Source organism: Citrobacter sp. Cc139 (assembly GCF_030334645.1).
GTDB lineage: Bacteria > Pseudomonadota > Gammaproteobacteria > Enterobacterales > Enterobacteriaceae > Citrobacter > Citrobacter werkmanii.
This window is the reverse complement of record NZ_JAOWDM010000081.1, coordinates 1-115,343: the sequence shown is the minus strand read 5'-3', so window position 1 is coordinate 115,343 and position 115,343 is coordinate 1. Positions and strand designations below refer to the sequence as shown.

The 115,343-nt window shown below is 52.2% G+C and carries 102 protein-coding genes (1 of these 102 running past the window's edge); 59 read left to right on the top strand and 43 right to left on the bottom strand.

Going from position 1 to position 115,343, the window contains the following annotated elements; genetic code table 11:
• Window positions 1-402, top strand: the 3' portion of a protein-coding gene (nadD, locus tag OGV69_RS12075; protein WP_087857163.1) for a nicotinate-nucleotide adenylyltransferase. The gene continues 240 nt to the left of window position 1, outside the view; 402 of the gene's 642 nt are visible here — the last part of the coding sequence; its start codon lies beyond the left edge, outside the window; it ends in the stop codon at window positions 400-402.
• Here nadD and cobD read toward each other — a convergent pair.
• On the bottom strand, window positions 377-1,471 hold the full coding sequence (gene cobD, locus OGV69_RS12070; protein WP_069323358.1) for a threonine-phosphate decarboxylase CobD: 1,095 nt from the start codon (window positions 1,469-1,471) through the stop codon (window positions 377-379). The genes nadD and cobD overlap by 26 nt on opposite strands.
• Before the next feature lie 96 nt (window positions 1,472-1,567).
• Here cobD and OGV69_RS12065 point away from each other — a divergent pair, with 96 nt between their 5' ends.
• From OGV69_RS12065 to lipA, 10 genes are all read left to right on the top strand, one after another.
• On the top strand, window positions 1,568-2,179 hold the full coding sequence (locus tag OGV69_RS12065; RefSeq protein WP_038638753.1) for an adenosylcobalamin/alpha-ribazole phosphatase: 612 nt from the start codon (window positions 1,568-1,570) through the stop codon (window positions 2,177-2,179).
• Window positions 2,180-2,433: 254 nt separating this feature from the next.
• Entirely contained in the window at window positions 2,434-2,751 is a 318-nt protein-coding gene (gene rsfS, locus OGV69_RS12060; RefSeq protein ID WP_003022728.1) for a ribosome silencing factor, read from the top strand.
• 3 nt (window positions 2,752-2,754) lie between these two features.
• The gene (gene rlmH, locus OGV69_RS12055; RefSeq protein WP_003022725.1) at window positions 2,755-3,222 is read left to right on the top strand and encodes a 23S rRNA (pseudouridine(1915)-N(3))-methyltransferase RlmH; all 468 of its coding nucleotides are present in this window, start codon (window positions 2,755-2,757) and stop codon (window positions 3,220-3,222) included.
• 30 nt (window positions 3,223-3,252) lie between these two features.
• Window positions 3,253-5,154: a peptidoglycan DD-transpeptidase MrdA gene (gene mrdA, locus OGV69_RS12050; protein ID WP_006685528.1), complete on the top strand. Its 1,902-nt coding sequence runs from the start codon at window positions 3,253-3,255 to the stop codon at window positions 5,152-5,154.
• Between the two features lie 2 nt (window positions 5,155-5,156).
• On the top strand, window positions 5,157-6,269 hold the full coding sequence (gene mrdB, locus OGV69_RS12045) for a peptidoglycan glycosyltransferase MrdB (protein ID WP_069323157.1): 1,113 nt from the start codon (window positions 5,157-5,159) through the stop codon (window positions 6,267-6,269).
• A gap of 10 nt (window positions 6,270-6,279) precedes the next feature.
• Window positions 6,280-7,374, top strand: a complete 1,095-nt coding sequence (gene rlpA, locus OGV69_RS12040; RefSeq protein WP_069323156.1) for an endolytic peptidoglycan transglycosylase RlpA — start codon at window positions 6,280-6,282, stop codon at window positions 7,372-7,374.
• Window positions 7,375-7,516: 142 nt separating this feature from the next.
• Window positions 7,517-8,728: a D-alanyl-D-alanine carboxypeptidase DacA gene (gene dacA / locus OGV69_RS12035; protein ID WP_038638745.1), complete on the top strand. Its 1,212-nt coding sequence runs from the start codon at window positions 7,517-7,519 to the stop codon at window positions 8,726-8,728.
• Window positions 8,729-8,834: 106 nt separating this feature from the next.
• On the top strand, window positions 8,835-9,098 hold the full coding sequence (gene ybeD / locus OGV69_RS12030; protein WP_003022706.1) for a DUF493 family protein YbeD: 264 nt from the start codon (window positions 8,835-8,837) through the stop codon (window positions 9,096-9,098).
• A 113-nt stretch (window positions 9,099-9,211) separates the two neighbouring features.
• Window positions 9,212-9,853, top strand: coding sequence for a lipoyl(octanoyl) transferase LipB (gene lipB / locus OGV69_RS12025; protein ID WP_042309816.1), 642 nt, complete (start codon window positions 9,212-9,214; stop codon window positions 9,851-9,853).
• Between the two features lie 206 nt (window positions 9,854-10,059).
• Entirely contained in the window at window positions 10,060-11,025 is a 966-nt protein-coding gene (gene lipA, locus OGV69_RS12020; protein WP_069323155.1) for a lipoyl synthase, read from the top strand.
• Between the two features lie 97 nt (window positions 11,026-11,122).
• Here the strand turns inward: lipA and tatE are convergent, their stop codons facing one another.
• Window positions 11,123-11,326 carry a twin-arginine translocase subunit TatE gene (gene tatE / locus OGV69_RS12015; RefSeq protein WP_038638735.1) on the bottom strand — a complete coding sequence of 68 codons (204 nt, stop codon included), beginning with the start codon at window positions 11,324-11,326 and terminating at the stop codon, window positions 11,123-11,125.
• A gap of 128 nt (window positions 11,327-11,454) precedes the next feature.
• Window positions 11,455-12,243: a deaminated glutathione amidase gene (locus OGV69_RS12010; protein WP_038638732.1), complete on the bottom strand. Its 789-nt coding sequence runs from the start codon at window positions 12,241-12,243 to the stop codon at window positions 11,455-11,457.
• A 90-nt stretch (window positions 12,244-12,333) separates the two neighbouring features.
• On the opposite strand from OGV69_RS12010, the gene crcB reads away from it, so the two are divergent.
• Complete coding sequence (gene crcB, locus OGV69_RS12005) at window positions 12,334-12,717, top strand: fluoride efflux transporter CrcB (protein WP_003831281.1); 384 nt, start codon at window positions 12,334-12,336, stop codon at window positions 12,715-12,717.
• A 51-nt stretch (window positions 12,718-12,768) separates the two neighbouring features.
• Here crcB and cspE read toward each other — a convergent pair whose 3' ends face one another.
• Entirely contained in the window at window positions 12,769-12,978 is a 210-nt protein-coding gene (gene cspE, locus OGV69_RS12000) for a transcription antiterminator/RNA stability regulator CspE (protein ID WP_000034825.1), read from the bottom strand.
• Window positions 12,979-13,166: 188 nt separating this feature from the next.
• Complete coding sequence (pagP, locus tag OGV69_RS11995; RefSeq protein WP_038638726.1) at window positions 13,167-13,730, bottom strand: lipid IV(A) palmitoyltransferase PagP; 564 nt, start codon at window positions 13,728-13,730, stop codon at window positions 13,167-13,169.
• A 451-nt stretch (window positions 13,731-14,181) separates the two neighbouring features.
• On the opposite strand from pagP, the gene dcuC reads away from it, so the two are divergent.
• Entirely contained in the window at window positions 14,182-15,564 is a 1,383-nt protein-coding gene (dcuC, locus tag OGV69_RS11990) for an anaerobic C4-dicarboxylate transporter DcuC (RefSeq protein ID WP_069323154.1), read from the top strand.
• 149 nt (window positions 15,565-15,713) lie between these two features.
• On the opposite strand, the gene dpiA is transcribed toward dcuC, so the two are convergent.
• Window positions 15,714-16,394: a two-component response regulator DpiA gene (dpiA, locus tag OGV69_RS11985; protein ID WP_003831279.1), complete on the bottom strand. Its 681-nt coding sequence runs from the start codon at window positions 16,392-16,394 to the stop codon at window positions 15,714-15,716.
• Window positions 16,363-18,024 carry a sensor histidine kinase DpiB gene (dpiB, locus tag OGV69_RS11980; protein WP_038638721.1) on the bottom strand — a complete coding sequence of 554 codons (1,662 nt, stop codon included), beginning with the start codon at window positions 18,022-18,024 and terminating at the stop codon, window positions 16,363-16,365. Before dpiB ends, dpiA begins: the two co-directional genes overlap by 32 nt.
• 388 nt (window positions 18,025-18,412) lie before the next feature.
• Between dpiB and citC the strand changes: the two genes are divergently transcribed.
• From citC to rna, 8 genes are all read left to right on the top strand, one after another.
• Window positions 18,413-19,489 carry a [citrate (pro-3S)-lyase] ligase gene (gene citC / locus OGV69_RS11975; RefSeq protein ID WP_038638718.1) on the top strand — a complete coding sequence of 359 codons (1,077 nt, stop codon included), beginning with the start codon at window positions 18,413-18,415 and terminating at the stop codon, window positions 19,487-19,489.
• On the top strand, window positions 19,486-19,782 hold the full coding sequence (citD, locus tag OGV69_RS11970) for a citrate lyase acyl carrier protein (protein ID WP_003831276.1): 297 nt from the start codon (window positions 19,486-19,488) through the stop codon (window positions 19,780-19,782). The genes citC and citD overlap by 4 nt, the downstream gene beginning before the upstream one ends.
• Window positions 19,779-20,687: an aldolase/citrate lyase family protein gene (locus tag OGV69_RS11965; protein ID WP_069323153.1), complete on the top strand. Its 909-nt coding sequence runs from the start codon at window positions 19,779-19,781 to the stop codon at window positions 20,685-20,687. Before citD ends, OGV69_RS11965 begins: the two co-directional genes overlap by 4 nt.
• A gap of 9 nt (window positions 20,688-20,696) precedes the next feature.
• Window positions 20,697-22,229 (top strand): citrate lyase subunit alpha, encoded by a 1,533-nt coding sequence (gene citF / locus OGV69_RS11960; RefSeq protein WP_038638713.1) that lies wholly within the window; start codon window positions 20,697-20,699, stop codon window positions 22,227-22,229.
• Window positions 22,230-22,232: 3 nt separating this feature from the next.
• Complete coding sequence (gene citX, locus OGV69_RS11955; protein WP_069323152.1) at window positions 22,233-22,787, top strand: citrate lyase holo-[acyl-carrier protein] synthase; 555 nt, start codon at window positions 22,233-22,235, stop codon at window positions 22,785-22,787.
• On the top strand, window positions 22,756-23,661 hold the full coding sequence (gene citG, locus OGV69_RS11950) for a triphosphoribosyl-dephospho-CoA synthase CitG (protein WP_069323151.1): 906 nt from the start codon (window positions 22,756-22,758) through the stop codon (window positions 23,659-23,661). The genes citX and citG overlap by 32 nt, the downstream gene beginning before the upstream one ends.
• Before the next feature lie 25 nt (window positions 23,662-23,686).
• Window positions 23,687-25,150 (top strand): citrate/succinate antiporter CitT, encoded by a 1,464-nt coding sequence (gene citT / locus OGV69_RS11945; RefSeq protein ID WP_069323150.1) that lies wholly within the window; start codon window positions 23,687-23,689, stop codon window positions 25,148-25,150.
• 110 nt (window positions 25,151-25,260) lie between these two features.
• Window positions 25,261-26,067 (top strand): ribonuclease I, encoded by an 807-nt coding sequence (gene rna, locus OGV69_RS11940; RefSeq protein ID WP_069323149.1) that lies wholly within the window; start codon window positions 25,261-25,263, stop codon window positions 26,065-26,067.
• Window positions 26,068-26,108: 41 nt separating this feature from the next.
• Here the strand turns inward: rna and OGV69_RS11935 are convergent, their stop codons facing one another.
• Window positions 26,109-26,732 carry a flavin reductase family protein gene (locus tag OGV69_RS11935; RefSeq protein WP_069323148.1) on the bottom strand — a complete coding sequence of 208 codons (624 nt, stop codon included), beginning with the start codon at window positions 26,730-26,732 and terminating at the stop codon, window positions 26,109-26,111.
• A 96-nt stretch (window positions 26,733-26,828) separates the two neighbouring features.
• On the bottom strand, window positions 26,829-27,659 hold the full coding sequence (locus OGV69_RS11930; RefSeq protein ID WP_038638697.1) for an alpha/beta fold hydrolase: 831 nt from the start codon (window positions 27,657-27,659) through the stop codon (window positions 26,829-26,831).
• A gap of 276 nt (window positions 27,660-27,935) precedes the next feature.
• On the opposite strand from OGV69_RS11930, the gene rnk reads away from it, so the two are divergent.
• Window positions 27,936-28,346 carry a nucleoside diphosphate kinase regulator gene (gene rnk, locus OGV69_RS11925; RefSeq protein ID WP_005120853.1) on the top strand — a complete coding sequence of 137 codons (411 nt, stop codon included), beginning with the start codon at window positions 27,936-27,938 and terminating at the stop codon, window positions 28,344-28,346.
• A gap of 188 nt (window positions 28,347-28,534) precedes the next feature.
• Window positions 28,535-28,963 carry a universal stress protein UspG gene (gene uspG / locus OGV69_RS11920; RefSeq protein WP_016152215.1) on the top strand — a complete coding sequence of 143 codons (429 nt, stop codon included), beginning with the start codon at window positions 28,535-28,537 and terminating at the stop codon, window positions 28,961-28,963.
• Between the two features lie 47 nt (window positions 28,964-29,010).
• On the opposite strand, the gene OGV69_RS11915 is transcribed toward uspG, so the two are convergent.
• The 4 genes from OGV69_RS11915 to OGV69_RS11900 form a co-directional block, all read right to left on the bottom strand.
• Window positions 29,011-29,961, bottom strand: a complete 951-nt coding sequence (locus OGV69_RS11915; RefSeq protein ID WP_069323147.1) for a helix-turn-helix domain-containing protein — start codon at window positions 29,959-29,961, stop codon at window positions 29,011-29,013.
• A gap of 68 nt (window positions 29,962-30,029) precedes the next feature.
• Complete coding sequence (locus tag OGV69_RS11910) at window positions 30,030-31,244, bottom strand: CaiB/BaiF CoA transferase family protein (RefSeq protein ID WP_038638690.1); 1,215 nt, start codon at window positions 31,242-31,244, stop codon at window positions 30,030-30,032.
• Between the two features lie 32 nt (window positions 31,245-31,276).
• Window positions 31,277-32,590 (bottom strand): MFS transporter, encoded by a 1,314-nt coding sequence (locus OGV69_RS11905; RefSeq protein ID WP_069323146.1) that lies wholly within the window; start codon window positions 32,588-32,590, stop codon window positions 31,277-31,279.
• 124 nt (window positions 32,591-32,714) lie between these two features.
• Window positions 32,715-33,881 (bottom strand): acyl-CoA dehydrogenase family protein, encoded by a 1,167-nt coding sequence (locus tag OGV69_RS11900; RefSeq protein WP_038638685.1) that lies wholly within the window; start codon window positions 33,879-33,881, stop codon window positions 32,715-32,717.
• A gap of 407 nt (window positions 33,882-34,288) precedes the next feature.
• On the opposite strand from OGV69_RS11900, the gene OGV69_RS11895 reads away from it, so the two are divergent.
• The 8 genes from OGV69_RS11895 (at window position 34,289) to OGV69_RS11860 (ending at window position 42,433) form a co-directional block, all read left to right on the top strand.
• Window positions 34,289-35,434: an acyl-CoA dehydrogenase gene (locus tag OGV69_RS11895; RefSeq protein ID WP_069323144.1), complete on the top strand. Its 1,146-nt coding sequence runs from the start codon at window positions 34,289-34,291 to the stop codon at window positions 35,432-35,434.
• Window positions 35,435-35,445: 11 nt separating this feature from the next.
• Window positions 35,446-36,210 (top strand): electron transfer flavoprotein, encoded by a 765-nt coding sequence (locus tag OGV69_RS11890; protein ID WP_069323143.1) that lies wholly within the window; start codon window positions 35,446-35,448, stop codon window positions 36,208-36,210.
• A 19-nt stretch (window positions 36,211-36,229) separates the two neighbouring features.
• Complete coding sequence (locus OGV69_RS11885; RefSeq protein ID WP_069323142.1) at window positions 36,230-37,186, top strand: FAD-binding protein; 957 nt, start codon at window positions 36,230-36,232, stop codon at window positions 37,184-37,186.
• A gap of 45 nt (window positions 37,187-37,231) precedes the next feature.
• Complete coding sequence (locus OGV69_RS11880) at window positions 37,232-38,524, top strand: FAD-dependent oxidoreductase (RefSeq protein ID WP_038638671.1); 1,293 nt, start codon at window positions 37,232-37,234, stop codon at window positions 38,522-38,524.
• On the top strand, window positions 38,521-38,805 hold the full coding sequence (locus OGV69_RS11875; protein WP_069323141.1) for a ferredoxin family protein: 285 nt from the start codon (window positions 38,521-38,523) through the stop codon (window positions 38,803-38,805). The genes OGV69_RS11880 and OGV69_RS11875 overlap by 4 nt, the downstream gene beginning before the upstream one ends.
• A 66-nt stretch (window positions 38,806-38,871) precedes the next feature.
• The gene (locus tag OGV69_RS11870; RefSeq protein ID WP_038638665.1) at window positions 38,872-40,194 is read left to right on the top strand and encodes an MFS transporter; all 1,323 of its coding nucleotides are present in this window, start codon (window positions 38,872-38,874) and stop codon (window positions 40,192-40,194) included.
• Between the two features lie 3 nt (window positions 40,195-40,197).
• On the top strand, window positions 40,198-41,859 hold the full coding sequence (fadK, locus tag OGV69_RS11865) for a medium-chain fatty-acid--CoA ligase (RefSeq protein WP_069323140.1): 1,662 nt from the start codon (window positions 40,198-40,200) through the stop codon (window positions 41,857-41,859).
• A gap of 13 nt (window positions 41,860-41,872) precedes the next feature.
• Entirely contained in the window at window positions 41,873-42,433 is a 561-nt protein-coding gene (locus OGV69_RS11860) for a desulfoferrodoxin family protein (protein ID WP_071888118.1), read from the top strand.
• A 101-nt stretch (window positions 42,434-42,534) separates the two neighbouring features.
• Here OGV69_RS11860 and ahpF read toward each other — a convergent pair whose 3' ends face one another.
• Together ahpF and ahpC are read right to left on the bottom strand one after the other, a co-directional pair.
• The gene (ahpF, locus tag OGV69_RS11855) at window positions 42,535-44,100 is read right to left on the bottom strand and encodes an alkyl hydroperoxide reductase subunit F (protein ID WP_038638660.1); all 1,566 of its coding nucleotides are present in this window, start codon (window positions 44,098-44,100) and stop codon (window positions 42,535-42,537) included.
• A gap of 150 nt (window positions 44,101-44,250) precedes the next feature.
• On the bottom strand, window positions 44,251-44,814 hold the full coding sequence (gene ahpC, locus OGV69_RS11850; RefSeq protein WP_004859485.1) for an alkyl hydroperoxide reductase subunit C: 564 nt from the start codon (window positions 44,812-44,814) through the stop codon (window positions 44,251-44,253).
• Window positions 44,815-45,180: 366 nt separating this feature from the next.
• Here ahpC and dsbG point away from each other — a divergent pair, with 366 nt between their 5' ends.
• The 4 genes from dsbG to OGV69_RS11830 all read left to right on the top strand — a co-directional run bounded on the left by dsbG (window position 45,181) and on the right by OGV69_RS11830 (window position 49,043).
• The gene (gene dsbG, locus OGV69_RS11845) at window positions 45,181-45,927 is read left to right on the top strand and encodes a thiol:disulfide interchange protein DsbG (protein ID WP_069323139.1); all 747 of its coding nucleotides are present in this window, start codon (window positions 45,181-45,183) and stop codon (window positions 45,925-45,927) included.
• A gap of 205 nt (window positions 45,928-46,132) precedes the next feature.
• Window positions 46,133-47,044 (top strand): DNA-binding transcriptional repressor CitR, encoded by a 912-nt coding sequence (citR, locus tag OGV69_RS11840; protein ID WP_069323138.1) that lies wholly within the window; start codon window positions 46,133-46,135, stop codon window positions 47,042-47,044.
• Window positions 47,045-47,217: 173 nt separating this feature from the next.
• Window positions 47,218-48,441 carry a phosphoadenosine phosphosulfate reductase gene (locus tag OGV69_RS11835; protein WP_286469241.1) on the top strand — a complete coding sequence of 408 codons (1,224 nt, stop codon included), beginning with the start codon at window positions 47,218-47,220 and terminating at the stop codon, window positions 48,439-48,441.
• Window positions 48,426-49,043: an IbrB-like domain-containing protein gene (locus OGV69_RS11830; protein WP_038638649.1), complete on the top strand. Its 618-nt coding sequence runs from the start codon at window positions 48,426-48,428 to the stop codon at window positions 49,041-49,043. The genes OGV69_RS11835 and OGV69_RS11830 overlap by 16 nt, the downstream gene beginning before the upstream one ends.
• Here the strand turns inward: OGV69_RS11830 and OGV69_RS11825 are convergent, their stop codons facing one another.
• Window positions 49,044-50,204 (bottom strand): pyridoxal phosphate-dependent aminotransferase, encoded by a 1,161-nt coding sequence (locus tag OGV69_RS11825; RefSeq protein ID WP_069323137.1) that lies wholly within the window; start codon window positions 50,202-50,204, stop codon window positions 49,044-49,046. It lies immediately after the preceding gene.
• 131 nt (window positions 50,205-50,335) lie between these two features.
• Here OGV69_RS11825 and OGV69_RS11820 point away from each other — a divergent pair, with 131 nt between their 5' ends.
• Complete coding sequence (locus tag OGV69_RS11820; protein WP_069323136.1) at window positions 50,336-51,424, top strand: oxidoreductase; 1,089 nt, start codon at window positions 50,336-50,338, stop codon at window positions 51,422-51,424.
• Between the two features lie 97 nt (window positions 51,425-51,521).
• Here the strand turns inward: OGV69_RS11820 and OGV69_RS11815 are convergent, their stop codons facing one another.
• The 7 genes from OGV69_RS11815 to entC all read right to left on the bottom strand — a co-directional run bounded on the left by OGV69_RS11815 (window position 51,522) and on the right by entC (window position 58,910).
• Window positions 51,522-51,719: a YbdD/YjiX family protein gene (locus tag OGV69_RS11815; RefSeq protein WP_006685574.1), complete on the bottom strand. Its 198-nt coding sequence runs from the start codon at window positions 51,717-51,719 to the stop codon at window positions 51,522-51,524.
• 63 nt (window positions 51,720-51,782) lie between these two features.
• Window positions 51,783-53,888, bottom strand: coding sequence for a pyruvate/proton symporter CstA (gene cstA / locus OGV69_RS11810; RefSeq protein ID WP_006685575.1), 2,106 nt, complete (start codon window positions 53,886-53,888; stop codon window positions 51,783-51,785).
• Window positions 53,889-54,072: 184 nt separating this feature from the next.
• The gene (gene entH, locus OGV69_RS11805; protein WP_069323357.1) at window positions 54,073-54,486 is read right to left on the bottom strand and encodes a proofreading thioesterase EntH; all 414 of its coding nucleotides are present in this window, start codon (window positions 54,484-54,486) and stop codon (window positions 54,073-54,075) included.
• A 2-nt stretch (window positions 54,487-54,488) separates the two neighbouring features.
• Window positions 54,489-55,244, bottom strand: coding sequence for a 2,3-dihydro-2,3-dihydroxybenzoate dehydrogenase EntA (gene entA, locus OGV69_RS11800; protein WP_069323135.1), 756 nt, complete (start codon window positions 55,242-55,244; stop codon window positions 54,489-54,491).
• Window positions 55,244-56,101, bottom strand: coding sequence for an isochorismatase (locus tag OGV69_RS11795; RefSeq protein ID WP_069323134.1), 858 nt, complete (start codon window positions 56,099-56,101; stop codon window positions 55,244-55,246). Before OGV69_RS11795 ends, entA begins: the two co-directional genes overlap by 1 nt.
• 13 nt (window positions 56,102-56,114) lie before the next feature.
• Window positions 56,115-57,725, bottom strand: a complete 1,611-nt coding sequence (gene entE / locus OGV69_RS11790; protein ID WP_069323133.1) for a (2,3-dihydroxybenzoyl)adenylate synthase EntE — start codon at window positions 57,723-57,725, stop codon at window positions 56,115-56,117.
• A gap of 9 nt (window positions 57,726-57,734) precedes the next feature.
• Complete coding sequence (entC, locus tag OGV69_RS11785; RefSeq protein WP_069323132.1) at window positions 57,735-58,910, bottom strand: isochorismate synthase EntC; 1,176 nt, start codon at window positions 58,908-58,910, stop codon at window positions 57,735-57,737.
• 187 nt (window positions 58,911-59,097) lie between these two features.
• On the opposite strand from entC, the gene fepB reads away from it, so the two are divergent.
• Window positions 59,098-60,054: a Fe2+-enterobactin ABC transporter substrate-binding protein gene (fepB, locus tag OGV69_RS11780; protein WP_069323131.1), complete on the top strand. Its 957-nt coding sequence runs from the start codon at window positions 59,098-59,100 to the stop codon at window positions 60,052-60,054.
• A gap of 39 nt (window positions 60,055-60,093) precedes the next feature.
• On the opposite strand, the gene entS is transcribed toward fepB, so the two are convergent.
• On the bottom strand, window positions 60,094-61,329 hold the full coding sequence (gene entS / locus OGV69_RS11775) for an enterobactin transporter EntS (RefSeq protein ID WP_069323130.1): 1,236 nt from the start codon (window positions 61,327-61,329) through the stop codon (window positions 60,094-60,096).
• 109 nt (window positions 61,330-61,438) lie between these two features.
• Between entS and fepD the strand changes: the two genes are divergently transcribed.
• From fepD to fepC, 3 genes are read left to right on the top strand one after another with little or no spacing between them, the layout of a single operon-like run.
• A complete protein-coding gene (gene fepD, locus OGV69_RS11770; RefSeq protein ID WP_069323129.1) occupies window positions 61,439-62,446 on the top strand; it encodes a Fe(3+)-siderophore ABC transporter permease in 1,008 nt (335 codons plus the stop codon).
• On the top strand, window positions 62,443-63,435 hold the full coding sequence (gene fepG / locus OGV69_RS11765) for an iron-enterobactin ABC transporter permease (protein WP_038638620.1): 993 nt from the start codon (window positions 62,443-62,445) through the stop codon (window positions 63,433-63,435). The genes fepD and fepG overlap by 4 nt, the downstream gene beginning before the upstream one ends.
• The gene (gene fepC / locus OGV69_RS11760; RefSeq protein ID WP_038638617.1) at window positions 63,432-64,229 is read left to right on the top strand and encodes an iron-enterobactin ABC transporter ATP-binding protein; all 798 of its coding nucleotides are present in this window, start codon (window positions 63,432-63,434) and stop codon (window positions 64,227-64,229) included. Before fepG ends, fepC begins: the two co-directional genes overlap by 4 nt.
• A 45-nt stretch (window positions 64,230-64,274) precedes the next feature.
• Here the strand turns inward: fepC and wzz(fepE) are convergent, their stop codons facing one another.
• From wzz(fepE) to fes, 4 genes are all read right to left on the bottom strand, one after another.
• Window positions 64,275-65,408, bottom strand: coding sequence for an LPS O-antigen length regulator Wzz(fepE) (gene wzz(fepE), locus OGV69_RS11755; protein WP_069323128.1), 1,134 nt, complete (start codon window positions 65,406-65,408; stop codon window positions 64,275-64,277).
• Between the two features lie 227 nt (window positions 65,409-65,635).
• The gene (entF, locus tag OGV69_RS11750; RefSeq protein WP_069323127.1) at window positions 65,636-69,526 is read right to left on the bottom strand and encodes an enterobactin non-ribosomal peptide synthetase EntF; all 3,891 of its coding nucleotides are present in this window, start codon (window positions 69,524-69,526) and stop codon (window positions 65,636-65,638) included.
• Entirely contained in the window at window positions 69,523-69,741 is a 219-nt protein-coding gene (locus OGV69_RS11745) for an MbtH family protein (RefSeq protein WP_038638608.1), read from the bottom strand. The genes entF and OGV69_RS11745 overlap by 4 nt, the downstream gene beginning before the upstream one ends.
• Before the next feature lie 30 nt (window positions 69,742-69,771).
• Window positions 69,772-70,989, bottom strand: coding sequence for an enterochelin esterase (gene fes / locus OGV69_RS11740; protein ID WP_074458477.1), 1,218 nt, complete (start codon window positions 70,987-70,989; stop codon window positions 69,772-69,774).
• 253 nt (window positions 70,990-71,242) lie between these two features.
• Here fes and OGV69_RS11735 point away from each other — a divergent pair, with 253 nt between their 5' ends.
• Window positions 71,243-73,516 carry a TonB-dependent siderophore receptor gene (locus tag OGV69_RS11735; RefSeq protein WP_069323126.1) on the top strand — a complete coding sequence of 758 codons (2,274 nt, stop codon included), beginning with the start codon at window positions 71,243-71,245 and terminating at the stop codon, window positions 73,514-73,516.
• Window positions 73,517-73,565: 49 nt separating this feature from the next.
• The gene (gene entD / locus OGV69_RS11730; RefSeq protein WP_069323125.1) at window positions 73,566-74,243 is read left to right on the top strand and encodes an enterobactin synthase subunit EntD; all 678 of its coding nucleotides are present in this window, start codon (window positions 73,566-73,568) and stop codon (window positions 74,241-74,243) included.
• A 19-nt stretch (window positions 74,244-74,262) separates the two neighbouring features.
• Here the strand turns inward: entD and OGV69_RS11725 are convergent, their stop codons facing one another.
• A complete protein-coding gene (locus OGV69_RS11725; RefSeq protein ID WP_038638600.1) occupies window positions 74,263-74,967 on the bottom strand; it encodes a GNAT family N-acetyltransferase in 705 nt (234 codons plus the stop codon).
• Window positions 74,968-75,110: 143 nt separating this feature from the next.
• Here OGV69_RS11725 and OGV69_RS11720 point away from each other — a divergent pair, with 143 nt between their 5' ends.
• The gene (locus OGV69_RS11720) at window positions 75,111-76,229 is read left to right on the top strand and encodes a YbdK family carboxylate-amine ligase (protein WP_069323124.1); all 1,119 of its coding nucleotides are present in this window, start codon (window positions 75,111-75,113) and stop codon (window positions 76,227-76,229) included.
• A 66-nt stretch (window positions 76,230-76,295) separates the two neighbouring features.
• Window positions 76,296-76,544 (top strand): DUF1158 domain-containing protein, encoded by a 249-nt coding sequence (locus OGV69_RS11715; protein WP_069323123.1) that lies wholly within the window; start codon window positions 76,296-76,298, stop codon window positions 76,542-76,544.
• 21 nt (window positions 76,545-76,565) lie between these two features.
• On the opposite strand, the gene OGV69_RS11710 is transcribed toward OGV69_RS11715, so the two are convergent.
• Window positions 76,566-76,907 carry a RamA family antibiotic efflux transcriptional regulator gene (locus tag OGV69_RS11710; protein ID WP_003021996.1) on the bottom strand — a complete coding sequence of 114 codons (342 nt, stop codon included), beginning with the start codon at window positions 76,905-76,907 and terminating at the stop codon, window positions 76,566-76,568.
• Between the two features lie 17 nt (window positions 76,908-76,924).
• Complete coding sequence (locus tag OGV69_RS11705) at window positions 76,925-78,037, bottom strand: MBL fold metallo-hydrolase (RefSeq protein WP_069323122.1); 1,113 nt, start codon at window positions 78,035-78,037, stop codon at window positions 76,925-76,927.
• Between the two features lie 190 nt (window positions 78,038-78,227).
• Between OGV69_RS11705 and OGV69_RS11700 the strand changes: the two genes are divergently transcribed.
• The 3 genes from OGV69_RS11700 (at window position 78,228) to nfsB (ending at window position 79,949) form a co-directional block, all read left to right on the top strand.
• Window positions 78,228-78,809, top strand: coding sequence for a TetR/AcrR family transcriptional regulator (locus tag OGV69_RS11700; RefSeq protein ID WP_069323121.1), 582 nt, complete (start codon window positions 78,228-78,230; stop codon window positions 78,807-78,809).
• On the top strand, window positions 78,809-79,177 hold the full coding sequence (locus OGV69_RS11695) for an MmcQ/YjbR family DNA-binding protein (RefSeq protein ID WP_069323120.1): 369 nt from the start codon (window positions 78,809-78,811) through the stop codon (window positions 79,175-79,177). The genes OGV69_RS11700 and OGV69_RS11695 overlap by 1 nt, the downstream gene beginning before the upstream one ends.
• Before the next feature lie 118 nt (window positions 79,178-79,295).
• Window positions 79,296-79,949 carry an oxygen-insensitive NAD(P)H nitroreductase gene (gene nfsB, locus OGV69_RS11690; protein WP_069323119.1) on the top strand — a complete coding sequence of 218 codons (654 nt, stop codon included), beginning with the start codon at window positions 79,296-79,298 and terminating at the stop codon, window positions 79,947-79,949.
• A 46-nt stretch (window positions 79,950-79,995) separates the two neighbouring features.
• Here nfsB and OGV69_RS11685 read toward each other — a convergent pair whose 3' ends face one another.
• On the bottom strand, window positions 79,996-80,859 hold the full coding sequence (locus OGV69_RS11685; RefSeq protein ID WP_085047567.1) for a helix-turn-helix transcriptional regulator: 864 nt from the start codon (window positions 80,857-80,859) through the stop codon (window positions 79,996-79,998).
• A 107-nt stretch (window positions 80,860-80,966) separates the two neighbouring features.
• Between OGV69_RS11685 and OGV69_RS11680 the strand changes: the two genes are divergently transcribed.
• Window positions 80,967-82,406 (top strand): MFS transporter, encoded by a 1,440-nt coding sequence (locus OGV69_RS11680; RefSeq protein WP_069323118.1) that lies wholly within the window; start codon window positions 80,967-80,969, stop codon window positions 82,404-82,406.
• A gap of 71 nt (window positions 82,407-82,477) precedes the next feature.
• On the top strand, window positions 82,478-83,722 hold the full coding sequence (locus OGV69_RS11675; RefSeq protein WP_069323117.1) for a mechanosensitive ion channel family protein: 1,245 nt from the start codon (window positions 82,478-82,480) through the stop codon (window positions 83,720-83,722).
• 54 nt (window positions 83,723-83,776) lie between these two features.
• Here the strand turns inward: OGV69_RS11675 and pheP are convergent, their stop codons facing one another.
• The gene (gene pheP / locus OGV69_RS11670) at window positions 83,777-85,171 is read right to left on the bottom strand and encodes a phenylalanine transporter (protein ID WP_038638573.1); all 1,395 of its coding nucleotides are present in this window, start codon (window positions 85,169-85,171) and stop codon (window positions 83,777-83,779) included.
• A gap of 293 nt (window positions 85,172-85,464) precedes the next feature.
• Between pheP and OGV69_RS11665 the strand changes: the two genes are divergently transcribed.
• The 3 genes from OGV69_RS11665 (at window position 85,465) to OGV69_RS11655 (ending at window position 97,369) form a co-directional block, all read left to right on the top strand.
• Window positions 85,465-86,640 carry a coiled-coil domain-containing protein gene (locus OGV69_RS11665; RefSeq protein WP_069323116.1) on the top strand — a complete coding sequence of 392 codons (1,176 nt, stop codon included), beginning with the start codon at window positions 85,465-85,467 and terminating at the stop codon, window positions 86,638-86,640.
• A gap of 617 nt (window positions 86,641-87,257) precedes the next feature.
• Entirely contained in the window at window positions 87,258-87,836 is a 579-nt protein-coding gene (locus tag OGV69_RS11660) for a helix-turn-helix transcriptional regulator (RefSeq protein WP_069323115.1), read from the top strand.
• Window positions 87,837-88,030: 194 nt separating this feature from the next.
• A complete protein-coding gene (locus OGV69_RS11655; protein ID WP_069323114.1) occupies window positions 88,031-97,369 on the top strand; it encodes an autotransporter outer membrane beta-barrel domain-containing protein in 9,339 nt (3,112 codons plus the stop codon).
• A gap of 144 nt (window positions 97,370-97,513) precedes the next feature.
• On the opposite strand, the gene OGV69_RS11650 is transcribed toward OGV69_RS11655, so the two are convergent.
• From OGV69_RS11650 to rclA, 6 genes are all read right to left on the bottom strand, one after another.
• On the bottom strand, window positions 97,514-98,281 hold the full coding sequence (locus tag OGV69_RS11650) for a putative bifunctional diguanylate cyclase/phosphodiesterase (protein ID WP_038638561.1): 768 nt from the start codon (window positions 98,279-98,281) through the stop codon (window positions 97,514-97,516).
• Between the two features lie 99 nt (window positions 98,282-98,380).
• Window positions 98,381-98,962 carry a helix-turn-helix transcriptional regulator gene (locus OGV69_RS11645; protein WP_170973229.1) on the bottom strand — a complete coding sequence of 194 codons (582 nt, stop codon included), beginning with the start codon at window positions 98,960-98,962 and terminating at the stop codon, window positions 98,381-98,383.
• A 21-nt stretch (window positions 98,963-98,983) separates the two neighbouring features.
• Window positions 98,984-99,679, bottom strand: a complete 696-nt coding sequence (locus tag OGV69_RS11640; RefSeq protein ID WP_069323113.1) for a flagellar brake protein — start codon at window positions 99,677-99,679, stop codon at window positions 98,984-98,986.
• 568 nt (window positions 99,680-100,247) lie between these two features.
• Window positions 100,248-100,808, bottom strand: coding sequence for a reactive chlorine resistance membrane protein RclC (rclC, locus tag OGV69_RS11635; RefSeq protein ID WP_038638553.1), 561 nt, complete (start codon window positions 100,806-100,808; stop codon window positions 100,248-100,250).
• 11 nt (window positions 100,809-100,819) lie between these two features.
• Window positions 100,820-101,050, bottom strand: a complete 231-nt coding sequence (rclB, locus tag OGV69_RS11630; protein ID WP_038643060.1) for a reactive chlorine resistance periplasmic protein RclB — start codon at window positions 101,048-101,050, stop codon at window positions 100,820-100,822.
• 168 nt (window positions 101,051-101,218) lie between these two features.
• The gene (rclA, locus tag OGV69_RS11625; RefSeq protein WP_069323112.1) at window positions 101,219-102,544 is read right to left on the bottom strand and encodes a reactive chlorine resistance oxidoreductase RclA; all 1,326 of its coding nucleotides are present in this window, start codon (window positions 102,542-102,544) and stop codon (window positions 101,219-101,221) included.
• 235 nt (window positions 102,545-102,779) lie between these two features.
• On the opposite strand from rclA, the gene rclR reads away from it, so the two are divergent.
• Window positions 102,780-103,634 (top strand): reactive chlorine-specific transcriptional regulator RclR, encoded by an 855-nt coding sequence (gene rclR, locus OGV69_RS11620; protein ID WP_069323111.1) that lies wholly within the window; start codon window positions 102,780-102,782, stop codon window positions 103,632-103,634.
• A gap of 52 nt (window positions 103,635-103,686) precedes the next feature.
• Here rclR and OGV69_RS11615 read toward each other — a convergent pair whose 3' ends face one another.
• The 4 genes from OGV69_RS11615 to OGV69_RS11600 form a co-directional block, all read right to left on the bottom strand.
• The gene (locus OGV69_RS11615; RefSeq protein ID WP_069323110.1) at window positions 103,687-106,830 is read right to left on the bottom strand and encodes a CusA/CzcA family heavy metal efflux RND transporter; all 3,144 of its coding nucleotides are present in this window, start codon (window positions 106,828-106,830) and stop codon (window positions 103,687-103,689) included.
• A gap of 11 nt (window positions 106,831-106,841) precedes the next feature.
• A complete protein-coding gene (locus OGV69_RS11610) occupies window positions 106,842-108,134 on the bottom strand; it encodes an efflux RND transporter periplasmic adaptor subunit (RefSeq protein WP_069323109.1) in 1,293 nt (430 codons plus the stop codon).
• Window positions 108,135-108,210: 76 nt separating this feature from the next.
• On the bottom strand, window positions 108,211-108,558 hold the full coding sequence (cusF, locus tag OGV69_RS11605; protein ID WP_069323108.1) for a cation efflux system protein CusF: 348 nt from the start codon (window positions 108,556-108,558) through the stop codon (window positions 108,211-108,213).
• Between the two features lie 32 nt (window positions 108,559-108,590).
• Window positions 108,591-109,973 (bottom strand): efflux transporter outer membrane subunit, encoded by a 1,383-nt coding sequence (locus OGV69_RS11600; protein ID WP_069323107.1) that lies wholly within the window; start codon window positions 109,971-109,973, stop codon window positions 108,591-108,593.
• A 195-nt stretch (window positions 109,974-110,168) separates the two neighbouring features.
• On the opposite strand from OGV69_RS11600, the gene cusR reads away from it, so the two are divergent.
• The 6 genes from cusR to OGV69_RS11570 form a co-directional block, all read left to right on the top strand.
• Window positions 110,169-110,852 carry a copper response regulator transcription factor CusR gene (cusR, locus tag OGV69_RS11595; protein ID WP_069323106.1) on the top strand — a complete coding sequence of 228 codons (684 nt, stop codon included), beginning with the start codon at window positions 110,169-110,171 and terminating at the stop codon, window positions 110,850-110,852.
• Window positions 110,842-112,293 carry a Cu(+)/Ag(+) sensor histidine kinase gene (locus OGV69_RS11590; protein WP_069323105.1) on the top strand — a complete coding sequence of 484 codons (1,452 nt, stop codon included), beginning with the start codon at window positions 110,842-110,844 and terminating at the stop codon, window positions 112,291-112,293. Before cusR ends, OGV69_RS11590 begins: the two co-directional genes overlap by 11 nt.
• Before the next feature lie 120 nt (window positions 112,294-112,413).
• Window positions 112,414-112,623: a PcoE/SilE family metal-binding protein gene (locus OGV69_RS11585; protein WP_069323104.1), complete on the top strand. Its 210-nt coding sequence runs from the start codon at window positions 112,414-112,416 to the stop codon at window positions 112,621-112,623.
• An 83-nt stretch (window positions 112,624-112,706) separates the two neighbouring features.
• Entirely contained in the window at window positions 112,707-113,510 is an 804-nt protein-coding gene (locus OGV69_RS11580; RefSeq protein ID WP_038638523.1) for an MBL fold metallo-hydrolase, read from the top strand.
• Between the two features lie 163 nt (window positions 113,511-113,673).
• Entirely contained in the window at window positions 113,674-114,102 is a 429-nt protein-coding gene (gene uspF, locus OGV69_RS11575; protein ID WP_069323103.1) for a universal stress protein UspF, read from the top strand.
• 480 nt (window positions 114,103-114,582) lie between these two features.
• Window positions 114,583-115,343: hypothetical protein (locus OGV69_RS11570; protein WP_286469240.1), on the top strand; the 761-nt coding region annotated here is incomplete at its 3' end.

Below are 115,343 nucleotides of genomic sequence, written 5' to 3'. Positions count from 1 at the left end.
ACCGCCTCCTACACCGCGCAAACGCTACAAGAGTGGCGTGAAGAGCAAGGTCCGGACGTGCCGTTAGCGTTTATTATTGGTCAGGACTCGCTGCTTACCTTTCCGTCCTGGCATGACTACGACACGATTTTGGGTAACACGCATCTTATTGTGTGCCGACGCCCGGGCTACCCACTCGAGATGGCGCAGGAAAAGCACCAGCAGTGGCTGGAGGATCATCTGACCCATTCGCCGGAAGACCTGCACAACCTGCCCTGCGGGAAAATTTACCTGGCCGAAACGCCGTGGTTTAACATCTCCGCCACGCTGATCCGCGAGCGCCTGGAAAAAGGGGAGCCGTGCGACGACTTACTGCCGGGCGCTGTGCTTGACTATATCAATCAACAAGGGTTGTACCGCTAAGCGCCTTGCGTAATGCCGCCAGCAGTCGGTTATTCTCTTCCATGCTGCGAACGGCTACGCGATAATAGCGCGTATCCAGCCCCGGATAGTTAGCGCAACTGCGGATCAAAACATGTTGTTCGAGCATGGCGCGTTGCAGATCAACATCCGCCAGATCGCAGCGTAATAATCGATAATTTGCCCGGCCGGGATACACCGTCAGGCCGGACAGTTCTTGCAACTGTTGATCAAACCGCGCGCCCTCTTGCTCCAGCCATTTCCACGTCGCCTGCTGATAGGCGCTATCGCGTAAAATAATCTCGCCTGCAAGGGCAGCAAACGCATTAATTGACCACGGCATTTGTTGGCTACGCATCTGTGCAACGGCGTGCTGGTTACTGTTGACCAGATACCCCAAACGCAATCCCGGTATCGCATAGAATTTAGTCAACGAGCGCAGCACCCAAATATGTGGATTCCCGTGCAGCAGCGGGATAAATCCCGGCTCACCGGCAATAAAATCAATAAACGCTTCATCAAGGATCAGATTGATCCCAAGCCGCTCACAACGGGTGGCAATCTCACGTAGCAGGTGGTTATCTGGCAGTAAACCGGTGGGATTGTTAGGCGTACAGAGAAACAGGCAGTCCAGCTCAGAGGTTAACGCATCAAGAATCGCCTCGGTAAGCTGCCAGCCATCCTCTTCACGCAGCGCAAATTCATGAATCGCACACTCCCCCCATTGCAACGCCCGACGATATTCCGCAAATCCGGGCGTGACGATCATCGCATGACGTGGCTTAAGGCCATGCACCAGCGTAAAAATAGACTCGGTCTCGCCGTTTCCGGCCAGGATCCACGAGGCCGGGATCTGATGATGATCCGCCAGAGCCGCATGCAGTTGAGCGTAATCGACATCCGGGTAACGCTCCGCGCAGTCCAGATTGTTGATAATCGCGCGTTTTAAACTTGCCGGCATACCCAGCGGGTTAATATTCGCGCTAAAATCCAGCAATTGTTCAGGCGAGATACCCAACAATTCGGCGGCTTCTCGGGTATTACCACCATGCGCGCTCTTCAATAAAGACATCGTGCCGCTCCACGTAAAAAAGGGTATTTTAGTGAAAAAACTCTGCGCAATCAGGGCAAACATCATATTTTGTGCGAATAGCTTCACGAGGAAAACATGAGACTCTGGTTAGTACGGCATGGCGAAACCGACGCCAATGTCGCCGGATTATACAGCGGCCACGCCCCCACCTCGCTAACGGAGCGGGGGATCGCACAGGCGCAAACAGTGGGCAAGCTGTTACGCAATCTTCCTGTCGACAATGTTCTTTGCAGCGAACTCGAACGCGCCCGCCATACAACCCGGTTGATCTTAGGCGATCGCGACCTCCCTGTGCGCATTATGCCTGAACTGAATGAGATGTTTTTTGGTGACTGGGAAATGCGCCACCATCGCGATTTAGCGCGCGAAGACGCTGAAAATTACGCCTTATGGTGTAACGACTGGCAGAACGCAACGCCAACGAATGGCGAAGGCTTTCAGGCATTTTCTCAGCGGGTTGAACGCTTCATTGCCCAACTTGCCGATTATAAAGCGTGTCAAAACCTGCTGGTGGTGAGTCATCAGGGCGTGCTGAGCGTGTTGATCGCCCGCCTGCTGTCCATGCCGGCTGCGGCAATGTGGCATTTCCGCGTCGAACAAGGCTGCTGGAGCGCAATAGATTTATGTGACGATTTCGCGGTTCTGAAAGTGCTTAACAGCCGGGCCGTATGGGACGACGGGGAGTGAATGCGCGGTTTTTTCTGCCGAAGGGCCTCTCTCCCATTGACACCCCCTGACAGGCTGTTATCCTCCGCAACCTGACTTTTCCCGCCCTTCAGAGCTTTGCAGAAATTGTTTTACAAAAATGGCGATGCATTCTGTGGCGTGGGGTGGGATGATAGCGCACTTCAAAAGCGCTTTCGGAGACATTTGTCCCGATATCGCCTCTGGTTCAGGTATACTAACAGACGTTTTTAACTCTTTTCACCCAGGGGGAACACTTGCAGGGTAAAGCACTCCAGGATTTTGTAATCGACAAAATTGATGACCTGAAAGGTCAAGACATCATCGCCTTAGACGTTCAGGGTAAATCCAGTATCACTGATTGCATGATTATCTGCACCGGTACATCCAGCCGTCACGTTATGTCTATCGCAGATCACGTTGTTCAGGAGTCCCGCACTGCCGGTCTGCTGCCGCTCGGCGTGGAAGGCGAGAACGTCGCTGACTGGATCGTCGTTGACCTCGGCGATGTGATTGTCCACGTGATGCAGGAAGAAAGCCGTCGCCTGTATGAACTGGAAAAACTCTGGAGTTAATGCGTGAAGCTGCAACTTGTCGCTGTAGGTACGAAAATGCCTGACTGGGTACAAACCGGATTTACCGAATATCTGCGTCGGTTTCCGAAAGATATGCCCTTTGAGCTGATCGAAATCCCGGCAGGAAAACGCGGCAAGAACGCGGACATTAAACGCATTCTCGACAAAGAGGGTGAGCAGATGCTGGCCGCCGCAGGCAAAAACCGCATCGTCACCCTTGATATTCCGGGCAAACCCTGGGACACGCCGCAACTGGCGACCGAACTGGAGCGCTGGAAACTGGACGGTCGTGACGTCAGTCTGCTGATCGGCGGGCCGGAAGGTCTTTCTCCCGCCTGTAAAGCCGCGGCGGAACAAAGCTGGTCACTCTCTGCATTAACCCTACCTCACCCTCTTGTTCGGGTTCTGGTCGCAGAGAGTCTATACAGGGCGTGGAGCATTACCACCAACCATCCTTATCACCGTGAGTGATCATTGATTCTTGAGTAGATTAAGCAGCGGATGAAACTACAGAATTCTTTTCGCGACTATTCGGCTGAGTCCGCGCTGTTTGTGCGCCGGGCGCTGGTCGCTTTTTTGGGGATTTTGCTGCTGACCGGCGTGCTGATCGCCAACCTGTATAATCTGCAAATCGTTCGCTTTACTGATTATCAGACCCGTTCGAACGAAAACCGCATTAAACTGGTACCCATTCCTCCCAGTCGCGGCATTATTTATGACCGTAACGGAATTCCGCTTGCCCTTAACCGCACCATTTATCAGATTGAAATGATGCCGGAGAAGGTAGATAACATTCAGGATACGCTCGACGCGCTGCGCAACGTCGTAGACCTGACGGATGACGATATTGCCGCGTTTAAAAAAGAACGCGCCCGTTCACACCGCTTCACCTCTATTCCGGTAAAAACCAACCTGACGGAAGTTCAGGTCGCACGGTTTGCCGTAAATCAATATCGCTTTCCTGGCGTTGAAGTTAAAGGCTATAAACGCCGCTACTACCCTTACGGTTCCGCCCTGACCCACGTGATTGGCTACGTATCGAAGATCAACGATAAAGACGTGGACCGCCTGGACAAAGACGGCAAACTGGCTAACTACGCTGCGACGCATGATATTGGTAAGCTCGGTATTGAACGTTACTATGAAGACGTACTGCATGGGCAGACCGGCTATGAAGAAGTTGAAGTCAACAACCGCGGTCGTGTCATTCGTCAGTTGAAAGAGGTCGCGCCGCAGGCCGGGCATGATATTTACCTCACGTTGGATTTGAAGCTCCAGCAGTATATTGAAACGCTGCTGGCGGGTAGCCGCGCCGCCGTGGTGGTCACCGACCCGCGTACCGGTGGCGTTCTGGCGCTGGTCTCCATGCCAAGCTACGACCCGAACCTGTTTGTGGATGGCATCTCCAGTAAAGATTACTCCGGGTTGCTCAATGATCCGAATACCCCATTAGTTAATCGCGCCACGCAAGGCGTTTATCCTCCGGCGTCGACGGTTAAGCCTTACGTGGCGGTTTCTGCATTAAGCGCGGGCGTCATCACCCGCAATACCGGTCTGTTCGATCCGGGCTGGTGGCAGTTACCCGGCTCTGAGAAACGTTACCGCGACTGGAAAAAATGGGGTCACGGCCACCTGAACATTACCCGCTCCCTGGAAGAGTCCGCGGATACGTTTTTCTATCAAATCGCCTATGATATGGGGATAGACCGGCTTTCCGAGTGGATGAGCAAGTTTGGCTATGGCCAATATACGGGTATCGATCTTGCCGAAGAACGTTCCGGGAACATGCCAACCCGTGAATGGAAGCAAAAACGGTTTAAAAAACCATGGTACCAGGGTGATACCATTCCGGTCGGCATCGGTCAGGGTTACTGGACGGCAACCCCTATCCAGATGAGTAAAGCGCTGATGATCCTTATCAACGACGGTTTGGTAAAAGTCCCGCATCTGCTGATGAGCACGGCAGAAAATGGCAAGCAAGTGCCATGGGTTCAGCCGCACGAACCGCCCGTGGGCGATATTCATTCCGGTTACTGGGAAATCGCCAAAGACGGTATGTACGGTGTCGCTAACCGCCCTAACGGGACTGCACATAAATATTTCGCTGGCGCGCCTTACAAAATTGCGGCGAAATCCGGTACCGCACAGGTCTTTGGCCTGAAAGCGAATGAAACCTATAACGCGCATAAGATCGCCGAACGTTTACGTGACCACAAATTAATGACGGCCTTCGCACCCTATGATAAACCCCAGGTCGCTGTCGCCATGATCCTTGAAAACGGCGGCGCGGGTCCGGCTGTGGGGACGATTATGCGCCAGATCCTTGACCACATTATGTTGGGCGACAACAACACCAATCTGCCTGCGGAAAACCCAGCGGTTGCAGCAGCTGAGGACCAATAATCGTGACGGATAATCCGAACAAAAAAACATTTTGGGACAAAATCCACATCGATCCCACAATGTTGCTTATTTTGCTGGCTCTGCTGGCCTACAGCTCGCTGGTCATCTGGAGCGCCAGCGGCCAGGATATTGGCATGATGGAGCGTAAGGTCGGCCAGATCGCGATGGGTCTGGTCATCATGGTGGTGATGGCGCAAATTCCCCCCAGGGTTTATGAAGGTTGGGCGCCCTATCTCTATATCTTCTGTATCATTCTATTGGTGGCGGTTGACGCCTTCGGCGCTATTTCCAAAGGCGCTCAGCGCTGGCTGGATTTGGGTATCGTGCGCTTTCAGCCTTCTGAAATCGCCAAGATTGCCGTGCCGCTGATGGTCGCGCGCTTCATCAACCGCGACGTCTGCCCGCCATCGCTAAAAAATACCGCGATTGCGCTGGTGCTGATTTTTATGCCCACGCTGCTGGTTGCCGCTCAGCCTGACCTCGGCACCTCAATTCTGGTTGCCCTTTCTGGTCTGTTTGTCCTGTTTCTTTCCGGTTTAAGCTGGCGTTTAATCGGTGTGGCAGTAGTTTTGGTCGCCGCGTTTATTCCGATACTGTGGTTCTTCCTGATGCATGACTACCAGCGTCAGCGCGTCATGATGTTACTTGATCCAGAAACCGATCCGCTGGGCGCGGGCTATCACATTATTCAGTCTAAAATTGCTATTGGTTCCGGCGGATTACGCGGTAAAGGCTGGCTGCACGGTACGCAGTCGCAGCTTGAGTTTTTACCCGAACGCCACACTGACTTTATCTTCGCCGTCTTAGCGGAAGAGCTGGGGCTGGTGGGAATCCTGATTTTGCTGACGCTGTACATTTTGCTGATTATGCGCGGGTTGTGGATCGCTGCTCGCGCACAAACCACCTTTGGTCGCGTCATGGCGGGTGGTTTAATGTTGATATTATTCGTTTATGTCTTCGTAAATATTGGTATGGTGAGCGGTATTCTACCTGTGGTTGGGGTTCCACTCCCATTGGTCAGTTACGGAGGCTCGGCACTGATCGTGCTGATGGCCGGGTTCGGGATTGTTATGTCGATCCACACCCATAGAAAAATGTTGTCGAAAAGCGTGTAAGGGGTACGCAATGCGTAAGCAGTGGCTTGGTATCTGCATCGCAGCAGGAATGCTCGCGGCGTGTTCGAATGATGATGGTCAGCAACAGGTTGCTGTCGCGCCGCAGCCTGCGGTGTGTAATGGTCCGATTGTTGAAATCAGCGGGGCCGATCCGCGCTTTGAACCCCTGAACCCAACGGCGAATCAGGACTACCAGCGTGATGGTAAGAGCTACAAAATAGTCCAGGATCCCTCCCGCTTTAGCCAGGCTGGGCTTGCCGCTATTTATGATGCGGAGCCTGGAAGCAATTTAACCGCGTCTGGTGAAGCGTTTGACCCAATGCAGTTGACCGCTGCGCACCCGACGCTGCCGATCCCAAGCTATGCCAGAATCACCAACCTGGCAAACGGCAGGATGATCGTCGTACGCATTAACGATCGCGGCCCTTATGGCAACGATCGCGTTATTTCACTTTCACGTGCCGCCGCCGACCGTCTGAACACGTCTAACAACACCAAAGTGCGTATCGACCCTATCATCGTCGCGCAGGATGGTTCATTATCCGGCCCGGGTATGGCCTGCACGACTGTGGCGAAACAAACCTATGCCCTGCCGGCTCGTCCTGATTTAAGCGGTGGCGGCGCGATGTCTTCCGCACCGGATGCGGGTCAGCCGCAAAACGATATCCGCCCTATCAGTAATTCCACGCTGAAAAGCGAGGATACGAGCGGTGCGCCGGTCAACAGCAGTGGTTTCCTCGGCGCGCCGACAACGCTTGCTGCCGGTGTACTTGAAGGCAGCGAACCCACGCCTGCGCCACAGCCTGTAACCGCCGCTCCCGCAGCGTCAACTGCCCCGGTAACCGCGCCAGCGACCGTTGCCGCGCCAGCCGCTACGGCCAACGGACGCTATGTCGTTCAGGTCGGTGCCGTTAGCGATCAAACCCGTGCGCAGCAGTATCAAAAGCGCTTAAGTCAGCAGTTTGGCGTCCCTGGACGGGTAGTGCAAAACGGCGCGGTATGGCGTATTCAGATGGGGCCATTCGCCAGTAAAACTGAAGCCTCCTCATTGCAGCAGCGTCTTCAATCCGAGGCGCAATTACAGTCCTTCATCACTGGCATGTAATAACGTAATCCGGGTATCTGAATTGTCAATTTCCGTAAATGACATTAACAAAGTCACGCGGAAAGTCAGATGCCTGCCCGTTATGCATTTGCTATAGTAGGGCACTTTTTTTAATTTCATCACGGACGTCGTAGTTCAGACCATGAAGACCACTTTTTCCGCTCGTTTCGTGCAGCGTATGGCGCTCACCGCGGCTCTCTGCGCAGCTACTCTCTCTGCTGCCCATGCCGATGACCTGAATATTAAAACCATGATCCCCGGCGTTCCGCAGATCGATGCGGAGTCGTATATCCTGATTGATTACAACTCAGGTAAAGTTCTGGCAGAACAGAATGCTGACACTCGCCGCGACCCCGCCAGCCTGACCAAGATGATGACCAGCTATGTCATCGGCCAGGCGATGAAAGCCGGGAAGTTCAAAGAAACCGATCTGGTCACCGTCGGCAATGACGCATGGGCTACGGGTAACCCGGTCTTTAAAGGTTCATCGCTGATGTTCCTCAAGCCTGGCATGCAGGTTCCTGTCTCTCAGTTGATCCGTGGTATTAACCTGCAGTCCGGGAACGACGCATGTGTGGCGATGGCTGACTTCGCTGCCGGCAGCCAGGATGCTTTCGTCGGCCTGATGAACAGCTATGTGAACGCGCTGGGTCTGAAAAACACCCACTTCCAGACCGTTCATGGTCTTGATGCTGACGGTCAGTACAGTTCAGCCCGCGATATGGCGATGATTGGTCAGGCGCTGATTCGCGATGTGCCTAATGAATACTCTATCTATAAAGAAAAAGAGTTCACCTTTAACGGCATTCGTCAGTTAAACCGTAACGGTCTGCTGTGGGATAACAGCCTGAATGTCGACGGTATCAAAACCGGTCACACCGATAAAGCTGGCTATAACCTCGTTGCATCCGCAACCGAAGGCCAGATGCGTCTGATCTCCGCCGTAATGGGTGGCCGCACCTATAAAGGTCGCGAAACCGAAAGTAAAAAACTGCTGACCTGGGGCTTCCGTTTCTTCGAAACCGTCAACCCGCTGAAAGTGGGTAAAGAATTTGCCTCAGAACCCGCCTGGTTTGGTAACACCGATCGCGCATCGTTAGGTGTCGATAAGGATGTCTACCTGACTATACCGCGTGGTCGTATGAAAGATCTGAAAGCAAGTTATGTGCTGAACACCACTGAACTGCACGCGCCGCTGCAGAAAAACCAGGTTGTCGGTACCATCAACTTCCAGCTTGATGGTAAAACCATCGAACAGCGCCCGCTGGTCGTGCTGCAGGAAATCCCGGAAGGCAACTTCTTTGGGAAAATCATTGATTACATTAAATTAATGTTCCATCACTGGTTTGGCTAAAAATCGAACACTTGAAAGTGTGATTTACGTCCCCATATACTAGGTATCCAGATAACTCCCACGCGCTGTGGGAGTTATTATTTTTTGATGTAACGCCGGAGCTGACATGAAAACCAAACTTAACGAACTGCTTGAATTCCCTACTCCATTTACTTACAAAGTAATGGGGCAGGCGTTGCCTGAGCTGGTTGATCAGGTGGTTGAAGTGGTACAGCGCCATGCGCCAGGTGATTACTCTCCGACGGTAAAACCGAGCAGCAAAGGCAACTACCACTCGGTCTCTATCACCATCACTGCTACACACATTGAGCAGGTTGAAACACTGTACGAAGAATTAGGCAATATTGATATCGTACGCATGGTGCTGTAAAAACCTGTCGGTTACCCGCTGCATCCCCGCTCGGGTAACCCCTTCCTCCTGTGATATACTTTTCCCCTCTTTAACATTCTCTACTCTGTGTGAGTATCTACGGAGATGCCGTTTTGTATCAGGATAAAATTCTGGTCCGCCAGCTCGGTCTTCAACCTTACGAGCCAGTCTCTCTGGCCATGCACGAATTTACCGATACCCGCGATGAAAACAGTCATGATGAAATCTGGCTGGTAGAGCATTATCCTGTCTTTACCCAGGGTCAGGCCGGTAAAGCCGAGCATGTACTGATGCCGGGAGATATTCCGGTGATTCAGAGCGATCGCGGCGGTCAGGTGACCTACCACGGACCTGGTCAACAGGTCATGTATGTGCTGTTGAACCTGAAACGCCGCAAACTGGGCGTTCGCGAACTGGTTACGCTGCTGGAGCAAACTGTCGTCAATACCCTTGCGGAAATTGGCATCGACGCCCACCCGCGAGCCGATGCGCCAGGCGTTTATGTCGGTGAGAAGAAAATCTGCTCATTAGGGTTACGTATTCGTAAGGGATGTTCATTTCACGGCTTAGCGCTTAACGTGGATATGGACCTGTCGCCTTTCCTGCGTATCAACCCTTGCGGTTATGCCGGAATGGAGATGGCAAAAGTATCGCAATGGGATAGCGCTGCCACGACTGAGAGCATTCGCCCACGCTTGCTGGCCAACATTCTGGCGCTGTTGGGTAACCCACCGCACGAGTACGTTGCGGACTAAAAAGGCTGTCATACTTTGCCATGGCATATGTTGTGGCAAATGGCACAAAACAACAACTATTTTACATTTTGCCAGCCTGTCAGGCTGCTTTCTGGCCCGTTTCAATGATATACTGCGTATCACTAATTCAAAAATAGTTGATAAATGCAACATTCCCTTGAATTGAAACGCTTTCCTTCGTAATTCGCAACTGGAACACGCAAGCTATGAGTAAACCCATTGTGATGGAACGCGGTGTTAAATACCGCGATGCCGATAAGATGGCTCTTATCCCGGTTAAAAATGTGGCAACAGAGCGTGAAGCCCTGCTGCGTAAACCGGAATGGATGAAAATAAAACTGCCAGCGGACTCCACCCGCATCCAGGGCATCAAAGCGGCAATGCGCAAAAACGGCCTGCACTCTGTCTGCGAAGAAGCTTCCTGCCCTAACCTGGCTGAATGTTTCAATCACGGAACCGCAACCTTTATGATCCTCGGCGCAATCTGTACTCGCCGTTGCCCATTCTGTGACGTTGCCCATGGCCGTCCGGTTGCGCCTGATGTCAACGAGCCGTTGAAACTGGCTCAGACCATTGCGGACATGGCGTTGCGCTATGTCGTCATTACCTCCGTTGACCGTGACGATCTGCGTGACGGCGGTGCTCAGCACTTTGCTGACTGCATCACCGCTATCCGCGAGAAAAGCCCATCGATTAAAATCGAAACGCTGGTGCCTGACTTCCGTGGTCGTATGGATCGCGCGTTGGATATCCTCACGGCCACGCCGCCGGACGTATTTAACCACAACCTCGAAAACGTACCGCGTATTTACCGCAATGTCCGTCCGGGAGCGGACTACAACTGGTCGCTGAAGCTTCTGGAGCGTTTCAAGGAAGCGCACCCGGAGATCCCGACTAAATCGGGTCTGATGGTAGGTCTGGGTGAAACCAATGCCGAAATTATTGAAGTGATGCGCGATCTGCGCAGTCATGGCGTGACCATGCTGACGCTGGGGCAGTATTTGCAGCCGAGCCGCCATCACCTGCCGGTGCAACGCTATGTCAGCCCGGATGAGTTCGACGAGATGAAAGCCGAAGCCATGGCGATGGGCTTTACCCATGCAGCCTGCGGCCCGTTTGTTCGTTCTTCATACCACGCTGATATGCAGGCCAAAGGGCTGGAAGTGAAGTAATCGTGTAATACTCACTTACATATCAGCAATAAAAAAACCGGCAATTTGCCGGTTTTTTTCATACAGAGCACACAGTATGAGCATCATGCTCCTGATATTACTCTTTATGAGAGAGCTTTTCCGCCTGAACGCTACCATCAGCCTCTTTCCTGGCATCGGTATTATCGTCGTTCATCGCTTTCTTAAAGCCCTTAATTGCCGTTCCCAGGTCTCCACCCAGTGTACGTAACTTCTTGGTACCAAACAGCAGAACGACCAGTGCGGCAACCACCAGCAGTTTGGTAATACTAATCTCACCCATAGATACCTTCTTAACTTAAACCAGGCTACATAATGCGCCATATTAACCTGAGAATATTAACGGCCTTTCGACGCGCGCACACAATAGCAATCTGTAACAAGGTGAATCAAGTCTTGTTTAAAAAAACGTCATAATAATTGCGGTGGCGCAAAGCGTCGGTTAATTAACACCGGAAGTTGCGCCCTGACCTGCTTCACCCGCTCTGCAGAAACCTCGGCCATAATCAGCGCCGGTGTTTCTGCCGCTGCGGCAATGGTCACCCCAAAGGGATCGATGACCCGGCTTTGCCCAATATTCTTATTACCACATTCTCCAGCGGCAATAACATAGCAAGTGGCATCAAGAGCCCTTGCCGCCAACAATGTTGCCCAGTGATGCTCTTTTAGCGCTCCCCGCACCCAGGCGGCAGGTAAAGCGAGAATGTCTGCCCCCTGCAGAGCGTGCGCTAACGCCAGCTCAGGGAAACGCAGGTCATAGCAGGTCATCAACCCTACCTTTAATCCGTCTACGTCCAGCAGCGGCGCTATGGCGTCTCCTGCATCGACATTTCGCGACTCCTGAATCGCAAACGCGTCGTAAAGATGCAATTTTGCATAATGGGCAACAACCCGACCTCCCCGCAACGCCACCAGCATGTTAAAAGCCCGACCTGGCACAGAAGGAACATGAATCGTCAGAATTGTCGTCATCTCATTTTGCGCGCTTTCTCGGAGTAAACGCGTCAGGAACCCACCCTCCAGCAATTGCGCTGACTTCACTGACAGGTCAGGGTCAATATCGTTACGGGCCAGCAAAGCCTCCGGTAGTACCAACAACGATACTCCCTCTCCTGCGGCCTGAGACATTAATGAAGCGCAGGTTTCTGCATTCTTTTCCCACGAAGGTCCCACGGCAAACTGCCCTGCTGCAACGAACATATTCCCTCCAGAAAAGTTTGTCAGGCTCGCCAACAGTGATTATTCAGCGTTACACTCATCCTATATACAATCAAATAGCAGGATTTAGCAGTGTTACAACTTCTTTTAGCGGTTTTTATCGGTGGTGGTACAGGTAGCGTAGCAAGATGGATGTTGAGCATGCGCTTCAACCCACTGCATCAGGCTATCCCATTCGGTACGCTGGCGGCAAACTTACTTGGCGCGTTTATCATTGGTATGGGTCTGGCGTGGTTTAATCGCATGACAAACATCGATCCAATGTGGAAAGTGCTGATTACTACCGGCTTTTGCGGCGGATTGACAACGTTCTCCACCTTCTCGGCAGAGGTCGTGTTTTTACTTCAGGAAGGACGCTTTGGCTGGGCTATGGTGAATGTGCTGGTTAATCTGCTGGGATCATTTGCGATGACCGCCCTGGCATTCTGGCTGGTTTCTGCCTCTCCCGCACATTAGAGCGAAAAAAACCCGCAATTAAGCGGGTTTTGAATGCTTGCTGTCGTATGCTTACAGAGCGATTACGTTTGCAGCAGAAGGGCCTTTGGCACCGTTAGTGATTTCGAACTCTACGCGCTGACCTTCAGCCAGAGTTTTAAAACCATTGGTCTGGATTGCAGAGAAGTGTACGAACACGTCTTTGCTGCCATCTTCCGGAGTAATGAAACCGAATCCTTTGGACTCATTAAACCACTTAACGTTACCTTTAATCTTAGACATCAAAATTACCTTTACATGAAAAATAGACACAAATGCTGTGTCGGGTATCAGTACAACAATTGTGATGCGCTTTGTCCAGTCGAACTTTATCAAAAAGTGATAAATGTCGCGTTATTTTTCAGTAACCGTTCCCATCCATATGTTTTTAATGGTTTTTTTAAAACCTGACTGACAATACAGGCAGCCCATCAAAACTGGAAGCGTAACCACGCAAAGTAGACGTTACCATTGTTATAGGTTCCTGGAATGTAGGTCATCTGGAACGTTGCCGGACCATAACCGATTGACGCCAGCGGCAACAGCACCGGCACGGGAATGTAGTTCCAGTTATCGCGCGCGGTAAAGCCAGCAGTGAAGCCGAGGCCGGTATGGAAGTTTTCATCAGGCAGCGGTCGCCAGGTTTTCTCCCAGCCGTAGCCGCCAATCGGTTCCCATTTATTGTAGGAATCCTTAAAGGCCATAATATAAAGCCCGTGCCAGTTACCTTTATCATCCCAACGGGATTGGCCAAATCCGGCCCCCCATGGGCGTTCATTGTAGCGATCCGTTTTTTCTTTATCGTAGGCAAAACGGGCATGCCAGGTAATAGCCGGTACATACAGGTCATAATGCTCCGGCTGCTGCCAGGTTTCACTGACATTATCTTTAAACGTGGCAAACCAGCCTTTATCTTCAGCAGCGCCCTGGGGAATGAAAGCTAACTGAATAAAAAGAAATGAAAAAATGAGAAAATATCGTTTAGCGACAATCACAACTTAATTACCATCCTGGGAGTTATCAGCAATTGTAGCAAACCCAACCTTAATGTTAACTTAACAAAAATGCGCAGGTAAAAAATCAGAATATTCTTCGGGCAATACTTATAAGATGATTCCCCCTCTATTTAATGGGCTTTATTACAGGAATAATTTTCTCTTGATTGCTAATAAATTGTTCTTTTCAAACGTGACGGACAAATAAAGAAACAATAATTTAACACTATCATATCAAAATAGACACAACAGCAATGCTGTTTCACAGTTTTTGCCGGGGATATTCTTTTTTAAACCACGATGTTGAAAAAACAGTCAGGCCATCGGTTGAATCCGTATTTTTATTGATTTCAATCAGCAATAGTTATCGGTTTATTAGGCACATTCTGTCACCACTTTTTACTTTTTTTAGTTTTTTTACTTTCCGGGCAGCAATGCGACAGGGGAAACAATGTTGACATTTATTGAACTCCTTATTGGGGTTGTGGTTATTGTGGGTGTAGCGCGCTACATCATCAAAGGTTATTCCGCCACCGGCGTACTGTTTGTTGGCGGTCTGGTTTTGCTGATTATCAGTGCGGTGATGGGACATAAAGTTCTGCCTTCCAGCGCAGCAACGACGGGCTATACTGCTACAGACATTGTTGAATACATTAAAATTTTGCTGATGAGCCGCGGTGGCGATCTCGGCATGATGATTATGATGCTGTGCGGTTTTGCCGCCTACATGACGCATATTGGCGCGAACGATATGGTCGTTAAGCTGGCCTCCAAACCGCTGCAATATATCAACTCACCTTATCTGTTGATGATTGCCGCCTATTTTGTCGCCTGTCTGATGTCGCTGGCAGTCTCCTCAGCTACCGGCCTGGGCGTATTGCTGATGGCAACGCTTTTCCCGGTCATGGTAAACGTTGGGATCAGCCGTGGCGCCGCGGCGGCCATATGCGCTTCCCCTGCCGCAATCATTCTTTCACCGACATCCGGTGATGTGGTGCTGGCGGCAAAAGCCGCAGAAATGCCGTTGATTGATTTCGCGTTTAAAACCACGCTGCCAATTTCTATTGCCGCCATCATTGCTATGGCGCTCGCACACTTTTTCTGGCAGCGCTACCTAGATAAAAAAGAGAACATTTCTCACGAAATGTTAGACGTAGCAGAAATCACCACTACCGCGCCGTCGTTTTACGCCATCCTGCCGTTTACACCGATCGTAGGCGTTCTGATTTTTGATGGTAAATGGGGTCCGCAGCTGCACATTATTACTATCCTGGTACTATGCATGCTCATCGCCGCTGTTCTGGAATTTGTTCGCGGATTCAATACTCAGAAGGTGTTTTCAGGTCTGGAGGTCGCTTACCGGGGCATGGCGGACGCCTTTGCTAACGTAGTGATGCTGCTCGTCGCTGCGGGTGTTTTTGCCCAGGGCTTGAGTACCATCGGCTTTATTCAAAGTCTGATTTCTATCGCCACCTCGTTTGGCTCAGCGAGTATTATTCTGATGCTGGTACTGGTGATCCTGACCATGCTGGCAGCAATGACCACGGGTTCCGGTAACGCGCCGTTCTATGCTTTCGTTGAGATGATCCCGAAACTGGCACACTCTTCCGGCATTAACCCGGCTTACCTTGCAATCCCGATGCTTCAGGCCTCCAACCTCGGGCGTACCATATCTCCGGTCTCCGGCGTCGTTGTGGCGGTGGCAGGGATGGCGAAGATTTCTCCGTTCGAAGTCGTGAAACGTACCTCGGTTCCGGTACTGGTCGGACTGCTGGTGGTGATTATCGCCACCGAAGTGATGGTACCGGCAACGTCTGCCCTGATTGGCGGTTAACGATACCTGTCAATACCTGACCTTAATACACAAAATCATTTATGCTGCATCGCGGCGGCAAGTAAAGAAATCCCCAGGAGCATAGATAACTATGTGACTGGGGTTTCTGCACGCAGCCAACAAAGAGGCAGCTTAAAGGATGACGTGTATTAGCCGCCGTGATAAATACGCTGCGGTCTACCCACCTTCCCGTGAATAATCTCCGCGATAATCAAATGGCGGCTGGCACAGTACTCCAGATAACGTCTGGAGGTCGTACGACTGATGGTGAGCGCCTGGGCGATCGTTTCCGCAGTATGATGTACCGTCGGATCGGCAAATAGCTTCAGCACCGCATTCAGCGTTAACGCATCAATCCCGGTCGGCAAATCGCCTTTCGGCTCGCCGCGCGCGTAGGCGTTAAACATTTCATCAATCTGCTTTTGACTGGCGCTGTCATTGCCTGCCAGCATACGTCTGCGCTGTTGATACCGCGTCAGCGTCTGCCCCAACCGCTCGTAAGCGATAGGTTTGACCAGATAATCAAACGCGCCGCTGCGCACGGCCTCGGAGACCGTTTCCATATCGCTGGCCGCCGTGGTAAAGACCACACCGCCCGGATAACGCGCCTGGGTCAGCTCATGCAACAAAGTAATACCCTTACCGTCCGGCAAGTAGTTATCAAGAAGAATCAAACCGGGCTTAAAACGCTCAATCATCATTCTTGCCTGCGCAAGATTACCCGCCAGCCATATCTGGCTGAAGCCGGGTATATGGCGGATATATTCAGCATGCATTTCCGCCAGTAGCGTTTCATCCTCAACGATCAGTAGCGTTAATGGTTCCGTCATTATTTTTTTTCACTTTCGGAAGAAATAAAGAAAATAAGGTGCCGCAAGGGGAGTTATCTTCGAGCGTAATCACCCCGTTACAGCGCCTCACATAACTTGCAATCAGATACAAACCGATGCCATGTTCGCCTGGTTCATCGGTACGGGTGCTTACACCCTGTTCAAATATTTTTTCACGCAATGCTTCCGGCACACCGCATCCCTGATCAGCAACTTCGATGACCACATCATCCCCTTCGTCGCTCAAATAAAGTTCGACGACTTTGTTGCCTTGCTGGGTGCGTAAACTCGCTTCAAATGCATTATCAAGCAGATTGCCAACAATTGCTGCAAACTCTGTGCTATCCAGCCCTTCAGGCAGTTGGCGCAGTTGGCTGCCAGGAACAATGGTCATTGTAAGACCCAGTTCCCGCGCACGTTGTACCTTGCCAAATAACAGACCCGCCACCTGACGATCGGCAAAGGCGCCGCGCAGGCTGTCAATCAGTTGTTGCTGTGCCTGTGACTCGCCCTGAACCATAGCCAGCACCCGGTCATACTCTTTCATTTGCAGCAGGCCATTGATAGTCGACATCCAGTTCAGGTGCTCATGACGCAGCGTTCTCAGGCTCTCAACATACTGTTTGATTTGCGTTAATTGCGCATTAAGGGTAGCAATTTCATCTTTACTACGAAAACTGATAATGGCGCCGAGCAGTTCGTCACCGGAGCGAATCGCCTCACGGTTGGCGATAACGCTCAACCCATTAAAATTAACCATCGCATCCTGGCGTTGTTCCGCAATCTGCTGGGTGAAAAAGTCCGCTGGCTGAACGACTTCATTTACCGGTTTGCCCAGCCACTTTCTGCCCGGCGATGACAGCCCCAGCATTTTCCTCGCACTGCGGTTTATCGCAGTGATATATCCGTCAGGATCCACGGCAATCAACCCTTCATACACCGAGCTGAACAGCGCTTCCTGCTGACGCACCACCCGCGCGATTTGTTTAGGCTCCATCCCCAACATCTGCCGACGAATATGGGCAGCAAAAAACCAGGAGAGCAGCATAAGTACCAACAACAGCAGGATAAATACCCCAGCCATTGGCAGTAAGAAATCCGATCGCCAGCTATCAATTTTACTGATCAGATAGCCAATTGAGACCACGCCAATGATTTTGCCATCGTCATCAAAGATAGGGGTTTTGGCGCGCATTGCCATCCCAATAGATCCTTTGCCGGTAATAAAGTAGCTCTCACCTTTTTCCAGCGCGCCAGGCTTGGTGAACTGCATCGGGTAACCAATTTTTTCCGGGTTCGGATGATAAAGACGAATAGAGTGGGTATCTCCAATCACCACATAATCGAAATCAGTCCCGCTCTGTAGTTTGTCGGCAATAGTCGCCAGACGCTTGTAATCACGATGCTTCACCGCCGTGATGATGCTGTCATTAGAGGCGATGATTTTGGCCTGGTTCATTGCCATATCGCGGACATGTGTCGTCAGATAATCTTCAAAACTGGCGGTAAAGTATTGTGCTAACGCTGCGATAATAAGAACAGAAACGACCAGAATGAGCAGAAAAATGCGTAACGGAAACGCCAGACTGCGAAAAAAAGGAAACCGTGTTTTATTTTTCTGTTCTGCCATAAATTTTCCTCACCGACGTTACCGAAACTTATTTTCTATTGTAGTTGTAATAAAAATGTTTTATTTAAAAGTGACGATATAAAACAGGATCGTTGCAGATTCCCCACCTTAAATCAATTAAACAAATTAAAACCACGCGCTATTTCCGGGTTAAATTAATTAAAAAACTTAAAACCATAAAACACATTAAAACCTTCTAACTTATTGTGAAATAAATCAAAAATTACCTCCAAAATACTCCTTACGATGTATGCAGCAGGGAAAAAAAGAAATACTCCGTAATAAAAAACCATTCCCTTCAATTGCAAACAAAACGTTATCAGGTTGCTAATCAGAGCAACAAAAACAGAAACCCAGTAACAAATATAGCATCGGGGCTCTATTTACTATGTTCGGTAATAATATATTCACGCAAGTTAAACGCTCAGAAAATAAAAAGATGGCGGCTATCGCGCAATTTCTGAAAGAGAACGATCTGAGCGTTGATACCACCGTCGAAGTATTTATCACCGTCACCCGTGACGATCGCCTGATTGCCTGTGGCGGTATCGCCGGAAATATCATTAAGTGCGTCGCGATTTGTGAGTCCGTGCGCGGTGAAGGCCTGGCGCTGACGCTGGCGACAGAACTCATCAACCTCGCCTATGAGCGCCACTGTACGCACCTCTTCATCTATACCAAAACCGAGTACGAATCGCTGTTTAAACAGTGCGGCTTTTCCACACTCACCAGCGTGCCCGGCATTATGGTGTTGATGGAAAACAGCACCACGCGGCTGAAACGCTACGCCGAATCGCTGGCAAAACAGCGTCATGAAGGGAAAAAAATTGGCTGTATCGTCATGAACGCCAACCCCTTCACCAACGGTCATCGTTTTCTGATCCAACAGGCGGCCGCGCAATGTGATTGGCTGCATCTGTTTTTGGTGAAAGAAGATACCTCGCGTTTTCCGTATGAAGACCGACTGGATCTGGTACTTAAAGGGACAAAAGACATTCCGCGTTTAACCGTGCATCGCGGTTCGGAATACATCATTTCCCGCGCCACGTTCCCGTGCTACTTCATCAAAGAGCAGAGCGTTATTAACCACTGCTACACCGAAATAGACCTGAAAATCTTCCGCCAGTACCTGGCCCCGGCTCTCGGTGTTACGCACCGTTTCGTGGGTACCGAGCCGTATTGCACCGTCACCTCCCAGTACAACAACGATATGCGTTACTGGCTGGAGACCCCAACGCTTCCCGCCCCACCGATTGAACTGGTGGAAATTGAGCGGCTGTGCTTCCAGGAGATGCCGATTTCCGCCTCCTGGGTGCGCAAGCTGCTGGTTAAAAAAGATCTCACGGCTATCGCATCCCTGGTTCCTGACGCCACGCTGCGCTATCTGCAAAGCATGGTTGAACGAGCCTCATCGGGTGCGGCAGTCCGCCAAAATACCCCCGCATTAGCAACAGGTGAAAAATGAAAATAAACCAGGCAGCCGTCGCAGGCACACTCGAGTCCGGTGATGTGATGATTCGCATCGCCCCACTCGATTCGCAGGATATTGACCTGCAGGTTAACAGTAGCGTCGAAAAGCAGTTCGGTGATGCCATTCGGGCCACCATTCTGGACGTACTGTCCCGCTACAACGTACGCGGCGTGCAATTAAATGTTGATGATAAAGGCGCACTGGACTGCATTTTACGTGCGCGACTGGAAGCACTACTGGCCCGCGCTGGCGGTATTCCGGCACTGCCATGGGAGGATTGCCAGTGATTGCCGAATCTTTACAACAACGTAAAACCCGTACCCGCCGTAGCATGTTGTTCGTACCGGGCGCCAATGCCGCCATGGTCAGCAACTCGTTTATCTACCCGGCTGATGCGCTGATGTTCGACCTGGAAGACTCCGTCGCGCTGCGTGAAAAAGATACCGCCCGCCGCATGGTGTACCACGCGCTGCAACATCCGCTGTATCACGACGTAGAAACCATCGTGCGCGTAAACGCCCTCGACTCCGAATGGGGCATCAATGACCTCGAAGCCGTTGTGCGCGGCGGCGCCGACATCGTGCGTTTACCGAAAACCGATACCGCACAGGATGTCATCGACATCGAAAGCGAAATCTTGCGCATCGAAAACGCCTGTGGTCGCGAACCCGGCAGCACCGGTCTGTTAGCCGCTATCGAATCGCCGTTAGGCATTACCCGCGCGGTAGAAATCGCCCACGCTTCCGAGCGCCTGATTGGTATTGCACTGGGTGCTGAAGATTATGTGCGTAACCTGCGCACTGAACGTTCCCCGGAAGGGACTGAACTGCTGTTTGCCCGCTGCTCTATTTTGCAGGCTGCGCGCTCTGCCGGTATTCAGGCATTCGATACCGTCTATTCCGATGCCAACAACGAAGCAGGTTTCCTGCACGAAGCCTCACACATCAAGCAACTGGGTTTTGACGGCAAGTCGCTGATCAACCCTCGCCAGATTGAACTTCTGCATAACCTCTATGCCCCGACGCGCAAAGAGCTGGCTCATGCCCGTCTGGTGGTGGAAGCCGCTGAAGCTGCCGCCCGCGAAGGTCGTGGCGTGGTTTCCCTGAACGGCAAGATGGTCGACAGCCCGGTTATCGAGCGCGCCCTTCTGGTTATCTCCCGTGCAGAACTTTCCGGCATTCGCGAAGAATAAGGCAAAAAAATGACGCAGAAAATCGAACAGTCTCAACGCCAGGATCGCGTGGCGACCTGGAGCCGTCATGCAGAAAGCGAGCTTTCCGCTTATCAGAGCACCGCAAAAGTAGAATTGCAGGCGCAAAAACCGCGCGACAAAAAGCTGTGCGCTAATCTGGAAGACGCCATTCGTCGTTCAGGTTTACAGGATGGTATGACCATCTCTTTCCACCACGCATTTCGCGGTGGCGATCTGACGATTAACCTGGTGATGGACGCCATCGCCAACATGGGCTTTAAAAATCTGACGCTGGCCTCAAGCTCCCTGAGCGACTGCCACGCGCCGCTGGTTGAGCACATCCGTCAGGGCGTGGTCAGCCGAATTTATACCTCCGGGCTGCGTGGCCCGCTGGCAGAAGAGATCTCTCGTGGTCTGCTGGCTGAGCCGGTGCAAATCCACTCCCACGGTGGTCGTGTACACCTGGTGCAAAGTGGCGAACTCAACATTGATGTCGCATTCCTCGGCGTACCGGCGTGCGACCAGTTTGGTAATGCTAACGGTTATACCGGCAAAGCGTGCTGCGGCTCACTGGGCTATGCCCGCGTCGATGCCGAGAACGCCAGGCAGGTTGTTCTGCTGACAGAACAACTGCTGAGCTATCCGCACAACCCGGCCAGCATTACCCAGGATCAAGTGGATCTGATCGTGCAGATCGACCAGGTCGGCGATGCGGACAAAATTGGTGCTGACGCGACCCGTATGACCACCAATCCGCGTGAATTGTTGATCGCCCGCAGCGCGGCAGACGTCATTGCTAACTCCGGTTACTTCAATGAAGGCTTCTCATTGCAGACAGGAACCGGCGGCGCGTCTCTGGCCGTTACCCGTTTCCTGGAAGACAAAATGCGTAGCCGTGACATCCATGCCGATTTCGCGCTGGGCGGCATCACCGCCACCATCGTTGATCTGCATGAAAAAGGCTTAATCCGCAAACTGCTGGATGTACAAAGCTTCGACAGTACCGCCGCGAAATCCCTGGCCCGCAATCCAAACCACATTGAGATTAGCGCTAACCAGTACGCTAACTGGGGCTCGAAAGGCGCATCCGTTGACCGCCTGGACGTTGTGGTACTGAGCGCATTAGAAGTAGACACCAACTTCAACGTTAACGTACTGACCGGCTCCGACGGCGTACTGCGTGGCGCTTCCGGTGGTCACTGCGATACGGCTGTGGCCGCAGCGCTTTCTATCATCGTCGCACCGCTGGTTCGTGGACGCATCCCGACATTGGTAGATAACGTGCTGACCTGCGTAACCCCTGGTTCCAGCGTTGACATTCTGGTTACCGACCACGGTATCGCCGTCAACCCTGCTCGCCCTGAACTGGCGGAACGCCTGCAAGAAGCTGGCATGAAAGTGGTGTCGATTGAATGGCTGCGCGAACGTGCACAGCAGCTAACCGGTCAACCGCGCGCCATCGAATTTACCGATCGCGTAATTGCCGTTGTGCGCTACCGCGATGGTTCGGTAATTGACGTTGTGCATCAGGTGAAGGAATAAACCATGCACCTGCTCCCTGAACACGCTACCTGTCACGCGGTTTCCATCCCTGAGCTGCTCGTCAGCCGAGATGAGAGACAAGCAAGGCAGCATGCCTGGCTCACGCGTCATCACGCGCCACTGGTCTCGTTTACCGTGGTCGCGCCAGGTCCGATTAAAGACAGCGAATTAACCCGTCGCATCTTTAATCACGGCGTCACCGCCCTGCTCGCGCTGGCGGAAAAATCCGCCTGGATTGTCAGGGAGCAAACTGCGCTGGTCTCTGCCAGCGGACCGGAAGGCCTGCTGGCCATTGAGGCTCCGGCCCTGGACCTCAAGCTCGCCACTATCGGACTTGAGCATTCACATCCGCTAGGACGGTTATGGGACATCGACGTCCTGAACCCTGAAGGGGAAATTCTGTCCCGGCGTCATTTCGCGCTCCCTGCCCGCCGCTGTCTGCTGTGCGAGCAAAGCGCTGCCGAATGCGCGCGAGGTAAAACTCACGCGCTTTCCGACTTACTCACTCAGATGGAGGCACTGCTGCATGATGCCGATTCCCGCAACATCAACTCATAACGCAGTTCTTCCTCTGGATCTGCCTGACGCTTACGCCACGCTAGCGTGGCGCGCCATGCTGACGGAAGTCAACCTGTCGCCTAAACCGGGTCTGGTGGATCGTATTAATAACGGCGCGCATAAAGATATGGCGCTGGAAGATTTTTATCGCAGTGCTGAAGCGATTCAGACATGGCTGCCGCGTTTTATCGAATACGGCGCATTTAGCGCACAGCAGTCGCCGGAAGATGTCCTGCCAGGACTACGTCCGCTGGGCATGGCCTGCGAAGCCGATATGTTTCGCGCTACTGCCGGAGTGAACACCCATAAAGGCAGCATCTTCTCGCTGGGATTACTGTGCGCCGCCATTGGCCGCCTGCTCCAGCTCCGCCTGAGCGTTACCGCTGAAACCCTTTGCTCTACGGCAGCAACATTTTGCCGTGGCCTGACCGAGCGCGAACTGCGCCAGAACAACCAACAACTCACGGCTGGCCAACGTCTTTATCAGCAACTGGGATTAACCGGCGCACGCGGCGAAGCCGAAGCAGGATATCCCCTCGTCATTCAGCATGCTCTGCCGCACTACCGTGCACTGCTGGCTGAGGGCCGCGATCCTGAACTGGCGTTACTCGATACGTTACTGCTGCTGATGTCTATCAACGGCGACACCAACGTGGCTTCCCGTGGTGGCGCAGAAGGTTTGCGCTGGTTACAGCAGCAGGCTTCCACGTTGTTACAACAAGGCGGAATTCGTACCCCGGCCGATCTCGAATACCTACGCCAGTTCGACCAACAGTGCATTGAACGCAACCTCAGTCCTGGAGGCTGCGCCGATCTGCTGATCGTCACATGGTTCTTAGCTCAGATTTCACAAGTTCATCATTATCACAATTAAAGATCCTTTCCGGAGAATCACACACATGTCTTTAGCAAAAGATAAAATTTGGAAGTTACTGGCCCCATTGGTAGTCATGGGCGTCATGTTTCTTATCCCCGTCCCTGATGGCATGCCCCCACAGGCATGGCACTATTTTGCCGTGTTCGTGGCCATGATTGTCGGGATGATTCTGGAGCCCATTCCGGCAACGGCAATCAGCTTTATCGCCGTGACGATCTGCGTTATCGGCAGTAACTATCTGCTGTTTGACGCATCCGAGCTGGCCGACCCGGCATTCAAAGCGGGTAAGCAAGCGCTGAAATGGGGTCTGGCGGGCTTCTCCAGCACCACCGTGTGGCTGGTGTTTGGCGCGTTTATTTTCGCACTGGGTTATGAAGTTACCGGCCTGGGTCGTCGTATCGCGCTGTTCATGGTGAAATTCATGGGTAAACGTACCCTGACGCTGGGCTATGCGATTGTTATTATCGACATCCTGCTGGCGCCGTTTACACCGTCCAACACCGCGCGTACCGGTGGTACCGTATTCCCGGTTATCAAAAACCTGCCGCCGCTGTTTAAATCATTCCCGAACGATCCTTCCGCACGCCGTATCGGCGGATATCTGATGTGGATGATGGTCATCAGTACCAGCCTGAGCTCCTCTATGTTCGTGACCGGCGCGGCGCCGAACGTACTGGGTCTGGAATTCGTCAACAAAATTGCTGGCATTCAAATCAGTTGGCTGCAATGGTTCCTCAGCTTCCTGCCGGTCGGTATTATTTTGCTGATCGTTGCGCCGTGGCTGTCCTATGTTCTGTACAAACCAGAAGTCACTCACAGTACTGAAGTTGCCGCATGGGCCGGTGAAGAACTGAAAACCATGGGTAAACTGACGCGTAAAGAGCTGACCCTGATCGGTCTGGTTCTGCTCAGCCTGGGTCTGTGGGTCTTCGGGGGTAAACTGATTGATGCCACCGCGGTGGGTCTGCTGGCGGTTTCCCTGATGCTGGCGCTACACGTTGTACCGTGGAAAGATATTACCCGCTATAACAGCGCATGGAACACACTGGTAAACCTCGCCACGCTGGTTGTTATGGCAAATGGTTTGACCCGTTCAGGCTTCATCGACTGGTTCGCTAACACCATGAGCACGCACCTGGAAGGCTTCTCACCTAACGCGACCGTGATCGTGCTGGTGCTGGTGTTCTACTTTGCTCACTACCTGTTCGCCAGCCTTTCCGCACACACCGCCACCATGCTGCCGGTTATTCTGGCGGTCGGTAAAGGTATCCCGGGCGTTCCAATGGAACATCTGTGTATCCTGCTGGTGCTGTCCATCGGTATCATGGGCTGCCTGACGCCGTATGCAACCGGCCCTGGCGTTATCATCTACGGTTGTGGTTATGTGAAGTCTAAAGACTACTGGCGTCTGGGAGCTATCTTCGGCGTTATCTACATCGCTATGCTTCTGCTGGTCGGCTGGCCGATTCTGGCAATGTGGAGCTAATCATTCCGGCTCACGCCTGATGAAAATGATGCCAGTCAGCTAAACCTGACTGGCATTTTTTATGATTAAATAGATGATATTCAGAATTTATATAAGTATCCGAAATCATCATGACATCAACGTGGCGTTATTCTTCTTTACTGGCAGCGCTTCTGCTGCCAGTTTCTGTGGCTCAGGCCGATGAACTTCAGGCAAAACAGTACGCTGATTTTGACCGCTACGTGCTGGCCCTCTCCTGGCAAACCGGTTTCTGTCAAAGCCAACACGAGCGTAATCGTCAGGAACCCGACGAATGTCGTCTGCAAAAAGAGATTGCAGACAAAGTGGATTTTCTGACCGTTCACGGCCTGTGGCCCAGCCTGCCAAAATCGATCGCCGCTCGCGGGGTAGACAACCGCCGCTGGATGCGTTTTGGCTGCGCAACACGCCCCATTCCTAACCTGCCTGAAGCGCGCGCCAGCCGTAAATGCGCAGCGCCTGAAACCGGCCTGTCACTGGAGAGTGCGGCGAAACTGAGCGCGGTGATGCCAGGCGCTGGCGGAACATCCTGCCTGGAACGCTACGAGTATGCCAAACACGGCGCCTGTTTTGGTTTTGATCCCGACGTGTACTTTGGCACGATGGTGCGGCTGAATAATGAATTCAAAAACAGTGAAGCGGGCAAGTTCCTCGCGGATAACTACGGCAAAACCGTCAGCCGCAACGCATTTGACGCCGCTATCGCCAAAAGCTGGGGCAAAGAGAACGTCAAAGCCGTGAAGCTAAGCTGCCACGGCAATCCGGCTTATCTCACAGAGATCCAGCTATCCCTGAAAGCCGACACCATCAATCAACCGCTATCTGCGCAGTCATTCTTACCGCAGCCGCATCCGGGTAACTGCGGTAAACAGTTTATTATCGACAAGGCAGGATACTGAAAATCACGACCGACGCGCAAACCGGGCGTCGGTCTGCATGCTTAGCGTTGCAAACGGGCGTCCGGGCGAACCAGATCAAAACGGTGTGTTTCACTGATTGAATAGTACGCCGTGGGTCCACCCGCACGCAGTACCGGCTTCGCTTTCGCCGTCTGGTAGATGCCTTCTTCCAGTAGCGTTTCGTCTATATGGATGCCCACCACTTCTCCCAGCACCAGCCAGGTTTCTACAGGCGCGCCGTCAGCAGTGGTCAGTTGCAGAGTTTGCGATAAACGGCACTCAAAATTAACCGGGCTTTGCGCCACGCGCGGCACGCCGACAATCCGGCTGTCGGCTTTACTCAGCCCAGCGGCAAAAAACTCGTCCTCGCCGTGCGGCAAGCTGGCAGACGTTTCATTCATCGCGCCAGCCAGTTCAAGGGTGGTCAGGTTCCAGACAAACTCACCGGTTTCGACAATATTCCGCACGCTGTCTTTCCAGCCGCTGCTGGCAAAACCAATAATCGGCGGATGGTAGTTAAAGCAATTAAAGAAACTGTATGGCGCCAGGTTATGTCGCCCGTTACTGTCGCGCGACGCAATCCAGCCAATGGGGCGCGGTCCAATGATGGCATTTAGCGGGTCGTGCGGTAAGCCGTGTCCCTGTGATGGTTGATAGAAATACATAGCCTTCTCTGGTGTCATTAACGGTAGCGCAGCACGAATTATGCTTCGCTCATCTCCCTGGAAAAAGAAGATCAGCGTAGAACAATCCGTTAAAGATTACGACTGAATAAAGTTGAGCAGATCGCCATTGATCTGCTGTTTATGGGTGGTGCAAATACCGTGAGAACCTCCGGCATATACCTTCAACTGCGCATCCGGCAATATTTCCGCCGCGACCTTGCCGCAGGTTTCAAACGGGACAATCTGATCGTCATCGCCGTGGATCACCAGCGTCGGGATGGTCATTTTTTCGAGATCGCCACGCAGGTCTGTTTCTGAAAACGCATGAATGCAGTCGTACAACGCTTTGATGGACCCTTGTAAGCCCTGTTCAACAAAACTTTCCCGGACGGCTTTCGACTCTTTTGCGCCCGGACGGTTATAACCATAGAATGCCGCGGTCAGTTCATAGAAGAAGGCGGCGCGATCGTTCACTACCCCTTCCCGGATGCCATCAAACACCTCTTTCGGCACGCCATTCGGGTTAAAGTCGGTCTTGATCATGATGGGCGTCACCGCGCCAATTAACACCGCTTTTGCCACCCGCTGCGTCCCATGGCGGCCAATATAACGCGCCACTTCCCCACCGCCGGTAGAGTGCCCAACATGCACGGCATCTTTAAGATTGAGATGCGCGGTAAGTTCAGCCAGATCGTCAGCATACTGATCCATATTGTGGCCATCCCACGGTTGGGCCGAGCGGCCATGTCCGCGTCTGTCATGGGCGATCACACGAAATCCTTTCGACCCAAGAAACAGCATCTGATCCTCAAACGCATCTGCTGTCAGCGGCCAACCATGACTGAACACGATGGGCTGTCCACTTCCCCAGTCTTTAAAATGCAAATAGCTGCCGTCTTTTAAGGTAAGTTTGTCGTACTGGCTCATGAGATCTCCTGTAGCGGAACACTGAGTTGTATTGACGCACCCGCAACGAGCGCTTAAAAAGCATAATGCAAATTGGAGAACGATCACGTTTTTCGGCTAAAATCACACCATATGCGACAATATTGATGATTTACCTGAATGTGAACTAAATCACTTCAAACATGAGGTAAGTCTCAGTATCATCATACAAGCTAAACCCTTGCCGCCTGACGGTGAGGGTTTTCTTTTGGGATTATTTACCTGCGCACCCGCAGTATCGACGACATGGAGTAATAAATGTCCAGACCAACTATCATCATTAACGACCTCGATGCGGAACGCATTGACCGCCTGTTGGAGCAACCTGCGTTTGCTGGTTTACCCATTGCCGACGCCCTGAACGCCGAGCTGGATCGCGCGCAAATGTGTTCTCCAGAAACCATGCCGCACGATGTCGTGACCATGAACAGCCGCGTGAAATTCCGCAATCTGAGTGATGGCGAAGTCCGTGTGCGTACCCTGGTGTATCCGGCTAATATGACTGACAGCAGCACACAGCTTTCCGTCATGGCGCCTGTTGGCGCGGCACTGCTGGGCCTGCGCGTTGGCGACACCATTCACTGGGAACTGCCGGGCGGTACATCAACACACCTCGAAGTCATCGAGCTTGAGTACCAACCAGAAGCTGCGGGCGACTACCTGCGCTAACTCTGTCTTATCAAAGCTATTCGCTTTATCTTGCAGGGGATGCATCTGCATCCTCTTTCCGGTTACTCCTCATCTCCCCGCTCCTCACGTTATTTCCTGTTCGCAAAACATAAATCTGTGCCGTGACTGACAGAATCATTTTTAATACTATGCTGTTATGTGTTCATGTAATGACAAGGAGAATGTTTATGTACAACACAATCATAATGCCTGTTGATGTATTCGAAATGGAACTGAGTGACAAGGCTATTCGCCATGCAGAATTCCTGGCACAGGAAAACGGCGTTATCCATCTGCTGCATGTGCTGCCAGGCTCAGCAAGCTTAAGCCTGCACCGCTTTGCGGCAGACGTTCGTCGTTTTGAAGAGCATCTGCAACACGAAGCGGAAACGCGTCTGCAAACAATGGTCGGTCACTTCAGCATCGATCCCTCCCGCATTAAACAACACGTGCGCTTTGGTAGCGTCCGTGACGTGGTCAACGAGTTGGGTGAAGAGTTGAATGCGGATGTGGTGGTCATTGGGTCACGTAACCCGTCCATCAGTACCCACCTGCTCGGCTCAAACGCCTCCAGCGTTGTCCGCCACGCCACTCTGCCGGTACTGGTTGTCCGTTAACTGCGTCTGATTTACTGTAACAACCCCACCCGTCTTACGGGTGGGGGTTATTGCGTGATGCACTCTTTCTCATCAGCAGCGCCCATAACCTGGCACACCTCCCCTGTAGATATTTTTTGTAAGGCCAACTCCCTGTACTGTCCTGGACTGACACCCGTATGTTTATGGAAAAAACGCGTAAAGTAGGCTTCATCATTGAATCCTAAAAAAGCCGCAAGCTGCTTTATCGTCTTAGAGGTGTAGACCAGCTCCTGTTGGGCTTCCTGCAGTACGCGCATATTAATCACATCCAGGCTGGACATGCCTAATGTTATCCGGCATAAGCGCGACAGATGCCCCGGGGACATCCCCATCTCTTCAGAATAATCATTAACGGTCAGCCGCTGGCGAAAGCGCTGATCCACCAGCAGGAGGAATTTGTTTATTTGTGAGGCTTTACGCGAGCAGATATCAAATTTCTGCTGTTCTTCTGTCAGGGTACTGATACGCGTGAGGTGAACCAGGATGGAAATAAAAATCGAAATGCACATTGCCTTATGATTAACCCTCTGTTTCTGCATCTCTTTTTGTAAAGACTGATAAAAACCCTGAATAATTTTCCCGTCTTCTGGGGAGCCATCGAGGGGGATTACGCAGGGCTTATGCATCAGAGTAAGAACGTTGGGCGCCAATAATCCCATTACCGACTCCATTGGCCCTTGTGAGGCAGTGATCGTCATCCCTTCCGTACCGGGTCGGTAATCAAAACCATGAACGGTCTGCGCAGGTACAAGGATGAGACCCGGCCCCTTCAACTTCATCCGGGTGTAATTCATTAAAACATCAACCTCGCCACTCTGAATAAAGAGGGTCTGAATCAATGAGTCATGAATATGCGGGCTGGCTTTCCAGTTCAGGGGTTTTGAACGCAATGAGATCATTTCTACATTAAAGAAATTTTCCCAGCCTGGTTCCGACTGCTCGCCATATAACGCATAAGTAGGAATGGTCGTTGTCATCAATGCTTCCCCACCCAATCAAATGGACCCGCCAGGCGGCAACGGTGTCATCCCCTGGCGGGCTAAGGTTATGCGGGCATAATGACCGCGCCGTCAGCATTCAAACGCGCTATCTCCTCGACAGAATATCCGTATTCCAAAAGAATTTGCTGCGAATCATGCCCTAATCTGCGGGATGGACGAATTTGTGCAGGCCCCATACTGCCAATGTTCACAGGAGGGGTCACCAGCACGCGTCGGTTACCAGTGATATATTCAACATTTCGCAGACAGTCCGTCGCCCACGCCTGCTCATCGTCAAGGATTTCATCAGGCGTGAAGCCTTTCTCATGAGCAAAGTCGTTTTGTTTTAACATCTGCATCATTTCATCAAGCGAACGTTTAGCGACCTGCTCACTGATGATCCTGATAATATCCCGGTTACGTCCATGCAGATTGACATCGGCAATACGACAAAACTCGGGACTGTCGACCAAATCTTCGCGACCAAGTAACGTCATGAACTTATTGAAAAAGCGATCGTACTCTGGGATACAAATTACCATCCAGCGACCATCACGCGTTTTATAGGTATTGTTGAACGGGTTCGCGACTTCACAACGGGATTTAGGATAAACGTTGCCGTATTGCGCCGATGTGACGGCAATACTCATCATAAACAACGCGGTATGATGCAGACTCACAGTGACCTTATCCCCCTGTCCGGAGAGCGTACGACCATATAACGCCGCGCAGACACCCGAAACAAGACACATGGAGGCCTGGAAATCGCCAAACCCATTAACTGAGTTAATCGGCGTTTCCCCCCGTTCGTTTGTCGACCCCAGGATCCCTCCCCGGCAAACATAGGCCGTCGCATCAAACCCTGCGGTATCTTTTTCTGGTCCTTGCTCACCGTACCCCAGAATCTGAGCAAAAATTAAACGAGGGAAACGCAGGTGCAACTCTTCCCATGAGAACCCCAGCCGCTCCAGCGCTTTCGTCCGATAGCTGGTCACTACCACATCAGCGGTGGAAAGAATACGCCAGGCAATTTCTTTCGCTCGCTCCTGTTTCAAATTCAGGCACAGAAAACGCTTATTGGCATTGGAAATATCAAATGCCGGATTCTCATCATCTTCATACGGCATATTAAAAACTGACGCCTGCGTACGACCAGGATCGCCGATGGGCGGTTCGATTTTGATCACATCCGCACCCCAATCACCTAAAATACGCGCTACCGTTGGCGCAGCCAGAAATGATGTCAGATCAACGACCTTAACGCCCTCTAATGGTCTCATACGTCATATTCCCTCAATAATGAGTAGCCTGTTTAACCGGCAAATCCTTTACGGCCACCGGCGCTTACGCGTGCTGATTTCTTTTCTATTGGCCGAATGCGCGCAATTAACATAAAGAAGGCTCCGACAATCGCCACGCCCGCGCCCAGATACAGTGCGTACTCGTACTGACCACCGGAGACATCAATCACCCAGCCAGCGAGTACTGGCGAGAGAATACCCGCCAACGTCCCGAACACCCCGTTCAGCCCGACCAACATACCGGTGTCTTTTTGCGAGAAAATAATAGGAATTGAAAAGTGTGCAGCCATCGTGAAGCACAGGAAGAAGTTCGACGCAGAGATAAGCGTGGCGGCACTCCACAAGCTATTTGCCTGAGTGCCGAGGATCAAAAATACCCCAGCTAATAATAACCCCAGTACCGGAGAAATCTTACGTCCGACGTTTTGTCCAAATCGACGACATGCGGCATCAGTAACTACGCCCCCCAGCGGATAGGCAAAGATTGCCACCAGATACGGCAGCATAGAAAAAATCGCGCTTTGTTTGAGATCGATTCCACGCCCCATAGCAAAGTAGGTTGGCAGCCAGGTCATGAAGAGAAAAAAGAGGTAATTGGTACAAAAGTAACATAAGGCGCATGCCCAGACTGAAGGGGTTGCCAGAATATCGCCTTTACTTAGCGGCTCATTTTGTGTGGCCGGAGAGATTTCAGTAGAGACTTGCCCAGCCAGAATATAGTCTCGTTCACCCTGGGTGATAAATGTATCCTGTTGCGGACGGTTGCTGCCGAGCTTCCACCACAGCAGACACCACAGTACGCCGGGTACCGATACAACGTAAAACACGGCCTGCCAGTCCCAGCGTTGGACTATCCATGCAGCCAAAACCATGGCAACGGCGATACCAGTAGGGCAACCTATCTGCAATAATCCTGTCGCCATTCCGGCTTCATGCTTAGGTACCCATTTTGCCGCCAGTGAAAAGTTAGCCGGCACAAGCAACCCTTGGCCAATCCCGACCAGAATACGCAGCAACATCATGATGCCCAGCGTTGATCCTAACGGCGTTAGAAATGTGAAAACTGCCCACCATAATGTTCCGGTCACCAAAACGACCCCGCCGCCAAACCTGTCCGCCAGTAAACCCGCGGGTAACATTGTGACGGCATAGCCAATGAAAAACGCCGTGGATACCCAGCCAAACTGCATAGCGCTCCAGCCATATTCCTGCATTAATGCAGGCCCACACATCGACATCCCACTTCGCGCCACAAACATGACGAAATAATCAATAATGAGCAGGACAATAATGCCCCAGCGTCTGTTCCCTGGTGATGTACTCATAGGTCACTCTCGCAAAAAAGCAAAAATGGCCGTAGCCACAGGATAAACAGCGACGTACGACCAAAACTGAGGTTAGTGTCCCGTAAAATCGGCTAACCTCTGACACGGTGCAAACGCCCCCGGACTAGCGAATCTCACCACCTGCGGCAATCAATGGGCGTGCGATAGTCAGTCGCTGCACGGTACGTGGGCCTTCTTCAAACCACAGGGCACGAGCATCGCGGTACATCCTTTCTACCGGGCCATACGGGTTATCTTCGAAATAGCCAATACCACCAAAGATTTCGAGACAGCTATCCGATACCGTACGCACGGTATCAATGCCGTGCAGTTTGCACATGGCTGAAACCATCTCAATATCTTCGCCACGATCGAATTTTTGCGCACAGTCGCGCAGCATGACGCGCAGCGCATGTACCTGCGTGCCCATATCCGCCAGCGTTTGTTGAATCGCCTGGCGAGAAACGAGAGCCTTACCAAAAGTCACACGATCTTTTGCTCTGGCAATCGCCAGCTCCAGGAAGCGCTGTGACATGCCAAGGCAGGTTACGGCAATCATGGCGCGTGAATGCGCCAGCGCATTCATGAAAATATCCAGGCCATCGCCCTCTTTCCCCATAATGTTATGCGCAGGGACTTCGCAGTTTTCAAAACGCAGATAAGCATGACCCGCGCCACGGCACCCCATCATGTGCGGCATAGGATCAATGTAATAACCGGGGGTATTCGTTTCGATAAAGAATGCTGTTAAGCCACCCTTTTTACGCTTATTCTCATCCGTAACCGCAATAACATAGCTCCCATCGGATATATCCGTATGAGATATCAACGTCTTAGTTCCGTTAAGAATATATTTATCCCCTTTTTTAACCGCGGTAGTACGAATATCTGCACCCGAACCGCAATCCGCCTCAGTTAATGCAAAGTTAATATACGCATCTTTATTTGCCAGCAGCGGTAACCATTTAGCGCGCAAATCTTCTGCGCCATGATCGTACATAATTCGCCAGTTCAATCCGTTGGCGTGGTGCAGGTTCATACGCATCCCACCAGGCCCGCGGCAAAACTCTTCCATCACCGAAAAGAACTGTTCGCAGTTGAGTCCCATACCGCCAAACTCTTCAGGCATCGCCAGACGAAACAGATCGTTTTTACGGCAAACGTCGTAATAAGAGTCAGGAAAGACATTCGTCCGCTCAACTTCCAGTTGAATTTCTTCCAGCTCAGTTTCGGTAACCTTTCTGACTTTTTTCTTCAATGCTTCCAGTTGCTGCTGAGATAAAATGGACATATACCAACCCCACTCCACGTTGAATACTCAGGTAAGAATGCAGGCCATAAGAATATGAATATATAAAAGATAAGATATTCTAACTAACCTGTTTCCATGAATTAACGTGATGGATTATAAAAATAAAATTCGTCCTCCTGACATTGACAGATTTAACCAAAAACAGGACAAATCGAACATCACCAACACCCAGCGCTTATTTCTGAACCCGCATCACAAAAACATACTAAATGCTCGTTTTGTCCAGGACGTTGTCAAATATGTCTATGCATCATTAATGCCCGCTGAATTTATTCTCCTCATACCAATTATTCTGCAAGTCGGCGTCCAGGCACGATCAGAATATAAAGAAATGAACATCGTCCGAAACATCAATTCTTATCAGCAGGCATCATTGAGGAGACATCATGGACTTTAGCCTGACCGAAGAGCAGGAACTGCTTTTAGCCAGTATCCGCGAACTGATAACACGAGATTTTCCCGAAGAATATTTCAAGACCTGTGATGAAAATGGCGCCTTCCCCAGCAAGTTCTTTCAGGCATTGGCCGAAAGCGGCGTGGGGCTATTAGGCATTCCAGAAGAACTCGGCGGCATCCCCGCCGATATGATGACGCAAGTGCTGGTTCTGGAGGAAATCGCGCGCATGGGGGCTCCCGCCTACATTATGACGGAAGGCCAATGCATCCATAATATGCAGCGCTTTGGCAATGCAGAACAGTTGGCGAAAACGGCTGAAGTCGGGCTGACCGGGATCCCTGCCTATTCACTCGCCTTCACCGAGCCGCAGGCGGGATCGGATAATAACCGCGTCGCCACAACCTATACCCGAAGAAATGGCAAAGTTTATCTGAACGGGCAAAAAACGTTCATCACGGGCGCCAAAGATTACCCATACATGCTGGTGCTGGCACGCAATCCCGAACCGGAAGATCCGAAGCGTTGCTTCACCCTGTGGTGGGTGGATCCAAACATGCCGGGCGTTAAGCGCAATAGCCTGCACAAAATCGGCTGGCACATGGTCAGCAACTGTGAGGTTTTTCTCGATAACGTTGAACTGGAAGAAAGCGCGATGGTGGGCCGCGAAGGTTACGGCTTCATTCACATGATGGAAAACTTCGATATTGAACGTCTCGTCATCGCCGCACACTCGCTGGGTGTGGCGGAATGCGCTTTTGAAGATGCCGCCCGCTACGCCAACCAACGTATTCAGTTCGATAAAAATATCGGCCAGTTCCAGATGATTCAGCTCAAGCTGACCCAAATGGCGATAAAAATCCAAAACATGAAAAACATGGTCTATCGCACGGCATGGGAATGTGACAACGATTTACCCATGCGCCTGTCCGCGCCGATGTGCAAATTGTATTGCGCACAGTCAGCCTGTGAAGTCATTGACGATGCGATGCAGATTTTAGGTGGCCTTGGTTACACCAATGACAGCCGGGTATCCCGCTTCTGGCGAGATACCCGTGTTAACCGCATCGGTGGCGGTACTGACGAGATTATGGTGTATATCTCAGCCCGCCAGATCCTGAAACAGTATGAAAAATAATAGGATACGTCATGAAATTACTTGCCTGTTATAAATTGGTCGCGGAAGAACAAGACATCACTATCACCGCCGACAGAACGCTGGACACAACGCGTGCTGGAGAAAAAATCAGCCCATTCGACCTCAATGCTATTGAAGAGGCCGTCCTGCTGGCCGGTGAAAACGATGAAGTCATAGCCCTGTGCGTTGGCGGTCAGGCGCTGGATAACGCCAAACTGCGAAAAGATTTACTCTCCCGAGGTCCTCATGGACTCTACCTGGTGCGCGACGAGCGGCTGTCAACTGCGCTTGCGCACGAAACCTCCCGGGTCATTGCCGCAGCAGCGAAGAAAATCGGTTTTGATCTGCTGCTGTGTGGCGAAGGCTCTGGCGATCTCTATGCACAGCAAACCGGGCTGCGTGTCGGGGAAATGCTTCATCTGCCCACCGTCAATGCCGTCAGCCACATTGAAATCCATGACGGCTACGTTACGGTCGAACGCACACTGGAAAATGAAATAGAGATTATTGATGTGCCGCTTCCTGCCGTCTTGTGCGTCACCTCAGATATTAATGAACCGCGTATTCCTTCCATGAAAGCGATTCTCGGCGCAGGGAAAAAGCCCGTTACCCAATGGACGGCCGATGACATCGGCTGGTCGCCGGTGTCTCCCGAGGCCGAAATGATCAATATTTATGCCCCGCAGCAGGCAGAACGTAAACACATCATCATTGAAGGCGACGGCGCAGAAGATATCGCTCGCCTGGCAGAGCATCTCAATAAAGTGCTGAACTGAAGACAACGGAGAAGCTGGAATGAGCAAAATCAATCAGGTATGGGTAGTGAGTGACAGCGCCGACCGTTACGCGGATCTCCTTGCAGGAACAAAGCAGTTCGGTGAACACGTGAGTGCGGTCATCTGGGATGAGAGCGAGGCTTTGCAGGTACAACATGCCGACGCGGTGTACGTCCTGAGCGGAAAGTCAGAACAGCAACGATTAGAAAACTATGCAGAAACCCTCGCTGCCCTGATACAAAATACCGAAAAAGACGACAGTGAGCTCAGGACGGAAACATTAATCCTGCTGGCGGCAACCCGACGAGGAAAAAGCCTGGCGGCCAGGCTTAGCATCCTGCTGCAATCAGCGCTGATTAATGATGCCACCAGCCTGGCGCTGGAGAATGGCGAACTGTATGCCGAACATCGAATGTATGGCGGTCTGGCGTTTGGTCGGGAAAAAATTAACACACCTACGGCTATCGTGACCGTTTCGAGTGGCGTATTCGAGCCGCTGGAAGCAAATGCGCCGCATCAGCTTGCTCCCATGCCCGTCAGCTATATCCCACCGCAACATGAGCTTTTATGCAAAGCGCGCCGGGCAAAATCGGTCAGCAGCATCGATCTCAGTAAAGCCCGTCGTGTCGTCGGTATTGGGCGTGGCTTAGCGGCCAAAGACGATCTGCATATGATCTGGGATTTAGCCGCTGCGCTGAATGCGGAAGTCGGCTGCTCTCGCCCCATTGCTGAAGGTGAGCACTGGATGGATCGTGAACGTTACATTGGCGTTTCTGGCGTACTGCTTAAAACCGATGTGTATCTGGCGCTGGGCATCTCAGGGCAGATACAGCATATGGTCGGCGGTAATGGCGCCAAAACCATTGTCGCCATTAATAAAGATAAGAATGCGCCAATCTTTCAGTACGCCGACTACGGGCTGGTAGGCGATATATATAAAGTCGTCCCGGCATTAACGGAACTGCTGCAGCACTAACATTTAACGCCGCCATCCCGAATGGCGGCAACAGGAGCAAAAGCGATGTCGGACGAAAAATTTGACGCCATTGTTGTCGGCGCAGGCATCTCAGGCTGCATCGCCGCTTATGTAATGGCAAAAGCAGGACTGGATGTGCTGGTCATTGAGCGTGGTGATACTGCGGGCAGTAAAAATATGACCGGAGGACGACTCTACACGCACAGCCTGGAAGAAATTATGCCGGGTTTTACCCATATAGCCCCCGTTGAAAGAAAAGTAGTCAGGGAGCGAATTTCCTTTCTTACAACAGAAAGCGCTGTCACGCTGGACTATCTCGCGAGCCTCCCCCAACAGGCCCCGGTCGCAGAATCATGGACGGTGCTTCGCCGCACATTTGACAGTTGGCTCATGGCGCAAGCAGAAGCCGTTGGCGCTCAGTTCATCACCGGCGTCAGAGTAGATTCACTGATCCGTCAAAATGGACGAGTGACGGGAGTTCAGGCCGGAGACGATACCCTGGAGGCAAATGTGGTTCTCCTCGCCGACGGTGTAAATTCTCTGCTGGGCCGCGCTATCGGTATGGTGCCAGAATCATCGCCGCACCATTATGCCGTTGGTGTGAAGGAGGTGATTTCACTGCCATCCGCACAAATTCAGCAGCGCTTCGGGCTAACAGGTAACGAAGGCGCCGCCTGGCTGTTTGCCGGTTCACCGTCAGACGGATTAATGGGCGGCGGTTTCTTGTATACCAATCGCGATACGCTTTCACTGGGTCTGGTATGTGGCCTCGACGGTATCGAGCATGCCCGTAAAACCGTGCCGCAAATGCTGGAAGACTTCAAACAGCATCCTGCTATCCGTCCGCTAATCGAAGGCGGTACGCTACAGGAATATTCCGCGCATCTGGTGCCGGAAGGCGGGATAGATATGGTTCCAACGTTAGTCGAGAACGGAGTGATGATTGTCGGTGATGCAGCCGGAATGTGTCTGAATCTGGGCTATACCGTGCGGGGCATGGATCTCGCCATTACAGCAGCCAATGTGGCGGCGCAAACGGTCATTGCCGCGAAAAATGCCAATGATTTCAGTAAAGGAAAACTCCAGGCTTATCCCAACACACTGGAGAAAAGCGCGGTGTTACGCGATATGCGCCACTACCGCCGCCTCCCCGCAATGATGGAGAACCCGCGAATTTTTCAACAATATCCGCAAATGGCAACCGATCTCATGGCGTCTCTGTTTACCGTCAACGGCAAGGCCCCTGCTTCACTGTGCTCGACAGTATTAGCGCACGGCAAAAAAATCGGATTAATTAATCTCTTAAAAGACGGCATTAAAGGAGTTCGCGCATTATGAATACCGTGAACGTCGATGTGAAATTGGGCACGAATAAATTCAGGGTCGATGAAAGCCATCCCCATATTGTCCTGGTGGAAAACCCCGATCCAGAGCAGTTCCGTAAACTGATCCTCGCCTGCCCCGCCGGATTATATCGCCAGGATGACGCTGGCAATATTCACTTTGATTATGCTGGCTGCCTCGAATGCGGCACATGCCGGGTGCTGTGTTCACACACCATTCTACAAAAATGGGAATATCCACAAGGAACGTTTGGCGTTGAATTTCGCTTCGGCTAACCCCCTGCAAAACAGCATATCGCCGTATCAGGAGATACCTCGTGTTCGCGGTTCAGGGAGAAGACCATGTCGGTACAGAATCAAATTGATATCAGTACGATTTTAGACAAACACCCCATCAGTAAACGGCAATGGTTTATTGTCTTTCTCGGTTTTTTTGTTCTGGGTATTGATGGTTTCGATGTCACGGCAATTGGCTACATTGCTCCGGCATTAATAGATCACTGGCAACTATCCAAACAAGATCTGGGCCCGGTCATGATGAGTGGATTATTGGGGCTGGCGGCAGGCTCTTTAATTTCTGGCCCGCTAGCTGACCGCTATGGACGTAAAAAGCTAATTATTGGGTCAGTTGTCTTTTTTGGTCTCAGCAGCCTGCTTTCTGCCGGGGCCTGGAATTTATCCAGCCTGACTTTTTTTCGTTTTATTACCGGACTCGGGTTAGGCGCAGCCATGCCCAACATCACGACGCTGGTTGCAGAGTACGCCCCCCACCGTTATCGCTCTCGCCTGTCAACGGTGATCCATTGCGGCTTTAATTCTGGCGCAGCGCTGGGAGGCATACTTAGCCAACAGTTGCTCGGAACGTTTGGCTGGCGCGCCGTGCTTATCGCAGGCGGCATTTTGCCATTATTGCTGGCACTGGTTTTACTGCGTTGTTTACCTGAATCGATGTTGTATCTGGTGCAGCACGCCGGTAACGATGCGCGCCTGGTTCGCCTGCTAAATCTGTTTATTCCCGGAATTGCAGACAAAGATACGCGTTTTTACACCACCGAGCCGCAAAAAGCCCGCGCCAGCACGGCAAAGTCACTGCTGCATCCCCCTTACACGCTGGGAACAGTGGCGCTGTGGTTGACGCTTTTTGTCGGACTCTTCAGCGTTTACCTTTTATCCAGCTGGTTACCCCTGATGATAAAAGATGCCGGACTTACGCTCTCTCAGGCCGTCATTATGGGGTCTGTCTTTCAGATAGGCGGCATGATAGGCAATTTTTGCATTGGTATTGAAATGGATCGTTGGGGCAAACACGAGGCGATTATTCTGACGCTGTCAGGCAGCATATGCGGCGCATTAGTTCTGGGGCTGTTCACCCCTTCGCTTTTCCTGCTCTATGCCCTGGTTCTTATTCTTGGCTTCACTCTCAACGGGATCAACCCCGGTTGCTATGCACTGGCTGCGCACTTTTACCCGACTTCAATACGGGCAACCGGCGTTGGTTGGGCGACGGGCATTGGTCGGCTGGGCGCGATTACCAGCGCAGGCGTGGGTTCGCTCATGCTCGCAGCAGGCTGGACATTCAGTGACGTCTTTCTGTTTTTGCCTCTGCCGCTACTGGCTGGCGCACTGGCGATGTATTGCAAAAAAAGAACTCAGTCTGAGACATAACCAATGACAACGAACCTAAAAATCAATGCCGAGCGTAAAGCGCAATACCGGCAACAGGGCCACTGGGGAGATGCGACATTAGCCGATTACTGGTCCCTGTCGGCCAAAGCGTATGCAGACAAAGTGGCGGTCACCGATAATCGGGGGGATAACTATACTTATAAAGCGCTGGATATTGCCGCGGGACGGCTGGCGTCCTGGCTCATCGACGCCGGTATCCGCCCGGGCGATCGCGTGGCGCTCCAGTTGCCCGGCTGGTGTGAATTCACGATAATTTATCTGGCCTGTCTGAAAAGCGGAGCCGTGATCGTCCCGCTCCTGCCTGCTTTCAGGGAGTGTGAACTGACCTGGATACTCAATAAATCCCGGGCCCGGATACTGTTTACACCAACGAGTTTTAAAAACGACAACCCGGCAGATAGGATCGCCGCACTCCGTTCCGATCTGCCCTGGCTTGAGAAGGTGGTGGCGGTTGATAAGCTGGCGCCTGCGCCCACTGGCCCCCTTCTAAGCCAGATCCTCAATGATTCTCCGCCAATAGCGCATCACGTCCTAACGCATAGCGACGATCTGGCGGCAGTTCTTTTTACTTCCGGTACGGAAGGTCATCCCAAAGGCGTGATGCTGACGCACAATACCATCATCGCCAGTGAACGAACCTTCTGCGCGGCGCTCAATATAAACTGGACGGATTCGATTCTCATGCCCGCTCCGCTAGCCCATGCAACAGGATTTCTGCATGGCGTGACCGCCCCTTTTTTAACGGGCGCCAGCAGCGTGTTGATGGACATATTTTCTCCGCAAGAGTGCCTGGTATTACTGGCGCAAGAGCGCTGCACCTGCATCATGGGGGCAACACCGTTCGTGTGCGATCTGCTGTATGCTTCCAAAGCACAGCGCAGCAGTCTCTCTTCTCTTCGCTTCTTTCTGTGCGGGGGAACCACAATCCCAGGAAAACTTCTGCAGGAATGTCACCAGGCAGGGATTCAACTCCTTGGCGTATACGGAAGTACAGAAAGTGCTCCCCATGCGATAGTGCGACCGCATGACTCTCTGACTCATCAAATGAACACGGATGGCAGAGCCGCTGCAGGCGTTGAAATCAGAGTGGTCGACCAGAAGAAGATGACTCTGGCGGAAAATAATGAGGGCGAAGAAGCCTCTCGCGGCCCCAATGTTTTTGTCGGCTATCTTGATGAACCGGAACTGACCGACCAGGTGCTTGACGACGACGGGTGGTATTACAGCGGCGACTATTGCCGGATGGATAAAGACGGCTATATCAAAATTACTGGCCGAAAAAAGGACGTTATTGTTCGTGGCGGTGAAAACATCAGTAGTCGCGAAATAGAAGATATTCTGCTGCTTCATCCGGATATCCACGATGCCGCTGTGGTGGGCATGCCAGATAAACGCCTGGGTGAACGTTCTTGCGCTTATGTCGTGCTGAGTCATCCACAAAAAACGCTTCAGTTGGCTGATATCATCGCGTTTTTCGCCCAACGGCGTATCGCAAAATATAAATACCCGGAATATCTGGTTGTTATAGACAAATTACCGCGTACGGCCTCAGGCAAAATTCAAAAATACATTCTCCGACAGGATATTCTCCAGCGTCTGGCATCCCTCTCGCAAGAAACGACTGGTCTAACAACCTCGGCGTAAGAAGGAGCGCGTTATGTCTCTCACTCATACTGTTCCCGAACATTCCCGCAATGTACGCAGGGTATCAAACCGGATTAAAAACAGTACCAAACCCACTTTTATCCGCCCTAACCCGAACTTCTACCGTTGTCCTCAGTGTGGGGCGTTCCTTGTCACCATGGCTATACGTGACGCAACATCCCCGATAACCTGCTGTGGAAAAACACTCGTCGCGTTACGGGTTAATGATGCCACTACTACCGATGCGCTCGCCCAACAGCATCAACCGCTGATGACCATTTCCGGGGGATTTGAATCAAATACGCTTTCCGTAACGGTAGGTAATCCGGCGCATCCAATGACGGCAGATCACTATCTGGAGTGGATCTTTATTTACACCTTTCAGGGGGGACAATTTAAATATCTGCCGCCAGGCGCGCCGCCGGAAGCCACTTTTGCACTCGCGGGCAATGATGCTTATGTTTATTGCGATCGCCCAATCTGTAAAGGGAAACAGTGTAAATTCAACTGCAAACGAGGATTTTCAGCCTATACCTGGTGCAACCAGCATGGGTTGTGGCGGTACACATTTTGACGGATCACATTGCAGGTCAGCATGTTGTGCGCGCTTTAGCGAAATAAAAAACCGCCAGCGAATGACTGGCGGTTTTGGCATTGCAGGTGAGTCTTACTTTTTTATGCTACTGTGGTGCGAATCAGATAATCAAAGGAGCTTAACGAGGCTTTCGCGCCTTCGCCTGTCGCGATGATGATCTGCTTATAGGGTACGGTTGTGCAGTCACCTGCAGCGAAAACACCTTTCACGCTGGTTTCGCACTTCGCATCAATGATAATTTCACCCATGCGGTTACGTTCAACGGCGCCTTCCAGCCAGTTGGTGTTCGGCAGCAGACCAATCTGAACAAAAATACCTGCCAGTTCTACACTGTGAACATCGCCGCTCACGCGGTCACGATACTCGAGCCCAGTGACTTTGCTGCCATCGCCTTTTACTTCTGTCGTTTGCGCATTCAAAATGATGTCGACGTTTTTCAGACTACGCAGTTTATTCTGCAGCACCTGATCGGCCTTCATTTCAGGAGCAAACTCCAGTAGCGTCACATGTTCCACGATGCCCGCCAGATCGATAGCGGCTTCAACACCGGAGTTACCACCGCCAATCACCGCCACACGCTTGCCTTTAAACAGTGGGCCATCACAGTGCGGACAGTAAGTTACGCCTTTGGTGCGATATTGATCTTCGCCCGGAACATTCATGTTGCGCCATTTCGCACCGGTCGCGATGATAATACTGCGCGCTTTCAGCACCGCGCCGGATGCCGTTTCAATCTGATGCAGCCCACCCTCCTGCGCCGCAGGAACCAGTTTGCTGGCGCTTTGGCTGTCGATCACATCAACATCATAGTCATCAACGTGTGCTTTCAGCGCGCCAGCCAGTTTCTGGCCTTCGGTTTTCGGTACCGAGATATAGTTTTCGATATCAACGGTATCCAGAACCTGACCGCCAAAACGTTCGCCCATCAGACCGGTGCGGATACCTTTACGTGCGGAGTACACCGCCGCAGCCGCTCCCGCAGGGCCAGAACCAACAATCAGTACGTCATAAGCATCACGCTTGTTCAACTCTTCAGCCGCACGTTTCTCTGCGCCGGTGTCCACCTTCGCCACGATCTCAGTCAGCGTCATGCGACCCTGGCCGAACTCTTTACCGTTCATAAATACCGCCGGAACGCCCATCACGTTACGATCGGTGATTTCATTCTGGAACGTACCGCCGTCAATCGCCGTATGTTTAATGCGTGGGTTCAGTACCGACATCAGGTTCAGCGCCTGCACCACGTCCGGACAGTTATGGCAGGAGAGTGAATAATAGGTTTCAAATTCAAAATCACCGTCGAGATCGCGGATCTGCTCCAGCAACGCCTGCGCCTCTTTTGACGGATGACCACCTGTCCACAACAGCGCGAGCACCAGCGAGGTAAATTCATGGCCCAGCGGAGAACCCGCAAAGCGCGGCCCCTGGTGAGAGCCTGGATTGGTAATCAGGAACGATGGCTTACGCACTGCCAGAGTATTGTCTTCTGTGAAGGTGACTTTTTCTGACAGTTCAGCAATTTCAGTCAGCAGTTCCTTGATTTCTGCCGATTTAGCGCTGTCATCCAGCGTAGCAATCAGCTCAACAGGTTTGGTCAGTTTCTCAAGGTAAGCCCTGAGCTGGGTTTTCATATTTGTGTCGAGCATTCTTCTTCCCTCTCTGAAAACATCATCATGCAAGCCGACTTCGCGGGACTGCATTAATGCAACTTGCGTCATGGTGCTGGAATGAAACAGGCGCAAATTTGCGCCTGTGGAATGCCGGATGCACTATGTTTATCCGGCCTACAAATTAGCTTAGATTTTACCAACCAGGTCTAAAGATGGAGCCAGTGTCGCTTCACCTTCTTTCCATTTAGCCGGGCAAACTTCACCTGGGTGGGATGCAACATACTGTGCGGCTTTAATTTTGCGCAGCAGGTCGGACGCATCACGGCCGATACCTTCAGCGGTAACTTCGATTGCCTGGATGATACCCTGCGGGTCAACAACGAAGGTTGCGCGGTCAGCCAGACCTTCATCTTCACGCATGTTGTCGAAGTTACGGGTCAGGGCGCCAGTCGGGTCGCCGATCATTGCATATTTGATTTTTGCGATGGTGTCAGAGCTGCTGTGCCATGCTTTATGCGTAAAGTGGGTATCGGTAGAAACAGAGTAAACGTCTACGCCCAGTTTCTGCAGTTCTTCATAATGGTCTGCAACGTCGCCCAGTTCGGTCGGGCATACGAAGGTGAAGTCAGCCGGATAGAAGAAGAAGACGCTCCAGCGACCTTCGGTATCTTTCTCGGTTACTTCGATGAACTCACCGTTTTTGAACGCCTGGTTTTTGAAAGGTTTAATTTTGGTATTAATCAAAGACATCTGTACTTCCTCCGTGTTTTCGTTGAGAGATAAGTTAACGAAAATCTCTTCCAAGGGCTAATGCGTTTCCTTTATCAAATCAATAAGCGTTAACTAACAACTTCCTCAATCGAACCTAAAAGACAAAAGTAAAAAAGGCCCCCTTTGCAGGGAGCCTCATTACCCGAGCTACCCGCAGGTAACTTCAGTACCAGCAGAACTGGCTATGTGTTGCGCTCTACATTACCTTAACAAAGGTCGTAACAGCGATTGGGATTACATCACCCAACTAAAGAAAGGGCAATCGACAGACTGTCGATCTTACCTATGGCTGTGATAGGTTTTGCAATTCAGTCCCCTTTCCTTCTGATTTTATAAGGAAAATCAATGTTCAAGCGTACCTTACTCTTATCCTTGCTTCCCGCTATCGTTCATGCCGAAGAGCTACCTGCCCCTGTTAAAGCCATTGAGAAACAGGGCATTACTATTGTGAAACCTTTCGATGCCCCTGGCGGAATGAAAGGTTATCTGGGTAAATATCAGGATATGGGCGTCACTATCTACGTCACGCCCGACGGCAAACATGCCATCTCAGGCTACATGTACAATGAGAAAGGTGAAAACCTCAGTAATGCGCTGATAGAAAAAGAGATCTATGCCCCAGCAGGGCGCGAGATGTGGCAGCGAATGGAAAAAGCCTCATGGATTCTGGATGGTAAGAAAGAGGCCCCGGTGATTGTCTACGTGTTCGCCGATCCCTTCTGCCCTTATTGCAAACAGTTTTGGCAGCAGGCGCGTCCGTGGGTCGATTCCGGTAAAGTTCAGTTGCGTACGCTACTGGTGGGCGTAATCAAACCTGAAAGCCCGGCAACAGCTGCCGCAATCTTGTCGACAAAAGATCCGGCCAAAACCTGGCATGACTATGAAGCCTCCGGCGGCAAAATGAAGCTGGAAATTCCTGCCTCTCTCCCGCCCGAGCAGATGAAGATACTCAATATCAATCAAAAGTTGATGGATGATTTGGGTGCTAACGTGACGCCAGCCATCTACTACATGAGTAAAGACAATACGCTGCAACAAGAAGTCGGGTTACCCGATCAGGAGAAATTAAACATTATCATGGGAAATAAATAAAGGTAATAAAATGAGTGATTGTTATCGTTCTCATTTCAATCACTCACCACACTTCTTTTTTTCTCGTGAAAATAAAGTGTTTTGTGCTATGTTAGTTTAAATTAATCGTTCATTAAGCACTGAAACATAAAGTCTGTAAATAAATGCATTTCAAACTATTTCATAATTTAATTATTTCAAATTTTACCGTCAGAGGAAAGTATACATGGCTAATCTTTACGATCTTAAAAAATTCGATCTAAACCTGCTTGTTATTTTTGAATGTATCTATCAGCACCTGAGCATCAGCAAGGCTGCAGAAACACTTTTTATTACGCCTTCGGCCGTGAGCCAGTCATTGCAACGACTTCGTACTCAGTTTAACGATCCATTGTTCATTCGCTCGGGAAAAGGCATCACGCCTACGGTAACTGGCATCAATCTTCATCATCATCTGGAACAAAACCTCAACTCCCTGGAGCAAACAATTAACATCATGCATAACTCCAGTTTAAAGAAAAAATTTATCATTTATTGCCCGCCAATGACAACCAGTTTTCATTTACACGAAGTAGTTCATTCCCTCCGAGAAGATTCTGATATTGATATTGAAATTGAGCATCATGACATTCTAATGAGCGCGGAAACTGCTGAAAATATTTTATCTTACCGCAAAGCGGATCTGGTATTCACAATCGTACCAGTACATAACCGCTCCATTGTATGCACGCCGTTAAAAACGATTGAAGGGGTGTTAGTCCGTAACAGTAACCATCCCCGAATTAATGATTCATGTACCATAGAGCAATTATTAAAGGAAAAATTTACATTATTCCTCACTGAGGAACAGGGGATGAAAGATTATCAATCACAAACAAATCATTTTTTAGCCAATCGTAAAATTGGTTTCAGTAGCGACTCTTTGATTTCAATCGTTAACGTTATATCAAACATTGATATCATTGGTGTTATACCCAGAGTTATGTATGAATTTTACTCCCCTGTCTTTAATCTCAAAGAGATTAGCGTCGATATGAAATTACCGTCAGCAAAACTGTATATGATGTATAACCGCGCTTCGCTTTCTAACGATTCCTTTGCCTCATATATAAAAAGAATCATACCAGATAGCGAATAAACGCCTGTTAAACATTTTCCCGATGGGTATAATTAATTCACATTAACAATTCATTAAAGTTATTTATTGAAATGATGAATAAGTCGTGAAAATTACGACACATATAGATTAGCATTTCTTATGCTGACCATTTACCATAGCGGGGAATAACAGCGCCTCACTATGGATTTGATATGTCTGTTTATAAAATACCTCTAACTCAACATGTACTTGAAGCCGCACAGGAGCGCATTACATGGACGCTCAACACACTGCCGCGCATTTGTGTTTCATTATCGGGAGGAAAAGATTCCGGTCTTATGCTCCATCTTACGGCCACCCTTGCCCGCCAGTTACAGAAAAAAATTAGCGTATTATTTATTGACTGGGAAGCTCAGTTTTCCTGCACTATCGATTATGTCCAGGCGCTACGCGAGAGTTATTCCGATGTTATCGAAGAATTTTATTGGGTCGCATTACCTCTGACCACACAAAACGCGCTTTCACAATATCAACCCGAATGGCAGTGCTGGGAGCCGAATATACAGTGGGTGCGTCAGCCACCAGCCGATGCCATAACCGACCCCAATTTCTTTTCTTTCTATCAGCCCGGTATGACCTTTGAGCTTTTTGTTCGCGAGTTCGCAGATTGGTTTTCACAAAAGCGTCCCGCAGCGATGATGGTCGGCATTCGCGCGGACGAGTCCTATAACCGCTTTGTGGCCATCGCCAACTCGCGTAAGCAACGTTTTGCCGATGACAAGCCGTGGACGACGGCAGCGCCAGGTGGACACACCTGGTATATTTATCCGTTATATGACTGGAAAACAGCCGATATCTGGACATGGTTTGCAAAGACAAAAATGCCATGCAATCCCTTGTATAACCTGATGTATCAGGCCGGAGTCCCAACACGATATATGCGTATTTGCGAGCCCTTTGGACCAGAACAACGCCAGGGGCTATGGCTGTACCATGTCATTGAGCCACAGCGATGGGCGGCTATGTGCGCCCGCGTCAGCGGCGTTAAAAGCGGCGGGATTTACGCCGGTCATGACAACCATTTTTACGGTCATCGGAAAATACTCAAACCAGAGCATTTAAGTTGGCAGCAATACGCCATGCTGCTATTACACAGCATGCCAGAACAGACCGCAGAACATTACCGCAACAAAATCGCTGTCTATATACAGTGGTATAAGAAAAAAGGCATGGACAATATCCCGGAAAGTCAGGAAGGCGATATTGGTTCCAGGGATATCCCCTCATGGAGAAGGATCTGCAAAGTACTCCTGAATAATGATTACTGGTGTCGGGCACTTTCGTTCAGCCCCACAAAAACGAAAAACTACCTGCGATATACTGAACGCATGAAAACCAAACGTCAGGAATGGGGGTTGTTATGCAACAACGATTAACACAGGAACTCCTCGGCTTTCTTTCTGGTTTGCCAGAAAAAGATAGAATTGAAGCCATTAATGAATTCAGAATGGCAATCCACAGCGTCAGTCCATTTCGTGAAGAACCAGTAGATTGCGTGTTATGGATTAAAAGCGATCACATTTCGCCCAATGATTACAATCCTAATAACGTTGCGCCGCCGGAGAAAAAGCTGCTGTTGAAATCCATCGAAGCGGATGGCTTCACCCAGCCGATTGTCGTGGTTCACTCAACGGAAGAAGAGTATGAAATCATCGATGGCTTTCACCGCCATGAATTAGGAAAAAACAAAGCATCGCTAAAACCACGATTAAAAGGCTATCTGCCCGTCGCCTGCCTGGAACGCGATCGCCATGAACGTATGGCGGCGACAATCCGCCATAACCGCGCCCGCGGACGCCACCAAATCCACGCCATGTCGGAAATCGTGCGTGAATTATCGCAACTGGGCTGGAGTGAAGAAAAAATCGCTAAAGAACTCGGCATGGATAACGATGAAGTGTTGCGACTGAAACAAATCAACGGCCTGCAGGAGTTATTTGCCGACCGTCGGTTTTCCAAAGCCTGGACAGTAAAATAATTACAGCGAAACCAGACGCTCTGCGGCTGCTAACAGCGTCGATTCTTGCTTGGCAAAACATAGGCGGATCAGCTTATGCGGGAAAGGATCGGCGCAGAACACCGACAGCGGTATTGCCGCAACCCCCACTTCTTTAGTTAACCACTGACAAAACTCAACGTCAGTAAGCGTTGAGACCGCACTGTAATCGACCAGCAGAAAATAGGTCCCCTCACACGGCAGAATTTCCAGTCGGCTGTCGCGTAACGCATTCACCAGCACATCACGCTTTCTCTGATAAAACGCGGGCAGCTCGCGGTAGTGTATTGGATCCTCCCGCAGCATATCCGCCAGCGCCAGCTGAGCCGGTGTGTTGACTGAGAACGTCAGGTACTGATGGACTTTGCGTAGCTCGGCGCTAATGGCGTCGGGTGCAACGCAATAGCCGACTTTCCAGCCGGTCATATGATACGTTTTACCGAAAGATGAAACGGCAACAGCGCGTTCCCGTAGCTGCGGATGAGCCAGCACGCTCGCATGTCCATGAGCGGCAAAGCAGATATGCTCATACACTTCGTCGCTAATAACAAAAATCTCGCGCTCTTTAATCGCCTGCCATAACGCATCAAAATCAGCGCGCTGCCAGACGGTAGCAGATGGGTTATGCGGTGTATTGAGGATCACTAACCGGGTGCGCTCGCTGAGTAACGTGGCAAATTCCTGCCAGTTCACACGAAATGACGGCGGTTGCAACGCAATACGTTTCACCACACCGCCGGATAACGCCACCGCAGGCGCATAGCTGTCGTAGCTCGGATCAAAACAGATCACTTCATCACCAGGCCGCACCAGCGCCGTAATGGCTGCATACAATGCTTCTGTGGCCCCTGCCGTGACGGTGACTTCACTTGTCGCATCGGGCTTATAACCGTACAACTCCGCGGTTTTATCGGCAATGGCTTCGCGCAGCGGCTGCACGCCTGTCATCGGCGCATACTGGTTAGCGCCATGCGCGACATGATATGCCAGACGTTCCTGCAAGAAATGTGGACCGTCAAAATCAGGAAATCCCTGCGAGAGGTTAATGGCCTGATGCTGCTGTGCCAGCGCGCTCATTTGCGTAAATATTGTGGTCCCCAGATTTGGGAGTTTACTTTGCACAATCAGTGAGTTATTGCTCATTATTGTTATCCCGACGTGTGATGTTGTTGTTGAAGCCACTATAGCACGATGTTAGTATTTGGCAATCAAGACGTTCAGACGTCTATATAAAAATAACCTGCCAGATCAGGACAGCACAAGGACAACACAACATGAGTAATACCGAGATTCGCGTCGTCACCGGCCCGGCTAACTACTTTTCCCACACCGGTAGCCTCTCCAGACTGCACGACTTTTTCACCCCGGATCAACTCTCACACGCCGTCTGGGTCTACGGTGAGCGAGCTATCGCCGCGGCGCGTCCTTATCTGCCAGAAGCTTTTCATCTTGCCGAAGCTAAGCGTCTGCTGTTTACGGGACATTGCAGCGAAACCGATGTTGCTCAACTGGCAAAAGAATCGGGAGATGATCGCAGCATCGTGATTGGCGTGGGTGGCGGTACACTGCTCGATACGGCTAAAGCGCTGGCTCGCCGCCTTGATTTACCTTTCGTGGCGATCCCGACTATTGCCGCCACCTGCGCGGCCTGGACGCCGCTTTCCGTCTGGTACAACGATGCCGGTCAGGCGCTGCATTTCGAAATATTCGACGATGCCAATTTTTTGGTGCTGGTTGAGCCACGAATCATACTTAACGCGCCTGAAGAGTATTTACTGGCCGGTATTGGCGATACGCTGGCGAAATGGTATGAGGCAGTGGTGCTGGCTCCGCAGCCAGAAACGCTACCTCTGACCGTACGTCTGGGCATCAACGGCGCGCTGGCCATCCGCGACGTCCTGCTGGAAAGCAGCGAGCAGGCACTGGCAGATAAGCAGCGTGGTGAACTAACCCAGGCGTTTAGCGACGTGGTGGATGCGATTATAGCCGGCGGCGGTATGGTCGGCGGCCTGGGCGAGCGCTACACCCGTGTGGCGGCGGCACATTCGGTCCATAACGGTCTGACCGTCCTCCCGCAAACGGAGAAATTTCTCCATGGCACCAAAGTGGCATACGGCATACTGGTGCAGTGCGCGCTGCTTGGACAAGATGATGTGCTGGCGCAACTTGTCACCGCTTATCAGCGGTTCAATCTCCCCACCAGGCTGGCCCAGTTAGACGTGGATATAGCAAATCGCGCTGAGATCGATAAGGTGATTGCGCATACCCTGCGCCCGGTCGAATCTATTCATGCGCTGCCGGTAACGTTAACGCCAGATACCCTGCGCGCAGCGTTTGAGAAGGTAGAATCGTTTACGGTGTGACTATGGTGCAGGTTGCCTGATGACGGCTTCGCCTTATCAGGCCAACGGCCAAAGCATTATTGTAGGCCGGATAAGCGTCAGCGCATCCGGCAAAAAATTAACAGCACTTCGCGCCGCCTTTGCCCCCATAGCGCGCATCCTGCCGCTCGCGGAAAAACTCTTCGTAGGTCATTGGCGTCTGATCCGGATGCGTGACGCGCATATGCTCAACATAGTTGTCATAATCCGGCACACCGATCATCAAGCGGGCGGTTTGCCCTAAATACTTCCCGGCTTTGGAGAGCGTTTCAAACATAGTGATTCCCTGTCGTACAAACGCCCTCCCCGTACCGGAGAGGGCTTGTTGGTTAAGAGAATATTAGTGCGCGCCTTTCGCCTGCGCCACGATCTCTTCGACATTCTCAGGCATTGGTTCGTACGGCGTTTCTTTCGAAGTCGGTTTGTCCTCTTTCAGCGCTGCCAGCGCAGTTTTAATCGAGAACAGCCCCAGCACCACGACGACCACCATGAAGAAAATAGTGAGGCCCGCGTCCAGACGGTTATTAAACACCAGTTGCGTCAGCTGCGACTGGGTGTACTGCGCCGGAATATTACCGCTGTCGATCATCGCCTGGAACTTGTTGGCGATAGCCAGGAAGCCAATTTTCGCATCCGGGCTAAACGCTTTCTGCCAGCCCGCAGTCAGAGTACAAATCAGCAGCCAGGCCGTTGGCACCAGCGCCACCCATGCGTAGCGCTGACGTTTCATCTTGAACAGCACCACCGCACAGAGCATCAATGCCATACCGGCCAGCATCTGGTTGGCGATACCAAACAGCGGCCACAGGGTGTTGATACCGCCCAGTGGATCCACCACGCCCTGGTGTAAGAAGTAACCCCAGGCCAGTACGCACAGCGCTGTAGCCAGCAGGTTCGCAGGCAGTGAGTCGGTACGTTTCAGGCTCGGTGATACCACGCCTAACAGATCCTGCAGCATAAAGCGTGCGGCGCGTGTACCGGCGTCAACCGCCGTCAGAATAAACAGGGCTTCAAACAGAATGGCGAAGTGATACCAGAACGCCACATCCATCATGCCGCCCAGCGCACCATGCAGAATATACGCCATCCCAACGGCCAGCGTCGGCGCACCGCCTGCGCGGGAAATGATGGATTGTTCGCCGACTTCATTGGCGATTTGATGCAAGGTGTCCGGAGTAATAGCAAAGCCCCAACTGCTGACCACCTGCGCTGCAGAAGCCACGACATCCGCCGTACCCGCCGGAGCCAACACCGCCATCGGGCTGTTCATCGCAAAGTACACGCCCGGATCGATGATGCACGCGGAAACCAGCGCCATAATGGCGACAAAGGATTCCATTAACATTCCGCCATAGCCGATAAAACAGGCCTGCCCTTCGTTCGCCAGCATCTTCGGCGTGGTACCGGAAGAGATCAGCGCGTGGAAGCCAGATACCGCACCACAGGCAATGGTAATAAACAGGAACGGGAACAGGTTACCGGTCCAGACCGGGCCAGTACCGTCAACAAACTTGGTCAGCGCAGGCATGGTCAGCGTCGGACGCATGATCAAAATCCCTACCGCCAGGCCAACAATGGTGCCGATTTTCAGGAAAGTAGAGAGATAATCACGTGGGGCCAGCAACAGCCATACCGGCAGCACGGCAGCGACAAAGCCGTAGCCCACCAGCATCCACGTCAGTTGTACGCCGGTAAAGTCAAAATACGGTGCCCAGGTCGGACTTTCGGCCACCCAACCGCCGGAAATAATGGCAAACACCAGGAATACCAGACCGATGACCGACACTTCGCCAATGCGGCCCGGACGCAGATAACGCAGGTAGATCCCCATAAAGATCGCCAGCGGAATGGTAAACGCGACGGTATAGGTTCCCCACGGGCTGTGGGTCAGCGCTTTCACGACGATCATCGCCAGTACCGCGAGGATAATCACCATGATCATAAAACAGGCTACCAGCGCAATAACGCCCGCCGTTGGGCCCATCTCTTCTTTCACCAGTTCGCCAAGGGAACGACCATCGCGACGGGTAGAAACAAACAGCACCATGAAGTCCTGCACAGCCCCCGCGAGTACCACCCCGGCAAGCAGCCAGATCATACCCGGCAGATAACCCATTTGTGCCGCCAGTACCGGCCCGACTAACGGACCCGCCCCGGCAATCGCCGCAAAATGGTGACCGAACAGCACTTTTTTATCGGTAGGAACATAATCCAGACCGTCGTTATGGCGCACAGCTGGCGTCATACGCGTCGGGTCCAGCGCCAGCACATTTTTCGCAATGTACAGGCCATAGAAACGGTAAGCGATAAGGTAGACACAGACCGACGCCACGACTATCCACAACGCGTTGATCTGTTCACCACGGTTTAATGCGATATAGCCGAGGGCAAATGCTCCCATCACGGAGAGCACTGTCCAGACGAGGTACTTCCCTGATTTATTCATATTGATTATCCGTTGTCCAGGTCAGAGAGATGTTACATTTTGTTTCTATAACATCTTTTCTGAATTTAACAACATGACAACCATACAAACCCGAAGTATCACTGAGTTTTTACATTGCAGTGTTAACTAGATCACTTCATTTACCTGTTAACCCTGCAATTTCATTTTACTTTGTCGGGCGACTTCACCCCATCACCGCAGTACCTAATCGGCAGGTACAACAGCGTCGTCCTTGCTCATCAAAGATGACGATTTCCCAGCTTTGATTCTGCCGTCCAAGATGCAGCGGCTGACAAACGCCGCGCACTTTGCCCTGCGAAACCGCCCGATGGTGCGTGGCGTTCAGTTCTGTACCGACTACACACTGCCCGTCGCGGGTCATCAGATAACCCGCCATTGAACCCAACGTTTCGGCCAGTGCCGCCGACGCGCCGCCGTGCAGCAAACCAAACGGCTGATGCGTGCGGATATCAACCGGCATTTCGGCCTCCAGCACATCATCGCCCAGTCGGGTATAAAGGATGCCTAAGTGCGCGACCATGGTGTTGTGGCTGGTGGCATTTAATTCATCCAGCGTGAGATGGCGTTTCCAGATCATCATCATGCTCCCAGCGTTGAGCCGCCATCCACCACGATATCCTGTAGCGTAATGTGGCTGGCAAGGTCGGAGGCGAGGAATAAAATGGTGTTGGCGATCTCCTGTGGACGGGCGATTTTCCCCAACGGGATGCCAAGCTTAAACTGCTCGCCAAACCCGCGAATACGCTGCTGTTCCGCGTCATCACTGACCCATAACGTGCGCTGCATGTCAGTATCGGTCGAGCCAGGCGAAACCACATTACAGCGCACACCGCTGCCCGCCAGTTCCAGCCCGACGGTGAGCGCCAGGCTTTTTAGCGCAGCTTTTGACGCTCCATAAGCGCTCATGCCGATACGCGGCGTGTGCGCCGCATCCGACGCGACGGTCACGATCGCCCCGCCCTGCTGGCGACGAAACTGCGCCATCGTCTGCTGAAACAGATTGAACGCGCCGCCAACGTTAACGGCAAATGTCTGCTGCCACTCTTCAACGCTCAGCGCGTCAGTGGCCCCCATGCGCAGAATACCGGCGGCATTGACCAACACATCCAGCCGCTCGCACGCTTTAAGGACACGCTGGCACACCTCAGCCACCTGCCCGGCATCGGCCACATCCAGCACTTCGATCGCAAACGGGTAGTTATCCTGAGGAAATTCGCGATCGAAGCCAGTCACCTGCGCGCCGGCTTTCACAAATGCCAGTGCCGTAGTGTAGCCAATGCCTTTACCCGCGCCGGTCACCCAGACGGTTTTCCCGGCAAAATCAAATCCGGCCATCAGTTCACCTCGCGGGAGAGTAGCTTCCACCAGGCGTCTATGGTCGGGTTTTTCGCCAGCATCACGAAATCAATATCGCCATGAACTTTACGCCAGCGTGCCGCCAGCGCCATCATGCGCACGGAATCCAGCCCGTAGTCGATCAGGTTTTCGTCATCCATTGGCTCCTCGGACTCATCCAACAGCGGCAGAATCACGCTGCGCAGCGCCTCTTTACTCACCGGAACCGGCGTCGGCAAAAGTTCCTGGGTCATCACCACCCGACCGGAACGTCCCGCCACGTATTTCAGCGACATCAGGTGTTCATCACGGCTGAAGTCCGCCAGCGCATCGGCGACCATAAACGGCTTGATATCGCGCATGAACGCGTCAGTCGCAGTGGTCATGCAGCCAATATGGGCATACACACCGGTAATAATCAGTTGATTTCGGCCAGTGTCTTTAAGCATCTGCTCCAGCGGAGAGCGATGAAATGCGCTGTAACGCCATTTCACCAGGATGGTATCCGCCTCATCGGGAGCCAGCGCATCAACGATCTTTTGCTGTTCCGGCGAACGCGTCAGGCCTGGTCCCCACATATCATTCAGCAGGGCGCGGTCTTCATCGCTCTGTTCTTTGGGTTGCGCGGTGTAATACACCGGAATGTTGTGCTCTTTGCAGAACTGACGCAGTGCGGCAATGTTAGCCACCACTTGCGCCATCATCGGGCAGTTATCCCCCCAAAAGCCGATAAAATAGTCCTGCATGTCGTGGATCAGTAGCGCGGCGCGTTCAGGTTCAAACGTCCAGTCGACTTTATTGGCTGGAACATCAAGCGCCGTAGGCAGTGCATAAGCCTGCAGTTTAGGAATTGCCATCTCTTTTTCTCCTTCAGGCCAGTGAACGTGACGCCAGCCACTGACGTAATTGTTTTTTATCCACTTTACCGACCGGGGTTAGCGGGAGTGACTCAACGCACTCCACACGGTCAGGTAATTTGAATTCCGCCACGCCCTGGTCACGCAGGAAACGGCGCGCCTGCACCGCGCGCAGCGGCTCTTTCACCACCAGCCATGCGCAGCTTTTCTCGCCCATCAGTTCGTCATCCATACTGACCAGGGCTGCATGGATCACCGATGGGTGGCGTAACAGCAGGTTTTCAATTTCTTCTGCTGCGATCTTCTCGCCACCCCGGTTGATCTGATCCTTCTCACGCCCTTGTACGGTGATATAGCCATCCTGATCGATAGTGATCAGATCGCCGGAGCAGTAAAAACCGTTGGCGTCAAAGGCGCTGGCATTGTGCTCCGGGCTGTTGAAGTAACCCCGGAAGGTGTACGGACCTCGCGTCATCAGGCGGCCCGTTTCGCCCTGCGCCAGGGGATTACCATCAGCATCGGCGACCCAGACTTCATCATCCGGACACATCGGACGGCCCTGGGTATTGATGATGCGCTCAGGGCTGTCGTCCAGACGGGTGTAGTTCACCAGCCCTTCCGCCATGCCAAAAACCTGCTGCAACTGGCAGCCAATCTCCGCCGGAATACGCGCCGCAAGCGAGGCGGAAAGCCGTGCCCCACCGACCTGCAGCAGCGTCAGCGAAGCCAATTGCGCATTGCTCCCCCACTCCGCAATCGCCTGCAGCCACAGGCTCACCGCCGGCGGCACCAGCGCCGTGACGTTAACCTGATGCTGTTCAATCAGCGGGAAGCACAGGGTTGCGCTCGGGTCAGCCGCCAGAACCACGGTGCCGCCAGCCAGGAACACGCCAAGCGAACCAGGCGAACTCATGGCGTAGTTATGCGCCGCCGGGATCGCGCACAGATAGCGCGTTTCCCCGGTGAAGCGGCAGATCTCATTACTGCGACGCACGCTGTAGTAGTAATCGTTATGGGTACGAGGAATAAGCTTCGGCGTCCCGGTGGTACCGCCAGAAAGCTGGAAGTACGCCACTTCATCAGCAGGCGATGGCGTCGCGGTAAAATCAGCCGCAGGCTGGTCTATCGCCATTTGCAGGTTATGTTCGCCTTCATCATTGCGCAGTTGTACCACGCGCACTGAATTGTGTTCAGCCACAAAGGTATTGAGAAAATCTTCCCCGCTAAACAGCGCATGCTGGCGATCGGCGATCAGTAACGCGGGTGCGATCTGTTTAGCATAAGCATTGAGTTCGTTACGTTGATGGCTAAACAGCGCCAGCACCGGAGCGACGCCCAGCTTGAGCAGCGCAAAGAACGTGATATACAGCTCCGCCACATTGCCCAACTGCACCAGCGCGGTTTCGCCAGGTTTGATTCCCTGACGACGCAGGCTGCAGGCGAGATTGTCAGTCGCCTGATTCAACTGGCGATAGCTCAGATGGCGTTCACCATCAATGACCGCCGTATGGTCGCTCTCGGCGTGACGGGTCAGAATGTCGGTCAGCGGCAAATCCTGCCAGTAGCCTTTTTCACGGTAACGGCGGGCAAACTCCTCCGGCCAACGGGTGAAAGGAATACTCATCATGACTCCTTAATGCAGTCCAAAAACATTCAACATGGTGGCAAGCTTGGCTCCCGTTTCACGCCATTCCGCAACCGGAGAAGACGCAGGCACAATACCGGCGCCGGCAAAGAAACGAACCTGATTACGCAGCAGCTTCGCGCAGCGGATCGTCACCACCCATTCGCCATTACCTTCAGCATCACACCAGCCGACAATGCCGCCGAACAAGTCGCGATCGAACGGCTCCAGCTCGGCGATAATGTTGCGCGCAACCTGATGCGGGAAACCGCTCAGCGCAGGCGTCGGATGCAACAGGCACGCCAGCGTCAGCGCGTTTTCCTCTGCGTTGGCTTTTCCTTCAAACGGCGTGCCGAGATGCCAGAGCGTAGGCGTAGTGACCAGTTGCGGAGAGGAAGGCAGTTGCAATTCACTGCTGCGATCGCGCAACACGGCTTTCATCGCCTGCGTCACCAGGTCGTGCTCATGGCGGTCCTTCTCAGACGCCAACAGGCGGATCCCCGCTTCCCTGTCCAGCACATCATCAGGCTGACGGCGCGCCGAACCGGCCAGCGGCAGCGAGCTAAAACGATCGCCTTCTTTGCGCAACAGCAGTTCCGGGCTGGCGCCAAGCAATACGCCACCGTCTTCAATGGGGACATGGAAGTTGTAACTCGCCGGATTTTGCGCCACCAGACGCTCCAGCAGCGCACCGCTGTCAATGTTGGCATCGGTGGTGATATCGATCAGACGTGACAACACCACTTTGTCGACTTCCGGCGTGGCCGTCAGCGCAGCCGCCCGGGCAACCATCTCTTCAAAAAAGTCCTGTTCCGGAATCGATTTACGCTCAACCACGTTTAACGACTGATGCCGATTAAAGTAACGTGATGATTGCTGCTTTGCCGTGCGAGAGAAGCTCTGCCACGATTGGGGAATAAACAGCGATGATGGCTGGCGGGTATCGAAAGGAATTGCCCCGACCATAATGGGGTTAGCGATGCCCTGCGATTTGGCATCAGCAAACAGTACGTGCATTTTGTGTTGGAAAGGGCTGTCTGGCGAATCGCCATCAATTGCCGGTTCCGCATAGCGGGCGAAGCATCCTGACGTCGTAAAACTACGATACGGCGACATAAAGAAAAAACTGTCGGGAGCGAGCGTCGGCATAGTCTGCGTTTTTTCCTCGGCCAGTGACATATCCATATCATCCTCCAAAAATGATAAAGGCTCTAATAATGATTATCATTTATATTTTCGGTCGCTAACCTAAAAGCAAAGCGGCTGTATGTCAACTCTTGCGGCAGCACAATGTGCGACTTTGGCTTGCATCCTCGCTCGCTAACAATGAAAATGAGAAGCATTAACCATACTGATAACAGGAAGCTGATTCGTGAGTCTCCCCTCTTTTCGTCGCACCGTGCTTTTACTGACTGGTTTGTTTATTTCAGGAATTTCTTTAGGTCACGCCGCCGACTGGCCGCGTCAGATCACCGACAGCCGTGGCACGCATACGCTGGAGCATAAGCCGCAACGCATTGTCTCCACCAGCGTCACCCTTACCGGCTCGCTGCTGGCGATTGATGCCCCGGTCATCGCCAGCGGCGCCACCACGCCGAACAACCGCATTGGCGATGCGCAGGGCTTTTTACGTCAATGGAGCGACGTGGCCAGGGAACGCAAACTCAGCCGTCTGTACATCGGCGAACCAAGTGCGGAAGCCGTCGCGGCACAAATGCCGGATCTGATTCTGGTAAGCGCCACCGGCGGCGACTCCGCCCTCGCGCTATACGATCAGTTGTCCACCATTGCGCCCACGCTTATCATCAACTACGACGACAAAAGCTGGCAGACGCTGCTGACGCAACTGGGTGAAATTACCGGTCAGGAGCCGCAGGCAGCCGCGCGAATTGCCGAATTTGATAAGCAACTGCAAGCGGTTAAGCAACGGATCACCCTACCGCCACAGCCGGTCAACGCGCTGGTCTATACCGCTGCGGCGCACAGCGCCAATCTTTGGACGCCTGAGTCGGCACAGGGCAAGCTGATGGAACAGTTAGGCTTCACGCTGGCGCCGCTACCTGCCGGTTTGCACACCAGCCAGAGCCAGGGCAAACGCCACGATATCATCCAGCTTGGCGGTGAAAATCTGGCGGCTGGCCTGAACGGCGAAGCACTGTTCCTGTTTGCTGGCGACAGCAAAGATGCCGACGCCATTTATGCCAATCCGCTTCTGGCGCATCTGCCAGCCGTGCAAAATAAACGTGTTTACGCCCTGGGCACGGAAACCTTCCGTCTCGACTACTACAGCGCGACGCTGCTGTTGCAACGTCTGTCAGCTCTCTTTTAATCGCCAGCGCCGGATGCGGCTAACGCCCTATCCGGCCCGTCAGGTATTCACAGGCATTTGCCGGAATCGACGTAATTCCCCCAGCAACAACAGCAGTAGCAGACCGACAATCACCAGCCCAAATCCACTCACGCTTGCCGAGGCGACCGGCGTCATCATCGCACCCAAACCACCTAACAACGCCGCGCCAATCGCGTCCCCGGTGACGTTCTGCGCCGTCCACAAACCGTTAATTCGCCCGAGCATCGCTTCTGGCGTCTGCGTCTGTAACAGGGTGTACTGCAACAAAGAGCTAACCGCACTTAACCAACCGAACAGCGCCAGGCAGACAACCCCAAGCTCCCAGACCGGCATCAACCCAAACAGACCGATAGCCAGGAATGAAGCCACGGTAGAACCCAGCATGATCAATCCCGGACGAACGCTGTGCGCCAGCTGTCCGCTGGTCAAAGCGCCCACCGCCGCGCCAAGAGGAATGGCCGCATACAACAAACCAATTTGCGCGCTCGACATCTGCCAGTTAATCGCCAGCGCCGGATACAGCACCCGCACGGCGCTCGCCATGGTCAACAGGCCGCCGAGCAGCGCAATGCCGCCAATCAGCGGACTGGCGAGCAAAAAGCGAAATGCTGCCAGCAGCGATTTCAGCGGATGCTCGCGCGGCTGCGGCGGTGGAGGTAACGCGGGAAGGCTCAATAAAGGCAGTAAGGTTATGAACGTGCCTGCCGCCGCCAGCCCGTAGTTCCAGGCCACGCCACCGGTCGCCAGCAGCACTCCACCAAGCATCGGCGAAATGACCGAACCCAAACGCACCGTCAGCATGGTAATCGCCCCGGCCTGCATCAAATTCTCCCTCCCGACCAACGCCGGCGTTGCTGCCAGCAAAGCCGTCACGCCCAGCGAGGCAAAGAAACCGTCCCATAAGCCAAGCAGATAAATCGCCAGTAACGACGGTTCGGGCAGCAGCGCATTCAGACACAAACCAATAAAGCCGACGCCACAGGTTCCACGCGCCAACAGGATCACTTTTTTACGCTCATAGCGGTCGGCCAGTACGCCGCCAACCATCAGGCCAATAAACATTGCGCTACCGGTCAATGTCACCGATAAACCCACTTGCCAGGTCGACTGGGTCATCATCTGGATCTGTACCGGAACCGCCACACCGAGTAGTCCCAAAGAGACAATGGAAATAAAACGAGCGAGGAAGACGGCGCGAAATGCAGGGTGGGTCTTTAACAGGCTGAGATTAAGCAGCCAGGATTGTCGATTCATTACAGAGCCTTACCAGGTACTTTTTCAATATCCATTCGATGGCTGCACATGCTAACATATCCAAATAAGATCGATAACGATAATTACTATCATTATCAGGGAAGTTGATATGTCATGCTCTGTTTCCGCGACACGCGCTTTCGCCGTGCCCGGACTATTGTTATTACTTGTTCTCACTACGGTATTAAGTCTGGTTATTGGCGCAAAATCGCTACCTGCATCCGTGGTGCTGGATGCACTCACCGGCAGTTGCCAAAGCGCGGATTGCACCATCGTGCTGGACGCGCGACTGCCACGTACGCTGGCAGGACTGCTCGCCGGCGGCGCGCTGGGTCTGGCGGGCGCCTTAATGCAAACGCTCACGCGTAACCCGCTCGCCGATCCGGGGATCCTTGGCGTTAATTCTGGCGCCAGCTTCGCCATCGTGCTGGGCGCGTCGCTGTTCGGTTTCTCTTCCCCACAGGAACAATTGCTGATGGCTTTTTCCGGGGCGCTGATCGCCTCGCTGATTGTGGCGTTTACTGGTAGCCAGGGCGGCGGGCAACTCAGTCCGGTACGACTGACGCTGGCGGGCGTTGCGCTGGGTGCAGTGCTCGAGGGGCTATCCACCGGCATCGCCCTACTCAACCCGGACGTCTACGATCAGTTGCGATTCTGGCAGGCCGGTTCGCTGGATATCCGCAGCCTGCAAACGCTGAAGGTGGTGCTGGTGCCGGTATTGATTGCCGCGGCTGCCGCATTGTTTCTCAGCCGCGCCCTGAATAGCCTGAGTCTTGGTAGCGACACTGCTACCGCGCTGGGCAGTAAAGTCGCCCGCACGCAGTTTATTGGCCTGCTGGTGATTACCGTACTGTGCGGCAGCGCGACCGCAATTGTTGGTCCTATCGCCTTTATCGGCCTGATGATGCCGCATATGGCGCGCTGGCTGGTGGGGGCGGATCACCGCTGGTCACTGCCCGTTACCCTTCTTGCGACCCCCTCTCTGCTGTTAATTGCCGATATCATCGGTCGCCTGATTGTCCCCGGCGAGCTACGTGTTTCGGTGGTCAGCGCGTTTATCGGCGCGCCAGTGCTTATCTTTCTGGTTCGCCGTAAATCGCGCGGGGGTGGCGCATGATGCACCTCTCCCGTCGTCTGGTCATCAGCAGCCTGCTGCTGGTTGTAGGTTGTCTCGTCGTTGGGTTGTGGAGCCTGCGTAGCGGCGTCGTTACGCTGGAAACGCAGCAAATTATTGCCGCTCTGTTCGGCGATGCGCCGCGCAGTATCACGCTGGTGGTCACCGAATGGCGTTTGCCGCGCGTGCTCATGGCGTTATTGATTGGCGCGGCGCTCGGCGTGAGCGGTGCAATATTTCAGTCGCTGATGCGCAACCCGCTGGGCAGCCCGGATGTGATGGGTTTCAATACCGGTGCCTGGAGCGGTGTACTGGTGGCAATGGTGCTATTCGGCCAACATCTCACCGCTATCGCGCTGGCGGCTATGCTGGGTGGGATCCTGACTTCACTGGTTGTCTGGGCGCTCGCCTGGCGCAACGGCATCGACACCTTCCGGCTGATTATTATCGGTATCGGCATACGCGCTATGCTGGTGGCGTTCAACACCTGGCTGCTGCTGAAAGCGTCATTAGAAACCGCATTAACGGCCGGACTGTGGAACGCCGGATCGCTCAATGGTCTGACCTGGGCCAAGACCTGGCCTTCTGCCCCGCTGATTATTGTGATGCTGGTGTGCGCCACGCTGCTGGTGCGCCGGATGCGTTTACTGGAAATGGGTGACGACAGCGCCTGTGCGCTAGGCGTCAGCGTTGAGCGTTCGCGTCTGATGATGATGCTGGTCGCCGTGGTACTGACCGCCGCCGCCACCGCGCTGGCAGGTCCAATTTCCTTTATAGCTCTCGTCGCCCCCCATATTGCGCGTCGACTTAGCGGCACATCCCGCTGGGGATTAACCCTGTCAGCGCTATGCGGCGCGCTGCTGCTGCTGATGGCGGATTTATGCGCCCAACAGCTGTTTATGCCTTATCAGCTTCCGGTGGGCGTTGTCACCGTAAGCCTCGGCGGTATTTATCTTATCGTCTTGTTAATTCAGGAGTCCCGCAAAAAATGATCGAATCAGTTGCCCGTTTGCGCGGCGACCAGTTAACGCTGGGTTATGGCAAGTTTACCGTCGCGGAAAATCTCAATGTGTCGATTCCCGACGGTCACTTTACCGCGATTATTGGGCCAAACGGCTGCGGGAAGTCAACGCTACTGCGCACACTGAGTCGTCTGATGACGCCCGCCCACGGCAAGGTTTGGCTCGACGGTGAACATATTCAGCACTACGCCAGCAAAGAGGTCGCACGCAGAATAGGTTTGCTGGCGCAAAACGCCACCACGCCGGGTGATATTACTGTACAGGAGCTGGTTGCTCGCGGGCGTTACCCACATCAGCCGCTGTTTACCCGCTGGCGGCAAGAAGATGAAATCGCAGTAAACACAGCGATGCAGGCCACAGGGATCACCCATCTGGCGGCGCAAAGTGTAGATACGCTTTCCGGCGGACAGCGCCAGCGCGCATGGATTGCAATGGTGCTGGCGCAGGAAACATCGATTATGTTGCTCGATGAACCCACCACCTGGCTGGATATCAGTCATCAGATTGATCTGCTGGAGCTGCTCAGTGAGCTAAACCGGGAGAAGGGTTATACGCTGGCCGCCGTTCTGCACGACCTCAATCAGGCCTGTCGCTACGCAACGCACCTGATTGCGCTGCGTGACGGAAAAATTATTGCCGAGGGGGCGCCGAAGGAGATTGTTACGGCGGAGCTTATCGAAAAAATCTATGGATTACGCTGTATGATTATCGACGATCCGGTTGCCGGCACGCCGTTAGTCGTACCGCTAGGGCGCAACAAATAGCGAGAGTTAACGTATGGCGGCTGCCTGCCGCCATACGACAATTAATCACACCAGTTGCTGATCGATAAATGCCATTTTTTGCTTACGCGACACCATGGCATAGTTCAGCAGAACGCCGCCACAGGCCACCATGCCACCCAGTAACGCAGCCAGAATAACGATCATCGATTTAGCCGGACCATCTTTATGCACTGGCAGTGAAGGTGAAAGCTGATATTTAAACGGCGTAAATTTTACGTCACTCACGTTCATGGCTAACAGCTGATCAACGTGATATTGGCGGTTACGTAATTCTCCGTTAATTTCCGCAACATCTGTTACTGATTTTTCAATTTCTAATTTACGCGAGATACCATCAGCGCCCAGTGAAATAGAGAAATCAGGATCATCTTTCACCGCCTGGCCATTACTGTAGACCGGCTTTTTAATCCCGGCGGCATTCGCAATCTCCAGGGAGTAGTTGAGGCGCTGAATATTTGCTTCCATCTGGTTTTTGAGCCTGACGCGATCCATCGCCAGCCTTTCTTTCTCGAAGCTAGTTTTGATGAACAGTTTATTGCGAATATCTTCCAGCGTTTCTTTCTCAACAATAGAAGAAATATAATGGATATAACCCTGTAGCACAGACTGGGCTTCTTCGGCCTGAGGGGCGGTAAAGCTCAGCGTCCATGAGGTATACAGCGAGGTCTCATTCTTTTTTCCCACATTGCTGTCAACCGCGGTCATTTTTTCACTGAGCCTGACGATTGCGCGGTGCAGGTCCATTTCGTCAATATCAGCGCCTTTCAATTGATCCATCACATAGGGTGAAGATCGCAGATAATTTTCTAACAATGAGGGCGACTGAAATTTTTTGATAAACAGGTTAAACACATCACTGCGGCTGACGTTAATATCCATATCCAGCACGCGCAATTTGGTCAACGTATTCTCGAGATCCTGCCACTGAACCGGTTCTGCCGGCGTCACGATGGCCTGACTGGTCCATTTTTGCGGCAGCAGGAAAGAGACCAGAATACCCGCACAGGCAAAAGCGAAAACGGTAGCCACAATTTTCGTCCTGGCGCGCCATAAGATTTCGACCAGGTTAATTAAATCAATTTCGTTGGCGTTTACCGTAGGCTGAGGATAAGCAGTAAATTCCGAAACGTTGTCTTGCTTAATATTTAATGATGACATGTTGCGTGACCTGAAAACTTTCCCAAAAGAAAAACACTCCCGTGGGAGAAGTCTACCAGCTAGTCAGAATTATCTGAAACTTTCTTTACGCATCTGCCCCTACCAAAAATTATCTTCGGAATTTATTCACTCCCTTCGCCACCCCATCCCACATCAAAGCAACAACTCCACAACATAACCTTGCATTATGGAGTTGTTCGATTGCCGTAATAGCAAAACTGACTTTGTTACGCAGATTGATTAATCAGCGCATTGATTACAGGCCCTATCGTCTCAAACGCGGTGGGAGAAATGATGTCGACATGCGCGCAGTCGTGACGATAAACCTCCAGACTGGATATCCACGGTGACCAGCTACGTTCAGGACTAACGTCCTGCGGTAATGTGCGTTCAGCCACGAACAACGTAGCGTGGCCCGCAAAAGGTACGCTGTGGGCTGTGGTTAACAGGCGAACCGCATCCGCATAATTGCCTTCGATAGCGTTGAATAACGCGTCAGACGCATTCCCTTGCTGTGCGGCCAGGAACGCTTCACGTTCACGCTCGATCTCCGCCAGTACGGCAGGATCCAAGCCATTGGCCTCTTTTTCCTGCCAGTTTTGCGTTTCAGGCGGCCAGGTATCCAGCAGCCCCAGGAAGGCAACATCCTCCCCCCGGGCGTGTAAACGCGCGGCAATCCCCTGCGCCAGCGTCCCCCCCAGCGAGTAACCTAATAAATAGTATGGCCCGTGAGGCTGCTGGTTAAGCAGCGTTGCCAGATGATGGTCACATACCGCATCGAGGTTTTCCGCCTTTTGCATGGGTCCATCCGGTCGCGGCGACTGAATGCCTGTAATCGACCACTGCGGGCTGAGGTAACGCGACAGCACGCTAAACTGCCAGGCAAAACCCGACGCGGGATGGAAGCAAAACAGCGTTGGGCCGTGACTTTCACGCAGCGGCAGCAGCGTCTCAAACCCCAGATGCTGCGACTGTTCATCATCATCACTCTCCAGCAATGCGCTGAGTTGTTTAACGGTAGAAGCCACCATAATCTGACCTGGCGTCACCTGTCGTTCAAACATACGACTCAATTGCGCCGCCAGCTTCATCGCCAGCAGAGAATGTCCGCCCAGCGCGAAGAAATCTGCCTCCACATCATTGACCTCACAATCCAGCAAGGCCGCAAAAGAGTGCGCAATGGTGGTTTCGATCCCAGGGCGCGGCGCACGTCCTGTTGTACGTGACGTTAGCTGAGGCATCGGTAATGCTTTACGATCCAATTTACCGTTCGCGCTGAGTGGCAGCTCCGCCAGTTGCAGCAATACCGTCGGCACCATATGCGCTGGCAGTTTTTCGCGCAGACTCTCCCGCAATGCAGAGGTGTCCAGCGGTAAACCCGATTGCGACACCAGATACCCCACCAGTTGACGCGCATCGCCGCCGGTCGCCGCAGCCTGATTAAATATGCAGGCATGGGCAACAGCATGCTCGACATCGGGCAGTTGCTGCATCACCCGATCAATTTCCCCCAGTTCAATACGCTGTCCGCGAATTTTAAGCTGGTCATCGCTGCGCCCCAGGTATTCCACCGCACCATTTTCCAACCAGCGGGCCACATCCCCGGTACGGTACATGCGTTCACCGGCATTAAACGGATCGGCGATAAAGCGGCTTGCTGTCAGATCCGCTCGTCCCAGATAGCCCTGCGCCAGTTGGATCCCCGTCAGGTATAGATCACCCGCTACGCCGAAGGGCACCGGACGCATCATGGCATCGAGGATCCGCAAACCGGTGTTCCATACCGGATAACCAATCGGTACGCTGTTGCCGGTAACGGCGGCGAGCGCTTCCCCCCAGGCCGGATACCAGCTCACATCAACCGCCGCTTCAGTTGGTCCGTACAAATTGTGCAACGGCGCATGGGTCAACTGTTCCCACTCACGACATAAATCTGCAGGCAAGGCTTCGCCGCTGCAGAATACCTGCTTCAGCGAAGCACAACTTTTCTGCGCAGTTTCCGGCGTCAATGACGCAATAAAAGCAGCCAGCATGGAAGGAACAAAGTGAGTGGTCGTCACCCCGTATTGGGCGAAGAATTGCTGCATCGCCAGCGGATCGCGGTGCGCCTCGGGCTCCGCCATCACCAATTTTGCGCCGGCAATAAACGGCCAGAAAAATTCCCACACCGAGACATCAAAACTGCATGGCGTTTTTTGCGCCACCACATCCTCTGCCGTCAGCGGATAGTGATTTTGCATCCACAACAGGCGGTTGACGATCGCCGTTTGCCCGACCATCACCCCTTTGGGTCTGCCGGTAGAACCGGAAGTAAAAATGATATAGGCCGTATGATGCGGTTGAGAGAGGGCCAACGGCGCGGTATCTCCCACTGACAGCGGCGCGTTGTAGCACAGACTTTCCAGTCCCGGGATATCGCCAAAGCGCGCCAGTTGATCATCGGTGGCGATCACTAATTTTGGCTTTGCGTCTTCGAGCATCATCCGCAGGCGATCGTCCGGGTATCCGGTATCCAATGGCAGCCAGGCGGCTCCGGCTTCAACAATACCGTGCAGCGCCAGCGTCAGGAATACTGAACGCGGTAATGCCACGGCAACGCTGTCACCTGGCTGTACGCCCCGCGCGCGCAGTAGGTGCGCCAGCGCCACAACCTGCTGGCGCATTTCACGATAACTAAACTGATAACGAGCATCGGCCAGCGCCGGGGCATCCGGCGTTTTATCGGCCTGCTGTGCCACTAGCGCGCTCAGCGTCGTGGCCGGGATCTCCACGGTCGTGTCGTTAATCTTCGCCAGTTGCTCATATTCCGCTGGCAACAGCATCCCGGCCTCACCACAGCATAGCGCCGGATTGTCGGCAAACTGTTCGATAAGCGCGGTTAAACGCGATGCGTGTTGCGCCAGCGTCGCGGCATCATAACGCTGTTTATTGGCGAGGATTTCAATACTCAGCCCACCGTTTTCATCCGGGAATAGCGCCAGCTCAAGATCGTTGACCGGGCCTGTCGCCAGGGTATGGGTCTGCGCCTGAACGCCGGGAATATTTAGCTGATAATCGAATATTTTCACGTTCAGCACCGGGCCAAACAGCGGCTCGGTACCGGCTGCACGCCCGCTGTCGCGCACAATTTGTTCAGCGTCATAACGCTGATGTCGGCGCATTTTCTTCAACTGCCCTGCCAACCGCTGTGCCAGCGCAGGCAAGCTTTCTGCCGCATCCAGCCTCACGCCAAAGGGCAAAACGTTTAAAACCGGTCCGGTGGACGTGAGTGCCGCCGATCCCATACGCCGCATAAAGATAAATCCGGCGGCATAATCCATTCGGCTGCATAAACGTCCCAGCCACAACGCTACCAGCGCGAGAGCCAGATCCGCACGCTGCACATCAGGCATACGTGCTGCAAGCTGGCGGAACGCGCCTTCAGGCGCGGTGAGCTTCAGACGAATAATATCGGCACTGGCCGAGCGCCCCGGTAACGGTTTGTTCGACAACGACGCCGGGGGCGGTAACTGTTTACGCTGCTCGGTCCAGAAAGTAGCATCACGTTGCCAGGCATCGCTTTGACGATACTGTTGATACTCTTCCACGACCTCGGCAAACGGCGTAAAAGGAGAATCCGGCGTGGGTTCGCCACTCTGCCATGCGCAGTAAATGGCGGCTATCTGGCGGGTAATGGCCGGAAAGCTGAAGCCATCAACCAGCAGATGATGGTAACGCTGATACCAGTACCAGCGGTTATCACCAACCTGAATGAGCTGATGGAAAACCAACGGTTTATGGCCATCAGCGCGTAAGTCCTGTTGCAGATCGGTCTGCATCAGTGCGCGGGCTGCTTTATGTGGGTGAGATTTTTCGCGCAGGTCGAAAATTTCAGGTTCCGCGAAGGTGAGCGCAGGATCAACCCATTGCCAGACCTCGCCGTTATCTTCGCTAAACCGCATCCGCAGAGTATCAGCCTGCTCCAGACCGGCAACGATTGCCTTTGCCAGCAACGGCGCGTTCAGTTCGCCGGTTAATTCTACGTAGTGCGCCACGCTCCACGCCGAGGGCAAGGTGGAGAGTTTTTCCGCCATCCAGATCCCCGGCTGAGCCGCGACTAACGGTAAACGCTGAGTCATTGAGCCTCCTGCACATCAATGTAGTTTGCTGGCGTCAGCGTGGTCCAGTTTGCATCCAGCCATTGCTGGCAGGCTTCCTGCGATTGCGGTTCGCACGCGACTTGCCAGCCAGCAGGAAGTGAGCACTGCTGCGGCCAGAGGCTAAACTGACGCTGTGGGTTTTGCAGAATGTAAAACTGGCCCTGCGGATTATCGAAGGGGTTACTGAACTCCATACTCAACTCCTGTCGTGGAACATCGTCCGGTTAAATCGTCTCGGAAAGCGGCTGCCAGAGCGTCATTAGCCCTTGCATCAGGCCACCGCGCCAACAAAGCGCATCGTGTCCGCCATCAACCTGACGCCAGAAAATAGATTGTGGTGCAGAGGGTAATTGGGCATATAGCGCCTGATTGGCACGAAAAATTATCGGCTCGCGGATCCCGGCCTCCAGAACGATACGCAGTCCCTGAACGCTGACCTTGCCGCTCTTCAGTTGTTCAACAATCGCCCCATCCTGATGACTGCCGCGATGCGGCCACCAGAAAGAACCGGACTGGCTGAGCACACAGCCAAAGCGCGCGGGCCAGTTCAGCCCGGCATACAGCGCAGACAACCCGCCAAAACTTTGTCCGGCGACCACCGTGCGCTGCGGATCGTTACTGAACGCAGTGGTCGCCTTCACCAGCGACAAAAGCTCCTGCTGTACCGCCAACCAAAAATCGGCGTTACACGGCAGTTCGCGGCTACGATGAGATGTGTCGATAGCGTCAATCAGGAGATATACGGCGGGAGGGAGATCTCCGCGGTGCGTGAGCGAAGCCAGCGCAGGCCACACCGGCATACTTTGCGCCCAAAACTGACCGTCCAGCAGGATAGCCAGCGGACGTGCTTCTGGTTGGTCGTCACCGGTGGTAAATACCCATACGCGACGCGTATTGCAAAGCCTGGCGCTGTGCCATTGCAGGCAAACTGCGGGGCAATCGGGAGCCGCGGGCTGATCCCAGCCGGGCTGTACGGGAGCGTCTGGCATTTCGAGCGCTGACACCGCATGGCCACGACCTCCCCGCCAGCTCTGCGGATTGAGAGGATCGGCAATCGCCTGCGGTAACAATTGTCGCCAGCCTTCACGCAGCACGTTTCGGTCAGGCGTTTCGTCCGCCGCCAGCGCGGCAAAAATGTCATCCCGAGCGGTGGGAATGAAGCAGTAGCTACCGCGCCAGTTGGCGCTGAGGGAAACACTCCAGCACCAAACATTTGTACCGTTAATGCGTTGCATCGACTGAGGGGGGACATTTTGATGATGGTCGGTGACGCCGGTGATATAGACCCACACACGACGAATGGCTGACTCTTTTTCCGTTCCCTGCGGGTCACGCCACCAGAAGGTTACCCGATAATTTCCGTTCTCTTCACGCTCCCACTCCGGGCCTTTTTTCGACTGCCACCACGCTTCGCTTCCCGTCTTTAACGTCGTCACCGCCATAACCCCATGTTTACTGTGAATTTTTATGATCTAGCGTGAAATATATTGATAATATTATTGATAACTATTTGCATTTGCAATAGCGTATTGTCGCGCTGTGGGAAGCGCGCACAGTTTTTCACCACTTATAAACCGACCTGGAGCTGCGTACTTTTTCTGGAACGGAGGGTTTACGCGGATGCGGGCGACATCAGACCAAATGCCGCACCACGGCACATGGGTACTCGTGGCTAAAAGAACAGCAGGACATACAATGAACAACAAGATTCATTCACTGGCCTTATTGGTCAATTTAGGGATTTACGGGGTAGCACTGCCAGCAATGGCAGAAGATCAAACTGATAACGCCGCTGTCTCTCATGAAGACACCATCGTCGTTACCGCCGCGCAGCAAAACCTGCAGGCGCCGGGTGTTTCAACCATCACCGCGGATGAAATCCGTAAAAATCCTCCCGCGCGCGATGTTGCGGAAATCATCCGTACCATGCCTGGCGTTAACCTGACCGGCAACTCAACCAGCGGCCAGCGCGGTAACAACCGTCAGATTGATATTCGTGGTATGGGTCCAGAAAACACCCTGATTCTGATCGACGGTAAGCCGGTGACCAGCCGTAACTCCGTGCGTCAAGGCTGGCGCGGCGAGCGTGATACCCGTGGCGATACCGCCTGGGTGCCACCGGAAATGATCGAGCGTATTGAAGTGCTGCGTGGTCCTGCCGCAGCACGTTACGGCAACGGAGCTGCGGGCGGCGTGGTGAATATCATCACCAAAAAAGGCAGCAATGAATGGCACGGTTCGTGGGATACCTATTTCAATGCCCCGGAACACAAAGACGAAGGCTCGACCAAACGTACCAACTTTAGCCTGAACGGCCCAATGGGCGGGGATTTCAGCTTCCGTCTGTACGGTAATCTGGATAAAACGCAGGCCGATGCCTGGGATATCAACCAGGGTCATCAGTCAGAACGTACCGGCACCTACGCCAATACCTTACCGGCCGGTCGTGAAGGCGTTATCAATAAAGACATTAACGGCGTAGTTCGCTGGGATTTCGCCCCGCTCCAGTCGCTGGAACTGGAAGCGGGTTATAGCCGCCAGGGCAACCTGTACGCAGGCGATACCCAAAACACCAACACCAACCAACTGGTGAAAGATAACTACGGGAAAGAGACCAACCGCCTTTATCGTCAGAACTACTCTCTGACCTGGAACGGCGGCTGGGATAATGGCGTTACCACCAGCAACTGGGTGCAATATGAACATACGCGTAACTCCCGTACGCCGGAAGGTCTGGCGGGAGGAACCGAGGGGATCTTTGACCCGAATGCGTCACAAAAATATGTCGATGCCGACCTGAATGACGTCATGCTGCACAGTGAAATCAGCATTCCACTGGACCTGCTGGTCAACCAAAACCTGACGCTCGGTACCGAGTGGAACCAGCAGCGCATGAAGGATATGCTCTCCAATTCGCAGACCTTTATGGGCGGTGATATCCCAGGTTACAGCAGCACCAACCGCAGCCCGTACTCCGATGCGGAAATTTTCTCTCTGTTTGCTGAAAACAACATGGAACTGACCGACAGCACCATGCTGACGCCGGGTCTGCGTTTCGATCACCACAGCATCGTCGGCGATAACTGGAGCCCATCTCTGAACCTGTCACAAGGTCTGGGCGATGACTTCACCCTGAAGATGGGGATTGCGCGCGCCTATAAAGCGCCAAGCCTGTATCAGCTCAACCCGAATTATATTCTGTACAGTAAAGGCCAGGGTTGCTACGCCACCGGTTCTGCCACCGGTATTGGCTGCTATATGATGGGTAACGATGACCTGAAAGCTGAAACCAGCATCAACAAAGAGATTGGTCTGGAGTTTAAGCGTGACGGCTGGCTGGCCGGGGTAACCTGGTTCCGCAACGATTACCGCAACAAGATTGAAGCGGGGACGGTACCGTTCGACAGAACGTCCATCACCAGCAAAGGGAAGACGACTTACACCGATATCTATCAGTGGGAAAACATTCCTAAAGCGGTGGTTGAGGGTCTGGAAGGTACGCTGAACGTGCCGGTTAGCGAAACCGTTACCTGGACCAACAACATCACTTACATGCTGCAAAGTAAGAATAAAGAGACCGGCGAACGCCTGTCGATTATTCCTGAGTACACGCTGAACTCGACCCTGAGCTGGCAGGCACGCGAAGATTTGTCGCTGCAATCCACCTTCACCTGGTACGGTAAACAGCAGCCGAAGAAATATGATTACCAGGGCAAACCGGTAACCGGCAGTTCGGCGAGTGAAGTCAGCCCGTACAGCATCGTCGGCCTGAGCGCGACCTGGGATGTGACGAAAAACGTCAGCCTGACCGGCGGCGTGGATAACGTCTTTGACAAGCGTTTGTGGCGTGAAGGTAATGCCCAGACCACGGGCGATATTGTGACCGGAAACTATATGGCGGGCGCGGGCGCGAACACCTATAACGAACCGGGCCGGACGTGGTTCATGAGCGTGAACACGCACTTCTGATAACGTTTCCCCCTCTCCTCCCTGCGGGGAGAGGGAAAGCATAACTACCATGCTCACCACGCACACACCGCTCGTCTTTGCCGACCATAGGCTGCATATTGTCGAGTTTGATCCCGCCAGCTTCCATGAGCAGGAGCTGCTCTGGCTCCCCCACCACGCTCAGCTTCAATCCAGTGGACGTAAGCGTAAAGCTGAGCACTTAGCAGGACGTATTGCCGCAGTACATGCATTACGTGAATACGGTATCAAAACTGTGCCCGGCATCGGCAGGCAACGCCAACCATTGTGGCCGCAAAATCTGTTTGGCAGCATCAGCCACAGTGCATCGACAGCACTGGCGGTGGTATCAAGACAGCCGGTGGGTATTGACATAGAAGCCATTTTTACGCCGCAAACCGCCGTTGAGCTGGCTGACGGCATTATCGATAACCACGAACGACAGATTATGCATCACGCCAGCCTGCCCTTTCCGCTCGCCTTAACCCTGGCATTCAGCGCAAAGGAGAGCCTGTATAAAACGTTTTCGGAACACACTACGGCGTTACCGGGGTTCGCCAGCGCTAAAGTTACCGCCCTCACCCCAACCCAGGTAACCTTGCAAATTCAGCCCTTATTTTCGCCAGGCCTCGCCGGGCAGGAAATTAACGTTCGCTGGTTTCAGCGCGATGAAAACGTCATTACCTTTTGCACGAGCAGTACGCCATGCTCGCGCTCCTTTTCTGTCTGAATCGTCAACGGGAAACGAGCTATACCTGCTGGCACTCTGCCATCGACCTGCGTTGCCGCCCATGTTCATCAAAGTTGTCGGCAGCCAGCCAACGCTGCAATGCGGCATCGCGCTGCGGCCATTCGCTGTCAATCATTGATAACCAGTCGCTGTCGCGGTTGCGCCCCTTACGCACGATCTTCTGGCGAAAACGCCCTTCGAAGATAAACCCCAGACGCTCTGCCGCCCGTCGCGACGCCGTGTTCAACGAATCGCATTTCCACTCCACACGCCGATAGCCTGACGCAAACGCCTGACGCAGCAGCAGCCAGACGCTTTCGGTGCCAAGTACCGTATTTTTCATGCGCGGCGACCAGGTCACATGACCAATTTCGACCGAGCCATGCTCCCGTTCGATCGCCATAAAGCACACCAGGCCAACAGCACGCCCGGAACGCTGTTCAATTACCGCATAGGGAACCAGGGAGGCGTCAGTGGATTTTGCCGCGATCCAGCAAGCCGCGGCTTCAACGCTCGTTGGTCGGGAGCTTGCAAGCCAGGTCCAGTCGCGATCGTCGGGTGCCTGCGCATAGGCATCAAACAGGTCGGCGGCATGGCTGTCGGCATCCAGAGGAACCAAACGGCAATACTGTCCAACAAGCTCTTCCCGTGGCAGCACGGCGGCCCCCTTCCAGTCCGGCACAACATCGCCGACAGTCTGACCATAAAGATTTATTTCCGGCACGGATTCAACCCCTGTTGCGAAGCAAAAAATAGTTATAGCACCTGCCATTTCACCTTCAAAGCGTCACCCGGTGATTTCTTACGCAAAACAGAAAACCAGCAGTCCTTCTATACTTAATTAAAATCAACGCTGAAGAGAACCCTATGTCACTACCCGATTTTCATGTTTCCGACCCTTTTACGCTAGGCATTGAACTGGAAATGCAGGTGGTTAATCCCCCAGGTTACGACCTGAGCCAGGATTCTTCCCGGCTGATTGACGCCATTAAGCCACAGCTTACCGCCGGGGAAGTGAAGCACGATATCACCGAAAGTATGCTGGAGATGGCAACCGGGGTTTGTCGCAATATCGACCAGGCTGATGCTGAATTGTCGGCCATGCAGCAGATAATCATGCGGGTTGCGGCAGAGCATCACCTCGCCATCTGCGGCGGTGGTACGCACCCATTTCAAAAATGGCAACGTCAGGAAGTCTGCGATGACGAACGCTATCGACGTAACCTGGAAAATTTTGGTTATCTTATTCAGCAGGCGACCGTTTTCGGTCAGCACGTCCATGTTGGCTGCGCCAACGGTGATGATGCAATTTATCTCCTGCACGGGCTGTCGCGATTTGTTCCTCATTTTATCGCGCTCTCTGCCGCCTCGCCTTACATGCAGACATCCGACACGCAATTTGCCTGCGCGCGCCTGAATATATTCTCCGGCTTTCCCGATAACGGTCCGATGCCATGGGTGAATAACTGGCAGGAATTTACGGGACTATTTCGTCGCCTGGCTTACACCAGCATGATTGATAGCATTAAAGATTTGCACTGGGATATCCGCCCCAGCCCGCACTTCGGTACGGTTGAGGTTCGGGTAATGGACACTCCGCTAACCCTTAAACACGCGGTCAATATGGCGGGACTGATTCAGTCCACCGCCCACTGGCTACTCACCAAACGTCCATTCAAACACCAGGAGCGTGATTATTTACTGTATAAATTCAACCGTTTTCAGGCCTGTCGCTTTGGTATGGCGGGAATCGTCACCGACGTGAATACGGGCGATGGGCATCGCCTGGCGGATGACACGCTACGACTGCTGGAGAATGTCGCCGCCTCTGCGGAGAAAGTGGGGGCGACCAGCGCGATTGAAGCCTTACGCCTGCAGGTTAAACATGGTCATGATGAAGCACAGAATATGCGTGATTTCGTGGCGGAAGGCGGATCGTTGAGTGGTCTGGTGAAAAAACACTGTGAGATTTGGGCAGGGCTTTAGGCGTGGGGTTTGCGTTGCCCGCTGAGATCCCGGACAATGGTATTTTAACTCAAGTTTAACAATACCATGAAACACCCGCTTGAATCGCTGATGACCGCCGCTGGGATCCTGCTGCTGGCTTTTCTGTCCTGCCTGCTCTTACCTGCCCCTTCACTTGGCCTGGTGCTGGCGCAAAAACTCGTCGCCACCTTTCATCTGATGGATCTCAACCAGTTTTACACGTTGCTGTTTTGCCTGTGGTTTTTACTACTGGGGGTGATTGAGTATTTTGTGCTGCGCTACATTTGGCGGCGCTGGTTCTCGCTGGCGGATTAAGCCCGCAAGAACCCGGTGCCGTTAATGCGTTCGACTATGATTTTCTTTGCGATAAGCGCCCGGCGGTTGACTAAACGTACGGGTGAAAATACGCGTAAAAGTCTGCTGTGAATCGAATCCGTACTTCAAACAGATGTCGTACACTTTCTGATCGGTATCGCGCAGATCGCGCGCCGCCAGCAGCAGTTTACGCTCACGGATGTAACGCCCCAGGCTCTCGCCTTTGTACTGCATAAAAAGACGCTGTAGGTGCCATTTTGAATAACCCGCATGGCGGGCAATATCATCAATGCGCAATGGTTGATTCAAATTATCATCAATCCATTCAACAATCGTATCAATTACCTGAGCAGAAATCGTCATTATGCTCTCCCCTGTGTTCATTGATTCGCCTGCTGCCACCAGGCCGTAAACGTTTGGTCCGGTTCGGACAGTATGACCGGTTCACCCAGCATCGGCGTCAGCAGTCGGTAATCTTGTTGGCGGCTGGCAAGCGCCAGTCGTTTGTACGGATCATCCCAGGTATGTTTCGCCAGAACAAAACGACCTGCGTGACCGGGCAAAACGGCTTTCGCATGCAGATCCGCCGCGGCCTGAGCCGTCTCTTCCGGCATCATGTGAATAAACTTCCAGTCCTGGTCATACTGACCGTTCTCCATAATCGCCAAATCAACCGAGCCAAACTGCTCGCCAATGGCTTTAAAATGCGGCCCGTAGCCGGAATCCCCGCTGTAATAAACGTTCTGCCCCGGCATTTCAAACATAAAGCTGGCCCACAGCGTCTGATTACGCTTAATGCCTCGCCCCGAAAAATGGCGGGCTGGCAGAACATGAACAATCAGTGAATCCGTCACTCTGACGGACTGATTCCAGTCACGTTCGTCGATTATCTCGCTGCGCATTCCCCAATAACGCAGATGCGACCCCACACCCAGCGGCGTAATCACCCGTTTAATCTTCGGCATTAACGCCTTGATGGTGGCGAGATCCAGATGGTCATAATGATCGTGCGAGATGATGAGCAGATCGATCTCCGGCATCGTCTGCGCGGTCCACGGATAATCCCCGGCAAAGGCTTTGTTCAGAAATGAAAACGGCGCGGCATAGTTGCTGAACACCGGATCAATCAGGATGCGTTGACCCGCCAGTTGCAAATACCATGAGGAGTGGCCCAGCCAGACCAGAGTATCCTGCTGCGGCGGTAACCCGGCGAGATCGCTCGCCACCAGGGGTAACGGCTGCGCTGGCCGCGCATTTTCACGCTTAGCGACCAGAAACTCCCACCAGGCCGCCAGCATACCTTTGTTACCGGTATAGCCCGGTGTTGGCACCTGGTTATGAAACTGTCCATCACGATAGTGTGGCGACTGTTCAACCTGACTCAGTTGTGCCCCTTGCGGCGCCTGGCCAAATCCGGCATTGAGTACAAACGGTAAACTTGTAGCAGCGGCAATAAGCATAATAACAACCACACAAACTGTGAGACGCTTCATATCCTGACCTTAAACGCGCCTCCTTTCCGCTGGTTTGCGCGACTGACTCTTGATCATGAGTGAGTAAGCACTCATTATAGAAATCGAAAGTTCGCCGTCAAGATGATTTTCAATCTTTGACATTCTCCGTTGCGGTGCTGCAAAGGCCGTGATTCAATCATGTTTTTTACAGACTTAAGGGTAAAGTGTAGTGGCTCGTCCGAAGAGTGAAGACAAAAAACTGGCATTACTGGAAGCTGCAACCACAGCATTTGCACAATCAGGTATTGCGGCCTCAACCGCCGTAATCGCGCGCAATGCAGGGGTTGCGGAGGGAACGTTGTTTCGCTATTTCGCGACCAAAGATGATCTGATCAACGAGCTTTACCTCTTTTTAAAACACGATCTCTGCCAGTCGATGATGGCCAATCTGGACCGTTCAGTGACCGATGCCAAAACCATGACTCACTACATCTGGAACAGCTACATTAGCTGGGGTCTGAATCATACCTGCGGACATCGCACCATTCGTCAGTTGGCCGTCAGCGAGAAAATCAGCAAAGAAACTGAACAGCAGGCTGACGATATGTTTCCGGAACTGCGCGATCTTTGTCATCGCTCCGTGCGCCCTGAATTTATGTCGGACGAGTATCGCGCCTTCGGCGACGGACTTTTTTTGACACTTGCAGAAACAACCATGGAATTCGCTGCCCGCAACCCTGCCCGCGCGACTGAATACATTTCGTTGGGGTTTGAAGCCATGTGGCGCGCCCTGACCCGCGAGGAAAAATAATGGATGGAAAGACACTGCATGTCTGCGCCAAGCGCCTTGCGCTTGAACTGCCTTTTACTGAGCACTGCTGGCCTTTTGGCCCGGAATACGACGTGTTCAAGGTCGGCGGCAAGATTTTCATGCTGGTCTTTGAACATCACGGACGCCCGCTGGTTAACCTGAAATCCGATCCGCAAAAATCACTGTTAAATCAGCAGTTCTACCCCAGCATTGAACCCGGTTATCACATGAATAAAAAGCACTGGATCTCAGTCTATCCAGGCGACGACATTACCGAGTCATTGCTGACGGACCTGGTGAGCGACTCATGGCACCGGGTGGTGGATGGTTTGCCTAAGCGCGATCAGCAACGCCTGCGGCCAGGCTGATTTATCGTTAGCGTCGATAAGTGTTTTTGCATTTTTCGCTCTTATCATTTTCTCGCTAACCCTGTACCCTGCTGAAACTAAACGCACCCGCAGGGTAGGAAAACCACCAGGAGTAGTTATGGATATTGTTTCTGTCGCCTTAAAACGTTACTCCACTAAGGCATTCGATCCGAATAAAAAACTGACCGCTGAGCAGGCCGAAAAATTAAAAACGCTGCTGCAGTTTAGCCCGTCCAGCACCAACTCTCAGCCGTGGCACTTTATCGTTGCCAGCACTGACGAAGGTAAAGCGCGCGTGGCGAAATCCGCAGCCGGCGGCTTTGTATTCAACGAGCGTAAAATGCTGGATGCATCCCACGTTGTGGTGTTCTGCGCCAAAACGGCGATGGACGATGCATGGCTGGAGCGCGTCGTCGATCAAGAAGAGCGCGATGGCCGTTTCGCTACCCCGGAAGCCAAAGCCGCTAACCACAAAGGCCGTACTTTCTTTGCCGACCTGCACCGCAAAGATCTCAAAGATGACAACCACTGGATGGCGAAACAGGTGTACCTGAACGTCGGTAACTTCCTGCTGGGCGTTGCGGCGATGGGGCTGGACGCGGTGCCAATCGAAGGCTTTGATGCTGCCGTTCTCGACGCAGAGTTTGGCCTGAAAGAAAAAGGTTTCACCAGCGTGGTCGTGGTCCCGGTAGGTCATCACAGCGTAGAGGATTTCAACGCCGCGCTGCCGAAATCTCGTCTGCCGTTGGAAACAACGCTGACGGAAGTCTGATTTTTGCCGTTATGCCCGATGCGTGTCGCCGTCATCGGGCGTATCACTACTGATTCAGCCACGCCAGAGCCTGCTCCCCCGCTTCATCCATCGGTAAATAAACCAGCAGCCGCGAACCGTTACGCGGGGCGGAATACCAGTACATTTGCTGCAAGCTAAAACGCCCTAACTGCGGATGAACAAAGTTTTTGACCTGATTTTCCACACCGCGAACGTCATAACGCTGATGCCATAATGCTTCAAACTCAGACGATGCGGCAAAAAAGCGCGCCAGTTTATTTTCCCAAACAGGATCGCTGCGATGTTCCGCCATTGCGGCACGGAAATAAGAAACAAACGTCGGTAATACATCGCAGTTTTCTATCCGGCTACGCCAGGTTTCATTCGTGAGATAGAGGTAAATACAGTTGCGGTCTTCGCTCGGGAGCGTGGAGAAATCAACGCCCATCAACCGGCAAAAACTGTCGTTCCAGGCCACGATGTCAAAACTGGGTTTCTGAATACTGGCGGGCTGCGGCATCAGGCTGTCGAGCATCTTTCGGGTGCCTGGCGCAATCCCTTCACACACCATCACCGGCGTGGATTCCGGTGGCGTCAATCCGGCCAGTACAAACAGGTGGCGGGTTTCCAGCGGACTGCATTGCAGCGCGCTCGCTACATTCAGCAAGACCGCTTGCGACGGATTGACCTCTCGCCCCTGCTCCAGCCAGGTGTACCAGGTGACGCCAACGTTAGCCAACATCGCGACTTCTTCGCGGCGCAGACCGGGCGTTCTTCGCCGCCCAATGCGCGGCAGACCCAGACGCTGCGGATCGAGGCTTTCCCGTCGCGCACGTAAAAACGCGCCAAGCTGCTTGCGGCTGTCATCAGGGAGAATAACCGCGGATTCCTGTTGCGCTATTACCGACATGGACTCTCCAGCATAGTAGTACCAATACCAGTATAACCAGGAACTGGTACCCGTTTAATTTTTCAGTGATGCTACGTCCATCTGCAAAATGATGCAATGGAGTTACTATGAGTACATCAACTGTTTCACCCGGCCGCATAGGGTTGCTCCTGTTATTGACAGGCCAAATGCTCCCGCTCATTGATACATCAATTACCAATGTCGCTCTGGATTCCATTACCCAGTCGCTTCAGGCCACCACCACACAGCTGGAGCTGATTGTCGCTTTGTACGGGATGACTTTCGCCGTTTGTCTGGCGCTGGGCAGCAAACTCGGTGATAACTATGGTCGCCGCCGCCTGTTTATGACAGGCGTCGTGCTGTTTGGCATCGCCTCTCTTTTATGCGGGATGGCGAATTCCATTCATATGTTACTGGCTGCCCGCGTTCTACAAGGTGCGGGCGCGGCGCTAATCGTGCCGCAGATCCTTGCCACCCTGCACGTCACGCTGAAAGGTCCTGCACATGCGCGGGCCATCAGTTTGTATGGAGGAATTGGCGGCATCGCGTTTATTGTCGGCCAGATGGGCGGAGGCTGGCTGGTTTCGGCAGATATTGCAGGGCTGGGCTGGCGCAACGCCTTTTTTATTAATGTCCCGATCTGTCTGTTAGTTCTGATGTTCAGCCAACGCTATGTCCCGGAAACCACGCGAGAAACCCGAACCCGCATCGACTGGCTGGGCACCAGCAGTCTGGCTGCGATTCTCTGCTGCTTGTTGTTTCCCATGGCATTAGGCCCGGAAACCGGCTGGCCGTGGCAGACTCAGCTTGCTCTGGTCGCCATCCTGCCTTTGGGATGGTGGATGCGCAGCAATGCGTTACGACAAGAACAGACCGGGCAACATCCTCTCTTACCGCCACGCCTGTTAAAACTCAGCAGCATCCGGTTCGGCGTGCTGATCGCATTACTGTTTTTTAGCGCCTGGTCAGGATTTATGTTCTGTATGGCGCTGACGCTACAGGCCGGTCTGGGGATGGCGCCCTGGGAATCCGGCAATAGCTTTATTGCGCTTGGCGCAGCCTATTTTATCTCCGCCTGTTACGCACCGCGACTCATTGCCCGCTATAGCACGGGACGTATTCTGCTCACCGGGTTGATTATTCAGATCGCTGGCTTGATGGGCTTAATGATGACCTTCTGGTATTCAGGTATGCATACCTCGGCCATTTCGCTCGTTCCGGCGACAGCGTTTATCGGCTATGGTCAGGCGCTGATTGTGAACAGTTTTTATCGCATCGGTATGCGCGATATCGCCACGCACGATGCGGGCGCCGGAACCACCATTCTGAGTACGTTGCAGCAGGCAACATTAGGACTCGGTCCCGCCGTGTTGGGGGCGCTGTTCCTGCATCTGCAGCAACATTACCATGGTGATTACACGCGCTCGGTTATCGGCTTTTTAGCCGTCGAAGCCACAATGATGACCGTACTGTTACTGACTACCTTTTTATTTCGCCGCACGCTGAATATCAATCCGGTGTGCGCCAGCATCACCGCAAAATCGTAGGCAAGACGAGCGTAATTTGCATAAGCTCCCGACAGCGGTCATCATAGGCCGCTGTTTATTAAGGAGACATTATGCAGGAATTGATATCTCAGGTAGAAGAACTCGGCATTGAAATAAACCACACCACCTCGCTGGTGATGATTTTTGGCATTATTTTTCTCACCGCCATTATTGTTCACGTTATTTTGCACTGGGTGGTGCTGCGCGCATTTGAAAAGCGCGCGAACGCCAGCTCCCGTCTGTGGCTACAAATCATCACGCAGAACAAGTTATTTCACCGGCTGGCATTCACCCTGCAGGGTATCATTGTCAACATTCAGGCCGCGCTGTGGTTACAAAAAGGCAGCGAAGCCGCAGAGATATTAGTGACCTGCGCTCAGCTGTGGATCATGATGTACGCCCTGCTGTCCCTGTTCTCCCTGCTGGACGTTATTCTCAATCTGTCGCAAAAACTCCCAGCCGCATCTCAGCTACCGTTGAAAGGTATATTCCAGGGAATCAAACTGATCGGCGCAATTATCGTTGGGATTTTGATGATTTCCCTGCTGATTGGTCAGTCCCCGGCAATACTGATAAGCGGCCTGGGCGCGATGGCCGCCGTCTTAATGCTGGTGTTTAAAGATCCAATCCTCGGCCTGGTGGCCGGCATACAGCTTTCAGCCAACGATATGTTGAAGTTGGGCGACTGGCTGGAAATGCCGAAATACGGCGCAGACGGCGCGGTTATCGATATTGGTTTGACCACGGTGAAAGTGCGCAACTGGGATAACACCATCACCACTATCCCCACCTGGTCACTGGTATCGGACTCTTTTAAAAACTGGAGCGGGATGTCTGCTTCCGGGGGGCGACGCATTAAACGCAGCATCAGCATTGATGCCACCAGCATTCATTTTCTTGACGAAGATGAACGCCAGCGACTGCATAAAGCACACCTGCTAAAGCCGTATTTAACCACGCGTCATCAGGAAATTGACGAGTGGAATCAGCTATTGGATGCGCCTGAATCCGTATTGAATCACCGCCGGATGACCAATATTGGCACTTTCCGCGCCTATCTGAACGAATATTTACGTCACCATCCGCGGATTCGCAAAGATATGACGTTAATGGTACGCCAGCTTGCGCCGGACGATCATGGTTTGCCGATCGAGATTTATGCTTTTACCAATACAGTAGTCTGGCTGGAATATGAAAGTATTCAGGCTGATATCTTCGACCATATATTCGCAGTGATCGAAGAGTTTGGCTTACGCATTCATCAGTCGCCTACCGGAAATGATATTCGCGCATTGTCAGGGGCTTTTCAGCGTTAATCGGCAATGAGAAGTGGTAACCGATCTCATCGCCAGGATGAGATCGGTTAGATATTAGCGGGATTTACGGCGCAGCAGTTTGAAGGCAACAAACAGGAACAGGATCCATATCGGCAGCAGAATAGCGGACAAGCGCATATCATCCATGGTGCACATCAGCACCAGAATCATGCCGAGGAAGGCAATGCACAGATAGTTTCCGGCCGGATACAGCAGCGCTTTAAACTGGGTATCACGTCCTTTGCGGCGCATCGCCGCGCGGAATCGCAAATGCGCCAGACAAATCATAATCCAGTTTAGTAGCAGCGTCGCGACAACCAGCGCCATCAACAGACTGAACGCTTTTTGCGGCAGCACATAGTTGATCAACACCACCAGTGACGTAATCGCGCCGGACAGAATCAATGAGTTCACCGGAACGCCACGACGACTGACGCGGGTTAAAAACTTCGGCGCATTTCCCTGCACGGACAAGCCAAACAGCATGCGGCTGTTCGAGTAAACACCGCTGTTATAGACCGACAGTGAAGCCACCAGAATGACAAAATTCAGTGCAGAAGCCACCACGTTACTGTCAAGATTATGGAAAATCATCACGAACGGGCTACTGTTTGATTTCACTTCCACCCACGGGTACAAGGCCAGCAGCACCACCAGAGAACCGATGTAAAACAGCAAAATACGGTACACCACCTGATTTACCGCTTTCGGGATGCTTTTCTGCGGATCCTGCGCTTCCGCGGCAGTGATCCCTATCAATTCCAGCCCGCCAAACGAGAACATAATCACCGCCAGCGAAAGGATCAATCCGTTCCAGCCGGTGGCAAAAAAGCCGTTGTAACGCCAGAGATTATCGATGCTCGCATGTTCCCCGCCGTTACCGGAAAACAGCATCCAGATGCCAAAACCAATCATGCCGATAATGGCCAGCACTTTAATCAGCGCAAACCAGAATTCCGTTTCGCCATACAGACGTACGTTAACCAGATTGACGGCGTTGATGATCACAAAAAACGCGGCGGCCCAAATCCAGGTGGGGACATCGGGCAGCCAGTACTGCATGTAGATTCCGGCCGCTGTCAGCTCCGCCATGCCAACCAGCACAAACATCACCCAGTAGTTCCAGCCGGACAAAAATCCAGCAAACGGTCCCCAGTATTTATAGGCAAAATGGGCAAACGATCCGGAAACGGGTTCTTCCACCACCATTTCGCCCAGTTGACGCATAATCAAAAAAGCGATGATTCCGGCTACGCCGTAACCCAGTAACACCGCAGGCCCCGCCATCTGAATGGCCGGACCAATGCCCAAAAACAGGCCGGTCCCAATTGCTCCGCCCAGCGCAATTAACTGAATATGGCGGTTTTGCAACCCCCGCTGAAGCGTCGGCTCATTCGTCGACGCGGCATCAGACACGCTGGTGTCAGATGCAGTTGACGCGTTTTTCACGCCCTTCCCCTGTGTCGTTTTTATTGAAGGGGCTTCTTTTAACATTTCAACCTGGTTGCCGCAAGGCGCAATCGTTTAACACCATGGTCATCAGCGATGCCTGAGCCGTTGTTATTTTTCATGGGGCTGCTCCTTACCAGAGCTCACGCTTTTCATAATTACAGTGAATTATTCTGGACGAAAAGGCATTCCAGGCCACAGAATGCGCTTTACTGTTTTTCTAACATTTTCAAATGGGTGAGCCTGTTGTATTTCAGTCACTCATTTTTAAGCCAGGCCAGGCAACGACTGTCATGAATAAGATCATCAAACGACTGGAAATCGTCAAAAGCGCTATTGAACTGGAAGATGAGGAGATTATTTTCCAACAGGTGGCGCATCTGAAAAATGAGCCTTTGTCAGTCGTGCCAGGCACCATCGTGCAGGCGATCGAAGCCCGGCGCTTTAGCGATGCTCTGCGTGAAATCACCGCCTGGCTGCAATCTCAGCGGGCAGTCTCTACGTGGCAGGATCCTGCGATTGCGGCGAGTAAACTCGAACTGAAAGCGCTGGAAACACAATTGCGTGACCTGATTGATAAGCGCAACACGCGCATTCAAATCCTTGATGATTTCAACGATCTATACCATCTTCGTCTTGGGCCGTTGATGAGCCGCATCCTTGAGCTGCGTAAGCAACTGGCCGCCAGCGCGCAACGTAAGCAGGAAGCGGAGCGAAAACGCCGGGAAAAAGACTATCAATCCTGTCAGCACTATATTTCCCAGGCCGTTGAGCAGTTGGCCAGACTCAAGCAGCAATGGATGAACCAGCACTCAGATTCGCGCGAATCTGTCGAAACCCGGCAACGCATTCAGCAACAAACGGAGCTGATCACCGCCCTGCTGGCGGAGATTCGTGAACTGGAAAACGACTTTTCTCGCCAGGACGACAGCGCGACTCGCCAGGCACAAGAAGAGGCCAGTCATGAATATGATGAATATCAGGAGCAGCAGCAGGACGCACAGCATCGTTTTACCCGCGATCAACGACTTTCTCCCGATGAGCGTAGCGAGCTAAAGCGCCTGTGGCGGCAGGCCAGTCGTCTTTGCCACCCGGACGTAGTGGCGGATGATCTGAAAGAGAAAGCGCATCAGATGATGGTACAGCTTAACCAGGCGCGCCAAAATGCCGACCTTGCCGCCGTACGGGCGTTACTGACCCAGTTACAAAGTGGTCTCGAACCGATGATGGCGAGTGACCGATTGAACGATCTGCAGCATTTACGCAGCAAAATACAGCAGCTCAGAGAACAAATTAACGCACTGCTGAAAGAGATTACCGAACTAGAGGCGGAAAACGCCTGGCGCCTTGCTTCCTCCGTGACCGATAAAGAGGCTTACTTCTCTGACCAGCAACGGGCGCTGACGGAAATCCGCAACTCGCTGGAACAACAGGTGCAACAGGTCGAGCAGGAGCTGTTAGCGGGCTGAGCGCTAGCAGCGAAGTAAGCAGATAAAATGACAACGGCAAGCAACATGCTCAAATAAAGCACAAAAAGACTAACTCAGAATAAAAAACCATGAATCTTTTTTTAATTGGCTAAATAGTCTTAAATTCAAACATTTTTAGATGCTTAATGTAAATTTGGCGATATTTCCATCTTCACTGTTCCCACCCGCCCCTTCTTCCTAATCTTAATTAAGAATTCTCCTACCCACCAACCAGTCCATCATCACAAGCTGGCATTCCTTTGAAATATAATCATTTTTAAATAAATCACCGTCAATAAGCCCAGGAATATCCTGCCTTTATGGAAAAGGTGGGCCCATTCTTGTGGTGATCCATAAGCGAAATCTATCAATCATCTGCTCAGAGGTGATATAAACGATTTATCTTAAATTTTAACAAAGTGTAATATCTACTTTCAGAATAGTTAATGCTTCAAATAAATACAGAAAATATCTGTTGAATCGGCAATAAATAAGGATACGTTCAAGCCAAAGAACGTTATACGAGATTTAATTAACATTCCACGCGTCGCAAGAAACTCTTTTTTCAGCCAGAAAAAAGAGGCGACTGCTTGCATTAAAATTTCAAGGAGATCGTAATGTCTAAGGCTATTTTTTTGGGTGATTCACTTTATCCCTGGCTAGGCATGCGAGAAATTCTACGTGGTTCATCATTATATATTGATATTACATACCACTCCTCTCAGACGTTTTCAGCAATCAAGTTCCTGCCAGATGGCACGGATTACATCATTATTAATCCTGACAAATCAGATTTTTTAAAATATGCCAGGATTATCCGCAGCATGGCTATCCGCCCTGCCACAAAAATTATTGTTTTGGCAGATGAAGCCACCTTTTCTCTTTTTCAAACCGTTTGCGGGAAGAACATGCAATTACTCGATCAAGATGCCAGTCTCGATCGGTTACTGCATGCCGTTACACGTATCATACAGAATAAAAAACAAAATAATATCAACGCACTACAGACTAAAATTACCGCAAACGAATTCAATATCATGATGATGCTTGCCCGGGGTTGGTCATTGGCACAAATCGCCGGGGCGTCACTAAAAAGTGAAAAAACCATCGGGGCGTACAAAAGCAACATTGCCAGAAAGCTCGGCAAAAATAACACCCGGCTCAAGTACACCATTTCCCACTATAGCCAGCCGTAACTGACTTATTTAAGGACAATTATCACGGTTATTATTTAACTCTTTCCTTTCGGCTCATTTTAAATTCCGCAACGCTCGGAAGGGAGCCCTATTCCCAAAAATCAATATGCCGGGTAGCGCATCCGCGGGCCAATCATAGCCAACAACTCAACGTATTAACACATACATAACAGGAATGTAGACGAGGGTTATATATGAACAAAGTTTACAGCATTATTTGGAACGCGGCGCTCGGCATCTGGGTGGTCGTTTCTGAATTAACTAAAGGCAAGAAAAAAAGTAGTTCACGTAAAACTGTCGCCGTCCTCGCTGCTGGCGCATTAAGCGGAGCGTCGATGATGGCCTCGGCTGATCCGATTATTGATATCGGCGATCATAATATTTCTACTGACTACCAGCGAGGAATTTCCGCTGGCGTTTATGAGGGAATTCATAACTACGGCTTCTTATATGAAGATAATACCACTGGTCAGGCGCTCAATATCAGCGGCGCGATCCCGACGATTACCCCAGGCCAAAGCGGCGTTGTTGAGTCAACGACTATCCGGGAGCTGCTGCAAACCGGCAAAATCACGCTTAAGGCTACCAGCCCTGACCAGAGCGTAAAAACAATCTCTACGGAGGAAGAGCTGGCAGAATACCTGACTCATACCCAGTCAGCGAAGCCTTCGCAAAGTACGGACTTTGATATTTTTGATCCGGCGCTCCCCGGAGAGCCAGAAACCATTAAAGTTTTTGATACCAGTGCGTTAGCCGGGTTTATCACTGAGTCACAAATTGGCGATGCTGTTTTAAATACGTATGATGCGCAACAAACGCAAATCTATAAGCAATTTGGCATCGCGTTGGCGACCAATGGCGCCACAGCCAATCTGAATATTGGCAACGATACGCTTCATGTACGTGACAAAGCCAATACCATCGAATTACTGGCTAAAGATTCCTCGCTGCTGGAAGCGCAAGGCGCCAACAGCCAGGTGAACTGGCAATCCGATAACTACATCAAATTTAACGCCGCCCCCGTTATTCCGACCAAAACGTTTAACGGTTCCAGGACGACCTCCGTATTTGGCGGCGATGTAACGCTGATGACGTATGGCTATAACGACGCTGGCGAGGTTATCGAAACGGGGGAAAAAACGTTCTCAATTACCACGGCTGCGGAACTGGCTGAGTTCAATAGCTGGTTGTTAGGTGAAAGCGATGATGCCGCGCAAAAGCCGGATGGACAAAAAGTCAGTCAGATCCAGTTGTGGCTGGATGTTGAAGACAGTCAAATCACAACCGTCTCCGCCGCGCAAGCGAAGTATGCTGAGCTGATAGATGACTTACTGACTTCAGGTAAGTCATCTGATGTTATCTCCTGGGATTACGACGTCTGGACCGATGGCGAGTCGCATAGCAATAACACGACCGCCGAACGCGGTGAGCTACACGCTATCTATGCCAACGGCGCGGGTACCGCCGGTACGTTGAATAAAGATGCGATGATCGCCGTAGACGGCAGTATTAATGGCGTGATGAAAGCCATTGACGGCGGGGTTATCACTAACCTGGGCGAACTGAACGCATTGCGTACCTCTACCGGCCAGAGCCTGGCAATTGGCATGCTGGCGAAAGATGCGACAGCAACCAACCACGGAACGATTAACGCCGGGCTGTTTATTGATAAGGACGGTAACCAAAACGTCAACAGCTACGGTGCATTTGGCATGCAGGGGCAAGGCGCCAGCGTAATTACCAACGAAGGCACAATCAACCAGGCGATTACTACCGATAACTTCGGTACCGCTTCTGCTGCCGATCCCTGGAGTAAAGACGATCCCGAGACTTCGTTGACGCTGGCCATTGGTATGCAGTTGTCCAACGACGCGCAAGGCACTAATAACGGCGATATCAATATCGTCAACGGACACAAAAACAATACCCCCTTTGGTAACGGCACCGCCTTTGGCGTAGAAGTCGCCGACAACGCCACATTTACCAACACCCAGAATGCCTCTATTTACCTTGGCCGCTATGCTAATAATTCCTCCCAGGATGCCATACTGCCAGGCGGTTCCAGCCCAAGCGCCGGTATCATGACCAAAAGCGCCAAAGAGGTGATTAACAACGGTCTCATCACCCTTGGCGTCGGCATACGTAACGCCGCCGGGATCCTGATCGGCAATGCAACAGGTAATGTGCTGAATACCGGCACTATCGCAATCAATGGCGATGGCCGTGGAGGCACCAGCAAGAACTACGGCATTACTGTGCGTGACAGTGGCGCAGAGAATGGTCAGATCATTAGAAATGACGGCAAAATTAACGTTAATGGCAACAATAACGTCGGGATCCACGTCAGCGCCAATAAGAAAAATGCCGAAGTCACCACCAGCGCTTCTGGTTCTATCGTAGTAGACGGTGACGGCGGCGTCGGTAACCGAAACTATGCTATTTGGGCAGAAGGCGGCGCCAACGGTCAGGCAACGGTCAATGTCTATTCTGATATCACCCTGAATCAGGCAGGTAACATCGGCGTACACGTGCGTGATAACGCCATCGCTAACGTCGATAGTCTGAGTAGCCCGGCGTTCAACAACACCGATCAGATTGGTTATTACCTGTATGGTAAAGGCGCGACCGCCAATATTGGGCAGGCGGTGATGAATGACAACGGCCAGGATCGCACCACTATTTTCCGTATCGCCAATGGCGCATTGTTGGCCGGTAATACGACTAACCCGAAAGATCAGTCCACTTCTGACCTGAATCTGACGCTCAGCGGCAACAATTCTGTTGGCGTGCTCGCCACCGGCGCAGGCAGTAGCGTAGATACCGGGGAAGCGACGTTTACCGTTAAGGGCACCAACTCCGCAGCGCTGGTCATCGAAGGCGGCGCCAACGGTACCATCAGCGATAAAACCACCATCAATTTAACCGGTGAAAGCACCGTTGCCGGGGTGGTGGATGGTCAGGCGCATCAATTGAATGGCGACACGCAGGGGAATGCCACGAGCACCACCCTCACCTCAAACGCGAAGATTACCTCTGAAGCCAGCGGCAACAAGGTTATTGCCTATGTGGCGAGAAATCTGGGCAACCTGCTCCTCGATACCAAAGCGAGCATCGATCTGGCCAGCGTCGACAGCATCGGCGTTGATGTGCAACAAGGCGGGAACTTAACCAATAACTCCTCCAGCGCCCTGCATGTCAGCAACGGCATCGGCGTACGCGCCTCAGGCTATAACGCGCAGATTAGTAAGCTGGGCAAAATTCAGGTTGATGATGGTACTGCTGGCGTTCTGCTGACCCAGGGGGCCAGTCTGCTGATCAACGGTAAAACTGGCGACAGCATTACCACTAATGGATCTGCTGATGGTATTCGTCTGGCCGAGGGCGCAGGCGCGCTGGCCGCGCAAAGCGTGATGATTCGCGCTGAGGGTACTGGTGCCGGTATTCAAAACGATGCCAACAACACCAATATCACACTGCGTGATGTCACTATCGATTCCAACGATGGTCCAGGGATCCGCACCAGCGTCGCGCTGACCATGAACGATGGCCTGAACAACATCCTCAACGTCAACGGTAAAGGTACCGGTTTCGCCTTTGAGCAGCGCAATGGCGACGCGGTGACGGGCGATCTGACCATCGGCAAAGGCTATACCGTTGAGGTGCGAAACAGCGAAGGTAGCGGTATCCGCGCCAATACGGATGGCCAGGTCACGACCAGTGCCGACATCAACGTACATAACAGCGCAGGCGGTTCTGCGATCATCGCGAAAAACGTCAGCGCATTAACCAACAGCGGGAAGATTATTTCTGCCAGCACGACCTCACCGGTGATTGACGCCAGCGGCGACAGCAAGAAAAAAATCACCAATACCGGTACCCTTCAGGCCATCAACGACACGGCAGTGGCTATTCAGTCTGGTAAAGGCAATGACACCATTGATATCAGCGGCGGTATCACCAGCGGCGTAATCAATACCGGCGAAGGCAGAGATACCTTCAACTGGCGCAGCGGTTCCTATGCGGGCGAAGTGAATTTCGCTGGCACTGGCGGCAACAATAAAGCCAACATCGGCAATGTAATACTGGATAAAACGCGCCACATCATTACCGCTGCGGGTACGGGCAATGCCCTCACCTTCACCAATACGAAAGATGCGAAGATTGGCACGCTTGCCAGCGACAACCTGAATACCGGCACCAACATTGGCACCGGCTGGGATTCCCTGACCATCAGCGGATCAAACGCGGATGTACGCATCGTTGAAAACCTGAGTCTGGCGAGCAAAACCCTTGCCGTAAACAATGGCGCAACGCTGCGCACCGGCGATCACGTTGAGCCGACCAGTACTGCCGCCAGCATTGGCGATTACGATGTGACGACCCAGGGCGCAGGCAGCAGGGTTATCTTCGATACCCTGGGAGATGCGTCAGCGGCGCAGATCTATCGTGGCATCATCAGCGGCGACGGGAAATTTGAACGTGCGGCGGGCGGCACCACGGTGTTTACCGCCAACAACAGCTACACCGGCTCTACCACCATCGCGCAAACCGGTACGTTGCAGTTGGGTGACGGCGGCAATGAGGGCGAAGTCAGCGCCGTATCTGACATCATCGACAACGGCGTGCTGGCGATCAACCGCGCCAACAACGTCCTGCTCAACGGGGTGATCTCTGGCATCGGCGCGCTGCAACAAATCGGCGGCGGCATTACCCGTCTGAACGGCAATAACACCTATACCGGCGATACCACCGTCACCAACGGTACGCTGCTGGTGAATGGCGATCAAAGCGCGGCGCGCGGCGCAACGACCGTCAGCGGCACATCCACACTTGGCGGGAATGGCATTATCGGTGGCAATGTATTGATGAACGATGCCACCACCCTCAGCGCGGGTGATGGCGGTGCAGGAACGCTCACCATTAACGGTAATCTGCAGCTTGGCAGCAAAACGACCTCCGCTTTCGAACTGGGCAACGCTTATACGCCAGGCGGTGCGCTAAACGATCTGGTCAACGTCGCAGGCGATCTGCAGCTTGACGGAACTCTGGATGTTACCACTTCACAGGGTGGTAACTTCGGTCCGGGCGTATATCGTATCTATAACTATGGCGGCACGCTGGATAACCAGACGCTGGAGCTGGGCGCAATACCGGACAGCCAGGATAAGAGTAATATTTTTGTCCAGACCTCTATCGACAAACAGGTCAACCTGGTGAACGCCAACGGCGTTACCCTGCAGTTCTGGGACGGCGCAACCGTCAATCAGAGCCATGGCGCGTCGGGCATTGAAGGCAACAGCAAAATTGACGGCGGCGATGGCAAATGGATGGCGATCGGCAGCCAGGGAGATAACAACTGGACCACGGCAACCGGTGAAGGTAACGCCCCTTGGGCGCAGAAATCCTTTGCCGTCTTCACCACCAAAGGCGGAACCGTTACCGTGGATAACGCCGCGGGCGAAGTTAACTTCTCCGGGGCGCAGTTTGACGCCGATGGCTATATCGTTAAAGGTGATGCGCTTAACGCGTATGCCACCACAGAAAACGCGACCCATGCAGGCCAGACGCCAGGCACCGGTGAACTGCTGCTGCGCGTTGGCGCCGGTGGCGCGGGTCAAAACTTTACCGCGGCCATTGAGTCGGTGATCCGCGAAGCCAGCACGACTGACAAACTGACGCTGGTGAAAACCGACCTTGGTCGTCTGATCCTCAGCGGTGATAACGAGTATCGCGGCGGCACGCGCATTGATGGCGGTACGTTGCAGATTTCCTCTGACAGCAACCTCGGCCAAAGCGGAACCGATCTGGTTATTAACAACGGCTCCACCCTGCAGATGGGTGCGGACCTGACCAGCAATCGCACTATCGAGCTGGGAGCGAGTGATAACGCGGCGGTGTTTGACCTCAATTCGCGCCACTTCACGCCAGCCGGTGAGATTACCGGCGACGGTAAACTGAAAGTCACCAGCAGCTCAAGCGATGCGGGCAGCACCTTGTCGCTCGATCGCGCCAACAGCTACAAAGGCGATACCGAAATCGCCGGTACGGGTAATGCCAACAATGTCACGGTCAACGTCAGCAAAACCGGGGCCTTTGGTAGCAATGAAAGCAGCACCGTGAACGTCAATAAGGGGGCGACGCTCAATGTCAGCGGGACAGAGACCAGTCTGAAATCCCTGACCATGAACATCGCCGACAGCCTGTTAACGCTGGCGGATAATGTCACCGCAGCAAGCGCCAAACTCAACCTGACTGGCGCTGCAAAAGCGCTGTTAACCGACAACGCCACCGCAGGCAACGCGACGGTTAACGTGGCAAAAGACAGTACGCTGGCTTTGGAAGAGAATGCCAGCGGCGGCAATGCCAGCGTGAATAACAGCGGACTGATGACCTTTGCCGACCTGGCGATGGCAGAAAATACCGTCGTTAAAAACCTGGTGGGCGGTAAGGTCGATATCAGCGCGGTCGACAGCGCAACCTCTATCGGCTCGTTGTCCGGCGCGGGGAATGTCGAATTGGGCAATAAAGCATTGTCGCTGGGGAATCTGCAACTTGATGACACCATCAGCGGCATTATCAGCGGTAACGACGGTAGCCTGGTGAAAATCGGTGATGGCACCTTAACGCTGACAGGCGATAACACTTATACCGGCACCACGGACGTCAATGAAGGCGTGCTGCTGGTCAACGGCAACCAGTCTGCCGCGACCGGTCAGGTAACGGTTAAATCCGGCGCGACGCTCGGCGGGAACGGTATTATCGGCGGCGCGGTTGACGTGCTGGACGACGGTCATATTACAGCTGGCGCCGCCATCAACAGCGTGGGTAAACTGACCACCGGTTCACTGACGCTGAGTGATAACGCCCAACTGGATTATCAGTTTGGTCAGGCTTATACCCCAGGCGGTGCCTTCAACGACCTGATTGATGTGAATGGCGACCTGACGCTCGACGGTAAGCTCAATATCGAGACCTCTCCGGGCGGCAGCTTTGACGTGGGCGTTTACCGCGTCATCAACTACACCGGCACCTTGACCAACAATGTGATGGACATTGCCAACGCGCCGGAAGCCGCAGACAGCCTGTACGTGCAAACCTCGGTTAACAACCAGGTTAACCTGGTCAACCATGCCGGACTGACGCTGCGCTTCTGGGACGGCACCGGCGGTGAGAATGGCGAGCTGAAAAACAACGGCGTCATCAACGGCGGCGACGGTATCTGGCAATCCAGCCAGGGTAACGACAACTGGACCACGGATGAATCCACGCCAGAAGGCGCGCTGAACGCACCGTTTACCGATGCCGCCTTCGCCGTCTTCCAGGGTGAAGCGGGCAACGTCACCGTCGATAACAGCAAAGGCGACGTTATCATCAGCGGCGCACAGTTCGCCACCGATGGCTATCGCGTGGGTGGTGAGGCCATTACCACCGACACAGCGAACACGCTGATTCGCGTCGGCGATGGCACGGTAGACGGCGCAAACTACACCGCAACTATCGACAGCGTGATCCGCGGTACCGGCGGCCTGAATAAAGGCGATCTCGGTACGCTGATCCTCACTGGCGACAACACCTACAGCGGTGGAACCACCATCACCTCAGGTACGTTGCAGGTGGCGGGTGATACCAACCTTGGCGCGCCGGAGACGGGTATTACCTTCAACGGCGGTACGCTGAAGTATGGCGAAGCATTTGATACCGCCCGTCAGGTGACGCTGGAATCCGGCGGCGGGACATTCGATACCAACGGACATAACGTTTCCCTGCTGACGGAAGTCGAAGGTAATGGTCATCTGACCAAAACCGGTAAAGGCTCCCTCACCCTGACGCTGGATAACACCTACACCGGGGGCACTACCATCGAACAAGGCGTTTTACAGTTGGGTAATGGCGGTAACATCGGCAGCATTCAGGGAGATATCGTTGATAACGGCGTACTCAAGGTTGATCGCGCGGATACCCTGGCGTTAACGGGCAATATCAGCGGTAAAGGCCTGTTGCACCAGACCGGCAGCGGTATTACGGAACTGCAAGGTGAAAACAGCTACAGCGGCGCAACGTTGATTGCCAACGGCGTACTGCAGGCGGGTAATATCAACACCCTGAGTAGCGCGTCACACCACTACGTTGTCGCTGACACCATGTTGAACACGCAGGGATACAACCAGACCGTCGCAGGCCTGAGCAACGGCGGTGATGTCTCGCTCATCGGCCAGCAGACTGGTACAACGTTAACCGTCAAAGGGGATTACGTCGGCGAAAAAGGGATCATCAACATGGCGGCCATTCAGAATGGTAGCGGTGCAGGTATTGCCGACCGTCTGATTATTGATGGCGGTAAAGCCAGCGGGAGTACGCTGCTGGACGTTGATGGTTCTGGCCTCGGCGCCCCGACCGTCGGGGATGGTATCGAGGTGGTCACGGCCCTCAATGGCGCTACCACCACCGCGCAAACGTCGCGCGACGCCTTCCACCTTGCCGCCGATCGTATGGCAGCAGGCGCGTTTGAGTACCAACTGCATGCGGGCAATGCTCAGGGTCAGGGGGAAAACTGGTATCTGAGAAGCGAATATCGTCCGGAAACCATGCTGTATTCAGGCCTTGCCAGCGTCGTGCGTCAGGGTGACATTAGTCTGCTGGGTAACATGCACCAACGTATGGGCGACGAGGTTAAACCGGGCATTGATGAAGATAATCGCGCCTGGGCGAGAATGCTTGGTTACTCCGGTAAAACCAAACTGGACGATGCGGCCGGTACGCAAACCAGCTCCCATACTATGGGTATCCAGGTCGGCGTCGATATGTATGCTAACGAAAGCTGGAAAGCCGGGATGTATACCAGCCTCCTTGACATCGACAGCAATGTGAAAGGCACGAAGACGGGTAGCGACGGCAAAGGCGGAAACATCGATGACAATGCGTTTTACGTCGGCGGTTACGCCACCTGGTTCTCGGGCGACGGGATGTATGTTGATAACGTCCTGCAGTACGGTAACCATAAATCTCGCCTGGCGGCGACCGGGAACAACGGTTCTTATACCGTCAAAGGCAACACGCTGACGGCGTCAACGGAGGTGGGTAAATCGTTCCGTCTGGGTTCAAGCGCCTGGAGTCTGGAACCTCAGGCTCAGTTAATCTACCAATACAGCGATTTTGATAATGGTCGGCTTGATGGTGTGACCCAAACGAAAGTGAAAATGGATACCGCTGATTCCTTTACCGCCCGTCTGGGCGTACGTCTGGTTGCTGACTATGACACCAACCATGGCAAATTCCAGCCGTACGGCAGGGTAAACGTCTGGCAGGGTCTGGGTTCAAAAGACAAAACGCACTTTAGCAATGCGGTCGCCACCACCACGCTCGAATCCTCACAGCAGTACTCCAGCACCGAAGTTGCGGCCGGTCTGTCCTGGTCAATCGACAGAAACGTGCAGGTCTACGGTGAACTGGGTACGCAATTCAGCAACGGTGGCAGTAAGTCGCAAGTTGAAGCACCGATCAATGCTTCCATTGGCTTTAAGAAATCGTTCTAAGCAGTCATAAACTCACCAGCCCTCTGTTCTGCAGGGGGCTTTTTTTTGCCTTTCAGGGCTGCCTGATACGCTACGCTTATCAGTCCTACGAACTTAACGACAACGCAGAACAATCAAGGGTTTGGGAAACGTAAAAAGGTGGGATTAATGATTATACTGCGTCAGGAGTAACGGGATTTCTTCTGCTAACACCGGCGGAGAAATGAAAAAGCCCTGAATTTTGTCACAACCAATCTGCGTTAAACGGTCCAGTTGGGACTGGGTTTCCACCCCTTCAGCAAGAACTTCAATACCAAAATTGTGCGCCAGTGAAATAATGCCCTCAACAATCTTTGTCGATCGGGTATCGGGCTCAATGCCAGCAACAAATTCCTTATCAATTTTTAGGGTATCAAAAGGATACTTCAGCAGATAATTAAGATTTGCGTGACCGGTACCAAAATCATCAAGAGCGAGTTTAACCCCGATCTCCTTTAGCTCCAGCATATTGTTAACCGCTATCTGGCTGTCGCGCAGTGGTGACGTTTCCGTAACCTCAATTTGGCATCGATAAGGCGGTAGTCCACAGAGGGTGAGATTACGTCTGACGCGTTGCGGTAAGAGAGGGTCACAAAATTCAAGTGCGGAAATATTGATTGATAATACAAGAGGATCGGGCCAGGACGTCGCCACATCCCAGGGGGTGTGGGTAACCATGTCTTCAATTGAAATGATATTGCCACTGTCTTCCAATAACGTAATAAAAATATCGGGAGAGATCATCCCCATCTGAGGGCTGTTCCAACGCATTAATGCTTCAAATCCGCTAATTTGCTGAGTATGCAAATTAAAAATGGGCTGATAAACCATATAAAACTGACTGGTATTCAATGCCTGTTCAAGCGCGGTGAGCACCTCGTTGGAATTAAACATTCCCTCTACCTCTACAAATCATAAAATTTAAAACCAGTCAGCATCGCTCCCGAATTATATCTACTATGATATGTTTTACATCAGAAAAGAATCACCAGACTAGGGTAAAAAAGACATCCGATGGGTGAATCTGACAATTAATTTATTTAAATCAGAAGTATTGTTCAGTCCCAACTTGGCGACGACGCGCATTTTATGAGCCTGAATGGTTTTATAGTTAAGGCTCACTAACTCAGAAATTTCTTTAGCGGTATAGCCACTTACCAGCAAACTCAGGATCTGCTGTTCCCTTTCGGTTAACCTTTTCTGCGAACGATACAGCCGGGGATTCCATTTCCCGACTGACAACGTCGCCAATTGACCGAAATCTCGCAGTGAAGATTTCTCAGTCAACACTATTGCTTTCTCAATATATAATAACTCCACGCATAATTTCGCCACCAAACTGTCAGCTACAATGACTACGACGTTATTATAGAACTTGAATCGATTTTTATTCAGAAACTGTACGACGTCTGAACACGGTTGTTCATTATTAATGATATTAAAAATCATGGTTTGATGCTGACATAATGATGACTGATGCAACATATCCTCAAACTGGAATGTTTGTACGGGTACATGTTTGCTGGTCAGGTAGGCGAACATACCGTTGCCCACAAAATTATCATTGCCACACATCAACATCCTGTTTACCGCTCCTTATAAGCTTCTGATCTTGTTACTCATTAAAAATTTGATAATAATTTTCTCGACTTCAGCCTCTTCACGACGATTTTTAAAATCGAACTCACACGAGATCTGATGACAGGAGTACAACTGATTACCCTCATCAAACTCATTGATCGTGACGACATCGATTACTTTTAAATCCAGTTGTAAACTGCCAAACGTATCAAACTCCAGCGAGGCATTTTTAATCACCGCATCTTTATAAACAAAGCGGGTATTTACATCTTTAACAATTAACGCACACCCACCCTGAGAGATGTTTTTAATCCTGAAAGAGTAGTTTTCTCCGTTTTTGTAACGACCAAAACAGAAAAAGTCATAACCCTTCAGGAAGGAAAAACGCTGATTTTGTCGCTGCTGGGCAAAGAAAATCATATCCGGGATGAGGTAGGATAATCCTGCCTCCGCACCTGCGGGTGGGGTTTGTTCAAATCTGGCACTAAATTTTACAATCCCGCTTTCGCTGTGCAGGATAAAGTATTGGACCTTTTCAGGCACAATCTCTTCATGGCCGGAGATGACAAACCGTTCGAAATCGACCTTCTCTAGCTGTGTGATAACGCTACTGTTTTCGCATAAGACTTCCAGTTTCGTTTTCTTGTGCAGCTCTTCACGAAGGATAGCGATGATTTCAAACTTGTTGTCCTTTGCTAATCCAAAGCTCATTCTAAAACCCTTATTTCCATATTTAAGATATGTCCCGCTTTTGGTTACCCAAAAACGCGAGATCAGCATCCGCCCTGGTGCTTAATTACCATAGTGGATTCCATGTCAGACAGTTGGTTAAAAATTAAGTTTTTAACTATCTTTAGCCAATTATTGATACGTAAAAACATTTAATCAGGATAATTCTAGCTTAAGCCGCGCTTAAAACCACGCGAACTTATGGATTAACTATAACAAAAATGAATAATAATTTTATTTAAGATGCTGTTTTGAGATAACAAATAGCAAGAATTGCACAGAAAAAAACAAAGAAAAATGAAGGTGTTGGGATGGTTGGGCAATGCGCAGGTTGTCGCGCTTTTGTCGTCAGTGCGTATGATGCTTACATCTTCATATCATTAACTGCCAATACAGCCTGACGCGTGATTGTTATAAAGTGAATAATTACATTTTATATATTAAATAAATTTCCCTTAAGTCAGAAAAAAGCCAGCATCCTGCTGGCCCGGCAAATACCGAATAGAACTAGAGTGGCTTGCTACCTTACAGAGGGTACAACGTTAAAAATTCAATACCGCTGCTTAATTATTGATCGAGATGAGTCTGCGATGATCATCACTGCTCCCGCCAGCATTAGCGTGTCTTTCAATACCAGACGCCCGGCCCCGGACAAGTACGGAAAACCATGATGTAAATCGCCCAACGGCATTACCCATGCCTCTGGTGTGGTAATCAAAAAGGATAAGGTAACAATCGGCGTGGCAAATGCCAGTATGCCGCCAATTAATCCCAACCAACGGCTAACAGGATTTGCCAGCACCAATAAAGCGATAAGAACTTCGACTACGCCCAGACCATTGGAGAATGTATAGGTATTATTCGCCGCCTGCCATTCACGCTCCTGTGGCTTAAACTCACCTTCGTGGGTTAAATGCTGCTTATACTCTTCTGGATGTTCATAAAAAAATGACATTACCGGGCTATTAGCAACAAATGGCGTAATACTGTCAGCTTCGTAAGGTACAAATTTTAATAACCCAATCCAGATAAAAACAATTGCAATGCTCAGGCGAATTAAGGTCAATCCAATTTTATCGCCCTTACTGAGTAAACGCAGATACTTTTCCATGCAGGCTCTCCTCACTTGTATAAAATTGCCGTTGCGTGAGTGCTGCCATCAATGCGCATTGAGGTGATTTTCCAGGACGTTGCATTATTTTCCTGCGCCAGTTTCGCAATAGCATCCTCTATTTCGGAAGGCGCACCAGATATGGCAGACACGCTAACATGGACAACTTCGGTTTGCGCCAATGCGGAAAATGTCACCGGTGCAGTCAGTAACGCGGTCATTAGTAACGTAGTTTTAAACATGTTCATTCCTATTTCCATTAAACAGTGATCTCAGTGGCAATATAATAAAACATGCCAATTTATTTTATTTCATCCAGGACGCCAGAATAACTGTCAATGAGTATCCAGCCGTTAAAAAGACAAAAAAAGCCCCACACGGGTGGGGCAAACATGCAGACTACGCTTTTATTATTTAACGAGAGAAAAGAGATCGTTTAATGATTCACTCATACTCGGATGGGTAAATATTTGATCGCGTAAGGTTGTATAGGGTAATCCTGCATCCATAACCGTCTTGATGATATTAATCATCTCATGTGAATCCACACATAATAGCGAAACACCTAATATCTGTTTCGTTTCACTATCCACCACCGCTTTAAGTACGCCGCGTGTGTCATCCATCACTCGCGCACGCGGAATCGCCGCGACCGGCAGCGTGACTACCTGCACAGAAGCACCGCTGGCGCGAGCCTGTTCTTCGGTCATCCCCACGCGGGAAAGCGGCGGCGTCATAAAGACGGAATACGGTACATTTTGACGATCGCCGGTGTGACGTCTCCCCTCGCCTGACAGGTTGTCACGCACAATGCGGAAGTCATCCAGTGAGATGTACGTGAACTGCAACCCCCCGGTAACATCGCCCATTGCCCAAATATTATCTGCCGAGGTACGCAAATATTTATTCACAATAATGGCACCGCGGTCGTTTACATCCACACCCGCTTTCTGCAACTGCAGGTTTTCGGTCGCCGGTTTGCGGCCCGATGCCACCAGCAGCGCATCCACGGTCTGGACGCCTCCCGCCATTTTCACCTGTACCGCGCCGTCCCCGGACGAAACCGCCTGTACGTTGGCATTAAGGATAATCTCAACGCCTTTGTCGCGTAAAATCCTCGCGATAGCTTCGGCAATATCCCGATCTTCACGGGCTAAAAACAGCGGAGCGGCTTCATAAAGGGTAACTTTGCTGCCGAAGTTAGCAAACATTGATGCGAACTCCACACCAATGTAACCGCCACCCAAAATTCCCAGACGTTCAGGCCGTTGCGTCAAATTCAACAGCCCGGTGCTGTCAAACACCCCCGGTGTGGTGGTTAACCCTTCCACGTCTGGAACCGTTGACTGCGCGCCGGTATTAATAAAGATCTTCTCGCCGCTTAGCTCAATCGCGCCTGTTGACTGCACGACTCGCACAGTATGGTTATCGACAAACTCAGCACGACCGTCGATCACATCGACATTTTCCAGGTCGGCCAGATTATGGAAGTTTTTATCGCGCAGGAAACTGACAACGGCAGCCTTGCGCTGCATCGCCGCAGCAAAATCATGTTGAAGTTCAGCGTCATGTACCAGGGTTTTGGTTGGAATACAGCCGATGTTGATGCATGTCCCGCCATACATGGTGTTCGACTGTTCAACAATCGCCACCCGCCAGCCCGTTTTTGCCAGGGTAGCTGCCAGCGTTTTACCCGCTTTGCCAAATCCAATAATAATCGCCTGATACTGATTCATGCTCTCTCTCCGCCTGGTCACTGTTCATTTGTTGAACTGAAGTATAGGGGTAACCAGACAAGGGAAATGTATCCAGAACGCGCTTATTACTGTTAAATCATCTAAATCACTTTTAACCTCTTTTCATGAAACACATAAGCATAATAAATTAACACCTTGAAGGTATTAATTTAATTTGAAATTGACGAGATAATTCCGCCAAACCAATAGTGATTAAAACTGCCCAGGAGTCTTCATGGATGCCCTTAGTCGATTACTCATGCTTAACGACCCGCAAGGCTCGATCGATCAAAACTGTTTGTTGAGCAGAAACTGGCAACTGCCGCATGCGGCGGGCGAGCTATCCGTTATCCGCTGGCATACAGTCACTCAGGGAGCAGCCCAACTTGACATGCCTGACGGGACATCTTTCACCCTGCGGCCAGGGACTCTTGTTATCCTGCCGCAGAACTCCGCCCATCGACTTTGCCAGTCAGGGGATGAACAAACGCATATCGTTTGCGGTAGCCTGCGACTGCACGCCACCTCACGCTATTTTTTAACCGCGCTACCGGAAGCACTGATTCTGGCGCCTGAAGAAAAGAGTCCCGTCAGCCATTGGCTCAAGGCCGTGATTGCGCTATTGCAACAGGAATCCATTAGTGGGTTGCCGGGTTCCAGCGCTGTATGCAGCCAACAATGTGCCACGCTGTTCGCCTTAGCTGTTCGTGAGTGGTTAACCAGAGCATCGCCCGCACAAAACGTGTTGAATTTACTGCTGCACCCCAAACTCGGATCTGTGGTGTTTTTGATGCTCGAATCACCGTCCTTTGCATGGACCGTCGAAGAGCTGGCGAAACGCGTACACATGTCGCGGGCCAGCTTTGCGCAATTATTCCGTGAAGTGTCAAACTCCACACCGATGGCAGTGTTAACCACTTTGCGCCTGCAATTCGCCGCTCAGATGTTGTCACGCGGATCGCAACCATTGATTGTGGTAGCTGAATCGGTGGGCTACGCCAGCGAGTCATCGTTTTATAAAGTCTTTCTACGCGAATTCGGCTGTACGCCGGGCGAGTACCGCAAACGCGTGAAAGCGCTGGAAGCATAGCGCTACGCCTGCTTCGGGGTACAAACCGAAGACAGGCGTATGATTGAGAAGGTTACTTTTGCTTGCGATGTCTGTGCAGCCACATCAGCTTATACGCAGCCGGAATGATGAATAGCGACAACAGCGGCGCGGTGATCATGCCGCCAATCATCGGCGCGGCTATGCGGCTCATCACTTCTGACCCGGCTCCCGTCCCCCACAAGATGGGCAACAGACCGGCGATAATCACCGCCACGGTCATCGCTTTCGGGCGCACGCGCAGTACAGCGCCGTGATATAACGCTTCATCCAGTTTATCCGCCGTAAAGGTTTGCGGGTTTTCCAGCGCAGGCTCTGCTTCAATGGCGTGACGCAGATACATCAGCATCACCACGCCAAACTCTGCGGCCACGCCGGCCAACGCAATAAACCCGGTTCCGGTCGCGACCGACATATGGAACCCCATCCAGTAGAGGAACCAGATGCCCCCTACCAGGGCAAAGGGGACGCTGGTGATAATTAACAGCGCTTCGCCAAAGCGACGGAAAGCCAGATAAAGCAGGACGAAGATAATCATCAGCGTCATCGGCACCATCAATTTGAGCTTATGGCTGGCGCGTTCAAGCAGTTCGAACTGCCCGGAGAACGCCACGCTGGTCCCCGGCTTTAACTGTACCTTTTCCGCGATCGCTTTTTGCAGATCGTTCACCACCGAAACCATGTCACGATCGCGGGCATCGATGTAAATCCAACTGGTGGGTCGCGCATCTTCTGTTTTTAACATTGACGGCCCAGAAACGACCGTGACATCCGCCACATCAGCCAGCGTGATTTGCTGTTTCATAGGGGTCAGAATGGGCAGATTACGCAGCGCTTGCGGGCTGTCGCGATAGCTCTGCGCATAGCGAAGGTTGATAGGATAACGCGCGATCCCTTCTACCGTTTCGCCCACCATTGCGCCCCCCACAGCGGAGGTCACAAACAGCTGTACATCGCCAACGGTCATGCCATAACGAGCCGCTTTCTCACGATTAATATCCACGTTGAGATAGCGTCCCCCTACCAGACGCTCAGCTAACGCAGAGGCGACGCCTGGCACGGTTCTGGCCACCTCTTCAATTTGTTCCGCCGTCGCATCGATATCAGCCAGCACGTTACCTGACACTTTAATCCCGATAGGGCTTTTTATCCCGGTAGAGAGCATGTCGATACGGTTACGAATTGGTGGCACCCACAGATTCGCCAGCCCCGGCAAGCGCACGGTTTTGTCCAGCTCGGCGATGATTTTGTCCATCGTCATACCCGGACGCCACTGATCCTGCGGCTTCAGTTGGATCGTCGTTTCAACCATTTCCAGCGGCGCGGAATCAGTTGCGGTTTCCGCTTTACCGGTTTTACCAAATACGCGCGCCACTTCAGGAACGGTCATGATCAGCTTATCGGTTTTTTGCAGCATGTCCGCCGCCTGCGCCGCCGAGATCCCCGGTAGTGTCGAAGGCATATACAGCAAATCGCCTTCATTAATCTGCGGCAGGAATTCACCACCGACTTTATTCAGCGGGTAGATAACCGTCAGTATTGACAGCACCGCTACCAGGAGAGTGGTTTTGGGCCAGTGCAGCACCTTCAGCAATAGCGGATGGTAAATACGGATCAGAAAGCGGTTAAGCGGGTTACTGCTTTCCGCCGGTATTTTTCCGCGGATCCAGAATCCCATCAGGATCGGAATAACCACAATAGCCAGAAATGCCGCGCCCGCCATGGCATAGGTTTTGGTGAACGCCAGCGGACCAAACAGCCGCCCTTCCTGCCCTTCAAGGGTGAAAATAGGGATAAACGACAACGTAATTATCAGCAGGCTGATGAACAATGCCGGGCCGACTTCCACCGAGGCGTCAGTAATGACCTTCCAGCGCGTGGCGTTATCCAGCGTTTCACCCGGATGCTGATGCCCCCACTCTTCCAGCCGCTTATGGGCATTCTCAATCATCACGATTGCCGCATCAACCATCGCCCCGACGGCAATGGCAATTCCCCCGAGCGACATAATATTGGCGTTCAGCCCCTGGAAATGCATCACGATAAACGCGATACACAGCCCCAACGGCAGGGAAATAATCGCCACCAATGCCGAACGCAGATGCCACAGGAACAGCGCGCACACCAGCGCAACGACGATAAACTCCTCCAGTAGCTTATAGCTCAGGTTATCTATGGCGCGATCGATAAGCTGACTGCGATCGTATGTTGTAACTACCTCAACGCCTTCTGGCAGGCTGCTTTTCAGGGTGTCGAGTTTGGCTTTAACGGCGGAGATCACCTCACGCGCATTTTTACCGGAGCGCAGGATCACCACCCCGCCCGCCACTTCGCCTTCGCCGTTCAGCTCGGCGATCCCGCGGCGCATTTCCGGTCCAATCTGAACGCGTGCCACATCGCGCAGATAAACCGGTACACCGTCGGCCCCGGTTTTCAGGACGATATTATTGAAATCATCAAGCGTTTGCAGATAGCCACTGGCGCGCACCATATATTCGGCTTCAGCCATCTCCACCGACGAGCCGCCCGCTTCCTGATTTGACGTATCCAGCGCAGATTTCACCTCCGCCAGGCTGATGCCATATTGCGTCAGCTTCATCGGGTCGATAACCACCTGGTACTGTTTAACCACGCCGCCCACTGAGGCCACTTCCGCCACGTTAGGAATCGTTTTTAACTCATATTTTAAAAACCAGTCCTGAAGAGAACGTAATTCCGCGAGGTCATGTTTTCCGCTGCGATCCACCAGCGCATATTCAAAGATCCAGCCGACGCCCGTGGCGTCCGGTCCCATTTCGGCACTAACGCCTGCCGGCAATTTTCCCTGCACCTGGTTGAGATATTCCAGTACGCGCGAGCGTGCCCAGTAAGGATCGGTGCCATCCTCGAAAATGACGTACACGTAGGAATCGCCAAACTGCGAGAAGCCGCGCACCGTCTTCGCGCCCGGTACCGACAGCATGGTGGTGGTCAGGGGGTAAGTGACCTGATTCTCGACGATTTGCGGCGCCTGTCCGGGGTAGCTGGTTTTGACAATCACCTGGACATCAGAGAGATCGGGCAGCGCATCAACCGGGGTGTTAATGATGGTCCAGATTCCCCAGATGCTGAGAAACAGCGCCCCCATCATCACCAGGAAGCGGTTTGCCACTGAACGGCGGATAATCCATTCAATCATTTATCATGTCCTCAATGTGAATGGGTCGCCTGGGCTGGCATCGCGCCTGCGTCTTGCGCACCACTGTGCTGGGCGCGCATACGGTCAAGGGCGCCAGAAATATTCGCCTCGGAGTCAATCAGGAACAGGCCGCTGGACACCACTTTTTCACCTTCGGTCAGGCCTGAGCGAATAGCCGTCAGCCCCTGAGACTCATGGAATACAGCAACCTGCTTCGGCACAAATCGTCCTTCATGATCAACGGTAATCACCCGCTGTTCGCTACCCGTATCAATTAACGCTTTAGACGGGATCAGCAGCATCGGCTCGCTTTGCGTTTTCAATTGCAGGTAAGCATTCATTCCAGGCTTGAGCGCTTCGTCGGGGTTATCAACCTGCAAACGCAGCTGGAGGGTACGCGTGGTAGCATCAACGCTTGGCAAAATACTCCACTTACTGATGGTGAATGGCTTATCCGGCCAGGCAGGAACAGTGATGCGAAATTGCGAGGCATCTTTAATCAGCCAGGCAATAGATTCCGGGACCGACGCGCTGACCCATACCGGATCCATTCCCTGAATTTTCGCGACCACATTGTCTTTAGAAATATTCATGCCGGTACGCAAATCGAATGCGGTGATCACCCCATCAATGGGGGCTTTCAGGGTAAAGCGGGTCTGAATTTTACGCGTCGACTTTAAACGCTGGATATCCGCTTCCGGCATACCGGCAAGGCGTAATCGCTCCAGAATCCCTTCCACCTGCGTCGCGCTGCCGCCGGTCTCGCGCAGCAGCAAATATTCGCTCTGCGCCTCAACCCAGTCAGGAATCGTCAGGTCAATGAGCGGAGAACCCTTCTTGATTTTGTCACCCACAGTGAGCGGGTAAACCTTCTCGATAAAGCCAGCGGAGCGTGCCTGGACAATAACAAACTGGTATTCGTTATAGCTCACGTTAGCCGGGAAAGTTTGCGCATAGTGCAGTGGTCCCCGACGCACGGGTTCCGTTTTTAGCCCCAGATTCTGGGTCTGAGTGGGATCGATGCGCACGCCAGGTGCTGACGCGCTTGCGGTCTCTTCATCGGCATATTTCGGGATTAAATCCATATCCATGAACGGCGATTTGCCCGCCTTGTCAAAACGCGTATTCGGATACATGGGGTCATACCAGAACAGAACTTTTCTGGCTTCTTTTGGCGAAGCCGGTCCGGTTTCGCTCGATACTTTTGCGGATGAATAATAAGTATAAACACCGACAGAAATAATCCCACCTGCAATCATGCCAGCGAGAATAAGCGCGGTATTTTTAATATTTAAAGACGCCATAATGATTTCCATTGCGCGATAATCTCACCCGCGCTCGCAAGAACCCGGGCAAGAATTAAAGAGACCAGCGAGAACGTTATTTACTGATGTGAATATCGCGTAACACAGAGAGATTTCCCTGCTGAACAAACGTAAACGCGACCTTATCGCCCGGTTTAATATCGTCAGCCCTGGTGTCGGCCACCAGCGTAAAACGCATCGTCATCGCCGGCCAGTTCACCGCCGGAATAGGATCATGTTTAATCGTGACTTTTTTACTTTCCATATCAACAGCTTCAATCACCCCAGTCGCGCTAATGCGTTGTTCCTGTTGAGCCGCCGGCTGCATACTCATCATCTCGCCATGTTGATGCTCATTGGCCTGAGCGTTAAATATGACCACAGAGAAAAGGCTTAACAGCACGGCTTTGGCGGTAGTATTCATAGTTGATGCTCCTGAAAAGTTAATATTAAGGTTTACTCCACCCAACCGCCGCCTAAGGCAGCAAACAGCTTAATTTCATTAACCTGCTGGGCGTAATTAAGATCGAGCAGCGATTGCTGCGTGGCAAATAAAGAACGTTCGGCGTCCAGAACTTCGATATAGCTAACCGCGCCATTCTGATACAGCGCTCTGGCACGTTGTAGGGTGATTTGCAATGACGCCAGATAACGCTGCTGGCCGCTAATTTGATCGGCAATGCTTTGGCGCAACGCCAGCGCATCGGCCACCTCTTTAAATGCGCCCTGAATTTTTTGTTCGTAATTCACCACCGACTGCTGTTGACGAATTTCAGCCAGATCGAGCCTGGACTGATTACGTCCGGCGTTAAAAATTGGAATATCTATTTTGGGGACAAAATTCCACATGCCGCTGGCAGCATTAAACAAGCTGGAGAGATCGCTGCTGCTACTGGACATGGAGCTGGTCAGGGTAATCGACGGGAAAAATGCCGCCCGCGCGGCGCCGATATTGGCATTCGCCGCCATTAATCCGTGCTCAGCTTCCATAATATCCGGACGCTGTAACAGTATTTGCGACGAGAGTGATGGCGGCAGCGTAACCGGTTTAATGTCTCCGCGACTGCGCGCCCTATCGTCGGGTAATTTTCCGTAGGTACCCAGCAACAGTTGCAGCGCGTTGTTGGCCTGCGCCAGTTCACCTTTACGCTTCGCGATTTCGCTGCGCGTACTTTCAATCACGCCCCGCGCCTGTTCCAGCGCCAGTACATTAGTGCTACCGGTGACCAGTTGTTTTTCAACAAAGGCGTAGGAACGTTGATAGTTTTGCAGCGTTTCTTCGGCAATTTGCAGTTGTGCATAAGCCAGACGCTGATTGAAATAACTTTGCGACACGTTAGAGATTAATGAGATATGTACCGCCCGACGCGCCTCTTGGCTGGCAAAGAAATTCTGTCGATCGGCTTCACTCATATTTTTCAGCCGACCAAAAAAATCCAAATCGAAACTGAGATTCAGTCCGGCCTCGAATTCGCGATCGGTGCTGCTGTCGCCTTTTAATTTACCGCTGTAGGTACCGCTGGATCCTGCCGTAATTTGCGGATAGCGGTCAGCGTCCGTGGCGCCATATTGCGCTCGCGCCTCCTGAACCTTCAGCACAGCCATACGCAAATCGCGGTTATTGGCCAGCGCCTCACCAATTAGCACCTTAACCTGGTCATCAACGAAGAAGGTCCGCCAACCGGTGTCCTGATAATTCCCAGAGGCTGACACCAGCGCATTCTGGCTTAAGGAGAATTGCTGTGGCACCGGCAAAGCCGGGCGCTGATAGTCCGGCGCTAATGAACAACCGGCGAGAACGAATATAGCGCTGAGGGTAAGAAGCTTAAATTTGCTCATAGTTCTTCACGTCCTGACCGGACTGATGACCCTAAAATATGTAGGAATTTATAGGGTTGTACTTTAACGAAGTGACTCTGTTTAACCGGTGACAGGAAAATGACAAAACTGTCATTTTCCCAATAACCGATTGCTATCCGATCCCGCTTCCCTAGAATTGAAAGTCCGCACAAGCAGTGCGAGAAGGAGAATGCGATGAAGATTTTGATAGTCGAAGATGAGAAAAAAACCGGTGAATACCTGACGAAAGGCCTGACGGAAGCAGGTTTTGTCGTGGATTTGGCGGATAACGGCCTGAACGGGTACCACCTGGCGATGACCGGCGATTACGATCTGCTCATCCTCGACATCATGCTGCCGGATGTAAACGGCTGGGATATCGTACGCATGCTACGTAGCGCCAATAAAGGCATGCCCATTCTTCTCCTCACTGCGCTGGGTACCATTGAACATCGGGTTAAAGGTCTGGAATTAGGCGCTGACGATTACCTGGTCAAACCGTTTGCCTTTGCCGAACTGTTGGCGCGGGTCAGAACGCTATTACGCCGGGGCGCGGCGGTAATTGTTGAAAGCCAGTTTCAGGTCGCAGATTTAATGGTTGATCTGGTGAGTAGAAAAGTCACCCGCAGCGGGGCGCGCATCACCCTGACCAGCAAAGAGTTTACGCTGCTTGAGTTTTTCCTGCGCCACCAGGGAGAAGTTTTACCCCGCTCGCTGATTGCCTCTCAGGTCTGGGATATGAATTTTGACAGCGATACCAACGCCATCGATGTCGCCGTTAAGCGTCTGCGCGCCAAAATCGATAATGACTTTGAGCCGAAACTGATTCAGACCGTGCGCGGCGTGGGATATATGCTTGAGGTTCCTGATGACCAGTAAACGATGGCAACGCCCTTTTTCCCTGGCGACGCGACTGACCTTTTTTATCAGTCTGGCGACTATCGCTTCATTTTTCGCCTTCGCATGGATAATGATCCACTCAGTGAAAGTACATTTCGCCGAGCAGGACATCAATGATTTACAAGAGATCAGCGCCACGCTGGAGCGTATTCTTAATCAACCGAACGAACCTGAACCACGCCGACTGGAAACGCTAAAAAACGTCGTGGCGGGTTACTCAAACGTCATTATTTCTCTGGAAGATAGCAATCAGAAGGCTATTTTTCATTCACCTGACGCCCCGGATCTCCGGCAATTTATCGCCAGTGCAAGGCCGGATAAAAATGCCCAAGCCCGCGATGTCTTTATTATATCCGGCCCCATGTTGCAAACGCCCAAACATACGCACGGGCAGATGACATCATCAAACTGGCGTATGATTCGTTTGCCTGTAGGCCAGCTTGCCGATGGAAAACCGGCATATACGCTGTACCTGGCATTATCGATCGATTTTCATCTGCACTATATTAATGACCTGAAAAACAAGCTGATTATGACAGCATCGCTGATTAGCATGATGATTGTTTTTATCGTGCTGTTCGCCGTTTATAAAGGTCATGAACCGATCCGTAATGTCAGTCGCCGCATCCAAAATATCACCTCGAAAGATCTCGACGTACGCCTTGACCCGCAAACCGTGCCTATTGAACTGGAACAGTTGGTAAGTTCGTTTAATCACATGATCGAACGCATCGAGGATGTTTTTAAACGTCAGTCGAACTTCTCGGCAGATATTGCCCATGAGATCCGCACCCCAATTACCAACCTGGTCACGCAAACGGAAATTGCGCTAAGCCAGATCCGCAGCCAAAAAGAGCTGGAGGACGTACTGTATTCCAATCTCGAAGAATTTGGCCGGATGTCGAAGATGGTGAGTGACATGCTGTTTCTGGCGCAAGCGGACAACAATCAACTGATCCCGGAAAAGACCGCGCTCAATCTGGCTGATGAGGTCAGTAAAGTGTTCGACTTTTTCGAAGCCTGGGCAGAAGAGCGTGAGGTTGGTTTACGCTTTGAGGGGCGCGAATGTTGGGTATCGGGCGATCCGTTAATGTTACGCCGGGCAATGAGTAATCTGCTTTCAAACGCCATGCGTTACACGCCAAAAGGCGAGTCAATGACCGTGCGGGTGAAAGAGGCCGATGAACAGGTGCAGATAGTCGTTGAAAACCCCGGCCCGCCAATTCCTCCACAACATCTTCCGCGACTGTTTGACCGCTTCTATCGGGTAGATCCTTCCCGGCAACGTAAAGGAGAAGGCAGCGGCATTGGCCTTGCGATCGTGAAATCGATAGTCATTGCGCATCAGGGAAACGTTGCGGTGACATCTGATTCACATGCCACCCGCTTTATTCTGACGCTGCCCCGGCATGCAATTTAATCTCTGCTGATGACGGTTAAGTGTTTCCTGTTCTCTGACACAACCGTCATATTCCTGTCACGTCACTGACAGCGCGTGCTAATTATAATTTCTTCCGTAAACCCACACAGGAGAAATATGATGAATAAGATGTCCTCTTTTTTAGCTATCGCATTTTTTATCTCAGCAGGCGTTAATGCAGCCGAAACGTCACCCCATGCACAATCATTTTCGCAAATGAATGAACATGAAAAAGCGATGGTAGTACATCAGTCGACAAATAATGCTCATTCCTATGCCCATGAGCAGCAGGCCCAAAAACATCGTGCGCAGGCAAACAGTACGCAATAACGGATAACGCCAAAGGGCGCTGCGATCACAGCGCTCTCAAAAGCTGTGCGTTACAGTATGCCGTTTTAATACTGGAGTCAGGCATGGCTTTAACCCTCACGGTGTTGCTTGAAAACCGGCGCGCTGCTGGCGCAGATAAATCATTACGGGCAAAGCCCGGATTAAGTCTGTTAATTCAGGATGAAACCACCACCATACTGTTTGATACCGGGCCGGATGACAGCTTCATTCTAAACGCCGCGCAAATGGGGATCGACCTGACACAATTAACCGCCGTGGTGCTGTCACATGGTCATTACGATCATTGTGGCGGCGTCCCCTGGCTTGCCGATAACAGCCGTATTATTTGCCATCCTCAAATAGCCTGTGAGCGTTACGCGTCGTTAACGCTTGCGGGAAAGCCGCGACAAATTAAAAAACTCTCCCGCGATAACGACTACTCTCGTCTGAATATGGAATACACCCGCGAACCGTTGGCGATTAGCGATCGTTTTTTGTGGTCCGGGGAAATTAGCGTATCCACACCGCAGGCCTACGGTGTTATTCACGAGAAAACACCTCAGCCGGATTACATCAGCGATGAAGGCGTATTGATCTATAAATCTGACCGTGGGCTGGTGATCATTACCGGTTGCGGGCACCGGGGAATAGAAAATATCGTCCGCCATTGCCAGAACATCACCGGCATTCGCAAAATACACGCCCTCATCGGTGGGTTCCATTTACGCGCCGCCTCCCCCGCTAAGCTGTGGCGGACGCGGCAATTTATTAAGCAGCAGCAACCGGAAAAACTGCTCGGCTGTCATTGTACTGGTTCGTGGGGACGGTTGTGGCTACCGGGAACAAAAGCCCCGGCAACGGGGGATGTCATCGTGCTGGCGAACTAAAGGCGGTAAAACGTGGCCCACATCTGCATTAGAAAACGGGAACTTACGTTCCCCGTTTATCATTGACGACAATTATGCACGTAACCTTGATCTGGTCACTTATTATACAGAGACAACCTTGGGTACACTCAGGATAGAGGTAAACAAACAGGAGGTAGTGAATATGTATCGCTCAATTCTGGTGCCCATTGATATCTCTGAAGCCGATTTAACCCGCCATGTTGTGCCGCAGGTTCAGGCGCATGCCAAAACCGCCAAGGTCCATTTTCTGGCCGTTATTCCTACCGTTCCGTTCTATGCCTCGCTGGGGCTGGCCTACTCAAGCGAATTCCCGGACCGCAGTGGTCTGCAGGCCAAGGCCAGCGAAAAACTCGAAGAGATTGTTAAGCAATTCCACATTCCTGCTGGCAGGAGTCAAATCCACGTCGTTTACGGCCCACCGAAGGATCAGATCCTCAAACTGGCGGAGGCGGTTGACGCCGAACTTATCGTCATCGCCTCGCATAAGCCTGGTTTTAGCACCTACCTGCTGGGTTCAACGGCTTCTGCCGTAGTCCGCCATGCGAAATGTCCGGTGCTGGTTGTACGGTGACACTGGCTAACATAATAAAAACGGGAGTAAATTTACTCCCGTTTTTTTTCGGACTGAGGTCAGCACTCAGTGCTGATTATCCAGCACGCAAATTCGCTCAGCCAGCAAGATGTGTGCAACGCAGTCTTAATGAAGTAGAAATATGGCTGGAGAAGGAAAAGTCGTAGCGGTACGCAGAAGCTAAGAATTGGACTTACTTTGAAATGGTACGCCCTGTAGGATTCGAACCTACGACCTACGGCTTAGAAGTTCCTAGAACTACCTTCTAAGTCAATAACATACCCCACCATCACTGCGCTCACACGTCCCATCTTCTAAAAACATGCAAAGCCTTGCAAACCGATGCAAAGCTTTTTGTGTCCCGATTTTGTCTCACATCTCCGCACCTTCTGTTCACTTCAAGCTTGTTGATAGAGAAAAAATAACGCAGAATTGACTTGGAAATCACATAGTATTCAAATTACTAAATGGTAAATTAACATGAAAAGGTTCATGTCAGTTGTTTTTTTACTCAGCATATCCTGTGTATGGACAGGAGAGGTATTTGCTGAGGGTGGGAAACAGAAGCAGTTTGTGAGTGTTGATGTCCAGAACGCAGATATTAAAATTCAGTATAAATATTCACCTGAAGAAGATAGGGTAATTGAGCTTGAGAGAGTTGGCCTCAATAAACTTTTCTCATTTTCAAGGCTTTACAGGATTGATTCTGGGAAGGATGCAACTTTTCCAAGCGGCATACTGGATGGGTTAACTGCGGTTCAAACATTCGACACTGACATCATTGGACCAATTATGGTCAGCGCAGAAAATAATGAAGATGGTGATGACCCAATAGCTGCGTTCACAGGTGGCTGGCATGGATTTAACCGGGACCAGAGCGGATCACCTACAGCCAGGCATGTTTCTCTTCAGGTATGGGTTGACGGGAAGATGGTCAAAGATACCTTTAAGGGATATACAAATGATTTAGTGATTGAAACCACATCTAACATCCAGGGATTTAACACCAAAAAGAAAGATGGCTCCGGTAGGGAGATTATTCAACAGAAAGTAAAAATGACCTTCAATGAAGGACGTGCAGATGTGCATATCAAAATGACTCCTCTTGAAAAGGTGAGGATACACACTTACTACGGACTACAAACAGCACTTTCCCAACTGTATGCCAACAGTTCAATTCGTTATGAATCAGGCGACTCTCCAGAATGGAAAGATACCTCCAGCGGACCAAATGATAGTGG

Coding starts and splice junctions, on each gene's coding strand:
- cobD (WP_069323358.1), bottom strand. CDS start 1,471: ATGTCTTTATTGAAGAGCGCGCATGGTGGTAATACCCGAGAAGCCGCC.
- OGV69_RS12065 (WP_038638753.1), top strand. CDS start 1,568: ATGAGACTCTGGTTAGTACGGCATGGCGAAACCGACGCCAATGTCGCC.
- mrdA (WP_006685528.1), top strand. CDS start 3,253: ATGAAACTACAGAATTCTTTTCGCGACTATTCGGCTGAGTCCGCGCTG.
- rlpA (WP_069323156.1), top strand. CDS start 6,280: ATGCGTAAGCAGTGGCTTGGTATCTGCATCGCAGCAGGAATGCTCGCG.
- dacA (WP_038638745.1), top strand. CDS start 7,517: ATGAAGACCACTTTTTCCGCTCGTTTCGTGCAGCGTATGGCGCTCACC.
- ybeD (WP_003022706.1), top strand. CDS start 8,835: ATGAAAACCAAACTTAACGAACTGCTTGAATTCCCTACTCCATTTACT.
- lipA (WP_069323155.1), top strand. CDS start 10,060: ATGAGTAAACCCATTGTGATGGAACGCGGTGTTAAATACCGCGATGCC.
- tatE (WP_038638735.1), bottom strand. CDS start 11,326: ATGGGTGAGATTAGTATTACCAAACTGCTGGTGGTTGCCGCACTGGTC.
- OGV69_RS12010 (WP_038638732.1), bottom strand. CDS start 12,243: ATGTTCGTTGCAGCAGGGCAGTTTGCCGTGGGACCTTCGTGGGAAAAG.
- cspE (WP_000034825.1), bottom strand. CDS start 12,978: ATGTCTAAGATTAAAGGTAACGTTAAGTGGTTTAATGAGTCCAAAGGA.
- dcuC (WP_069323154.1), top strand. CDS start 14,182: ATGTTGACATTTATTGAACTCCTTATTGGGGTTGTGGTTATTGTGGGT.
- dpiA (WP_003831279.1), bottom strand. CDS start 16,394: ATGACGGAACCATTAACGCTACTGATCGTTGAGGATGAAACGCTACTG.
- dpiB (WP_038638721.1), bottom strand. CDS start 18,024: ATGGCAGAACAGAAAAATAAAACACGGTTTCCTTTTTTTCGCAGTCTG.
- citC (WP_038638718.1), top strand. CDS start 18,413: ATGTTCGGTAATAATATATTCACGCAAGTTAAACGCTCAGAAAATAAA.
- citD (WP_003831276.1), top strand. CDS start 19,486: ATGAAAATAAACCAGGCAGCCGTCGCAGGCACACTCGAGTCCGGTGAT.
- citF (WP_038638713.1), top strand. CDS start 20,697: ATGACGCAGAAAATCGAACAGTCTCAACGCCAGGATCGCGTGGCGACC.
- citX (WP_069323152.1), top strand. CDS start 22,233: ATGCACCTGCTCCCTGAACACGCTACCTGTCACGCGGTTTCCATCCCT.
- citG (WP_069323151.1), top strand. CDS start 22,756: ATGATGCCGATTCCCGCAACATCAACTCATAACGCAGTTCTTCCTCTG.
- citT (WP_069323150.1), top strand. CDS start 23,687: ATGTCTTTAGCAAAAGATAAAATTTGGAAGTTACTGGCCCCATTGGTA.
- rna (WP_069323149.1), top strand. CDS start 25,261: ATGACATCAACGTGGCGTTATTCTTCTTTACTGGCAGCGCTTCTGCTG.
- OGV69_RS11935 (WP_069323148.1), bottom strand. CDS start 26,732: ATGTATTTCTATCAACCATCACAGGGACACGGCTTACCGCACGACCCG.
- OGV69_RS11930 (WP_038638697.1), bottom strand. CDS start 27,659: ATGAGCCAGTACGACAAACTTACCTTAAAAGACGGCAGCTATTTGCAT.
- rnk (WP_005120853.1), top strand. CDS start 27,936: ATGTCCAGACCAACTATCATCATTAACGACCTCGATGCGGAACGCATT.
- uspG (WP_016152215.1), top strand. CDS start 28,535: ATGTACAACACAATCATAATGCCTGTTGATGTATTCGAAATGGAACTG.
- OGV69_RS11915 (WP_069323147.1), bottom strand. CDS start 29,961: ATGACAACGACCATTCCTACTTATGCGTTATATGGCGAGCAGTCGGAA.
- OGV69_RS11910 (WP_038638690.1), bottom strand. CDS start 31,244: ATGAGACCATTAGAGGGCGTTAAGGTCGTTGATCTGACATCATTTCTG.
- OGV69_RS11905 (WP_069323146.1), bottom strand. CDS start 32,590: ATGAGTACATCACCAGGGAACAGACGCTGGGGCATTATTGTCCTGCTC.
- OGV69_RS11900 (WP_038638685.1), bottom strand. CDS start 33,881: ATGTCCATTTTATCTCAGCAGCAACTGGAAGCATTGAAGAAAAAAGTC.
- OGV69_RS11895 (WP_069323144.1), top strand. CDS start 34,289: ATGGACTTTAGCCTGACCGAAGAGCAGGAACTGCTTTTAGCCAGTATC.
- OGV69_RS11890 (WP_069323143.1), top strand. CDS start 35,446: ATGAAATTACTTGCCTGTTATAAATTGGTCGCGGAAGAACAAGACATC.
- OGV69_RS11885 (WP_069323142.1), top strand. CDS start 36,230: ATGAGCAAAATCAATCAGGTATGGGTAGTGAGTGACAGCGCCGACCGT.
- OGV69_RS11880 (WP_038638671.1), top strand. CDS start 37,232: ATGTCGGACGAAAAATTTGACGCCATTGTTGTCGGCGCAGGCATCTCA.
- OGV69_RS11875 (WP_069323141.1), top strand. CDS start 38,521: ATGAATACCGTGAACGTCGATGTGAAATTGGGCACGAATAAATTCAGG.
- OGV69_RS11870 (WP_038638665.1), top strand. CDS start 38,872: ATGTCGGTACAGAATCAAATTGATATCAGTACGATTTTAGACAAACAC.
- fadK (WP_069323140.1), top strand. CDS start 40,198: ATGACAACGAACCTAAAAATCAATGCCGAGCGTAAAGCGCAATACCGG.
- OGV69_RS11860 (WP_071888118.1), top strand. CDS start 41,873: ATGTCTCTCACTCATACTGTTCCCGAACATTCCCGCAATGTACGCAGG.
- ahpF (WP_038638660.1), bottom strand. CDS start 44,100: ATGCTCGACACAAATATGAAAACCCAGCTCAGGGCTTACCTTGAGAAA.
- ahpC (WP_004859485.1), bottom strand. CDS start 44,814: ATGTCTTTGATTAATACCAAAATTAAACCTTTCAAAAACCAGGCGTTC.
- dsbG (WP_069323139.1), top strand. CDS start 45,181: ATGTTCAAGCGTACCTTACTCTTATCCTTGCTTCCCGCTATCGTTCAT.
- citR (WP_069323138.1), top strand. CDS start 46,133: ATGGCTAATCTTTACGATCTTAAAAAATTCGATCTAAACCTGCTTGTT.
- OGV69_RS11835 (WP_286469241.1), top strand. CDS start 47,218: ATGTCTGTTTATAAAATACCTCTAACTCAACATGTACTTGAAGCCGCA.
- OGV69_RS11830 (WP_038638649.1), top strand. CDS start 48,426: ATGCAACAACGATTAACACAGGAACTCCTCGGCTTTCTTTCTGGTTTG.
- OGV69_RS11825 (WP_069323137.1), bottom strand. CDS start 50,204: ATGAGCAATAACTCACTGATTGTGCAAAGTAAACTCCCAAATCTGGGG.
- OGV69_RS11820 (WP_069323136.1), top strand. CDS start 50,336: ATGAGTAATACCGAGATTCGCGTCGTCACCGGCCCGGCTAACTACTTT.
- OGV69_RS11815 (WP_006685574.1), bottom strand. CDS start 51,719: ATGTTTGAAACGCTCTCCAAAGCCGGGAAGTATTTAGGGCAAACCGCC.
- cstA (WP_006685575.1), bottom strand. CDS start 53,888: ATGAATAAATCAGGGAAGTACCTCGTCTGGACAGTGCTCTCCGTGATG.
- entH (WP_069323357.1), bottom strand. CDS start 54,486: ATGATCTGGAAACGCCATCTCACGCTGGATGAATTAAATGCCACCAGC.
- entA (WP_069323135.1), bottom strand. CDS start 55,244: ATGGCCGGATTTGATTTTGCCGGGAAAACCGTCTGGGTGACCGGCGCG.
- OGV69_RS11795 (WP_069323134.1), bottom strand. CDS start 56,101: ATGGCAATTCCTAAACTGCAGGCTTATGCACTGCCTACGGCGCTTGAT.
- entE (WP_069323133.1), bottom strand. CDS start 57,725: ATGAGTATTCCTTTCACCCGTTGGCCGGAGGAGTTTGCCCGCCGTTAC.
- entC (WP_069323132.1), bottom strand. CDS start 58,910: ATGGATATGTCACTGGCCGAGGAAAAAACGCAGACTATGCCGACGCTC.
- entS (WP_069323130.1), bottom strand. CDS start 61,329: ATGAATCGACAATCCTGGCTGCTTAATCTCAGCCTGTTAAAGACCCAC.
- fepD (WP_069323129.1), top strand. CDS start 61,439: ATGTCATGCTCTGTTTCCGCGACACGCGCTTTCGCCGTGCCCGGACTA.
- fepG (WP_038638620.1), top strand. CDS start 62,443: ATGATGCACCTCTCCCGTCGTCTGGTCATCAGCAGCCTGCTGCTGGTT.
- fepC (WP_038638617.1), top strand. CDS start 63,432: ATGATCGAATCAGTTGCCCGTTTGCGCGGCGACCAGTTAACGCTGGGT.
- entF (WP_069323127.1), bottom strand. CDS start 69,526: ATGACTCAGCGTTTACCGTTAGTCGCGGCTCAGCCGGGGATCTGGATG.
- OGV69_RS11745 (WP_038638608.1), bottom strand. CDS start 69,741: ATGGAGTTCAGTAACCCCTTCGATAATCCGCAGGGCCAGTTTTACATT.
- fes (WP_074458477.1), bottom strand. CDS start 70,989: ATGGCGGTGACGACGTTAAAGACGGGAAGCGAAGCGTGGTGGCAGTCG.
- OGV69_RS11735 (WP_069323126.1), top strand. CDS start 71,243: ATGAACAACAAGATTCATTCACTGGCCTTATTGGTCAATTTAGGGATT.
- entD (WP_069323125.1), top strand. CDS start 73,566: ATGCTCACCACGCACACACCGCTCGTCTTTGCCGACCATAGGCTGCAT.
- OGV69_RS11720 (WP_069323124.1), top strand. CDS start 75,111: ATGTCACTACCCGATTTTCATGTTTCCGACCCTTTTACGCTAGGCATT.
- OGV69_RS11715 (WP_069323123.1), top strand. CDS start 76,296: ATGAAACACCCGCTTGAATCGCTGATGACCGCCGCTGGGATCCTGCTG.
- OGV69_RS11710 (WP_003021996.1), bottom strand. CDS start 76,907: ATGACGATTTCTGCTCAGGTAATTGATACGATTGTTGAATGGATTGAT.
- OGV69_RS11705 (WP_069323122.1), bottom strand. CDS start 78,037: ATGAAGCGTCTCACAGTTTGTGTGGTTGTTATTATGCTTATTGCCGCT.
- OGV69_RS11695 (WP_069323120.1), top strand. CDS start 78,809: ATGGATGGAAAGACACTGCATGTCTGCGCCAAGCGCCTTGCGCTTGAA.
- nfsB (WP_069323119.1), top strand. CDS start 79,296: ATGGATATTGTTTCTGTCGCCTTAAAACGTTACTCCACTAAGGCATTC.
- OGV69_RS11685 (WP_085047567.1), bottom strand. CDS start 80,859: ATGTCGGTAATAGCGCAACAGGAATCCGCGGTTATTCTCCCTGATGAC.
- OGV69_RS11680 (WP_069323118.1), top strand. CDS start 80,967: ATGAGTACATCAACTGTTTCACCCGGCCGCATAGGGTTGCTCCTGTTA.
- OGV69_RS11675 (WP_069323117.1), top strand. CDS start 82,478: ATGCAGGAATTGATATCTCAGGTAGAAGAACTCGGCATTGAAATAAAC.
- OGV69_RS11665 (WP_069323116.1), top strand. CDS start 85,465: ATGAATAAGATCATCAAACGACTGGAAATCGTCAAAAGCGCTATTGAA.
- OGV69_RS11660 (WP_069323115.1), top strand. CDS start 87,258: ATGTCTAAGGCTATTTTTTTGGGTGATTCACTTTATCCCTGGCTAGGC.
- OGV69_RS11655 (WP_069323114.1), top strand. CDS start 88,031: ATGAACAAAGTTTACAGCATTATTTGGAACGCGGCGCTCGGCATCTGG.
- OGV69_RS11650 (WP_038638561.1), bottom strand. CDS start 98,281: ATGTTTAATTCCAACGAGGTGCTCACCGCGCTTGAACAGGCATTGAAT.
- OGV69_RS11645 (WP_170973229.1), bottom strand. CDS start 98,962: ATGTGTGGCAATGATAATTTTGTGGGCAACGGTATGTTCGCCTACCTG.
- OGV69_RS11640 (WP_069323113.1), bottom strand. CDS start 99,679: ATGAGCTTTGGATTAGCAAAGGACAACAAGTTTGAAATCATCGCTATC.
- rclC (WP_038638553.1), bottom strand. CDS start 100,808: ATGGAAAAGTATCTGCGTTTACTCAGTAAGGGCGATAAAATTGGATTG.
- rclB (WP_038643060.1), bottom strand. CDS start 101,050: ATGTTTAAAACTACGTTACTAATGACCGCGTTACTGACTGCACCGGTG.
- rclA (WP_069323112.1), bottom strand. CDS start 102,544: ATGAATCAGTATCAGGCGATTATTATTGGATTTGGCAAAGCGGGTAAA.
- rclR (WP_069323111.1), top strand. CDS start 102,780: ATGGATGCCCTTAGTCGATTACTCATGCTTAACGACCCGCAAGGCTCG.
- OGV69_RS11615 (WP_069323110.1), bottom strand. CDS start 106,830: ATGATTGAATGGATTATCCGCCGTTCAGTGGCAAACCGCTTCCTGGTG.
- OGV69_RS11610 (WP_069323109.1), bottom strand. CDS start 108,134: ATGGCGTCTTTAAATATTAAAAATACCGCGCTTATTCTCGCTGGCATG.
- cusF (WP_069323108.1), bottom strand. CDS start 108,558: ATGAATACTACCGCCAAAGCCGTGCTGTTAAGCCTTTTCTCTGTGGTC.
- OGV69_RS11600 (WP_069323107.1), bottom strand. CDS start 109,973: ATGAGCAAATTTAAGCTTCTTACCCTCAGCGCTATATTCGTTCTCGCC.
- cusR (WP_069323106.1), top strand. CDS start 110,169: ATGAAGATTTTGATAGTCGAAGATGAGAAAAAAACCGGTGAATACCTG.
- OGV69_RS11590 (WP_069323105.1), top strand. CDS start 110,842: ATGACCAGTAAACGATGGCAACGCCCTTTTTCCCTGGCGACGCGACTG.
- OGV69_RS11585 (WP_069323104.1), top strand. CDS start 112,414: ATGAATAAGATGTCCTCTTTTTTAGCTATCGCATTTTTTATCTCAGCA.
- OGV69_RS11580 (WP_038638523.1), top strand. CDS start 112,707: ATGGCTTTAACCCTCACGGTGTTGCTTGAAAACCGGCGCGCTGCTGGC.
- uspF (WP_069323103.1), top strand. CDS start 113,674: ATGTATCGCTCAATTCTGGTGCCCATTGATATCTCTGAAGCCGATTTA.